Origin of the sequence: Buttiauxella sp. 3AFRM03 (assembly GCF_003675305.1) — a bacterium.
In the GTDB taxonomy this organism is placed as follows: domain Bacteria; phylum Pseudomonadota; class Gammaproteobacteria; order Enterobacterales; family Enterobacteriaceae; genus Buttiauxella; species Buttiauxella ferragutiae.
Window position 1 is genome coordinate 2,588,550 of record NZ_CP033076.1, and the last position, 115,343, is coordinate 2,703,892.

The window sequence follows — 115,343 nt, forward strand, 5'->3', positions numbered from 1 at the left end:
ATAAATAGCAAGACACAGAACGTGAAAATACTAAGGGTGCAATTATTTTGTATGCACAATTATTTCGTCCATGAACAATAATGCCGACGCTAAAAAGACCCCGCATAGACACAATATTTAATAAAAATTCACAATATGATAAATGTGAACACATCCTTTGGTCACATTCAATACAAAATATATATATTTAGGATAATTGCGGTATTCATTTTTTATTTAATCAGAACTTCATCAACCATCGCGCTACCCAAACGCATTGCGGAACATATTCGTGGCATTCCCAATGACACGCCGCGGTGGGTTTGGGTGGTCGCAAAGCTCACGGGTTGCTTTTCGCAGTCCGAATCGTCACCAAGCCATGCCAGCGCTTCTTTGCTTTCCATCATTTCCGGTGTGGACGGAAACATCAGCCATTCATAGTAATAATGACGTGTGCGAACAGACGCATTCACATCGTGCGCTAATTGGCTGATAGCCAGCGCACGCACTTGTTCAATTAGCTCGCTAGCCTGCAATGAATGACCAAAGCGCACCGCATCGCCAAATGCCCCCCAGTACAACTCTTGCAGCGCGACATAACAGCGCCCAGCGGGGGAGAAACTGAGGTAATGTCCGGCCTGCCAACGGGCGAAAACCTGCTCGCAATGCACAATGCCCAAATGTGTCAAATCCGTACCGTGTAATTGCGTTTCCAGTTTACCCACACGCTGCGCAAGCTGCTGCTGCACTTGAGATAATTGCTGGCGGGTGATGGTTGAGTCGTTGGCCAACCGCACTGAAGCTGCCACTAAAGCCGTGACACTTTCATAGACTTTGACCAGCGCGTGGTGCTTTTTCCCCACCCGCTGACAAAGCTGTCCGAGCATCGCCATCGTCACTTCAGGCGTATCCATCAACACCTCGTCCAGCGCCCATTTTTGCAACTGACTCTGGCCGATAAATTCACCAATCAGCCGCTGATAAAATGCTTTGCTTTGCTGGCTGTGCCATGGTTCACGCGTGACACCACTATTCTTTGCAAAATCGACGACAAATTTTTCAGCGACACATTCCAGGGCGCGAGTTGGCGTTCCAGGTAATAAATTGCTCATGGTTGTTCTACCGTAAATAGCGTCTGAATATCATCCCGCAGCAGGCGGGTGTCCTCATGGATATATCGCGTGGTGCGTAAGCACTGCTGGAGCTGTTGGCGCAAGGCCGTGACCGCATCTTCATTTTGCTGGCGTGCTATCAGGCTTTGTTGCAGGTTCAGATGTATGGCGTCCAGTGCTTGAGAAAAATCAGCAAAGAAGGCCGTCATTCCCTCGCTCACGGCATATTCAATTTGCACAGTCATGGTCTGATTGAGCTGCAACAGGAAGCTGGCAATGTGCTCACTCAGCTTGCGCTGCACATCAGGCAGGGAAATCACGTAGCGGCTTTGCATCACGGTGTAACCTTCCCAGCCCCATTCGTCGCTATTCAGCCAGCGCGCAACGGTGCCACGCATCCCTGCCGGGCGGCGTAACTGTGCGACAGGAATATCCTGCTCTTCAATCAGCTGGTTAAATGCCTGATTGGCATTGAAATTTAATAACCCGACGTGAAACACTGGCAGGCTGATATTGGTGCGAAATCCGGCCTGGGTTAGCCCTTGAGCGACGCGAGCTTCAATCGGTTTTAAGGTATTACGCAGCGTATCCGCCAGTTCGACTTCCAAAAAACTGAACAGATGCATCAGCTCCTCAGTCATCTTTTCCTGCGCCGCGGTGAGGATTACCTCGCATGAAGCACGGATTCTGTGTAGCGCAATTTGCGCCGATTGTTCATCATCAAAACTCAGCGTTTCATTGCGGGCATCAAAATCGATTCCGCGACGCGTACCAAACGACAACGCCTGACGGGTGAGTTTTTCCGGCACCGTACCTTGCAGGAAATAGTCCGCAATATTGGCATTAATTTGCAGCTCATAACGGCGGATGAAATCCTCCATCGTTTGCACAGCCTGGTTTACATTGCTTTGTGCAACTGCACTGGCCGACTGCTGGCTGTCGGTCGCCAGACGCATGTCATCTTCAAGTGCTGCGATATTGCGCTGTAATTGTTCACTGGCAATGCGCAACCCCTGGCAGCGGAAATTCAGGTAATCTTCCGCGCCCTGCGTGTAGACCAGTAATTTCTGGCAAGCAGAACGCAGCGCGTACATCGAGGCGTTAGCATGTGCGGCATGCAGCACTTTTTTGATTGGGCTGGCAAACTGCGAGTCCTCCCACAATAATTCGGCTGACTGGCGCAAACTCTCTGAATCAATGAGATCGCTACTACGCCAACGGCGGCCCAGCGCCGCATCGGCAAAATCTTGCACCCAGCGATGTTCATCGGGATCCGGCAACATACCGTGCAATGCCAGTTCATGACGGGCGCGGTTGGCTAAATATCCCCACATTGAAGAGACGGGGAAAACATGGTTTGGCTCAATCACCCCTTTCATCAAGGTGTCTGAAATCAATGTCTTAACCTGTGCTTCGTCGTCGCCATTGCGGTCTTTTTGATCGAACTTGTTCACCAGCACATACAACGGCACCGAAGAACTAGCACCTAATATCGCTTTTCGCACGTCTTCATCAGAAACCGACTTCAGTTGGGTGTAATCCAGCACCGCCAGCACGGCAGAGGCTTGCGCCAGTTGCTCCTGGAGCATTTTTTGCAGATGCGGTTGCCCGGCTTCATTTGGGCCAGGAGTATCTAATAAAGTCAGTTGCCCATAGCTTTCATTAATTCCAGCTAAATGGACAAATTCCACTTCAATGACCGGAACATGCTCAATTGCGGCATAGGCTTTAAATGGAAATGCGACATCCAGTGCTTTGGATAAGCGCACTAAATCATTCAGGCTTTTCAGGCAATGAAAAATAGGCTGAGCACCAAGATAATGCTTAGCAAAAGATTCCCCCATGGTTATTCTGGTTAATAACCCCGCCATATCCCGATCAATTTCCAGATGCCTGCCCAACGTTTCTCTTTCGGTTTGTTGCAAGCGAAGTTGCAAGGCCTGCATTAATTCCTCGATGGGTTGCACGTACGGGAAATGCAGCACCGGTTCACGCTGACCAGGCGTGTGGCGAATCAATGTGGGTAACGCTGTCATCGGGCGATTACGGTTTGGCAGGACTTCTGTGCCAATAATGGCGTTGATGGTAGTCGATTTCCCCGCTTTCACCGTCCCGACGATTGCCAACACCATTTCATGTTGGGTGATTTTGCGTAGCTCATTTTGCAACAACGCCTGCTGCACCTGAATGCCACGCGGACAAAACTTAGGAGGAACAACCGACCCCGTCGGCGATTGCCCAAAATAATTCTCGTCTTGCTGTGTAGTAAAAGAGGTCGTTTTTAAGGTATTGAGATTTTGCAGCGCAAGTTGCAATAACCGCTCAGCCTCCTGACCTAACTCAAATATTGCTTGTGTGTACATAAAAAATCCTTCCTTAAATCAAATTATCCGGATTTTTATAAAGTCATTTATTTTCTTACCGATTAAGTACCGGCATTTATAATTACACGCAGGAATCATTAATTCGATAATGTTATATTAAAGATGTTTTATTTATATAGATAAAATCTGATCAGACAACCAGAGGAAAATACAATAACGCATTTTGATAAACTAATTGTGTATTTTCATCGCGAATTTAGCAATTGATTGCGCAGTGAAAATATCTCTTTTTGTTTTCCTCCTGGCCCATTCGATAAGGCACAGCGGCAATCATCCACACAAAAACCAGGTTTTAATGTATAATTTCGCCACTTTTGCGGGAAACCGCTATTTTTAAAGCTATGACTCCAGAGATGACGAATATGACACTCCCTCATTGCCCAAAATGCAATTCTGAATACACCTACGAAGACAACGGTATGTTTATCTGCCCTGAATGCGCGCATGAATGGAATGATGCAGAACCCGCCCAAGACAGCGACCAACTGATTGTTAAAGATGCCAATGGCAACCTGCTGGCTGATGGCGATAACGTCACCGTAGTAAAAGATTTGAAAGTGAAAGGCAGCTCTTCAATGCTGAAGATTGGCACTAAAGTGAAGGGTATCCGTCTGGTTGAAGGCGACCATAACATCGATTGTAAAATTGATGGTTTTGGTCCGATGAAGCTGAAGTCAGAGTTTGTGAAGAAGAACTAAGTAAATTCCCCTATCGCCAAGGCGGTTTCTTGTACGCATCTTTGAAGGACGGTTCCTGCTGATTCGGAGAAGGTTCCGTTCACCAGGCGATTGAATGTTTATGTCGCCACAGAACCGGTGAACGTCTTAGGGTGGCCACCGTCGCCACCCTAAGAACCCTGACTCCCGGCAAATAAATCGCCGCAAGCGGTAAACCTCCATTTAGCCTCCGTGTCAGGGTCGGTTGCGATTCGTTCCAGACGATCGCGCCCTCCAGCCGTTCCCGACGGCTGGACCCTGCCACCTGGAGTCAAAATGGAGGCGATTTAAGCCGGACCCGAAATTCAAGGTCAAAGTCATAAGCCAGAGCGGTTTTGACCTTGTTCCCGGCTTCAATCGCGCCGTTTTTTACCCTTCAGTCGGGGTCACGTGGCCGGGAGCCACGTGAGAGAGCGATCGTCTGGAACGAATCGCGAACGACCCCGAATGTTGGGTGAAAAACGGTGTTTACCGCTTTAGCGGCGATTGATTTGCCGGGCGCCTGGATTATCAAGGGGTTGGCGTTAACCCCTTGATACGTTCACCGTTATCGGTAATTAAAGAGATAACTGAACGCACGGGTGAACGGAAAATCCGCGAGGCTTACAGATCTCCCCCCACAAGAGGCTGAAAAACCACTCCCCCCCGCCTGGCTTGCCCCACTCCCCGCAACTACACTTCTTCTGCACTCCGTGTATAAGAGGAATAAGTTATGTCTGTTGGACCCTACATCTTTTTTGACGGCACCTGCGAAGAAGCGATCGCGTTCTATCAACAAGCGGTGGGTGCTGAACTGCTGTTTAAAATGACGTTTGGCGAAATGCCAAAAGACCAGAATCAGTCGGCTGAAGGATGCAACAGCGGTTTTAACTGGCCAGACGATAAAATCATGCACGCTAACGTCCGCATTGGCGGCGGCGACGTGATGATGAGCGACGGCAATATGATGGATTCCGATAAAGCGAAGCACGCTGGCTATGCGCTGAGTCTTTCCAGTCAAGATGTTGCTGAAGGAAAACGCTGGTTTGATAACCTTTCCGCCGGTGGCGTAGTCACTATGCCGTGGAGCGAAACATTCTGGGCGAAAGGCTTCGGAATGTTTACCGACAAATTTGGCATTCCGTGGATGGTAAACGTCGAAAAACCGATGTAATCAGTTTTAGGGGCGACCGCCTGCGATAACAGGCGCCAGCCCCTTAATCCTAACGTGCAATCGCCCAGCTGATTGGGATTGCGCCCTGCCCGTGCAAATAGTCCTGTAACGGCTGCGGAACGTAAGGCCCTGCCAGCCATTCCCCGGTCACCGCCGACTGCTGCGGCAATTCTGAACCACCCGTCAACCGTTCAATAACCGAATGGTGAACCATCATTGATGAGGTCACTGGCGGAGGAAGCTGGCGCGGCAAAATGCGCAAATAACGGGTTGGCGGATACCAGTCACAATGCAGCGGCCCGAGCGGGTCAGCCGCGACGTCGCTGGGGGCGAGATTAATCCCCAAATCGTCGAGCGCATCGTGCATCCACAAATACGCGCCATTCGACAAACTACGATCCTCACCAGTATTGTCATACCCCCCGCCGACATCCTGATGAATACCGGGAAACATCACCTGCAAAATACGATCGCGGTTGTCCCACAGCACCGGGGCTAAATCGACGCGCTGTTCATCAATCGCCAACGCCTGTAGGCCATATTTGACCCTTGGATGCAGCTCGGTATTGTTAAAGCGGAAAACGTTGTAACGCTTGTCATTGAAATATTTAGGAATGCCCATCTGTCCGACCGTTTCCCACACCGCCACCGCTTCAATGGAAGACGGACGCGTAATGCAGGTTGGGTCGACGCTGTCGCAAAAAAAACCCGGCAACTCGCGTACCACGCTGCCTAACAGACTGGGGCTCATTTCTGGTGAATGGGCCAGATACTGTGCCCACACCGATGAGGCAAAGCGCCAGGCTTCTTCTTTATTGCGCAGGTTTAAATTCAGCTTTTCACGGCTTAATAGCCCGCGATCGATGATCATCTCCGCCAGTACCCGCGCGGTATAAGCACCGTGGCTAAACCCCACCAAATAGATCCTGTCGCCCGCTTGCCAGTGGCGACTGATAAAGGTGTAGCCGCGCAGGATCGGCACGATCAAATTCGCGCCAAATACGCCACTTAACCGTTTTACCAGGCCATTATGCGGATCGCCCATGCCATAAATATACTTCGCCACTTGCACCACATTGCCGCTGTTATCCGTCAGCACTTTTTCTTGCTCATTGGCTAACAACAAACTCTGCTGGTCAACAACGCCTTTCAAATCAATAAATAACTGATAAACATTACTGGCTACAGTCTCATCATCAATTTTTGGTTCTACACCTGGAGCGGTCCATGTGCCATCGGCACAAAAAATAATATTCTTGCTCATCGCTGCCTTCCCAATGACCGACGGGTACTAGTAAGGAAATACAAAAACGAAGCGACTCACAATACGACAAATAGTTGATTAGCCTGATGACTTCCAGGCTGTGACTCACTCTTCATCATATCGAAATATAACGTTAACAAAATCGTCACACTTCATCGGCACCATGAGGCAACTTTTTAAGGAGCCTTGTGATGCAAAACATTATTCGCGTCAACAAACTGAGCAAAACCTTCAACCAGCATCAGGCGCTAAATGCCGTCGATCTTGAAGTCAACGAAGGTGAGATGGTCGCTCTGCTGGGGCCGTCTGGCTCAGGCAAATCCACCCTCTTACGCCATCTTAGCGGCCTGATTACTTCTGATAAATCAGCCGATTGCCATGTTGAATTGCTCGGCCGCACCGTCCAAAAAGCGGGCCGTCTGGCAAGCGACATCCGTAAAAGCCGCGCGCACACCGGCTACATCTTCCAGCAATTCAACCTGGTAAACCGCCTGACAGTACTGGAAAACGTGCTGATTGGCGCACTGGGTTCCACGCCGTTCTGGCGCACCTGTTTTAACTGGTTCACCCGCGAACAAAACCAACGTGCGTTGCAGGCACTGACCCGCGTCGGCATGACTCAGTTTGCTCATCAACGTGTCTCCACCCTGTCCGGTGGGCAACAACAGCGCGTGGCAATTGCCCGCGCTCTGATGCAGCAAGCAAAAGTGATTCTCGCCGATGAGCCGATTGCCTCACTCGACCCGGAATCCGCACGCATCGTGATGGAAACACTGCACGACATTAACCGTCTGGATGGCATCACCGTGGTGGTGACGCTGCACCAGGTGGATTACGCCTTGCGCTACTGCGAACGCATTGTCGCGTTGCGCCAGGGCCATGTGTTCTACGACGGAAGCAGTTCGGCGTTCGACAACGAACGGCTGGGAAATCTTTACCGCAGTATGGCTCGCGTTGATGCGGTCGCTGCCTAACAAATTTGTCATCTACCTCAAGGAACAGTCATGAGCTACAAAGCCGTAAAAGCACTAGCCTTTACCAGCCTGCTGAGCGTTAGCGCCCTGTTCAACGCAGCCCATGCGGATGAACAAGAAAAATCCCTGAACTTCGGCATTATCTCCACCGAATCGCAACAAAACCTGAAGCCGCAATGGGAACCGTTCCTGAAGGACATGGAGAAAAAACTGGGCATGAAAGTGAACGCTTTCTTCGCACCGGATTACGCAGGGATCATTCAGGGCATGCGCTTTAACAAGGTTGATATTGCCTGGTACGGCAACCTTTCGGCGATGGAAGCGGTAGACCGCGCTAACGGCCAGGTGTTTGCGCAGACCGTGGCGGTAGATGGCTCTCCGGGTTACTGGAGCGTGCTAATTGTTAACAAAGACAGCCCAGTCAACAACCTGCAAGACTTGCTGGCAAAACGTAAAGACCTGACGTTTGGTAACGGTGACCCGAACTCAACCTCTGGCTACCTCGTCCCAGGCTACTACGTTTTCGCCAAGAACAACGTTTCGGTGAACGAATTTAAACGTTCGGTGAATGCCAGCCATGAAACCAACGCCCTGGCGGTTGCGAATAAGCAAATCGACGTGGCAACCAACAACACCGAAAACCTCGAAAAACTGAAATCCTCTGCACCAGACAAACTGAAAGAACTGAAGGTCATCTGGAAATCGCCACTGATTCCGGGCGACCCAATCGTATGGCGTAAAAACCTGTCCGAAAACACCAAAGACAAAATCTACGACTTCTTTATGACTTACGGCAAAACGCTGGAAGAGAAAGAAATGTTGAGCCGCCTGGGTTGGGCACCGTTCCGTCCATCCAGCGACCTGCAACTGGTGCCGATTCGCCAGCTGGCGCTGTTTAAACAGATGCAGGGTGTGAAGGACAACAAAGGCATGGATGAGAAAGACAAAACCCTGAAGGTCAGCGAGTTGCAAAACCAACTTAGCGACCTGGATCGTTTGACTGCCGCACTGTCTGCGATGACCAGCGTGAATAAAGCAGTTCAGTAATCGCCTCAGGCCCTCACCCTCTCCCTCAGGAGAGGGGATAGACCGGTTTTCTCCCTCTCCTGAGGGAGAGGGTGAGGGCAAAGAAGCACAAACCAACGGAGCACTCCATGCAGCAAACCATTCAAATCGCCGCACCAAAACGTAGCTGGTTCTCGCTACTGAGCTGGGCGATTTTGTTAGCGGTCCTCGTAGCCTCCTGGCAAGGCGCGGAAATGGCACCGCTCACTTTGATTAAAGATTCCGGCAACATGGCCACCTTCGCGGCCGACTTCTTCCCACCTGACTTCAGCCAATGGCGTGATTACCTGGGGGAAATGTTTATCACCCTGCAAATCGCCGTTTGGGGCACCGCACTGGCTATCGTTATCTCCATTCCCTGCGGCCTGATGTGTGCCGACAACCTGGTGCCATGGTGGGTTTACCAACCAATGCGCCGCTTAATGGACGCTTGCCGTGCCATCAACGAAATGGTGTTTGCGATGCTATTCGTGGTCGCCGTCGGCCTCGGCCCCTTCGCAGGCGTCCTGGCACTGTTCATCCACACCACGGGCGTGCTCTCCAAACTGCTTTCTGAAGCCGTGGAAGCCATCGAACCCGGCCCGGTGGAAGGCATCCGCGCAACCGGCGCTAACAAACTTGAAGAAATCCTCTACGGCGTGCTGCCGCAAGTGATGCCGCTGCTTATCTCCTACTCGCTATACCGCTTTGAGTCGAATGTCCGTTCGGCAACGGTGGTCGGCATGGTGGGCGCAGGCGGGATTGGCGTGACGTTGTGGGAAGCGATTCGTGGATTCCAGTTCCAGCAAACCTGTGCGCTGATGATCATCATCATCGTCACCGTCAGCCTGCTGGATTTCATGTCGCAACGACTGCGTAAGCACTTTATCTAGGTGATGACGATGGCCACTCTTTTCCGTAGGGCAGATAAGCGCAGCGTCATCCGCCGTAAATGCCACACAGAGGATTGACTGAAAATGCACTTATCCAGACATCCGACCAGTTACCCGACGCGTTACCAGAAAATCGCCGCGCTGCTAGAGCAGGAGCTGCGTAAAAATTACCACTGCGGCGATTACCTGCCAGCCGAAAGCCAACTGGCTGCACACTACGCCGTAAACCGCCACACGCTGCGCCGCGCCATCGATCAGTTAGTGGAAAAAGGCTGGGTGCAGCGCCGTCAGGGCATTGGTGTGTTAGTGCTGATGCGCCCGTTTGACTACCCGCTAAATGCGCAAGCCCGCTTTAGCCAGAACCTGCTCGACCAGGGAAGCCACCCCACCAGTGAGCGCTTACTCGCAGTACTGCGCCCGGCTTCCAGCCATGTCGCAGACGCGCTCGGCGTCACTGAGGGTGAAAACATTATTCACCTGCGCACCTTACGCCGCGTCAACGGTATCGCGGTGTGCCTGATTGACCACTACTTTGCTGACCTTTCTTGGTGGCCGGTGCTGCAACAGTTCAACCACGGTTCGCTGCACGACATCATCGAAACCCAGCTCGGCATCAGCCTTAAACGTACCCAAACACGCATCAGCGCACGCCGCGCTCAGGCTAAAGAAAGCCGCCAGTTGGAAATCCCCAACATGGCTCCGCTGCTTTGCGTGCGCACTCTCAACCACCGTGAAGGCGAAATCAACCCGGCGGAATACTCCGTCAGCTTGACCCGCGCCGACATGATTGAATTCACCATGGAGCACTAAATGGACGCACCGCAAATTGACATCGCACAGCGCCAGCAGTGGATGGCCGTGCTCGCCCACAGCCAGCCACAAGAACTGGCCGCACTTTGGGCAGAACTGAAACTAAATCCTGAATATCAAGTAATTCGCAAGTCCGAAACCGGACTTGTACAAATCCAGGCGCGCATGGGCGGCACCGGGCAACGCTTCTTTGCCGGAGACGCCACCCTGACTCGCGCCGTGGTTCAGCTTGCCAATGGTACTTACGGTTACAGCTACCTTTCAGGGCGCGATAAAGCCCACGCCGAACGCTGTGCCGTCATCGATGCGCTGATGCAAGAAAAAGTGCAGTTCCAGACTTTACAAGAAACCTTAATTGCACCGCTAGCCGCCAACCGCGAGCAACGCCTCGCCGCCCGTCGCACCCAAATTAACAGCAGCCGAGTCGACTTCTTCACTCTGGTTCGCGGAGATAACGCATGACCCTGATGACCGCTTTTAACCTGCCCGTGCAGGACGCCCAACAGAGCTTCCGTCGCCTGCTAAAAGCGATGAGCGAGCCAGGCGTTATCGTGGCGTTGCATTCACTGCAACATGGCTGGAAACCGCTAAACATCGCCTCCACCAGCGTGCTGCTGACGCTTGCCGACAACGACACTCCGGTGTGGATTAGCGAAGCGTTAAGCAATGACGTCACGCTGCAAAACGTCCGCTTCCATACCAACACCCCGATTTCCCAGACGCCGGAACACGCACAGTTTGCCGTTGCCGATAGCGCCATTACCGCTGAGCAACTTAACGCTCTGGCGCAGGGAACAGACGTGGCACCCGACACTAGCGCTACGTTGATTTTGCAGGTGTCGAGCCTGAGCGGCGGCCGCATGTTGCGCTTAACCGGCGCAGGCATTCTCGAAGAACGGATGATCGCCCCACAGCTGCCCGACTGCGTGATTGACGAACTGACCGAGCGCCCGCACCCGTTCCCGCTGGGCATTGATTTAATCCTCACCTGCGGCGAGCGCCTGCTGGCCATCCCGCGCACCACTCACGTGGAGGTGTGCTGATGTACGTAGCCGTCAAAGGGGGCGAAAAGGCGATTACCGCCGCCCACCAATTGCAGGAACACAATCGCCGTGGCGATCAGAATCTGAGTGAGCTGAGCGTCGCGCAAATCGAGCAACAGCTTGGGCTGGCGGTCGACCGCGTGATGACCGAAGGCGGCATTGCGGATCGTGAACTGGCGGCACTCGCCTTTAAACAAGCCAGCGGTGACATGGTTGAAGCCATCTTTCTGCTGCGCGCTTACCGCACCACGCTGCCACGCCTAGCGGTGAGCGAGCCACTGAACAGCGCGGAGATGCGTCTCGAACGCCGAATTTCCGCGGTCTACAAAGACGTACCTGGCGGCCAGTTACTTGGCCCGACGTACGATTACACCCACCGTCTGCTGGATTTCACTTTGCTGGCAAACGGCGAAACACCAGAACTGAAAACGGCTGATGACAACGCCGAACCTGCGCCGCACGTTTTCAGCCTGCTGGCGAAACAGGGGCTGGCAAAAGCGGAAGAAGATAACGGCGAAAAACCCGATGACATCACCCGCCAGCCGCCAGTTTACCCGTGCTCACGTTCATCGCGCCTGCAACAACTGGTGCGTGGCGACGAAGGTTATTTGCTGGCTCTCGCCTATTCGACTCAGCGCGGTTACGGCCGCAACCACCCGTTCGCCGCTGAAATTCGCAGTGGTTATGTTGACATGGAAATTGTGCCGGAAGAGCTGGGATTTGCCGTCAACATCGGCGAACTGCTGGTAACCGAATGCGAAATGGTCAACGGCTTTGTGGCGCCAGTTGATGAAGACCCGCACTTCACCCGTGGCTACGGGCTGGTGTTCGGCATGAGCGAACGCAAAGCGATGGCCATGGCGCTGGTTGACCGCTCGCTGCAAGCACCGGATTACGACGAAACCGTAGCAGGCCCGGCGCAGGACGAAGAGTTCGTGCTGGCTCACGCCGATAACGTCGAAGCCGCCGGGTTTGTCTCGCACCTGAAACTGCCGCACTACGTCGACTTCCAGGCCGAACTGGAACTGCTTAAACGTCTGCAAAAGGAACGTAATCGTGACTAAGGCACTCTCCGGCTACAACTTTGCTTATCTGGATGAACAAACCAAACGCACACTGCGCCGCGCGATCCTCAAAGCCGTGGCAATCCCCGGTTACCAGGTGCCGTTTGGCGGGCGTGAAATGCCGATGCCGTACGGCTGGGGAACCGGCGGTATTCAAATTACCGCCAGCGTGATTGGCGAAAACGACGTGCTGAAGGTGATTGACCAGGGCGCAGACGACACCACCAACGCGGTATCGATTCGCAACTTCTTCAAGCGTGTGACTAACGTGGCAACCACCGAATCCACCGCCGATGCCACGCTGATTCAGACCCGCCACCGCATCCCGGAAACGCCGCTGACTGAAGATCAGATCCTGATTTTCCAGGTGCCAATCCCTGAACCGCTGCGCTTTATTGAACCGCGCGAAACCGAAACCCGCACCATGCACGCGCTGGAAGAGTACGGCGTGATGCAGGTGAAACTGTATGAAGACATCGCCCGTTTCGGCCATATCGCCACCACTTACGCCTATCCGGTGAAAGTGAATGAGCGCTACGTGATGGACCCGTCGCCAATCCCGAAATTCGACAACCCGAAAATGGACATGATGCCCGCGCTGCAACTGTTTGGTGCCGGGCGCGAAAAACGCATCTACGCGGTGCCGCCGTATACCCGCGTCGAGAGCCTCGATTTTGACGACCATCCGTTTACCGTCCAGCAATGGGAAGAGCCTTGCGCGATTTGCGGCTCGCAACACAGTTACCTTGACGAAGTGGTGCTCGACGATGCGGGCAACCGCATGTTCGTCTGCTCCGATACCGATTTCTGCCGCCAGAACAGCGAGGCCGCAAGTTCATGACTCAACCCTTACTTTCGGTCAATAACCTGACCCATCTGTACGCGCCGGGCAAAGGCTTCAGCGATGTTTCATTCGAGCTTTACCCGGGTGAAGTGCTGGGCATTGTTGGCGAATCCGGCTCGGGTAAAACCACGCTGCTGAAGTCGATTTCCGCCCGCCTCGCCCCACAAAACGGCGAAGTGGTGTACCTCGATTCTTCTTTATATGACATGAGCGAAGGCGACCGCCGCCGCTTGCTGCGCACCGAATGGGGTGTGGTGCATCAACACGCGATGGACGGCCTGCGCCGCCACGTTTCGGCAGGTGGCAACATCGGTGAGCGTTTAATGGCGACCGGTGCGCGCCACTACGGTGACATTCGCGCTACCGCCGAGCGCTGGTTAGAAGAGGTGGAAATCCCGGCCTCGCGAATCGACGATTTACCGACCACGTTTTCCGGTGGCATGCAGCAACGTCTGCAAATCGCCCGCAATCTGGTGACGCATCCGAAACTGGTATTTATGGATGAGCCAACCGGCGGGCTGGACGTTTCCGTACAAGCGCGCCTGCTCGATTTGCTGCGCGGCCTGGTACGCGAACTGAATCTGGCGGTAGTGATTGTCACCCACGACCTGGGCGTGGCGCGTTTACTGGCAGACCGCCTGCTGGTGATGAAGCAAGGACAAGTGGTGGAAAGCGGCCTGACCGACCGCGTGCTGGACGACCCGCACCACCCGTATACCCAGTTGCTGGTGTCATCAGTGTTGCAAAATTGACATTTGTCGGATGACGACGCTAACGCGTCTTATCCGACCTACGAAAAATACACACTGCACACCTGTAGGTCGGATAAGGCGAAGCCGTCATCCGACGTCATGGCATACGTTTTAAGGAACCAATATGTACAGATTACGGGTTGAAAACCTCAGCAAAACCTTTGTGTTACACCATCAGCACGGTATCCGTTTGCCAGTGCTGGCGAATGCCTCGCTGGAAGTGGAATCCGGCGAATGTGTGGTGCTGCACGGCCATTCCGGCAGCGGAAAATCCACCCTTTTACGCTCGCTGTACGCCAACTATTTGCCTGACCAGGGGCATATTTGGGTCAAACATAACGACGCGTGGCTGGACATTGTGCAGGCTCCAGCGCGTGACGTGCTGGCAGTGCGCCGCCAGACCATTGGCTGGGTGAGCCAGTTTTTGCGCGTCATCCCGCGTATTTCAGCACTTGAAGTGGTGATGCAACCGCTGCTGGATTTGGGTGTTTCACGTGACGTCTGTGAAGACAAAGCGTCAATGCTGCTGACTCGCCTGAATGTGCCAGAACGCTTATGGAACCTGGCACCATCGACGTTTTCCGGCGGCGAACAACAGCGCGTGAACATCGCCCGTGGCTTTATCGTCGACTACCCAATTTTGCTGCTCGATGAACCGACCGCCTCACTGGATGCGAAAAACAGCGCCGCCGTGGTGGATTTGATTCTGGAAGCCAAAGCGCGCGGTGCGGCAGTGGTCGGGATTTTCCACGACGAAAGCGTGCGCAACCTGGTCGCAGACCGCCTGCACAATATGGCAACCGTTGAGGCTAAAAATGATCATTAACAACGTCAAACTGGTGCTGGAAAATGAAGTGGTTAACGGCTCGCTGGAAGTGGCCGACGGCGTAATTCGTAATTTTGCCGACAGCCCAAGCCAGCTACCGCAAGCGCAAGATGGCGCAGGCGGCTGGTTGCTGCCGGGGTTAATCGAACTGCATACCGACAACCTCGATAAATTCTTCACCCCGCGCCCGAAAGTGGACTGGCCTGCGCACTCAGCGATGAGCAGCCACGATGCCTTAATGGTGGCAAGCGGTATCACCACGGTGCTGGACGCCGTGGCGCTGGGCGATGTACGCGACGGTGGCGATCGTCTGGATAACCTCGAGAAGATGATTAACGCAGTGATGGACAGCCAGGCGCGTGGTATGAACCGCGCCGAGCACCGCCTGCATCTGCGTTGCGAACTGCCGCACCACACCACACTGCCGCTGTTCCAGCAGTTGATTGAACGTAGCGGCGTGTCGCTGGTGTCGTTGATGGACCACTCACCAGGCCAGCGCCAGTTCGCAAACCTGGTGAAATATCGCGAATATTACCAGGGGAAATATCAGCTTAACGATGCCGACATGGACAGCTACGAAGCCGAGCAGTTAGCACTGGCTGAACGCTGGTCGCAGCCCAACCGCCTGGCGATTGCCGCCGAGTGCCGCGCGCGCAATATCGCGCTTGCCAGCCACGATGACGCCACCCGCGATCACGTTGCAGAATCCCACGAGCTGGGCATTGTGATTGCCGAATTCCCCACCACGCTTGAAGCCGCCCAGGCCTCGCATCAGCATGGAATGAGCGTGTTGATGGGTGCCCCGAATATTGTGCGCGGCGGCTCGCATTCCGGTAACGTGGCGGCGCATCAGCTTGCGCAAGCCGGGCTACTGGATATTCTCTCTTCCGACTATTACCCGGCGAGTTTGCTGGATGCTACATTCCGCGTCGCCAGCGACGAATCAAACCGTTTCACCCTGCCACAAGCGGTGGCACTGGTGACGCGCAACCCGGCCAACGCATTGAATCTCGATGACCGTGGCGTGCTGGCAGAAGGCAAACGTGCCGATATGGTACTGGCGCATCTTCACGGTGACCACGTTCACGTCGGCCATGTCTGGCGTCAGGGAATACGGGTGTTCTGATGAGCAAAATTGTCTGGTTGATGGGGCCGTCTGGCTCCGGGAAAGACAGCCTGCTGACGGCACTGCGCCAGCAGGAGAATAATCAACTACTGGTGGCGCACCGTTACATCACCCGCGCTGCCGATGCCGGATGTGAAAACCATATCGCGCTGAGTGAAAAGGAGTTCGCTCAGCGCCAGCAACAGGGTCTGTTTGCCCTGTGCTGGCAGGCCCATCACCAAAGTTACGGCATCGGCATCGAGCTGGATATCTGGCTCGACTCCGGCTTCGACGTGGTGGTGAACGGCTCGCGCGAGCATTTAGCACAGGCGCGAGCGCGTTATGGCGAGGCGTTAGTGCCAATTTGTCTGCATGTTTCAACCAACGTTTTGCGCAAGCGTCTTGAAGCTCGCGGGCGCGAAACTGCACCACAAATCGAGCAACGCCTGCAACGTGCCGCCTTCTACGCACCGGATTTGGACGAATGTCTGATACTTAACAACGATGGCAGTCTGGCAGAGTCTGTCTTATCGTTTATGCGTCTGGTGAATAACCGACGCAACACGAACATCGTCCATTTTCGTCCGAAGGAACCGCGCCATGTCTGATGTCATTGAGGTAAAGCATATCGTCGAATTACGTCCCGCAACCGCTGCTGACAGCGATGCCGTATATAGGCTGATTTGCGAACTCAAACAGGCCCAGTTTGATCGCCAGGCATTTAATAATGGATTTGCGGCAAACCTCGCAGAACGCAATGTGCATTACCATCTGGCGCTGCTCAATGGCGAAGTGGTCGGCATGGTGGGTTTGCAGCTGCAATTTCATCTGCACCATGTGAATTGGGTGGGCGAAATTCAGGAACTGGTGGTTATGCCGCAAGCCCGGGGATACGGCGTAGGCAGCAAGCTGATGGCCTGGGCGGAACAACAGGCGCGCATTGCCGGAGCAGAGCTGACCGAGCTTTCCACCAGCACCAAACGCCTGGACGCCCATCGTTTTTATCTGCGCGAAGGGTATCAGCAGACCCATTTTCGGTTTACCAAGCCAGTGGAGACACTGAATGAGCCTGACACTAACCCTTAGCGGAACGGGCGGTGCACAACTGGTGCCTGCTTTTGGCTGTTTTTGTGCCGCCTGCGAGCGTGCTCGCAATAATCCGCAATATCGCCGTAAACCTTGCAGCGCCGTGGTGAGGTTTAACGAAGCGGTGACGCTGCTGGATGCCGGGATTCCCGATTTAATGGACCACTGGCAACCTGCGGAATTTCAGCAGTTTTTGCTGACCCATTACCACATGGACCACGTGCAGGGTTTATTTCCGCTGCGCTGGGGCGTGGGCGAAAAAATCCCGGTCTACGGCCCTGCCGATGAACAAGGTTGCGACGATCTGTTTAAACACCCTGGCATTCTCGATTTCAGCCACACGCTTGAACCGTTTGTTGGGTTTACCCTGCAAGCGCTGCGTGTCACGCCCCTGCCGCTCAACCATTCCAAACTGACACTCGGTTATCTGTTTGAAACCCCGCACAGCCGGGTCGCGTGGTTATGCGATACCGCAGGCCTTCCGGAAAAAACGCTGAAGTTTCTGGCCAACAACAAGCCGCAGGTGATGGTGATTGATTGCAGCCATGAGCCGCGCACGCAGACCCCGAAAAACCATTGCGATTTGAATACCGTAATTGAGCTAAATAAACACATCGGCTGCCCGCGTGTGGTCCTCACCCATATCAGCCACCAGTTCGATTGCTGGCTGATGGAGAATGCGTTACCCGAAGGGTTCGAAGCCGGGTTTGATGGGATGGTTATTCGGGTAGATTAGTGTCGGATGACGCTGCGCTTATCCGACCTACGATTGGGTTTGGATTTTTGGTTTTGGTTTTGGGTTTGGTTTTGGTTTTGGGTTTGGTTTTGGGTTTGGTTTTGGTTTTGGGTTTGGGTTTGGGTTTGGGTTTGGGTTTGGGTTTGGGTTTGGGTTTGGGTTTGGGTTTGGGTTTGGGTTTGGGTTTGGGTTTGGGTTTGGGTTTGGGTTTGGGTTTGGGTTTGGGTTTGGGTTTGGGTTTGGGTTTGGGTTTGGGTTTGGGTTTGGGTTTTGTAGGGGGGATAAGCCGCAGGCGTCATCCACCGGCCTTTCGTTCACCGGCACTAAAATCTTCCACTTCCCCCGCCCAATCCGCCGGATAAAGCCCTCGTTTTACATCTCGGTGAAAAGACGAATAAGGCCATTCGCAGGCCGTTTTGACGAAACCATGTTTAACCGGATTGATGTAAACGTAATCGACATGCGCCGCGTAATCGCGATCATCCTTGATGCAGTGTTCCCAAAAGCGTTTTTGCCAGACGGTGGGATTTCCGGGAAGGGATTTCGTGAAGGCTTTTTTGATTGCCCGCCAGCGCTGAGAATAGTTGCTGTCGTCGGATGGCAGCGTCCAGATGCAGTGCATATGATCCGGCAGAACAACCCAGGCGTTGATTTCGAAAGGATAGCGTTCTTTGACCTTTCCAAGTGCTTGCCTGAGTTCCTCAATATGTCTGACGAGCAAATCATCTTTGCGGTCATGCAGATTGACGGTGAAAAACCACGTTCCACCGTTGACCCGCATGCGGCGATAGTTGGGCATTTTCGCACCTGTGTTGGAGTCGGATGACGCTGCGCTTATCCGACCTACGATTGGGTTTGAGGTTGGGTTTTGTAGGGGGGATAAGCCGCAGGCGTCATCCACCGAGAATCATCGCAACCTAACACAACAAAATCGAAAAATGCCCGGCAAACACTCATTCCAGAACCCAGCTCGCAGACTACCGGTAATCATCATCCAGGCGGCGTTCGTCTTCTTCGAGCTGGCGGCGCTGGTCGTCTAACTGGCGCTGTTGGTTATCGAGTTGACGGCGACGATCTTCTAACTGCCGATGGAGGTCTTCGTACTGGCGTCGGTCGTCATCATTGCGGCGTTGATTTTCGTCGTCCCAACGCCGATCGTCGTCGTTGTTATTGTTCGGCTTATAAGCATCGTTAATTGCCTGTGAAATAGAGCCGACAATGGAATTATCAAACAGACCATCCAGCGCATCGGCGTGGGCAAATGTGGTCATGGTCAGGCTACCGAGCAGCAGCATGGTGGAGTATCGATTCATAAGCCAGCCTGATGGTATGTTAACTCCGAAAACGATAGGGAAAGTCACCGCATCTCAACAGCGGAGTATTCTCAATTTACCCCTCCCCATTCACGATATTTATTAACGCTAATTCTCCCCTCCTTTTATTAATCATTTCGCTAAATAGCTATTTTTGGACATTTGAAGAGGAAAACATGATCGTTACCATATATTTCACATAAATATTAAAACGATATTTCAAAATATGTAAATCGAGTGTTTAATGTTTCCAATTCAAACAAAACCCACAATAACTCAAATGGCATTATTGCTATCTTGAAGTATCAGGGGCATAACTCATAGGGAACTACAATGTCTTACGATTACATTGTAATAGCGGGTTATTTCTTATTAATGGTCGCCATTAGTCTGCTATTCAAAAAAATGGCCAATAACAGTACCAGTGACTACTTCCGCGGCGGTGGCAAGATGCTGTGGTGGATGGTTGGGGCAACCGCGTTTATGACGCAGTTTTCCGCCTGGACCTTCACTGGTGCGGCAGGCAAGGCATTTACGGATGGTTTTGCGGTGCTGGCGGTGTTTATTGGCAACATGGTGGCCTATTTATTTGCGTGGCTTTATTTCGCGCGTCGTTTTCGTCAAATGCGTGTCGATACCCCAACCGAAGCAGTACGTCGCCGCTTTGGCCCGGTCAACGAACAATTCTTTACCTGGGTCATTATTCCTCTGAGCGTAATTAACGCTGGCGTGTGGCTGAACGGCCTCGGTGTTTTCGCCTCCGCAGTATTTAACGCCGACATTGTTACCACTATCTGGATTACTGGCCTGGCGGTACTGGCAATCTCCATGCTGAGTGGTGCCTGGGGCGTGGTGGCATCCGACTTTATTCAAACTCTGGTTATCGCGGTTATTTCCGTGGCTTGCGCCCTTGTGGCTCTGTGGACTGTAGGCGGTCCGGCTAATATCGTGACTGAGTTCCCGTCTGGCTTCTTCACCGGCCCGGACATGAACTACCCGTTACTGATAGTTGGCACCTTCCTGTTCTTCGTAGTCAAACAGCTACAAAGTATCAACAACATGCAGGAATCCTACCGCTTCCTGAATGCTAAGGACTCCAAAAACGCCAGCAAAGCGGCGCTGATGGCGCTGCTGATGATGCTGATTGGCGCGGTGATTTGGTTTATCCCACCGTGGGCCACCGCGATTATTTACCCTGATGCGGGCGCGCAATACCCTGAGCTGGGCGCGAAAGCCCGTGATGCGGTTTACCTGGTGTTTGCTCGTGAAGCGATGCCGCTGGGAACGGTTGGGCTGCTGATGGCCGGCCTGTTTGCCGCCACCATGTCGTCGATGGACTCTGCGCTGAACCGTAACTCCGGTATCTTCGTGCGTAGCTTCTACGCAACGATTGTGCGCAAAGGCAAAGCGACGGATAAAGAGCAACTGCGTGCCGGACAAATCGCCTGCCTGGTGAACGGTTTGCTGGTTATCTTCATGGCGCAGTTCTTTAACTCGCTCAAGCACCTCAGCCTGTTCGACCTGATGATGCAGGTTGCCACACTGCTGCAATCGCCGATTCTGGTGCCATTGTTCTTCGGAATGCTGATTCGCAGAACGCCTTCCTGGGCTCCGTGGGCTACCGTAATCTTTGGTCTGGGCGTTTCCTGGATGGTGGTTGATGTGTTCACGCCGCAGTACGTGATGTCATGGTTTGGTGTTGAGAAACTGACTGGCCGTGAAGTGAGCGAGCTGAAAACCATCATTCCTATCGTCGCCCATCTGGTGCTGACGGGTGGCTTCTTCTGCCTGACTGCGCTGCTGTATAAGCCGCAAGCCGACAAAAATGTCGCCACGACTGATGCGTTCTTTAAGGATGTGGAAACCGAGTGTGTAGAAGATGACGCACAAGACATCGTAGACCGCATGCAGCGTAACAAGCTGGGCGACCTGACGATTTACATGGCAGCAGGCTTGTCACTGATGGTGTTAATTCCTAACCCAATGTGGGGCCGCTTACTGTTCCTCGGTTGTGCCACCGTGGTGTTCGCTGTGGGGTATGCGCTAAAACGTAGCGCGAAGATTGACAATCAAAGCGTGGTATTAAAAACCTCGACGCAAAGCCAGTCGTAATCCCTGCTTAGTTTTGTCGGATGACGCTGCGTTTATCCAACCTACAAAAAAACCGTAGGGCGGATAAGCGCCAGTGCCGTCCACCGTTTACGCCGTCCGTGATACTTCATTAGCCACACGCAAGTGTTGTCTCTTATTTCGCCAATCTTATGTTTCTTATTCCACCAGCCCACAAAAAATGATCGCTTAATCGATGTTCAACCCTGCGCAATAATCAAGCAATAATAGTAACGGCACGGTTATTTATTATTATCGCAGTCATTAATTTAGCGTTTTATCCTGGCTTAAATATCTTAACTAGCAGTTAAAAACCATATAATAAATATGGCTAATCAATATAAGAATAATCGCAGAAACATTCGTAAATATTATGTAATAAGGACATAGAGCATCTACATATTATGTAACTTGCATGTATCATTGATGTTAATGACGCTGAAGTTGCCAAGAGTAAATGCCATGTCCAGACCTCGAAACGATAATCCCACCCGCCCTCGTCACCACCGTTTCGCTCTTGAGCCACGCCAGTTATTCGACGGTGCGGCAGCCGTTGAAAGCGCTAATCATGCAGATAACCCATTAGATGCCACGCATCATGACAACGCCCCTGACGCCGCAAAAGCGGTGTTTGTGCCACCGGCACCGGTGCCAGCGCCTGCGTCAATAACCGCCCCTGCGCCTACCGATGCCCCTGCCGCACATGAAGTGTATGTGGTCGACAGCCATGTACAGAATTGGCAATCACTGGTAAATCAATTGCCGGAAGGCAGCCGCGTGGTGGTGCTCGACGCACAACATTCCGGGCTGGAACAGATTAATGAAGCGCTTAAGAACGATAAAAATATCACCGCGATTCATATCATCAGCCACGGTGCCAGCGATGAAATCACCCTGGGTAGCGACAAACTTAACGATCAGACCATTACGCAGTACCAGCAGCAATTAGAAAAACTTGGCGAAAAGCTGACGACTGACGGCGATATTTTGCTGTATGGCTGCAACGTCACGGCGCAAGACACCACGCTGATTACGCGTATGGCGGATTACACCCACGCAGATGTTGCCGCATCCAGTGACGAAACCGGCAGCGCGTTAAAAGCCGCCGACTGGACGCTGGAATCCCACACCGGGGTGATTGAAACCCGTTCGCTCGAGCTGGCTTACGACGGCGTTTTGCAGGCACCTGAACTGACCACCCGCGTGCCGGACATGGTGGTTTCCGAACCCAGCGTACTGCACCCAGGTGCGGAAACCGGCAGCTTTAGCGGCTTAACACTGAATGTCAGTGATGAAAAAGTTGCCATCAGTGTCACGCTGACCAACGGTGCCGCAGGCGATCTGGTTAATGGTAGCTCGGCGGGGAAAACGCTGGAGTTCGTCGGTTCGGTGGCGGATGCGCAAGCCTGGCTTAACGCGCTGAAATTTACCGCCAGCGATAGCGAACTCGGCCAGCAATCTGCCACAACCGACGTGCAGTTTTATATCCTGACGCTGTCCGGCAACGACAGCCTGGTAACGCATATCACCGTCACACCTGCCAACGACCCGGTGGTGGTGGATAACAGCACCTTGATCGTGCCAGAAAATAACGGTGCGGGAACCGTGATTACCGAAGCCACGCTCGCAGCGCTGGATCCAGAATTAGCCGCGGGTGCGCAAAGTGCCTCGCAAATTGTCTACAGCCTGACCGAGATGCCGCAATACGGTTATCTGACCTTAAACGGCACGCGGCTGGGGGTCGGCTCGGTGTTTACCCAGCAAGATGTGCGCGATAACAAGCTGGTGTATGTCCACACTGCAACAGGCAGTGCACAAAACACCGCCGACAGTTTCACCGCCAAAGTGAACGACGGCGCAACGCCAATTAATCTTTCCGACACTGTGAAAGTGACGCTGGAAATCGCCCCGGAAAACCAGCCGCCAACCGTTTCAGGCGGTGGGATTGTCTTTGAAGGGCAGCCTGCCAACGCGGCCAACACCGGCAACGTTGGGCAATATATTGTCGCCGATGGCGGTGGCGATACCCAGGACGGCGAACTCACCTTAACGATTACGGCGCTGCCTACTCACGGCACGCTCTATTTTAATGGTGTGGCGGTGATTCAGGGACAGCAGATCAGTTATAACGACCGCAACTTGCTGACCTATGAAAACAACGGCGAAGAAGGCATTACACAAGACACCTTCGGCGTGCGCGTCACCGACCAGGGCGGCGGCACCGCAACACCTGCCAGCAGCGATGCGCTGATTGCGCTGACTATCCAGCCGGTGGATGACGACCCGGCTCTCAATCCGGATTCCACCCTGCTCGCCGATGTGGCGGATGGGCCGGACAGCGTGGTGCTGATGCCAGAAATGCTCGCCAGCATCGATGAGGACTCCCCACCAGACCGCGTCAGCTTTGTGGTTAACGTTGACGGGCTAACACACGGTTACCTGACGCTGAACGGCGCGCGCATGCAGAACGGCGACACCTTCACCATGGAAGATGTGGTGGAAGGACGGGTGGTTTATACCCAGTATTTGAACGCGCCCATTGATGGCATCGACAAATTTAGTTTCCGCGTCATCGACCACTCCACCGCTCTGCGCTGGAATGCCGATGGCAGCACTTTCACGCGCCAGGGCGGGATTTGGGACAGCGAAAGTCCCGATGCCAAATTGACCCATTTCGACTTCACCATTGGCCTGGTGCCGCTGGCCAACAACCCGCCACCGGATCAAGTCCCGCCGCTGGATACTTCAGGCGATACAACAAGTTCTGGCTATATTGGCGATGATCCCAATGGCGCGGCGCATGGAATTATTCTGGAAGGCGGCTCACTGACCCTTTCCGGCACCGGTAATATTAGCGATGCCACGCCGGGCATGAGTTACGTGGTTCCGGGTGTTCAGCCCGAGCAAATTGTCTATACCTTCCTGGGCAGCGGCAGCGGGCAAACCGGCCTGACCATCCTGAAAAGCGATGGCAACGGCGGTTACACGGTGATCAACGCTTTCGGTACCTTTACCCAGGCCGATTTGAACAACGGGTTAATCAGCGTTCGCCATGACGGTGGCGAAAACTTCCACTTCGATGGCAAGTTTTCGGTTTCCGCAGGACAAGTCACGCTCGATAGCACCGGCAACCCAATGGCGGTGACCTGGAACCCGGAACTGAAAGTGTTCGTCACACCGGTGAACGACGCGCCGGTGATTGCCGGTTCTTCCAACACCGTGCTGGCAGAAGGCGAAACGGTGATCATCACCAACTCGCAGCTGCAACTGGGCGACCCAGATGACGCCAACAGCGGCTCACCGTGGGAAGATGGCCCAACGATCAACGGCAACGACAATAACTACGCTTACAATAACGATCTCACAGGCGACAGGGCGCTGAAGTTTGCCTTCCTGACTCTGCCGACCGGCGGCGTGCTGCAATACTTTAACGGCACCAGTTGGGTGACGATCACTGATGCAGATATCGGCACCTTAAAGCTCGATGCCAGTTTGCTGAAAAACGACAGCACCAGCGGCCTGCGCTTTGTCAGCAACGGATCTGAAGTCCGCAGCACCAGCTTTGTGGCTTATGCGGTGGACCGCTGGGGCATGCAGTCGGCGACCAACGCCACGGTGGGCATCACCATCACCAACGTCAACGATGGGCCGAAAATCCCCCAGACGCCGGATAGCCCGGAAATTGTGGTACCGCCAGATTCACCGAACAATATCGGCGGCCAACCGGCCAACAACCCGGCGACAGTGGTTGAAGGCAGCTATGTGCAAATCAATGGCTCGCAGTTGCAGGCTTACGACCCCGACAGCAGCCCTGAGCAGGTGCAATTTACCATCACCAACTCACCGGACCACGGGCATCTGGCCTTTTCCCGCGACGGCGTGAATTTTAGCACCATCGGCAATGGCTCAACCTTCACGCAGGCCGACATTAACAACGGTTATATTTATTACCTGAATGACGGCGATGAAATCAGCGGCGACGGCCTCAATGCCGATGGCTTCGACTTCACGCTGTCTGATGGTGACAAAGAACAAGCCGCTAATCATTTCGCGATTAATATTACCCCGGCAAACGACAAACCCACTGTCACCGCCCCTTCCGGGCCAATTGACATCGGTGGCAATTCCCATGCGGTCAGCGGATTTACCGTTGCCGACCCGGATATCACTGGCACCAGCAGCGCGACCAATATTCTCCAGACCACCGTGCGCCTGCTACACAACGATGGCAGTGCGTTCAGCCAAAGCGAATACAACAACATCAGGCTGGCGGCCAATGGTGCAAGTGGCGCACTGATTACCGGCGGCGACGGCGGTTATCTGGTGATCACCGGGACTGTCGCGCAGATCAACAGTGCGCTGAGCGGTTTGACCGTCACCTTCCCTGATGACCGCAACACCGTTTATCAGGTGCAGGTGATTACCGATGACCGCTTGCGTACCGGCAATGGTCAGCTCAATGGCTCAGCCAACGGCGGGCCGGTCAACCAGCCGACTAACCCGGCAACCGGCTCGCTGCCAGGCGCTGTCGATAACGTCAATTACGACTGGTATCAGGATGGCGTCCCCGCCAATAACGGCAATATTTCGGCAAACCAGGTGGCGATTAACGCCTCGGAAGTCAACGACCCTGGCACGCTGGTCGTCACCGATAGCGACAAAACCACCTTTGAAGATCAAGCTACCTGGATTGGCGGTGATTTCGTCATTACTGACGTGGAATCCAGCGCCTTTGGCAAACCTGTGACCGTGACGCTGACGGTCGGCCAGGGGCAACTGGGGATTGGCGGTACTGCCAATGACAGCAGCCTGGAAATTAACGGCGTGACGATTCAGGGCGATAATTCCGGCACCCTGATTTTGACCGGCACCGCCAGCGCAATTCAGGCCTTGCTCAACGACCCGACCAACGGCCTGACCTACAAAAGTGCGCTGAATGCCAACCACGACCAGAACGGCGCGGCAGCAGGCGATGTGACGCTGAATGTTCATCTCGACACCAGCACTGCCAGCGTCGGCGACACCGGTGGCCTGCCGCCTGCCGATGTGCAAATAGCGCTGACGATTACGCCAGTGAACGACCCGCCAACCATCACCGCGCCTTCGGACACCATTCTGCTCGACAACAACGCGCCGGGCGGCAATAACGTCGACGGCTTTGTGATTGGCGACCCGGATGTTGCGGACGCAGGCGGTATTGCGGCAGGTGAAAACGACATCGTGCAGGTGACGGTACGCATCACCGATGAAAACGGCAACCCGTTGAGCGTGTCGCAGTATCGCGATCAGCAAAACTCGGCGATTACCATTTCGTCGCTCAACACCACCTCTGGCGTGTTTATCCAGAACACCAGCCAGGACGGCGTGACGCCGCCCTCCAACGGGCAAAACGCGCCGCTGGTGATAACCGGTACCGTCGCGCAAATCAACGCTTACCTCGCGCAACTGCAAGTCACTATGCGCGGGGCGATTCTTGACGATGCTGACCAGTATTTCCGCGTTGAAGTGATTGTTGATGACCGCGTGCGTGATGCCAATGGCAACCTGACCAGCTCCGCAAACGGCGGCGATAACATCGGTCCTGGCGGTGTTGGCACCTCGCAAGTCCCCAACACGGTGATAAGCCCTTACGCCGCGATTCCCGGCGGGCTGGGGCAAAACGTGGCTTCCACTTACCGCACCATTTTCCAGAGCAGCGTTAACGACCCGGCACAAATCAAGCTCGGTGAAAATCCAGTACTGAATACCGATGAAAACAGTGCCACCGTGACGCTGCCGCCGATTACCATCAGTGATTCGGATGCGGGCAGCCAGAGCATGACGGTCACCGTGAAACTGCCGAACGGTTTTGTGTTTGTGGCCCCCACCGGTAGCGGCGGAACATTCACGGGAGCAGGCACCGACACGCTGACGTTCAACGGTTCTTACACGCAAATTAACAGTTATCTGGCGGGGCTGAGAGTCACACTGCCTGACGCAGATGGCAGCGCCACGGCGGCTGACTGGAACGGCAATTTCAGCGTCAAGGTAACGGTTAACGACCACGGTAATTCCGGCTCAAGGCCGGGATCGCTGCCAGGAAGTGGCAACGACCCGCATCAAGACCCAGGACAGGTGGAATACGAAGAAGGCGATGACCCATCTGCGCTTATCACCACGCGTGAATTTACCTTCACGGTCAACGCAGTGAACGATGCGCCAGAGGTGGTCGGCACGCCATCCGTCACCATCCCGACGCTTGAAGAAGATACCCTCGGCAGTTCGCTTGCGGGCAGCAACATTCACGACCTGTTCTTCGATTTCTTTAACGATGAACGCGACACCATCAATAACGACGGCACCGTTGGCGTGGGCGGCGGTAGCAGCGCAGACAGCTTCTATGGTGTGGCGATTACCAGCCACACGCCGAATACCGCGCAGGGCGACTGGCAATATTCGCTTGATGGCGGTACCAGCTGGCAGAACGTTGGGGCGCGTAGCGACAGCAACGCCCTGGTGCTTACCGCCAGCGCCTCGCTGCGTTTTGTTCCGGCAGCCAACTATTTCGGCGATCCGGTAACACTCGGTGTGCGTTTAGTGGAAACCAACGCCAATGGCGATGTTTCCAGCACACCTGCGCTGCCTGACAACGGCGAGCAAATTAATATTGATGCCACAGGCGGGCATGGCGGCACCTCGATCTACAGTGAAACCGTCATCACGCTAAGCACAGAGGTCACCAATATTAATGACCGCCCAACTCTTGGCGACACCACCGTCACCATTGCCGAAGACACCCCGACACCACAAACCATCGGGCAAATTTTCCAGTCAGTTTATGGTGATGCCACAGACAACCAGACCGCTATTGCAGGCGGTGGAAACGCCAGCGGCGCACTGGGGTTTATCGCCATTTATGGTGACGACACTGACGCCAGCAAAGGCCACTGGGAATACAGCACCGATGGTAGCAACTGGCTGACGATCCCGTCAGATGTCAGCGCCAGCAACGCGCTGGTTCTCGCCAGCACCACGCAACTGCGCTTTGTGCCATTAGGCGATTACAACGGCCCGGTGAGTGGCGGCCTGCAACTGCGCGCCTCGGATACCACCGATACTTCGTCGTCAGGCGCAGGGGTGACGAATGGGCGGGTGAATTTCTTCGATTTCGCCAAAGACGGCGACCAGACGTCACATTGGTCGAATACCGCCAGGCTTTCCGTGACGGTGACGCCAGTGACCGACGCCGCCAACGACAGCTTCACCACCCACGCCAATGTGCCACTGGTGAATAACACCAGCGATTTACTGCTCAACGACACCTTCAGCAATAGCGATAAAACCGTGACCGCCGTGACGCAGCCGTCGCACGGCACGCTGACGTTAGTCAACAATGTGCTGACTTACACGCCAGATACCGGGTATGTCGGCTCCGACAGTTACACCTATACCGTGGTCAGCGGCGGCATCACCGAAACCGCGACCGTGACGATTAACGTCACCAACCAGGCTCCAACTGGCGTCACCGATAACCTGTCGATTGACGAAGATAGCCCGTTAACCCTCGGCAACGTGCTCACCAATGACAGCGACCCCGATGGCGCAGTCGATACCTTAACCGTGAAGAATTTCACCGTTGAGGGCAACACTTACGCAGCAGGTACCACCGTGAAACTGACGGGCAGCCACGGCACCTTACTCATCAACGCCGATGGCAGTTACCTCTATACGCCCGGCGGTGACTGGCATGGTGACATTGCCGTCAGTTATGTGGTCAGCGATGGCAATATGGGCGGCGACAGCAGTGCGGTGCTCGGTATCCACGTCGCCGCCGTTGACGATGCGAAAAACGATGTCGAAATCGAGCACACTGGCACGGTGATCACCACCGATGTGCTGGGAAATGACACCTTCAGCAATATCGATCAAGCCGTGACCAGTTTCACTCAGCCACAACACGGTACCGTGACGCTCGGGCCAAACAACAAGCTGATTTATACCCCGGATGCGGGTTTTGTCGGCAGCGACCGCTACAACTACACCGTGACCAGCGGCGGAGTGACGGAAACCGCGACGGTGTTTATCTTTATGACTAACACCCCGCCAGACGCTTCCAACCAATTCGCGGTCACCGATGAAGACACGCCAGCCAGCGGCGATGTTTTACACCTGATTATTGACCCGGACGGCGACCCGCTTCATGTGGTCGATTTCCAGATTGACGGTATCAGCGGGACATTTGCCGCCGGGCAAAAAGTGACTATCGCCGGCAAAGGCGATTTCACGCTAAATACCGATGGCAGTTACCTCTTTACGCCCGTTCCAGACTGGAACGGCAAAGTGCCGACCATCACCTTCCACGTTTCCGATAACACCAGCGTGCCGCCAACCGAAAGCTCGCTGGACATCACCGTGCGCCCGATGGTCGACATTACCCACGATACCGCGACCACCCACGCCGGTACGCCAGTGACCATTGATGTGTTAGCTAACGACCATTTCAGCAACTCCGATGCGGCCATCCAGCAGACCGTATTCTCGGCAGCGCATGGCACCGTCACTCTTGTCGGCAACAAACTGGTCTACACGCCGAATGCCGGATATGTCGGTGACGATGTATTTACTTACACGGTGAAAAGCGGCGGCATTGAAGAAACCGCCTCCGTCACCGTCACCATGACCAACACCTTGCCGGAACCGCGCAACTCGGTAGTGCGAACCCCGGAAGATACAACGATTACTAATGGCGATTTGCTGGATGGCGCGCGCGATGCCGATTCAGACACGCTGACGGTCACCAACTTCACGATTGACGGCGTAGTCTATGCGGCGGATGAGTCCGTCGAGATTGAAGGAAAAGGCACGCTGACCATCCACAGCGACGGGCTTTACACCTTCGTTCCGGTGCCGGACTGGAACGGGCAGGTACCGCCTGTCACCTTTACCGTCAGCGATGGCAACAACGGCGGCCAGGTCACCCGCAACCTGGTGATTATTGTCCAGCCGGTGGCCGATATTCTGCCGGACAACGCCACCACGCATGCCGATAACCCGGTCGCCATCGACGTACTGCATAACGACAGCTTCAGCAACGACACCAAAACCGTGACCGCCAGCAGTGACGGCACCACGCTTGGGCGCGTAGAAGTATTGTCTAATAACACCATTCGCTACACCCCTCCGCCAGGATTTGTCGGCACCGATACCTTTAGCTATTCGGTGACCAGCGGCGGAATCACCGAAACCAGCACCGTCACGGTAGTGGTCACCAACACCGCGCCAACCGCCAGAGATATGGAACTGACGATGGATGAAGACGGTACGTCGTTGAGCGGTTTGCTGACTGCCAGCGATGTCGATTCCGACGTAGTGCGGGTGACGTCATTCCATGTCGACGGTATTAGCGATGATTTCCTGATCGGCAATTTTGGCACCACCAGCGCCATTATTCCGGGCGTCGGCACCTTTACGCTGTCGTATGACCGCCACTACACCTTCACGCCGCTGGCGGACTGGAACGGTGACGTGCCAAAAATCACTTACACCGTGACCGATGATAACGGCGGCGCAACCGCCGTCGGGCATGTGGATATTACGGTGAATCCGGTGGTCGACATCGCTGATGACACTGCGACTCTTCACGCCGGAGGCAGTTCGACGATCAACGTGCTCGCCAACGACAATTTTGAGAATGACGATCGCGCTGTCACCCTCGTTGGCGCTGCGCAAAACGGCACCGTCACTATTGGCACGAACGGCAACGTGACATATACGCCGTCGCCGGAATTTGTTGGTACTGACAGCTACACCTACACCGTCACCAGCGGCGGCGTGACAGAAACCGCCACGGTGTTTGTCACCGTCGAGAACACCGCACCCATCGCTAACCCTGATACACAGACGGTGAACGAAGATTCGACAATCACCGGCAACGTGCTGGATAACGACCGCGATCCTGATAACAGCACGTCGGTGCAGGACACGTTGCGCGTCACCAGCTTTACCTTACCAGGTGAAAGCGTGGCGCATCTGGTGGGCGAAGCCGTCACCATTAGCGGCATTGGCGAGCTGACATTAAACGCTGATGGCAGCTATCAATTTGTGCCGGTTGGCGACTGGAACGGCTCGATTCCGCTCATCACCTATCAGATCAGCGACGGCCACACGGGCGGCACCGCCAGCAGCACGCTGACGCTGGAAATCACAGCGGTCGATGATATTGCACCGGATTCCGCCAGCACCCACGCGGGGCAGCCGGTCACTATCGACGTGCTGAGCAACGACAGTTTCGAAAATGGCGACCGTGAGATTACCACCACCAGCAGCGGCGCGCACGGCAGTGCCACCATTGTCGATGGCAAAATCGTCTACACCCCGCTGGCGGGTTTTGTTGGCAGCGACAGCTTCACCTATACCGTCACCAGCGGCGGCAAGCTGGAAACCACCACGGTGACGGTGCAAATCACCAACAGCGCGCCACTGGCCAACCCGGACATTAACACCACGCCGGAAGACACCGTGGCGCGCGGCAACGTGCTGACTAACGACACCGATGCCGACCCTGACGACGCTGCGGCACTTCACGTCACCCGTTTTACTATTGACGGTAACGTGTATGCGCCAGGCAGCGTGGTGACGTTAAGCGGCATGGGCGTACTGACGTTACGCGCCAACGGCAACTGGACTTTCGTTCCGGTCGCTGACTGGAATGGCACCCTGCCGGTGGTGAGTTACGACATGAGTGACGGCAACGACGGCGGGGTTTCCAGTTCCTCGTTAAGCATTACCATCGCGCCAGTTCAGGATGCCTTTAACGACCTGATTTCCGTCAACGGCAACAGCTCGGTGACCAGCGATGTGCTGGCAAACGACACTTTCAGCAACAACGATAACGCTATCGTTAGCATCAGCCAGGGCAACCACGGCACCGTCAGTGTCGAAAACGGAAAAATCACCTACACGCCGAATCTGGGTTATGTCGGCAACGACAGCTACACCTACACCGTGCTAAGCGGCGGCATTCTGGAAACCGCCACTGTGGTGGTGCGCGTCGCCGATCTCGCGCCGATCGTTAACCCAGAAGCGGTGATCACCCAGGAAAATACGCCGATCTCCGGAAATCTGTTAACTAACGACAGCGATCCGAACGGCGACCCGCTGCATATCTCCGTATTCCAGGTGGGTGGTACGCGCTACAACGCGGGCGAAACCGCGCTGCTGGCGGGCATTGGCAGCCTGACGGTGCAAGCCGATGGCAGCTACACCTTTACGCCGGTAAACAACTGGCATGGCTTCGTGCCTGCGGTTACTTACACCGTCAGTGACGGTTACGCCGTTGGGGAAACCAACGGTACGCTGCGCATTCTGGTAGCACCGTCGGTGGAAATTCAGGTGCGCGAAGATGGCCTGACGCCGCTCGACCCTGGCGCTCAGGAAGTCAGCGGCACGCTTGATTTGCTGTCGCTCGATAAACTGAAAACCTTCACTTTCCAGGGCCGGGTAATCACCGCCGAGCAGCTATTGCAGCTCAATCCGCTGTCGCCAATCACCATCGAAACCGTGACCGGCACCATCACGCTGCTGGCTTATTACAGCGCAGCCGATGGCGAAGGGCATCTGGATTATCGCTTTGTGTTGCGCGAGGCGGTGGCGCAGCCAGGCCAAATCAGCACCCACAACGATTACGCCGTGGAAGTGAACGGCGTCAACGTCGGGCAGTTGCGCATTACGGTGGTGAACGACCAGCCGACCGCCACCGATGACAGCGCGGAAATCTTGCAGGATCAAGGCCAGCAAAACGTCAGCGGTAACCTGTTTAACGACGACCGCATCGGTGCTGACCGGGCCGCAGACAACGGCCCCGTCACGGGTGTGATGTCAGAAAATACTGGCGCGGCCGGGACGATTGGCGGCACCAGCAGCGGCCAGTACGGCACGCTGTTTTTAGATAGCCAGGGCAACTGGCGCTATCAGGTCAACAGTGCCGATCCACGTGTGGCAGCATTGGATGCCAACGCCACTCTGAGCGAAGTGTTTGTCTACACCATCACCGACAGCGATGGCGACACCAGCGAAGCACGCCTGACGATCCGCATTTATGGCGTCACCGCGATGCCCAATGACAACAACGACCGTGATGGCGAGCAAATCTTTGGCCGTGACGACGACGAGTTGCTGACCCCTTACCGCCAAAGCTACCAGCCAGGGCTGTTTATTCTGCCATTAGTGTATGACTTACAAAGTGATGCTACTGGTCTGCAAACTCGCCTCAACAGCCAGTTTGCCGCGATCGGTTACGGCATCGAACAAGCCAGTTCACCAGTGATGCAGCAGGCCGTGCTGTTCTCGCGCTGGTACAACGACAGCCGTGAACAACGGGACTTGCCTGGTTTAGCAAGCAACGGGCTGGGGCAAAACTCACTGGGGAATTCGTTTGGCCCGTTTGGCATCGGGCAAGACAGTGAACGAAGCGCAACCCCACCCATCGCCATGGCACAAGAAAGACCCGCTCTGGAACGATCAGCAGGTGAACAACCTTCGGTTATCACCCTGGGAGCACAGCCTTTATCGGCACAGCTCGCAGCCCTTGAAAGAAAAACTTTGGCGTCCGGGAAGCACATTACAGTCCCGACAATCACTCGCCGGTAACTGGCTGAGAGCAATTGTTTAAGATGGAAAAAACAACGATGAACGCATACGTGGTGGCGCAATATAAAAAACGTGGCGTACCGTTAATCAAACCCGTGGCCGGTTTGATTGCGGTGCTGGTTTTGGCAGGCTGTGGCACGGTGAAACCGGAGCCGATGACTCAGGATGAAATCACCGCACGCGTGAATCGCGACCGGGCGGAAATGTACCGCGGGCAGGAAGCCCTGCATGGCCCACTGACGTTATCCGACGCGATGGCGCGAGCGTTAAAATATAACCTCGATTACCGCCTGAAAATGATGGAAACCGCGCTGTCACGCAGCCTGCTGGATGTCTCGCAACAAGACATGCTGCCAAAACTGATGACGGATGCCGGTTATCGCTGGCGTGATAACGATTCGGGCGGCACCAGTGTCGGCATTGACGATGGCGTGATCAGCCTGCGTCCTTCCACCTCGGAAGAGCGCTCACATTACCTTGCCAGCGCGACTTTTTCGTGGGATGTGCTCGACTTCGGGATGAGCTACTTCCGCGCTAAACAGCAGGCGGATGAAGTGAACATCGCCGAAGAACGCCGCCGCAAAGTGCTGCAAAACATCGTCCAGGAAGTGCGTGATGCCTACTGGCGAGCGCTGGGCGCGCAGCGTTTGCTGGATGAAACCCAACCGCTGGCCGAGCAAATTGCCCAGGCGCTGGATAAAACCCGCGGAGCCGAACAGGCGGGGATTTTGCCACCGGTTGAAGGGCTGGAGTACCAACGCGCCCTGCTGGATGGCATGACGTTGCTCAACCAGAAACGCCAGCAAATGGAGCTGGCGAAAAGCGAGCTGACGGCGCTGATCAACCTGCCGCCGGGCACGCCGCTGGTGTTGCAAGACACGCCAACGCCGCTGGCTCCGGCACCGACTAACATCGATAAGCTCGAGCAAATGGCGCTGGAACGCCGACCTGAATTGCGTGAAGAAGATTACAAAACACGCATCGACAGCTACGAAACCAAGCGGCAAATTGCCTCGTTATTCCCGAACCTGAACCTGTTCGCCGGGATTAACTACGACTCCAACGACTATCTCTACAACAGTAACTGGATTGAGAGTGGCGTGGGGGTTTCGATGAACCTGTTCAAACTGTTGAGCATTCCGTCGATTAGCACCGCCAACGACGCGCGCGCGCAAACCGATGATGCCCGCCGTATGGCGCTGAGCATGGCGGTGCTCACACAGGTGCGTGTCGCCACCGAACGCTACAAACTCGCCTCCTATGACTTCCAGATTGCCGAGCAATCGGCGCAAGTTGACCAGCGCCTGGCGAGTATTTCCCGCGCCGGATCGGACAACTCGCTGACCAGTGATTTGGAAACATTAAGAACCCAGGCGCGTTCGATTGTTTCCCGCTTCCAGGAAGCGTCATCGTATGCCGAAGCGCAGGCCGCTTATGGCCGAGTGCTGAACTCAGTAGGTATTGATTTGCTGCCAGATCAGGTGACAAAAACCGACGTTGCCAGCTTATCGCGACAAATTCAGACCAGTTTGCGCCAGCAAGAAAGTGCGGTATTTGCCCATGCCGCCGGTATTACTGTTGAAAAACACCCGGTGTCGATTCAGGTCACACGCCTGCCAGCAGGCGTTTCGCGTGGCAGCATCGAGCAATCCGTCGGGCGGGTAATTGAAGCGAACCACCTGTCGCTGGAACCGTCTCCGAGCAGTATCCATTTGCAAATGAGCTTTAGCGGCGGCACCAACAATGGCATGCGCAAAGGCGTGTGGACGATGCGTGTCAAAGATGCCACCGGTGCCGAAGTGCTGGCGCGTCAGTACGTGAGTTATCTGCCAAACGAAGCCAGCACGCGTTCTATCAGCGCCCTGGCCGAAGCGGCAACGTTATCGATTACCAGCGATTTACAACGAATTGCCGGGGCGACCCCCGTGTTGACCGCGACGCCATGAGGTATTTATGAAGACAAAAATAATGGTGGATGACGCTAACGCTTATCCACCCTACAAAAACAACAGCGTCATCCGACAAAAATGGATGGTCGGGTTGATCTGCGCACTTTCCTGCTTATCCGCGCCCGCGTTTGCCGCGGATGGCTCCGCTGCGGTGCGCTTCCTGGTACTCGCCAATCGTGAAAGCCCGCTTTCCAGCGTGGTTCCTGGGCGGATGGCGAAAATTAACGTCCAGTTGGGCGATACCGTCACGCAAGGCAAACTGCTGGCGAACATGGATTGTAGCGACCTGGTAGCCCGCAAAAATGCCGCTGAAGCGGAGTTTCACGCCGCCCAACTGCGCTATGAAGCCAAAGCTAAACTGCAAGGATTACAATCGGCTGCGGCACTGGAAGTGGGCTTAGCCGCTTCCGAAGTGAACCGCACCAAAGGCCAGATGGGGATATTTGACGCCCAACTGGCGCAGTGCCGCTTCGTGGCTCCATTCAATGGGCGCGTCGCTAAAATCTATGTCAAAGAAGGCCAGGGGATTGGTGCGGGTGCGCCAGTGATTGATCTGGTCGGCAGCGGGACTTTGCGCGCACGGTTAAACGTGCCGTCAAGCTGGGTGCCGTGGCTAAAAATCGGCTCGCAGCTGAATGCCTCGGTCGGTGAAACCGGCAAACAATATCCGCTCACGGTGACGCACATTAGCGGCAAAGTGGATGCCGTTAGCCAGACCATCGAAATCGAAACCCGCTTCCCGGACAAAACCGACGACGTATTACCCGGCATGAGCGGACAAGCGGTAGCGGTTTGCCCGCCGGATGAAAACCGTTGCCTGAAAAGCGGGACTGCCAATTCGTGACCAGCAGTGTAGCTTTTTACCAACTGGCCGCCCGAGTCGAAACCATCAGCAATGCCGCTGAACTCGGGTTTGCTATCTGTAATGAAACGCGCCAACTGGTGGATTACCGCCAGGCCGCACTGCTGTCGCTTGCACCCAATAACCGCGCCAAACTGGTGGCCCATTCAGGGCTGAGCGATACCGACAACAACACGCCGTATGCCTTATGGCTGGCGGATGTGGCGCAGGAAATTGCGCCACATTGCCGAGCCTTACCGCCGGAAGCCCGCGTGCTGGCGCTGGCACCCGCACAATTAAGCGAAACGCTGGCTAAGCTGTGGAACGAGTGGTTGCCGCCGCAGGTTTGGGTACTGCCGCTCACCGGTGCCGACGGCGAAATACACGCGTTGTGGTTTTTAGGGCGCGACGAACCGTGGCCAACCTCGCTGGCTCCAGCATCGCCAGAATTTACCCTGCTGCAACTGAGCGGTTTGTACGGTTACGCCTGGTGGGCGTTAACCGCGCGCCCGTCGCGCTTTAAGCAATTCTGGCAGCGCAACACCGGACGCCGCCTCGCTTATATCCTGCTGGCAGTGCTGCTGGTGCTGTGTATTCCGGTGCGCGAATACACGCTGGTGCCAGCGGAAATTATCTCGCTGCAAAGTGAAGTGATTGCCGCGCCCGATTCCGGGGTGATTAAGCGCATGGTGGTGTTGCCAAACAGCGATGTAGTGAAAGACCAGGTGCTGGCGACTCTCGACGACACCACGCTGCATAACCGGCTGGCGGTGGCACAGGCGGAGCTGGAAACCGCTGAAACCACGCTGCATCAGGCTTCTCAGCAAGCGATTGAAGATCAACAGGCCAAGTCAGAACTGGCGATGGCCGAAGGCAAATGGCGCGAGAAAAAAGTGGAAGTGGAGTCGATAGTCCGTGACATCGATAAACTCACGATTCGCGCCCCAGGCAACGGCGTTTTCGTCTATTCCGACCCGGATGACTGGGCTGGCCGCCCGGTGCAAACGGGTGAGCGTATTGGCCTGCTGGCTGACCCCAATAGCCTCGGCGTGCGCGCCTGGGCACCGGTCAGCGAATCCACCAACCTGAATCGCGGCGCACCGATGACGGTATTTTTGAAAGTCGCCCCGCTCGATTCTTTTAGCGCGAAACTGGATTACGCAGGCTATCAAACCGTTGAAGCGCCCAACGGCGTGGCCAGTTATTTGCTGCGCGGCACGCTTGAAGGTAAACCAGAAGTGGCGCGTATTGGCTTACAAGGAACCGCGCGAGTGACCGGTGACTGGGCAATGCTCGGTTACCTGTTGCTGCGCCGCCCTATCGCCACCTTGCGTGCCGGGAGCGGCTGGTGATAAGCGGTGCCGCCACAGCGCCGCCGTGGCCTGCGCTGCGTGATGAACTGCGCCTCAATAGCGCAGGCAGCAACCGCGATGGTTCGCCGGCCTGGCATTTGGCCGATCCGGTGCGCAACCTGTTTTTCCGCCTCGGCTGGCTGGAAATCGAAATTCTCAAACGCTGGCAACTGGCTGATACCGCAAAAATCGCACAGGCGATTAATCAACACACCACGCTGAATGTGGATGAAGAGGACGTCAAAGCGTTTGTGCTGTTTTTGCAGCAGCAACAATTGCTGCGCACTGCGCGTTATCGCCCGGCGTCATCGGTGTGGAAATGGCTGTTGCACAGTTATTTGTTTATTCGTATTCCGTTGATTCACCCTGAAAAAGCCCTGCGTAAAGCGCTGCCGTGGTTGCAGCCGCTGTTCAGCAAAACTTTCTTGTGGCTGACGCTGTTAGTGGCGATGGCCGGCATTGTGCTGGCGGCGCGCCAGTGGGATACCGTGGTTGCCACGCTGCATAATTCGGTGAGCTGGCAAGGTGCGGCGGCCTTTGCTATCGCGCTGGTGTTTTCCAAATGCTGGCATGAAATGGGGCACGCGTTAACCGCCACGCGCCACGGTGTGCGGGTTGGGCATATGGGTGTTGCGTTGCTGGTGATGCTGCCGATGGCCTACACCGACACCGGCGAAAGCTGGAAGCTGTTTCGTTCGCGCGATCGGCTAAAAATCGCCGCCGCCGGGATTGTCTCCGAGCTGGTGCTGGCGGCATGGGCGACGTTGCTGTGGTCATTCGCACCGGAAGGCAGCATCAAAAACGCGCTGTTTTTCCTGGCGACCACCGCCTGGGTGATGACAGTGGTGGTCAACGCCAGCCCGTTTATGCGCTTTGACGGCTACTACATTCTCAGCGATATGCTCGATTTCCCCGGCCTGCACGAACGCGCCGGAAACTGGGCAAAACGAGCGATGCGCTGGCACCTGTTTGGCATTAACGATCCCGCACCCGATAACGTCACTCCGGCCTTTGCGCGCTTTCTGACGCTGTTCGCTTTTGCCACCTGGATTTACCGCCTGCTGCTGTTTATCGGCATTGCGGTGGTGGTGTATCACGCCTTTTTTAAAGCGCTGGGCGTGATTTTATTTTTGGTAGAAATTGTCACTTTTGTGGTGCAACCGATGATCAAAGAGATCAAACACTGTTGGGCCAGACGCGAGGAAAGCCAGCCGTTTTATCGCCGCAGGTTGCTGCTGATTGCTATTGCCGCGCTGCTGGTTATTTTTGTGCCGTGGTCAAATAAAGTGAGCCTGCCAGGTGTAGTGGAAGCCGGTTTTGTGCAACCGATTTACACGCCCTACAGCGCACGCCTTGAGAAAGTTTTTGTCACCGACGGCCAGCAAGTAAAAGCTGGGCAACCGCTGTTTGAGCTGATTGCACCGTTGCCAGAAACCTCGCAACGTAAGGCCGAAGAAATGCGCCGCGCCTGGGAATACAGCGCCCGTGGTGCGTTAGGGCTGGAGAAAGACGGCCCCGCCAAACAGGTGCTGGCGGATCAAATGGCACGCCAGTATTCACTGCAACAAAGCGCGGGGAATAGCGAATTGCTGCGCCTGCGGTTAGTTGCCGCCTCGAATGGGCGCATTGAAGATCGCGATCTTTCTTTGCAGCCTGGAAGCTGGATCTCAGCATCCACGCATATCGCCACGCTGGTGAATGCCGATCGCTGGCGGGTGAAAGCGCTGGTCGGGGAAGAGGATCTGGCGCGTTTACGGGTAGGTGCAACAGCCAGGATTTATCAACCTGGCGAGTGGCAACCGCTTATCGGGCGCGTGGTGTCCATCGACCATAATGTGGTGACGCGCCTGCCTTCGTTGCTTTTAGCGAAAGAGCATGGCGGGCCGGTGGCATTAAACCCGACGGCGCAGGCCAAAGATTTGCGCCCGCAAGGGGTTTGGTATCGCGTATCGATTGAAGGTGATGGTAAAGCGGCAGTGTTGAACCGGGAAAATCTCGCGGATATTTCAGTGGCAAGCTCGCGCCAGAGTCTTGCGCATCGTTGGTTTAATAGTGTGTCATTGATGTTGATTCAGCAAACGGGAATGGGCAAAGAGGGGTAATTTCAGCAGCGTCCTGGCATGAATGTCGGATGACGCTGCGCTTATCCGACCTACGAAAACAAATAGTTTCAAACAACGCACATTAAAATTTGGGGGTTTTGTAGGGGAATAAGCCGCAGGCGTCATCCACCAAACAGCGACCAAAGTCAGCCCCTCTTTGCAGAGGGGCTTAGTCCTTGCTACAGGATGCTCAATGAGGTGCATATCATTTAATGAGGCGGCTAAGTTACATTCCAAAACCCACCCCTTCCTCCTGGGATACTGGAAGGGGTCGTTCTATTAATGTCCGCTTCTGGACTCAGAGTCAATTGTTTGGAACTGACCTTTTCATTGATTTGCAATTCACCCGTCATACTTCAAGTTGAGTAACACGTCGTAATACTTTTGCCAGTTTTTGCTGATTAAACGGCTTACGCAAAAGCTCGACCGGTGGTAATTGTTGCCCGCTACGCCGCAGGTCCTGCCCGCTGATCAACAGGCAAGTCAGATGTGGATAATGCTCGCGCGCATGCTGCACCACATCAGCTCCGTTCATCGGCCCCGGTAACATCAAATCGCTGATGAGAATCTGAATATCCGGCACCTCTTTGAGAAACTGTAGCGCCTGCTGGCTGTCGCTGGTTTCCAGTGTCAAATAACCCAGTTGATGCAGTTGCTCACACAGCGTCTGGCGCACATCGTGTTCATCTTCCAGCACTAACACCAGTTGGTCCTGAAGCGGATTTTCCACAAGCATTAGCGGCACCGTTTCACTGACGGCCTGCGCAGATGCACGCGGCAGTTGCAAGCGCACTAACGTTCCCTGTCCCGGCGCACTTTCAATTTGCACTCGCCCACCGGACTGGCGCACAAAACCATACACCATCGACAACCCCAGCCCACTGCCGCTGCCAGTCTGTTTGGTGGTGAAGAAGGGTTCAAAAGCTTGCGCTTTGACTTCCGCCGACATGCCATGCCCACGGTCGGTCACTTCCAGCGCCACCATATCTTGTTTGCTACCGCCAGATCGCACCACTCGTTGGTTCCAGGTGCGGATTTTAATCGTGCCGCTTTGCCCTTCCATCGCATCACGCGCATTCATTACCAAATTGATAATCGCATTCTCAAGTTGATTCACATCGATCCACGCCGGCCACGCCGGATGCTGCGCTTCAATTTCCAGCGTCAACGTCGCAGGAAGTGAATGGCGAATCAGCGGGTCGAGGTTTTCCAGCAGGTTTTTCATCGCCACCGCATGAGGATGCAGCGATTGTTTGCGCGAAAAGGCCAGCAGACGCTGAGTGAGTTGCGCGCCGCGTTCGGCGGCTTTTAAGGCACGCTGAATGCGCGTGGCATCTGACGAATCCACCGATGTCAGCTCAAGACTACCGATAATCACCGCCAGCAAATTATTGAAATCATGCGCCAGGCCGCCGGTGAGTTGCCCCACTGCTTTCATTTTTTGGCTGTGAACCAGTGCTTCTTCCAGTGCTTTCCGCTCGGTGCGCTCCAGCACCACGTTCACCATGCCGCGCCCCGGCACCGGGCTAAAACGCAGCTCGATAGTGCGATTATCGGCAAGCCGTAGTTCCTGTGGTTTGGGTAACGGGCGTGAGAGGTTTTCAAGGATATGTTCCTGGAGCGGCGACACCTGTTTTAACAGATTCATGTAATGCTGCCCGCGCTGCAAACGTTCCGCTGCCAGCCCCAGCAGCAACGGATACTGCGGGTTCCACACCACCAAAATGCCGTCGTTATCGAACAACGCAAAACCATCGCGCATGGCATGGAAAGTGGTTTCCAGTTGAGTGCTTTTTTCTTTCAGTAATTTCGAGGTGTGTTCCAGCGAGGCGGTATTGCGCGCAAACACGTTAAAGGCACGCGCCAGCTCGCCCAGTTCATCACGGCGCTGCAACGCAGGCACGCTGACATCGCGCTCCCCCCGCGCCAGCCGTGTCATGGCGTGGGAAATTGCCGTCAGGTTCGAGCCAAGATTGCGATAGATATACCAGCCCGCAAAGCCGGTAATCACCAGCGCCAGCAAGGCAAACAGGCCAATAAAAGCAATCATCGATTGCAGCTCTTGATGGCTCTGTTCGCTGCGGTTGAGCGACTCCTGTGCCACTTTTTGCACGTACTGGTTGATGTCATCATTCAAAAACGCCACCAGCGCTTTGATGTGATACATAAACCACGAGATGCCCAAATCGCTGTTATCCAGCGCCTGAGAAAGTGGCAGTAATTGCTGCAAATGTGCGGTGAACTCCTGCAATATCTCATCGACTAGCGGTGAATCATCATGCGCCGGAAGCTGCGCCATGACTTCGGTGAGTTGCACCACGGTGGCTTTCGGCGAAGGGGTTTGGATGGCAATCAGAATCAGGCGGTCCATTTCCGTTAACAGCCGCGCTTCGGGCGTCGTCCGTCCGTCACGGGCATTGATGTCCTGAATATGATGCAGATAACTTTGGTTTTGATACAGCGCACTGAGCAGCGCGTTACGTTCCAGATGGCGACGATGCCCCAGTTCCAGCATGCGCGTAACACTGCTTTCCAGTTCGTTACTGCGCTCGGTGATGCGCTTGACCAGCTGCGGTTCATGGCTGGCGAGCGGCGCGTTCGCCAGGTGATTGAGCGAGTTTTGCAACGCCTGCTGGGTTTGCTGTAAACGCTGCGCTTCGCTCTGATATTCCAGCGCACCAACCACTTGCGTGAGGCGCACCGCCGCCGTCGCCACATTCGCGGTATCCCGCGCCAACTCCATGCTGCCGGACATGTCACTGAGCGTTTGCCCCTGCACTTGTTCCTGCAAACGGCTGGCATGATTAAAGCCGAGAATTGCCACGCCGCACACCATTAAGGTCACCGCCACCACCAGCAAGTTAAAGGACAGCAAGCGTCCGCGAGCGCTGGTGAGGAACGGTGTGCGGGGTGCAGGCATGGTTTGGCTCCGGTGGCTGGTTTGGTACCTCGCTTTGACCCTCTAACCACAAGGGAGAAAGTTGTCCTTTTCTGACAGGCACACAATATGAAAACTGAATTGCCTTATTCTTCAATCTATGTCTAGTATTCCCAGCGACATAAGTAAAGCCCCTGCCTGTTAAATAAATAAAGTACATGAACATCTTCTTCTTATTGATATTTTATATAAAATTAAGGAATGATTATGGCAAATTTAATCTATTTGACACTTAACGGTAAAAATCAAGGAAAAATATCTGTAGGATGTATGTCCCTTGATTCAATTGGGAATAAATCACAGATTGCACATCTTGATCAAATTATGGTGTATGAACTGAATCACCGACTAACACGTATTAGTAACGTCAACCATCAATGCCTGACCATCAAAAAACCTGTTGATAAATCCTCGCCATTATTGAGCAAATCTATTAATGACAATGAAATATTAACTTGTAAATTCTCTGTGTATAGGACCAATCGCTTTGGTATAAACGAGCTGTATTACATTATAAAACTTACCGGCGCACATATTTGTGACTTACAGCTCCATATCCCCCATGTAGTCGATGACAGTAAAGGACTCGCGGAAGAAACTATCTCATTTGTTTATGAAGCAATAAGTTGGGAACATTGTACTGCTGGCACCAGCTCTTATAGTGTGTGGATGGATCGCGTTTTTTAACAATCCTGAGTAGTTAAAACAGTTAAAGGATTATATAAATGAACCATTCGGATTATTTACGTGCACATATGGAAGCAGAAAGAAAAATAGCATTATCCTTAGAGAAAGGAATAAAGCTTTTTCAGGAGAATAGCAAAGAAGTCATGAGTAGTATCTACTCTGGTGTAGAGAGAGCCACATGGTACTCTGCCTGTTTCTTTGATGAATATCAGGATGTATGCCAGGAGCTAAGAGAAGAAGATAAAAGAATGATTGCCGCTATTAATGAAGTCTTTAAGAGGAATGATGTCATTCTTGATATGATTGAGTTATACGTCAAATATGTATTAGATAATTTCAATGAGAATTCCAGAACAAACATAATCACTCAAATTACAGGTTATTTGTCAAAAAACAGAGTCAGGTTTGTAACAAAATCGACTATCTCATATGTAATTGCCAAGTCTATTTCAGAATCGATAGGTTTTACGGCTAAAATCCGTACCGCAATCGCCAAGTTAAGCAATGTTACTCTTACACTGCTTGGTTTTTATAGTTATGTCCAAAAAGCCGCCCTTTCTGCAAGAAGATTGAAATTACTTAACCCTCCTTTTTATCAAATATTACATAATGAAAATATAGAAATGCTTTATTTTATTATTGAGCCAGTACTGCAAAAGAACATTGGCTATCTGAATACCACTCTTAGTGAAAGAGATGCAATAACCATATTAAGGGATATAGTAAAATGAAAAAATTTCTCAAAAACTTTATTTTCGACTGGATTAAAACAGAAACCATTTATTCATATCTTCCTGTCGCATTGATTGTGCTTTTATCTTGCTTGTCTTACAGTTTTTTTCCAGAACATTGGGGGGAATTGACATTACTATCAATTGTCATGGTTATCCTGGGTGTATGGAAACTTGCAAAGCATCTTGAGAAATAGCCCAATATACCAGCCTGGATGACGCTACGTTTGATGTTCACCAATATGACAAATATGAACGACTTCTGACATTTTGCATTTACTTAGACGTGTTCAACTGGCAGCAATCGAAACCTTACCTGCAGGAGCTGCGACATGAGTCACGTTCCCATTCTGGAGATGCGCAATATTGCCAAGTCATTCGGCAAATTTTTTGCGTTGAAAGGGGTCGATTTAACGGTGTTCCCCGGCGAAATACACGCCTTAATGGGGGAAAACGGCGCCGGTAAAAGCACGCTGATGAAAATCCTTGCCGGGGCGTATACCGCCACCAGCGGCGAGATTTTAATTAACGGCGAACCGTACAGCATCAAGGGGCCAAAAGATGCGTTAAACGCCGGCATCACGCTGATTTACCAGGAAATGCAGCTCGCCCCTAACCTCACCGTGGCAGAAAATATTTTCCTCGGCAGCGAGCTTTCACGCGCCGGTTTAGTGAAGCGCAAAGAGATGCTGATGCAGGCGCAGACGGTTATCGACCGCCTCGGCGCACAGTTTAAGGCCAGCGATTTAGTCTCGCGCCTGACGATTGCCGAGCAGCAGCAGGTGGAAATCGCCCGCGCACTGCACCGTAACAGCCGCATTTTAGTGATGGATGAACCCACCGCCGCACTGTCGTCCCGTGAAACGCACCGCCTGTTCGAGCTGATTATGCGGCTGCGCGATGAAGGGATGGCGATTATCTATATCAGCCACCGCATGGCGGAAGTGTACGAACTGTCTGACCGCGTCAGCGTGCTGCGCGACGGGCAATACGTCGGCAGTCTGACGCGTGAAAACCTCAACGCTAACGAACTGGTGCGCATGATGGTCGGCCGCCCGCTAAGCGATCTGTTCAATAAAGAACGCGATATTCCGCAGGGGAATGTGCGCCTGAACGTTCACCACCTGACGGATGGCGCAAAAGTGCAGCCGGTCAGTCTGCAAGTGAAATCCGGTGAAATCGTCGGGCTGGCGGGGCTGGTGGGTGCCGGACGTTCCGAGCTGGCACAGCTGATTTTTGGCGTGCGCAAATCGACCGGCGGCAACATCGAAATTGATGGCAAGCCGGTGAAGATTCATTCACCGCGTGAAGCTATTCACTACGGGATCGGTTTCCTGACCGAGAACCGCAAAGAGCAGGGTTTGTTCCTCGAACTCGCCGCACAAGACAACATCACCATGGCGACGCTGGAACGCGATGCACACTACGGTTGGCTGGATCGCAAAAAAGCCCAGACCATTTCTGACGATGCTATCAGCCTGCTGAATATCCGAGTGCCGCACGCGCAAGTGCGGGCTGGCGGGTTATCCGGCGGTAATCAGCAAAAACTGCTGATCTCGCGCTGGGTGGCGATCGGCCCGCGTATTTTGATCCTCGATGAACCGACGCGCGGCGTGGATGTCGGGGCGAAAAGCGAGATCTACCGGATCATGAGCCAGATGGCGAAACAAGGCGTGGCGATCCTGATGATCTCCAGCGAGTTGCCGGAAATCGTCGGCATGAGTGACCGGGTTTATGTGATGCGCGAAGGCAGTATCGCGGGCGAATTGCACCCCGCCGAGATCACTCAAGAGAATATTATGACGCTGGCAACGGGCGTTGAAGATGCCCATAAAAAGGGGATTCACCATGGCTAGCCCAACCACACCACAACAAGTCGCCAAATCCGCCTCGCTGAAAAAAGCGCTGTTCGGCGATTTGATGCAAACTGTCGGCATTTTGCCGATATTGATCCTGATCGTCGCCATTTTTGGGTTTATCACGCCGAACTTTTTTACCGAATCTAACCTGCTGAATATCGCCCGCCAGTCGTCGATCAATATCGTTCTCGCGGCGGGGATGACGTTCATTATTTTGACCGGTGGTATCGACCTTTCCGTTGGCTCTATTTTGGGTACCACGGCGGTGACGGCGATGGTGGTTTCACTCATGCCGGGTTGGGAATCACTGTCGATTCCTGCCGCGCTGATGATGGGCACCGGGCTTGGGTTGTTTAACGGCATGCTGGTGGCCTGGGCTGGATTACCGCCGTTTATTGTCACCCTCGGCACCTATACGGCATTACGCGGTGCGGCCTATTTGCTGGCTGACGGCACCACGGTGATTAACTCGAATATCAATTTTGAATGGATTGGCAATGCGTATCTCGGGCCGATTCCGTGGCTGGTGGTGATTGCGCTGGCGGTGATTGTCGTCTGTTGGTTCATTCTGCGGCGCACCACGCTCGGCGTTCATATTTACGCGGTCGGCGGCAACATGCAGGCCGCCCGTCTGACGGGCATTAAAGTCTGGATGGTGTTGCTGTTCGTGTATGGCATGAGCGGGCTGCTTTCCGGGCTGGGCGGGGTGATGAGCGCCTCGCGGTTGTATAGCGCCAACGGCAATCTTGGCACCGGTTATGAGCTGGATGCTATCGCTGCGGTGATCCTCGGCGGCACTAGCTTCGTCGGCGGGATTGGCACCATTACCGGCACGCTGGTCGGCGCGCTGATTATTGCCACGCTCAACAATGGTATGACGCTAATGGGCGTCTCGTATTTCTGGCAACTGGTGATCAAGGGTGCGGTGATCATCATTGCGGTGCTGATCGACAAATACCGTACCCGCCACCATCAAAGTGCATAACGTAAACGGTGGATGACGCTATCGCTTATCCACCCTACCAAACCGATAACCATGCTCTTTCGTAGGTCGGATAAGCGTGAGCGTCATCCGACAAAACCAGACAGGAGATTCACCATGCGTTTGAAGATACTAGCTGCAGCACTCATGATTGCCGCCGTACCGTTTGTTCAGGCAAAAGAGCTGAAATCCATCGGGGTGACGGTGGGTGACCTCGCCAACCCGTTCTTCGTGCAGATAACCAAAGGTGCCGAACTGGAAGCCCGTAAGCTTGCGGGAGATAACGTGAAAGTGACGCTGGTTTCCAGCGGTTACGATCTCGGCCAACAGGTTTCTCAAATTGATAATTTTATCGCCGCCAAAGTCGACATGATCATTTTGAACGCGGCGGATTCCAAAGGGATCGGCCCGGCGGTGAAACGTGCGAAAGACGCGGGGATCGTGGTGGTTGCGGTGGACGTGGCAGCGGAAGGGGCGGATGCGACGATCACCTCGAACAACACTCAGGCGGGTGAAATCGCCTGTAAGTACATTGCGGATCGCCTGAAAAACAAAGGCAACGTGGTGATCATCAACGGGCCGCCGGTTTCCGCCGTGCAGAACCGTGTAGAAGGCTGCGAAACCGAGTTTAAAAAGCATCCTGATATCAAGATCCTTTCTTCTAACCAGAACGCCAAAGGCAGCCGCGAAGGTGGACTTGAAGTGATGACTTCTTTGCTGGCGGCAAATCCGAAGATCGACGGCGTGTTTGCGATCAACGATCCGACAGCGATCGGTGCCGATCTGGCAGCGAAACAAGCCCAACGTAACGAGTTCTTCATCGTTGGTGTGGATGGCAGCCCTGATGCGGAAGAAGCCCTGAAACGCGGCGGAAATACGCTGTTTGTCGCCACACCTGCGCAAGACCCGCAAGTGATGGCTGCCAAAGCGGTTGAGATTGGTTACGACATTCTGCAAGGCAAGCCTGCGCCGAAAGAGCCGGTGCTGATTCCAGTAACCATGATCGATAAAAATAATATCGGGACGTATAAGGGTTGGACGGTGAAATAACTTTTCCCCTCACCCCAACCCTCTCCCAAAGGAGAGGGGAAAACCGACCTGTTCCCTCTCCCTCCGGGAGAGGGCCAGGGTGAGGGTTGTTGAAAGGAGACAAAATGAAACGCTCCGAAATAAACCAGATCCTCGCGCAAACACGCCATTTCTTTATGCAGCACGATGTTCATTTGCCGCCATTCGCCTCGTATAACCTGGCTAAATGGCAGCAGACGGATAAACAAATCTGGCAAGAGGTGTTCAATCTCAAACTGGGATGGGACGTGACCGCTTTTGGCGGCAGCGATTTTTTGGCTCAGGGGCTGACGCTTTTCACCCTGCGTAACGGCTCACCCGATGGCGCACCCTATGCCAAATGCTACGCCGAAAAAATCATCCATGTGCGCGAAAGGCAACTCACGCCGATGCATTTTCACTGGCGCAAACGCGAGGACATTATCAATCGCGGCGGCGGTAATTTGATTGTCGAACTGTGGAATTCCGATCAGTTCGAGCAGACCGAAGACAGCGATGTCACTGTGGTTATCGATGGCTGTCGCCAGACTCACGCCGCAGGCAGCCAGTTGCGCCTGTCACCCGGTGAGAGCATTTGCCTGGTGCCCGGTATTTACCACAGTTTCTGGGGAGAGGCGGGTTACGGCGACGTGCTGGTTGGCGAAGTGTCGATGGTCAATGATGACGACCGCGACAACCGTTTTCTCAAACCGCTTGAGCGCTTTAATTCCATCATTGAAGACGCGCCAATCCAGCAATTGCTGTGCAATGAATATCGCCAATACCTTTAATTTTCAACCATTTTGTCCCAACACCAGGGGAAACTATTATGGCTTTGATATCGCTCGCAGATGGCCTGGCTCATGCCCGCGCAAACGGCTATGCACTCGGCGCTTTTAACGTTCTGGACAGCCATTTTCTGCGCGCCCTTTTTGCCGCTGCAAAACAAGAAAACTCGCCGTTTATCATCAACATTGCCGAAGTACATTTTAAGTATGTGTCGCTGGAATCACTGGTCGAAGCCGTCAAATTCGAAGCAGCTCGCCACGATATTCCGCTGGTGCTCAATCTCGACCATGGCCTGCATTTTGAAGCGGTAGTTCGCGCTTTACGCCTCGGTTTTAGCTCAGTGATGTTCGATGGTTCTACACTTGAATATGAAGAGAACGTCCGCCAGACCAGAGAAGTGGTGAAGATGTGCCACGCGGTGGGGGTCTCGGTCGAAGCCGAACTGGGCGCAGTGGGCGGTGACGAAGGCGGTGCGCTGTATGGCGAGGCCGACAGCAACAAATTTACCGACCCGGCAGTGGCGCGTGATTTTGTCGACAGAACTGGCATCGACACGCTGGCGGTCGCCATTGGCAACGCCCACGGCAAGTATAAAGGCGAGCCAAAACTCGATTTCGACCGTCTGGCGGCGATTCGCCAACAAACCGGCCTGCCGCTGGTATTACATGGCGGTTCAGGCATCAGCGATGAGGATTTTCGCAAAGCGATAACCCTTGGTATTCACAAGATAAATTTCTATACCGGCATGTCGCAAGCGGCCCTCGGTGCCATCGAGCAACGCATGAATCAACGTCACGCCATTTATGACGAGTTCGCCGAGTTATTGCTGGGTATTGAAGAGGCGATTACCGATGTCGTCGCGCAACAAATGCAGATTTTTGGCAGTTCAGGAAAGGCGTAAGGAGAGGTTATGACAGAGCGCAGCGGGATTATCGCCGCCGGAAATATGTTGGTCGACCATGTACATCAAATTGTGCAATGGCCGCAGCGCGGGTGGCTGGCGGAAATCGTTCACAGTGAACGCTCAACTGGCGGCGCGCCGTTAAATGTGTTGCTGACGCTGGCAAAAATGCATGTCGGGCTACCGCTGCAAGCTGTGGGATTGGTCGGTGACGATCATGACGGCGACTATATTATGGCCATGTTGGATCAGTATCATGTCAATCGCCAGCATGTGCACCGCACTACTTTCGCGCCAACGTCGATGTCGCAAGTAATGACCGACCCGAGCGGGCAACGCACGTTTTTCCACTCGCCTGGCGCTAATCGTTTGCTTGATTTACCCGCCTTTGACCGCCTTGAAACATCCTTCAAAATCTTCCACCTCGGCTATTTGTTGCTGCTTGATAGTCTTGATATGGAAGATGCGGAATACGGCACACGCAGCGCCCGATTGTTGGCCATGATGTCCCTGCAAGGCTATGAAACCTCGCTGGATTTAGTCTCGCGTCAGGGCGACCCGCGTTACCGCCCGATGGTGCTCCCTGCCCTGCGCTGGCTGGATTACCTGGTGATTAATGAACTGGAAGCCGGTGAGTTTAGCGGGCTGGACATCCGCCATGCTAACGGTGCACCGCATGTCGAAAATATTGCGCAAGCGGCAACGTTGCTGCTGGAATCGGGTGTGAAGCAAAGAGTAGTGATTCATTGCCCGGAAGGTGCATGGGGCATAGAACGTGGAGGCGAAGGTACATGGGTGCCGTCGTTTATGTTGGCTCAAGAGGAAATTGTCGGCAGCGTTGGTGCGGGTGACGCTTTTTGCGCCGGAATATTATATGGCTGCCATGAAAAATGGCCGCTGGTCGATAGCCTGAAATTAGCCCATGCCTGCGCTCGCGCGAATTTGTTATGTGCAAATGCGATCGATGGCGCAAAAACATTAACGGAATTGCAGAGTTTTATTAGTGAGCGGAGTTGAGATTTATTAAGCCTTCAACTAATAATCACGACATCAATATGATTAAGATTATTTGCGAGGGATATTCCAGAACAATGTAATCATGATAAATGAATTACATTAGCAATTTAATATCTAATAAATAAAAACTCAGTAAACTATGCGGCGGGTGCTTAGGGCTTTCTGTCCTGAGCATAAGTGAGGGATATTCTTAAACTTTAAGAATAAGAAAGCCCCGGGCAACTTTAACGTTAACCTGCACTGCACCCATTTAGTTGGACTATAAAATGGAATAGTCCCTTATATGGCAAAGCAAAAATACTCCTTTGAGAAACGTCTTGAGGTTGTTAAGCACTACTTCACCACTGATGATGGTTACCGGATCATCTCTGCCCGATTTGGGGTTCCCAGAACTCAGGTTAGGATGTGGGCTGCCCTCTATGAAAAGCATGGAGAAGAGGGTTTAATTCCCAAACCTAAAGGTGTTTCCGCTGATCCAGAGTTGCGCGTGCAGGTAGTTAAAGCTGTTACCGAGCAACATATGTCTCTCAATCAGGCTGCAGCTCATTTTATGCTTGCTGGAAGTGGTTCAGTAGCCAAATGGCTGAAAGTGTATGAAGAGCACGGAGAAGAAGGGTTACGCTCTCTCAAGATCGGTACAAAAAGAAATATAGAGATGAAGGATGATCCAGAAAAAGCTGCATTAGCATTGGAACGCTCAAAAGATCGACGCATTGAAGATCTTGAAAGACAAGTCCGGTTCCTTGAAATGCGGCTTACCTATCTAAAAAAGCTGAAAGCCTTAGCTCATCCCGTGAAAAAGTGAAAGTGATCAATGAGCTAAGGCAATGCTATCCTCTCGATGAGCTTCTCAAGGCTGCCCAGATGCCGCGTAGTACGTTTTACTACCATCTCAAAATGCTGAGTAAACCTGATAAGTATGCGGACGTTAAAAAGCGCATTGGTGAGATCTATCACGAGAATAGAGGTCGTTATGGGTATCGTAGGGTAACGCTGTCTCTCAGACGATATGGAGAGAAAATCAACCATAAAGCAGTGCAGCGACTGATGGGTACCCTTTCGTTGAAAGCGGCAATAAAAATCAAACGCTACAGCTCCTACAGAGGAGAAACAGGGCAGACCGCTCCTAACGTTTTACAGAGGGACTTCAGGGCAACCCGGCCAAACGAAAAGTGGGTTACTGATGTGACTGAATTTGCTGTGAAGGGACGTAAGCTGTATCTGTCTCCTGTAATCGATCTCTTCAATAACGAAGTTATCTCTTACAGCATATCTGAAAGGCCAGTAATGAACATGGTCGAGAATATGCTTGATCAGGCGTTTGAAAAACTTAAGCCACACGAACATCCAGTCCTGCACTCTGATCAAGGATGGCAGTATCGTATGAGAAGATATCACAATATACTTAAGGAACATGGAGTTATACAGAGTATGTCCAGGAAGGGAAATTGCCTGGATAATGCAGTTGTTGAGTGTTTTTTCGGAACACTTAAGTCGGAATGTTTTTATCTTGATGAGTTCAGTAATATAAGCGAACTAAAAGATGCTGTGATCGAATATATTGAATACTACAACAGCAGAAGAATTAGTCTGAAATTAAAAGGTCTGAGTCCCATTGAATACCGAACTCAGACCTATGAGCCTTGTGTTTAACTGTCCAACTAAATGGGGTCAGTACAACCCGAGGCTGATCCTCAACTCCCAACAAGTTGAGGTTAGCCTCTTACTCGCCGCAAGGCAAGGAGTAAAAAGGCATGAAGCCTACAAAGACTGTTGTCATATTTTTATTAATTGTTTGCTTAACATTAATAGCAATTACCTTATTAACACGCCGTAATTTATGCGAAGTGAAAATAAGGAATGATAAACAGGAGGTAGCGGCCAGGCTGGCCTGCTCCGAATAGTAAAGCTATCCGGGCGGGGTTCGCCCCACCCAACTTGTGAAGGAATGCAGGGAAAAGTCTTAAGCACCCATTTATTATTTATAATTCAAGCCGCATTATTCTCCGCCTGAATAACATCAGCGGAAAATACATAGCCAATACCGCGAATGGTGCGGATTAAAGCGGGCTGATGCGGGTTTAATTCTATTTTTCGCCGCAGGCGCATAATCAGCACATCAATCGTTCTGTCGAAGACTTCAAGGCTTTCGCTGTGGGTCAACTCCAGCAGTCGTTCACGCGATAATACTTTGCGAGAATTTTGCATTAATGCCAACAGTAAGCCGTATTCGCCCTGGGTGAGGTCGACTTGTTCATGGGCAGCATTCAATAACTGACAACGTTCGGTGTCCAGCCGCCAACCGTTGAAATGCAGGCCGCTGCTTTTTGTCGTCGTCGTTTCCACCGCCAGTGCGCCAGAACGCCGTAGCACCGCTTTAACACGCGCCACCACCACACGCGGGTTGAACGGTTTGGCGATGTAGTCATCGGCGCCCATCTCCAGCCCCACGACTACATCGGATTCGCTGCCAAGGCCAGTTAGCATTACTACCGGTAAATCAGGACGCTGACGCTGAATATGTTGCAGCACCAGTAACCCGTTAATATCCGGCAGGATCATATCCAGCAGCACCAGGGCGATTTCTGGGTGCTGAGCAATCGCAGTCTGCGCGTCATTCCCGGAGTGGCAAACCCTCACCTCAAACACGTGCTCATTGAGCACATCGCGCAGCACCTCGCAGATCGCCAAATCGTCATCCACCAGCAAAATGGCAGGCTTCATTATTGAACTCCGGAGGATGAAAAGAGACATGGGGTAAGTGTGGGTGATTGTGGAAGGAGTGCCGCACAAAAGATAAATACCCATGTTGAATTTTCAACCGGTGTCACAAACCGTGTTCCGCTCGACACGTCACTTTTGACGATGTCCTGTTTTTCGTCAGGGTTTTGCTGCTTTTATCACCGTAAGATGCCTGTAATTCCCACTCTTTCTATGTGGCATAGATAATGCATAGAAAGTTGCAAGGTAAGCAATATTGACTGGAGCAACACTGATGAAAAAAGTCGTCACGGTTTGCCCCTATTGTGCCTCGGGTTGCAAAATCAATCTCGTGGTCGATAACGGCAAAGTCGTCAAGGCGGAAGCAGCTCAAGGTAAAACCAACCAGGGCGATCTTTGCCTGAAGGGTTACTACGGCTGGGATTTTATTAACGATACTAAAATCCTCACTCCGCGCCTCAAATCACCAATGATTCGTCGCCAGAAGGGCGGCAAACTCGAAAACGTTTCCTGGGATGAAGCACTGAACTACGTCAGTACTCGTCTGAGTGAAATCAAAGCGAAACACGGCTCCGATGCCATCATGACCACCGGTTCTTCCCGTGGTACTGGCAACGAAACCAACTATGTTATGCAAAAGTTTGCGCGCGCCGTTATTGGTACCAATAACGTTGACTGCTGCGCACGCGTCTGACACGGCCCATCGGTTGCAGGTCTGCACCAATCGGTCGGTAACGGCGCTATGAGCAACTCAATCGTCGAGATTGAGGATACCGATTTAGTGTTTGTGTTCGGGTATAACCCGGCAGATTCACACCCTATCGTTGCTAACCGTGTCATCCGCGCGAAGCAAAAAGGGGCGCAAATCATTGTGGTCGATCCGCGTAAAATTGAAACCGCGCGCATCGCTGACATGCATTTGCAGTTAAAAAATGGTTCTAACATCGCCCTGCTTAACGCAATCGGGCATGTGATTATCGAAGAAAATCTATATGACCAGTCCTTCGTGGCTTCGCGTACTGAAGGTTTCGACGAGTATCGCAAAATTGTTGCGGGCTACACGCCTGAGTCCGTTGAAGAAATTACCGGCGTGACCGCGGCGGAAATTCGCGGCGCAGCGCGTATGTATGCGAACGCAAAAACGGCCACCATTCTGTGGGGCATGGGTGTCACCCAGTTCTATCAGGGCGTGGAAACTGTGCGCTCGCTGACCAGCCTTGCGCTGATGACCGGTAACCTGGGTAAAGCGAATGTTGGCGTGAACCCGGTTCGCGGCCAGAACAACGTTCAGGGTGCTTGCGATATGGGCGCACTGCCGGATACCTATCCTGGCTACCAGTACGTGAAAGACGAAGTCAGCCGCGAGAAGTTCGCCAAAGCCTGGGGCGTGCCATCGCTACCGGCTCACACGGGCTATCGCATCAGTGAGATACCTCACCGTGTGGCACATGGCGAAGTTCGCGCAGCTTACATTATGGGTGAAGATCCGCTGCAAACGGATGCCGAGCTTTCGGCAGTTCGTCAGGCGTTTGCCGATATGGAACTGGTCATTGTGCAGGACATCTTCATGACCAAAACCGCGGCGGCGGCCGATGTAATTTTGCCGTCTACCTCGTGGGGCGAACATGAAGGCGTTTATACCGCCGCTGACCGTGGTTTCCAGCGCTTCTTTAAAGCTGTGGAGCCGAAGTGGGACCTGAAAACGGACTGGCAGATTATCAGTGAAATTGCCACCCGTATGGGCTACCAGATGCACTACAACAACACCCAGGAAATTTGGGATGAGTTGCGTGGTCTGTGCCCGGATTTCTACGGTGCCACTTACGAGAAAATGGGTGAACTGGGTTATATCCAGTGGCCTTGCCGCGATGTAGCTGAAAGCGACCAGGGAACCTCGTTCCTGTATGACGGTAAGTTTGACCGCGAAAACGGTCTGGGCGAGTTCTTCACTTGCGACTGGGCACCGCCAATCGACAAAGTCACCGAAGAGTACCCAATGGTACTTTCCACGGTGCGTGAAGTGGGCCACTACTCTTGCCGTTCAATGACCGGTAACTGTGCAGCCCTGGCAGCCCTGGCAGATGAACCAGGTTATGCGCAAATCCACATCGACGATGCCGCTCGTTTGGGCATTGAAGATGAAGCGCTGATTTGGGTCAATTCTCGCAAAGGTCGCGTCATCACCCGTGCGAATGTAAGCGAACGCCCTAATAAAGGCGCCGTTTATATGACGTATCAGTGGTGGATTGGTGCCTGTAACGAGCTGGTGACTGAAAACCTCAGCCCGATTACTAAAACGCCGGAGTACAAGTACTGTGCTGTGCGCGTCGAGCCGATTGCCGATCAGAAAGCTGCTGAACAGTATGTGATTGACGAGTACAACAAGCTAAAAGCCAGTTTGCGCGAAAGCGCGGCGGGTTAATAACTGACTGCACATGACACGGAAAGCACTAGCGATTCTTGCTGGTGCTTTTTAATTTTCGTACGTCATGTACCTCCAAAGAAGCGATGAAAGACTCTTCAGCGAATTTTATTTAATCCGAATACGTTATTTTTGTACTCCCAAATTACTGTTTCATTTTTCAGATCGGCAATCTGGCAATATTCATCCAGAAGAGAATGTTGAGCATCTGTCATCGTGCAATATGGCTTGGTATATCTATATATATTTAACTCATCCAGGGAGCAAACTCTACGGGCATTATCGAATAAACCAACCTTATACAAAATTGTCAGCAAACCTTTATCAAGAGAATTAACCAATCGCTCAATTTTGTTAATTTTCATTCTTATCGTATCAATTGCTGAACGAGCGTCACTCACATTGGGCGCTTTATTCCAAACAGGTTCATGATGGAATAATCGATTCCGGTACTCACGGAGTTCAAAGATAAGATCCCCAATCTCTTTTCTTGCGTACTTTGAGTTTGGTGTTATTGATGAATAGTTTCGAAATACCTTGCCAAGTGACTTAGGCCATAGATAATTGGCATTATCTTTTGGGGATAATGAACAAAAATCATTACTTAAAATAAAATGCCATGTACTAAAATCAGTAGCCGCTAAAATTTGATCATGTGTCCACTGATTTTGAATGAACGGGTCCAAAGGGCTTTTTCTACGCGCCTCTTTTTTTCGTCGCTCAATCTCAAGCGTTCTTTTAGCTTTATCAATATTCACCAGGAACTTCGGTAGCGTATCACCCTGAACATTCTTTCCTATTTGATCCCACCAATAGAGACCAAATCGAGCCTTTGCCTCTCTATCTATCGCATTACGCAATGAAATCTCAAGATTTTGTAATAAAGGATAAAGTGAAGCCGCCGCATGCTGTGCCCAGATATAAATTCCATAGAGTTCACTATCGTTGGTAGTTTTAAAAGTATTTTGGTAACCACATAATCTTGGGTTTGAAATCAAAGTGATGATTGATTCGTAATTCGTGGTTTGCGGCATCCTGCTCACTCCGATCTCTATCCAAGTAGTTGCAACATAGAAGTTGACACTCAGATGATGAGTGATTAACATCCTACGCAATTGCTTGTGCTGTCTACTTCCCCTCACGTAGGTTCTAGTTGCGCACAATCAGGCAACGCGATTCTCAGGCCCTACCTTTGGTGGGGTCTTTTAGTTTTGAGCACTTTTAACATCCTGACTCCGCTCTTCCCCAATACATAGCTCCGAGCAATCTAATTGAAACTCATCATATATCTCAAGCTTTTTCATAATTACAGGCAAAACCTGATGAATCATTCTCATTCCAACCAGTAGCTCATTCATATAAATATCGGGATGAATTCTATTTGAATTAAATCCAAGACTTTCTGCTTCCGCCTCAACGCCAAGTGTACTACTCGACTTATAAATCATGTCCATTAACTCAGCTCTTAACGGAACTCCTGCACGGAATGCTCTGTCCTTAACTATTGCTATCCAGCCTTCATATTCTTGGGTTACGCGGTATTTGAATTTTAAAAAATTTGGAGCCATTTTTGAACTTACTTCAATTTTAGATGCAGCTAATGACATAAGACATGGCTCTATATTTACTGCTACGGAGTCAGCAAGATCCATACTTTCATCATCCATAAACTCATCAATAAATGCCGAATAGAATCCATAGACGTCATTAAGAGAATTGAAAATCCGCTTAATCAGAGCCGAGTGAAAATTGTCTTCGACCAAATCCCAAAACTCTTCACTTTCTTTATCTATTTCTAGCTCTGGAGGGAAAGTTTTAGGTAACTTGACTCCCATTTCATGCAAAACCCTGAAAATATCCCAGCTAAGAAGCCCCTCTTCATCCATTAAAGGATCCGTGTTATATCCAGTTTCAGCACCTTCATGGGCTGTTTCTGCAAGATAGTGAATGAGTGCATCCCATTTATCAGCATTTTCAATAGAGCCAGCCCAAAGTACAAATTCGGGTTCTTTTTCTCCAATAGCGGTTAACTGACGGAATTTTTTCTCCATATCCATGGACATATGTTCACCTTTCTTCCATTTACTAATTTGAGTAGGTGATACTCCTAATTGAATTGCCAGTTGCTTCTGACTACAGGAGAGTGTGTTCATTGCGAGTTGTACTAAAGCTTCACTAACCATCTCATATCCTAATCAATTAAAATTTAGTAAATATTTCATAATTTTCAGTACACAGAAATTCTATGCCTAATAGAGTAAATGACTAGTTATATTTACTTTATTAACACTTTAGCGGCGATGAAATAAAAAGGACGAGAAATACCGATATTTCAGCACCAACCTTCGTTTTTGTCCCCCGCCTCACAGGATGTATTGATTAGATTTTCAACAATTTAATTAATGCGTGATCTGTCGCCCAAATAGTAAACAAAGCTCCCCAAGCCCCTACAATTAACGTTTGCTTGACATATTATTAACATCCTACAAGGAGAAAAAAAGCCATGAGCCAAATACATAAACACGCCATTCCCGCCAATATCGCGGACAATTGCCTGATAACACCGGAGCAGTACCAATCCATGTACCAACACTCGGTGCATGACCCCGACGCTTTTTGGGGCGAGCAAGGGAAGATCCTTGATTGGATCAAACCTTATAAAAAGGTGAAAAACACCTCTTTCGCACCTGGAAACGTGTCAATCAAATGGTATGAAGACGGCACGCTGAATCTGGCCGCCAACTGCCTGGATCGTCATCTTAAAGATCGTGGAGATCAGACCGCGATCATCTGGGAAGGCGACGACGCAACCCAGAGCAAAACCATTACCTATCGTGAACTGCATCGTGAAGTGTGCCGTTTTGCCAATACCCTGGTAGAACTCGGCATCAAGAAAGGCGATGTGGTGGCGATTTATATGCCGATGGTGCCGGAAGCCGCCGTTGCGATGCTGGCTTGCGCGCGTATTGGCGCGGTACATTCGGTGATTTTTGGTGGCTTCTCACCAGAAGCGGTCGCCGGGCGCATTATCGATTCCAGCTCTAAGCTGGTGATCACCGCCGACGAAGGCGTTCGTGCAGGACGCTCGATTCCCCTGAAGAAAAACGTTGATGAAGCGCTGAAAAACCCTGGCGTTAAAACTATTGAACACGTGATTGTGCTTAAACGTACTGGCGGGAATATTGAGTGGAAAGAAGGCCGCGACTTGTGGTGGAGCGAATTGGTTGAGAAAGCCAGCACCCACCACCAGCCCGTCGAAGTGAACGCCGAAGATCCGCTGTTTATCCTTTACACCTCCGGTTCAACAGGCAAGCCAAAAGGCGTGCTGCACACCACCGGCGGTTACCTGGTTTATGCCGCAACCACCTTTAAATATGTCTTTGATTACCATCAGGGCGACGTTTACTGGTGTACCGCCGACGTGGGTTGGGTCACCGGCCACAGTTATTTGCTGTACGGCCCACTGGCATGTGGTGCGATCACGCTGATGTTTGAAGGCGTGCCAAACTGGCCTGCACCAAACCGCATGGCACAAGTTGTTGATAAACATAAAGTGAATATTCTTTATACCGCGCCAACTGCGATTCGCGCCTTAATGGCCGAAGGTGACAAAGCGATTGAAAATACCGATCGTTCGTCGCTGCGCATTTTGGGTTCCGTGGGTGAACCTATCAACCCGGAAGCGTGGGAATGGTACTGGAAGAAAATTGGTAACGAGAAATGCCCGGTAGTCGACACCTGGTGGCAGACCGAAACCGGCGGTTTCATGATTACGCCACTGCCTGGTGCCACCGAGCTGAAAGCCGGTTCCGCGACTCGTCCATTCTTTGGCGTGCAACCGGCGCTGGTAGATAACGAAGGCAACCCGCAACAAGGTGCAACCGAAGGTAACCTGGTGATCACCGATTCATGGCCAGGCCAGGCGCGCACGCTGTTTGGCGACCACGAACGTTTCGAGCAGACCTATTTCTCGACCTTCAAAAACATGTATTTCAGCGGTGACGGCGCACGTCGCGACGAAGACGGTTACTACTGGATAACCGGACGTGTGGACGATGTGCTCAACGTTTCCGGTCACCGTCTGGGTACCGCAGAAATCGAGTCCGCGCTGGTGTCGCATCCAAAAGTGGCCGAAGCGGCAGTGGTCGGCATTCCACATAGCATTAAAGGCCAGGCGATTTATGCCTATGTGACGCTAAATCACGGCGAAGAGCCAACGCCTGAGTTGTACACCGAAGTGCGAAACTGGGTGCGTAAAGAGATTGGCCCACTTGCCACACCGGATATTTTGCACTGGACAGATTCACTACCGAAAACCCGCTCTGGCAAGATTATGCGTCGTATTTTGCGCAAAATCGCCGCCGGCGATACCAGCAACTTTGGTGATACTTCAACGCTTGCCGATCCGGGCGTTGTTGAGAAGTTACTGGAAGAAAAACAATCTATTACCATGCCTTAACTGCTCTTCCCCTCTCCTTTTTGGAGAGGGCCGGGGTGAGGGAGTTTCCATGGTGAAATGCCCTCATCCCAACCTTCTCCCCCAGGAGAAGGAGCCAAAACAAAACAATAAAAAACCCAACCCCTACTCTGGAGAGATCTGTGATGAGTGATCAACTTTATCAACGGATAGAAGACAGTGCGCATTTCAGGGAGTTAGTCGCTAAACGGCAACGGTTTGCCACCATTTTGTCCATCATCATGCTGGTGATTTATATCAGCTTTATCCTGCTCATTGCCTTCGCGCCTGGCTGGCTGGGCACACCTTTGCACGCAGGCACCACCGTCACCCGCGGCATTCCGATTGGGGTTGGCGTGATTCTGATTTCATTCTTCCTCACGGGCGTTTATGTCTGGCGGGCGAACGGTGAATTTGACCGTCTGAATAACGCTGTGCTGCGCGAGGTGAAGGTATCATGAAACGTCTTCTCGGCCTTGCTGCCGCACCGCTGTTAAGCCTGCCAGCCTCTGCGTTTGCCGCTGATGCTATTACGGGGGCTGTGCAACGCCAGCCTACCAACTGGCAGGCAATTATCATGTTCGTGATTTTCGTCGCCTTTACGTTGGGTATTACTTATTGGGCGTCAAAACGCACCCGCACGCGTAGCGATTATTACACGGCGGGCGGCAATATTACGGGCTTCCAGAATGGCCTGGCGATTGCGGGTGACTATATGTCTGCCGCTTCGTTCCTCGGTATTTCGGCACTGGTATTTACCTCCGGCTACGACGGCCTGATTTACTCATTGGGCTTTTTGGTCGGCTGGCCAATTATCCTGTTCCTGATTGCTGAACGCCTGCGTAACCTCGGTAAATATACCTTTGCTGACGTGGCTTCCTATCGCCTGAAGCAGGGGCCAATCCGTATTCTGTCGGCCTGCGGTTCTCTGGTGGTCGTCGCGTTATACCTGATTGCCCAAATGGTCGGCGCGGGTAAACTTATCCAGTTGCTGTTTGGCCTGAACTACCATGTTGCGGTGGTGCTGGTTGGCGTGTTGATGGTGATGTACGTGTTGTTCGGCGGCATGCTGGCAACCACCTGGGTGCAAATCATCAAAGCGGTGTTGTTGCTGTTCGGCGCAAGTTTCATGGCCTTTATGGTGATGAAACACGTGGGCTTCAGCTTCAACAATCTGTTTGCCGAAGCCATTGCCGTGCACCCGAAAGGTGTGGCGATTATGAGTCCTGGCGGGCTGGTGAAAGACCCAATATCAGCGCTGTCGCTGGGATTAGGTTTGATGTTTGGTACCGCCGGTTTGCCACACATTTTGATGCGTTTCTTCACCGTGAGCGATGCCCGCGAAGCGCGTAAAAGCGTGCTGTTTGCCACCGGCTTTATGGGTTATTTCTACATCCTGACCTTTATCATCGGCTTTGGCGCCATCATGTTGGTGGGGGCAAACCCTGCCTTTAAAGATGCGGCTGGCGCATTGATTGGTGGTAACAACATGGCTGCGGTTCACCTGGCTAACGCCGTCGGTGGCAGCTTGTTCTTAGGCTTTATCTCGGCGGTTGCCTTCGCCACCATTCTTGCAGTGGTAGCAGGTTTAACGCTGGCAGGCGCGTCTGCGGTTTCGCATGACCTTTACGCTAACGTATTCCGTAAAGGTGCGTCTGAACGTGATGAGCTGAGAGTGTCGAAAATCACCGTTCTGGTGTTGGGCGTGGTGGCAATCTTGTTGGGGATTTTGTTCGAGAAACAAAACATCGCCTTCATGGTCGGACTTGCATTCTCGATTGCCGCGAGCTGTAACTTCCCCATTATTCTGCTGTCGATGTACTGGTCAAAACTGACCACGCGTGGCGCGATGATTGGCGGCTGGCTCGGCCTGATTACGGCGGTGCTGTTGATGATCCTCGGCCCAACCGTTTGGGTGCAGGTTCTGGGTCACGCAACGGCCATCTTCCCGTACGAATACCCGGCACTGTTCTCGATTCTGGTGGCGTTTGTGGGTATCTGGGTGTTCTCAGCCACTGATAACAGCCCGGAAGGCAATCTCGAACGTGAGAAATTCCGTGCTCAGTTCATCCGTTCCCAGACCGGGATTGGTATTGAACAAGGCCGTGCGCACTAATTAGCGTTATCCTTTCCCGGCTCGTTTGAGCCGGGCTATGTTTATGGCATCGACACACTTTCGGAATATGTCGATGAAATCATATTTTTTAAACATATTGCCGTGATATGTTTATCGTATCGACATATCGCCGTGACATGTCGATAAAATAGGATTTTTTAAACATATGAATTGGACAGCGGATAAGCCTTACAATCAACTTCCTCTCTTGCCACCAGATATTGAAAATATCGAAACTCGGAATGTGCTTAAGGCCTGCATCAATGCCAGGGCAGCACTAGCTGAACTGAAAACCGCTGGAGAATTACTTCCTGATCAAGGATTGCTGATCAACCTGCTACCTATGCTGGAAGCAAAAGACTCCTCGCGCATTGAAAACATCGTGACGACCAGCGATCAACTTTTCCAGTTTGTTAACCGCGCTGAACACGCCGACCCGGCGACCAAAGAAGCGTTGCGCTACCGCACTGCGCTTTATGAAGGCGTTAACCACCTGATAACCCATCCGCTATGTGCCAATACAGCAGTAGAAATTTGTACGACGTTACGAGCGATTGATACCGATATACGCAAAACGCCTGGCACTGTGCTGCGTGACCAGCATATGAATATTGTCTATACCCCACCAGAAGGCGAGGCTGCAATACGCGATCTGCTGAGCAACTGGGAAAACTTCATTCACGCGCAGGATGAGCTAGACCCACTGGTTAAAATGGCTATTTTGCATTACCAGTTTGAATGCATTCACCCATTCCCGGACGGAAACGGGCGTACAGGCCGCATAGTGAATATCCTGTATTTAATCCAGAGCGGTTTATTATCATTGCCGATTCTCTACCTTTCTCGTTTCATTCTTGAGCGACGTAACGATTATTACTCCTTGCTGCGTAACGTAACTGCTGAGGGGAATTGGGAGCCATGGATTCTCTTTATTTTGGAGGCAGTCGAAAACACCGCTAACTGGACGACAAAGAAAATTGCCGTCGTTCGAGAGCTAATCGAAACAACAACAGCCTGGATTCGCGAAAAACTTCCAAAAATCTATTCATGGGAACTGGTACAAGTGTTATTTGCACAACCGTACTGCCGAATTGAAAACCTGGTCGATGGCGGAATAGCAAAGCGCCAAACGGCATCTGTCTATCTCAAACAACTAGTAGATATTGGCGTACTGGAAGAAGTCACGGCAGGGCGCGAGCGGTTGTATTTGAATACACGTTTGTTGCGAGAACTGAATGATTGAGTCTGCTCGATATCGGGGAATTAAGAATACTTCCCCATGTAAATAATCTCTTGCCGATCGACTTCGCATTTCCCCCCGCTCAATACAGCATTGCTCACAGTTTCCCGCCGCCTATACGTGATATGTGTCACAGAGAATTTCTCGATTTTGCGAGACAGATCGCGAGTTTTGCCATTGTTAGCTTAAGCTCCGTGTTGCCCACCTGTTCCCGCACGACAACCCTTCCCCGCCTACTTATGATTATCCCAACAAGCTCACAGCGAATCCGCGTAACCGTTCGGCATTGAGCAGTAATGAAACATAGTGCGGGCTGCCTGAGGGCGGCGAATCCGCCCAGCGTTCAAGCGTATCGGCAAAACGCAGTAACGTTTCGCGATGCTGAGCGGCGGTTTTCGCCACCAGAGTACTGCCGCCATAATGCTCACTGATTTGCATATCGCTGACCGCGAAGGCGACATGCGAAAAGAGTTGGCCGTACATATCGGCGTTGAGCCAGGCGGCATCGAGGCGCTCCAGCGTGTCGTTGTGGCAGGTGATGCGCAGTTCACGCAGTTGCTGTACGGCGGAGCTTGCAAGGAACCGGGCGCTCTGTTTTTCCAGTTCAATCAACTGGCGCTGTTCAGCACCGAGCGCCGGGTCATCGGTCGGGAAAAGTGGCTGAAACGCCTGCGCCCAGTTGGCGCTGCGAACATCGGTATGCAGCAGTTGTTGCGCCTGAGCATAACTTTCCGGGATTTGGCTTTGGTAGTGCATACGCCGCCCAAGCAGATTCGGCGTTTTGCATAGCCAGTCGTAGCTTGAGGTGTACAAATCGCTGAAACGCTGGCGATCACGCTTGCTGCGGAAAGCGAGTTTTTGATGCTCAATCCAGCTGTCGATAACCGAAGAAGGTGCGGTGTTATTCGCGGCACTCAGGCCGAAAAGATTGATGCCATTGGCGGAATCCATCGTCAGTCCGTCAGACAGCCACTGCCATGAAACGCGCGCGGTAATGGTTTCGATATTGTGGTCGGCGAGGCTGGTCGCCCAGCTCAGGCGTCCCTGGATTTCATCGGCCAGATAACACGGCAGAACAGTCCAGCCGTAGCCAATGCCCCAGAGATCGTATTCGATCCATTTTTTACGCCCGCTGAGCGCAACAATATTCGGATGGTTAGCAAAACCTGGATGGTAATCCAGTTCCGTGGCTTTAATCGAGGCGCGAACATCATCCGGCAGGCCAGATAACACGCGGGAAAGTTGCTGGCGTGGCCAACTGGTATCAATGAAATCGCGCAGGATGAGCTTTTTGCCCTGAGCGCGTAACAGACTCCAGACGTGATGCAGGCTTTGTTGCCAGCCGTCGGTCTGAAATTGTGGGGTGGTCAGGCTTAATATCACGCCGCTGAGATGCGGTAATAACGGCAATAAGCGGGTCAGGCTCGACGAATAAAACTGTTGCCAGAAATCGGGCGTGCTGCGCTCATCAAATGCAAACTCCGGGAATTTACGTCTGATGATGTCATCGGTCGGCGCGGCTTCGCCTTGCAGCCAGAAGCTGAGATTAAATTCCTGCAAATAAGCACTGACCTTTTTTAAATATTGCAGGGCGTTATTTTGCTGATGAATCAGATTTTCAACGTCGAAGCGGTGACTGAGGGGTGACGGTGTCGCCAGCAGCGAAAGCAGCTCCTGCTGATGAAGAATAATGCCGGTAAAACCATGAACTTTGGCGGCGTTGACACAGGAAACCAACCACGGCCAGTGCCAAATAAACGGGCTGTTTAACTCCATTAATTGATGCGGAACCAGTTTCATAAGCATTACCGGAAATAAAACCAGGCAGGAATTGTAGGGTGGATAAGCGCGAGCGTCATCTACCACTTATTTAAATTGAGGACATTATGAAAAAATATGCGTTGGTAGGAACGGGCGGTCGCGCCGGGTTGTATATCGAAGCGATCGGCGGTAAATGGAAAGACAATGCGCAACTGGTGGCATTTTGCGATACCAATCAGACCCGTATGAATTACGCTAACAAGCTTCTGACCAACACCGGTGCGGCACCCGCGTCGACCTGGAAAGCCGCAGATTTTGAAACCATGATCCGCGAGACACGCCCGGATATCGTCATTGTCACCACCATGGACCGTACGCATGATGATTACATCGTGCGCGCGCTGCACGCCGGTTGTGATGTGATTACCGAAAAACCGATGACCATTGATGAACAGCGTGCCCTGCGTATTCTGGATGCTATTGAGCAAACCGGCCGCGAAGTGCGCGTCGCTTTCAATTATCGTTATGCACCGCACCACAGCAAAATCCGTGAGTTACTGATGGAAGAAACCATTGGCGAGGTGTTTTCAGTACATTTCGAATGGTTGCTCAACACGGAGCATGGCGCAGATTACTTCCGTCGCTGGCACCGTGAAAAACGTAACAGCGGCGGCCTGCTGGTGCATAAATCGACCCATCACTTTGACCTGATGAACTTCTGGCTGGGCAGTTATCCGGAACGGGTGTATGCGGAAGGCGGTTTGCGTTTTTATGGCAAAGAGAATGCCGAAAAGCGTGGTGTTTCGCAGTTTTATCCACGCGCAAATGGTTTTGCTGCCGCGAAAGATGATCCGTTTGCACTGCACATGGAAGAAAATGCGCAGCTCAAAGCGCTGTATCTGGATGCGGAGCACGAAGATAACTACTTCCGCGATCAGAGCGTATTCAGCGAGGGTATTAACATCGAAGATACGCTGTCAGTGATGGTGAAATACCAAAACCAGGTGCAGATGACTTATTCGCTGAATGCGTATTTGCCATGGGAAGGGTTGAATGTGGTGTTCAACGGCAGCCGTGGGCGGCTGGAAATGAAACTGGTGGAGATGTCTTACGTCAACGCCGGTGGCAAGCGTGAAAATGAAGGCAGTCTGGAAAGCTGTGATATCACCGTGTTCCCGATGTTTGCCGCACCTTATAAAGCCGATTTCACTGTTGGTGCGGGTGGCCACGGCGGTGGCGATAACGCGATGCTGGCGGATTTGTTTGGCGAACCGGGCCATGATCCACTGCAACGCGCCGCCGATCACCATGACGGAGCGATGTCGATTTTGACCGGGATTGCCGGGAATATTTCGATGCAGCAGCAACGACCAGTGGCGTTTAAAGAGTTTGAGTTGGTTTCACGGTTGAAACGCTAGTTTTTAACTTTTCTGCGGGGATGAGGGCGATGTATCAGATTGAAACAACCCTCACCCCAGCCCTCTCCCTGTGGGAGAGGGGGTCGCCACGCTATCTTCTTCGCCCGCTAAACACTTTGGGAATAGTATGGATATTCGTATGTCGAAATGGCCCCTTTTTGCACTCCGTTAAACACCACGTAATCCAGTTCAACATGACATTTTTTAAAGCGGTTTATTGCCGTAACCAACTCTTTCACAGTGTTAATTTTATAGCGCAGAACAAGCAGTGACAGGCCAATATGTTGAGCCGCTATAGCCGCATCAGTGATGGACAATATCGGCGGTGTATCGACGATCACGTAGTCATATTCACGCTGCGCCCATTGCATTAACTGCGCAAAGTTATCGTGCATTAAAAGCTCGGAGGACAACACCGCTCCCGCTCCACGGGAGATAAAATCGAGGCCTGATTGAGTCGAAGGCTGGACCGCATCTTTAAACTCAATGTTATTCTGTAAAATCTCGCTCAGACCATATTGTTCTTTAAGTCCAAGCATTTCATGCAGATAGCCAAGCCGCATATCAGCATCAATGAGTAAAATGCGTTTCCCGGTATCCGCCATTACAGCGGCCAGGTTACCGCATATAAATGTTTTTCCAGCACCCGGTGTCGCACCAGAAATCAGGAAGCTATTTTTATCAGCCTGTTTAAGTGCGATAAAAATAGCCGTTCGCAAACTGCGCATTGCCTCAATAGCCAGGTCATCAGGATGTTCCCGGGCCAGCCAAAAATCTTTGCGTATAGGTTTGGTTTTAAATTTTCGGAAGGTTTGGCTTTGTGGCCGTTTACTCCACGGAACTGAGGCCAGAACCTCCACGCCATAATTTTCAATAGATTGAGTGTCTTCCAGAAGACGGCGGAATAGGGATGCAATTAAGCAATATCCGCTGGAAAAAATGAACCCGAGAAAAGCGCCTAATACCGCACTCACTCCTTTTAATTTACCGACCGGCTTCGGGTCGCTAATAGCTTCATCAACTATCCTGATGTTCGCAACAGTACTGGCTTTTGCAATGCCGAACTCATGCTGCTTTGCCAGCAACTGCATATAAATTTCCTGCCCGGCTTCTACATCACGCTTAATGCTCAATATTTCCTGCTGTTTTTTTGGCATTGTCGAAATTGCCTGAGAGAGGGCGACTTTCTCTTCATTAATCAGCGCTTCCTTTTCCAGCAAGGCACGATAAATTGGGTGGCTTTTGGTGTACCGTTTCGAAAGCTCAGCCTTCGCCAGTTGTAATTCATTTTGCTGTGATTGAATGGTAACCGATGATTCCAGAACCGCTTTCGCTTCCAGAGGGAGATCAATAGATCCATTTTCTTGCTTAAAAACATTGAGTTGCTTGTCAGCCCGGTTAAGACTTTCCTGTGCGACGGGGAGTAATTTGTTCACGAAATCAAGGCTTTTGGATGCCTCCTCAGCCCGTTGCGTCATATTGTCTTCTCTGAAATTCAGGCTGATATTGTTGAGGATTTGCGTAATCTTTTGTTTATTGTCTCCAGTAAGTGAGACATGGATCAGCCCGCTCGTTTTATTCAATTCTTCAGCTGTCAGGCGTTTGAGTAAATCCTGTATCACCGTAAATTTTGAGTAGATGGTGAGAGTAAATTTAGTTCCTGCTGGCGCAGTGATGTTTGCCACATTAATGATAAAACCACTTTGATTTAGGGTTTGATTGACCTTTCCTAAAAAAACACCGTTCTCTCCCAGATTAAGCTGGTAGCTGTCGGGGGAAAGCACTGTCAGCTCCCAATCCATATCTTCACTTTCCGGCGGGACGCTGAACGTTGGGACAATAATGGTGGGAGATTTTTTACTGGAAAATGCAGCCAGGAAATCGCCAATATAAGGGAGACGTTTCTCACGAACAACAAGCTGTAAACCCATTTCCTCAATTGTCATACTGAGAACCCGTCGGGATTTGAGGATACCCATTTCTGTTGCCGAGGAAGGTTCGTCATTGCCCAGTGGGCTCATCAATTTACTGATAAGGTTATTTTTAGGGTTTTTATCTAATTGAATTAATACGCTGGCAATATAGGTTGGCTGTTTCGTCGCCGTATATAAAAAAGTCAGCACAGCAAAAAGCACCGTAGTAATAATTATTTTATACTTATGAGAGAAAAGCATTAGTACAATCTGAATGAGATCAATTTCATCCACATTATCTCTATCAGAAGAATGTTCTTTATTCATTTTCATAGTTATTATTCAGTCCATTTTAAAATAGTAATACTTTTTTCCATGCTGTTGTCGCATCCATCATCCTCTGAAAAGTCATTCGATAGAGTTCATGACTTTTCCTGTAAGGGTCAGGAATATCAGCTCTTCCATTCCAGTGAGTTAATAGATGGCATTTACCACTGAGTTGTGGGTATTGGTGATTAATAACTTCCGCTTGCTTCGTTTCCATCACCAAAATGAGATCATACTCAAGACCTTTTTCAGGAGTGAATCTCTTCGAACGATGGTCAGTAAGAACAATACCTTTTTCTTCCGCAAGCTCTATCATTACGCTATCTGCCAGCATTCCTTTACTGGCATTTAACCCCGCCGAATGGACAGTAATGCGCGGAAGTAATTGAGCCAATAGCCGTTCAGCAACCGGTGAACGGCAAAGATTTCCCGTACAAATGACCAGGATGGAGGTAATCATTTATTTACCCCAATTATGAATAAAGTTAGCAGACTCAGTAATTTCTTTGACTCCACTAATGGTTGGGATTAACTGACTAATGACGCGATTCCAACGTGCAATGGGTGCGCTAGTGACATAAACAATGTCGTAGGGTTCTAACTGAAAGCTGGTGCCCATCACAAGAGCGCTGGCATCGGAGGCATCCAGTTGGTAAATATTGGCAATTTTATGGTCAGATTGATTATTGCTTTGGGCGCGAATGACGAAAATACCTGTCGCATCTGAAGTCATTTGATTAATGCCTTCTGCTCGTCCCAGCGCTTCTGTCAGCGTCATGCCGCTACTGTCCATTTTAAGCATGGTTTGTTTATTGACTTCACCCATCACAAAAACTTTCAGCTCGTCATTGCGTGGGACATAAAGAATATCTCCGGCGAGTAATAACCTGTTTTGCGTCAGGTCTCCTGATTTCAACAATGCTTTTAGCGAGATCATTTCTTTTTGACCTGCCCGGCTTAATACCGCGTGATTCCAGTCAGCAAACTCGGTTAACCCACCGGCGTTATTGAGTGCATCGATAATTGTCAGAGGAACATTGGTAATCGCTTGTTGCCCGGAATTTGTAACTTCACCGGTAATATAGGCTTTTTGAGATCGAAAATTGGCGACGCTAACATCAACCTGCGGGGATTCAATCCACGGTGCGAGTTTTTCCGTTAACGTTTGACGCACATCTTCTAATGTTTTTCCATCGACATGAATTTTCCCCGCATAGGGATAAAAAATCGTCCCATTAGCTTGTACCCAGTTCCCTGTGTCACTGGCGCTACGATATTGCCCGGCAGGGGTCGTTAATTCCGGATGATCCCAGACTGTCACCATCAGTATATCGCCCACACCAATCCGGTAATGGTATTGCTGAATGAGCTTCTCAAGTTCGGGGTTGGCCTGGGCAGTGATTTTTGGCGTCAGCAGCGAAGAGGTAAGCTTTGGCGATATCGGGTAAATATTCACCAATGAGTTGATATCTACCGCAGTGCCGTGCTCTTTAACCATGTTTTTACTGGAAACATCCAGATGAGTGCCAGGAATTATCGTGCAGCCACTCATGAGGGAAAGCAGTGAAAAAATCACTGGTTTAATTAATATTATTTTTTTCATTATATCCACAACAAAGGGAATAGGCATATGACTAACTAAACGACAAAACTTAAATGACATCTAATTACCTTAGATGCCATAAAAATATTCAGTCCGCACACTCATGAATAAACATTAAGACCTGCACTGTCAACATGCCATTTATTAATGATATATTAAACTTTATTAATAACCCGTGACAGTAGTGCCCGATTAATACTTCTGCAGAAGAAATTATTTCCCTACGCGTCAGAAAAAAATAAACAAGAGAATTATCTTTGCTGAGTTAATAGCCAAATAAAATAACGATAAGCAACATGATATTGCATTAGATTGAGAAAGAACTGATGGGGATAACGTTCATACCGCCCTCACCCCGACCCTCTCCCTGAGGGAGAGGGAGGAAAGAGGTAATGCCCTCTCCCTTAAGCAAAGTGGGGAAAGTGTTTAAAACATCAGCCAACCGACCAAAGGTGCGATCAACACCATCACTACGCCGGAAAACATCATCACCAGGCTTGCTACCACGCCTTCCTGCGGACCCAATTCATAGGAGCGAGCGGTACCTGCGCCATGTGACGCTGCACCAAAACCAGCCCCCTTTGCCATTCCTTCACGAATAGCAAGGCGTAAAAACAACACGTCTCCCACAGCCATACCAAATACGCCTGTCACCACCACAAATAACGCCACCAGTTCTGGTTGCCCGCCAAGCGGTTTGGCAGCGGCTAATGCAAAAGGCGTGGTAATCGAGCGCACAGCCAGGCTGCGCTGAATTTCGTCGGAAAGGGTAAATAAGCGTGCCAGCCAGACTGAACTAGTGACAGCCACCACCGTTGCGGTGATAACGCCGGCTGTGAGTGACATCCAGTGGCGTTTAATCACCCTGAGATTGTCATAAACCGGCACCGCAAAAGCGATGGTCGCCGGGCCAAGTAGCCACAATAGCCAGTGCGCTTCACCCATGTAATTTTGATAGGAGATGTGGCCAAAAATGAGCATCGCCACCAGCAGTAATGGCGTTAATACCAGCGGCATTAATGGCAACTTTCGGAAACGGCGATAGAGTTTTTTATTCGCAAAATAGAGCCCGAGCGTGATAACCAGACACAGCATGCTTAGCTGGAAATTATTCACCGCGTGCCTGCCTGCGGGCTTCTCGCGCCAGTTCAAAACGATAGACTTTATCCACCACCAGCGCAGTAGTACCGAGTACCAGCGTGGTGCTGATAGCAATCACCAGGAAAATGCGCCAGCCGTCGACCATTAGTAGTTCGGCGTAATTCACCACCGCGACCACGGCGGGGACGAAGAACAACAACATTTCAGCCAGCAACCAGCGAGAACCTGCCCGTACCCATTTCAGGGGCACCACGCGAAAAACGATTAACGCCAGCAGTAACAGCATTCCTACCAGGTTCGCAGGCAGCGGCAAATGCCACCATTCCACCAACTGTTGGGCAAAAATAAATAATCCCGCGTATAGCGCCACTTGTACTGGCACCTGAATACGGCGAAAAAAAACTGGCGTAAATTCACGTAACGCCACGGCCATGAGAGCCACACTCCAAAAAAAGATCAGGTGGCGATTATAGTTAGCCAACTCCATTGAAAGAAATGAATTAAAATCATCAGAGGTATAGTCAACGGGAATAGTTATGGACATCAGGACACTGCGTTATTTTGTTGAGGTGGTTCGCCAGCAAAGTTTTACCCGCGCTGCCCAGAAGATGTTCGTCACTCAGCCGACCATCAGTAAAATGCTGCGCAATCTCGAAGATGAACTGGGCTGCACGCTGCTGATTCGCGATGGCCGCAAGCTGTTACTCACCGACACCGGTGAGGTAGTTTATCAGCACGGTTTGGCAATTTTGGCGGAGTTTCGCCAGTTGGAAGCCGAACTTGGTGATATTAATCATCTCAATAAAGGTGTACTGCGCCTTGGTATTCCCCCGATGGTCGGCATGTTGATGGCAGGGCCAATTAGCCTGTACCGCCAGCGCTACCCTGGCGTCGAGCTGAAGATTTCCGAATTCGGGGGTTTGACGGTGCAACAGGCGGTGCTTAATGGCGAGCTGGATTTAGCCATGACCGCGTTACCCGTTGATGACGAACATACCTTTTCCACGCTGCCGTTGATCCAGAATCCGCTGTGCGTTCTGGTGCCACGATCTGGCCCGTGGACGACGCGCACCAGCATCGACCCTATTGAACTTGCCGCGCATCCGCTGCTTATCTACAACGAAGATTTCGCCCTGAGCCGCCAGCTCATTCAGCTGTTTCAGGAGCATGGATTTACGCCGCGTATCGCGGTGCGTAGCGGGCAATGGGATTTCCTTGCCGCGATGGTACAAGCGGGTGTTGGAATTGCGATTTTGCCAGAAACGATTTGCCAGAAGCTGGATAAAAACACCTTGATGTGGCTGCCGTTAAACAGCGATTTGACGTGGCAACTGGCGATGATTTGGCGTGAAGGGGTTTATATTTCGCAAAGTGCGCAGGCGTGGATTGCGTGTTGTAAGGAGTTTTGGCCGGTTTAGAACAGAGTAAATAGCATCAATTATTTACGGATATAAAATCCAATGTGGATTATATGTCCGTAGTTATATTGTTACAAGAAAGCTCTGATATAGAGATTTTATTGATCCACCTTAAGAAATCGATATTTCAATTACGTAACATCGGCCAAAACACTGAATGACTACAATTCATCGTATAAAAGGAATTAACATGAGAAGTGCTTCCATACAACTGATCTCCCGGACTGGTGGAAAGTATAACCACTATAGTCAAAATGATTATATCGTGAAAAATAAATGGGGACATGCGGACCCCTCTAAAAGACAGGGAGCATGGATTGGTAATAATCATGACAGTAAAGGCTACGTGACTGAATATGGTGTAGAAGGCGGAGTTTGTCTGGGACTGGCGGGAACATACCTGATGGCGGGTAAAAACTGGGAGACATTCAAGCCGTATATCGCAGGCGAAAGGGGGAAAGGCTTAGTCCGTGGCATCGTGAATTACCAGGAGCAATTAAGCAAAATTGGCAACATGGCGGCGATGAAAACGGTACTTCATACTATTCTCAAGAATAATAATGTGAATTTTATTAATGAGAATAGAGTCTCCCCAACAAATACTGCTGAAGAAATCAGCACTGGAATATTAAATAATATAGAACAAGGGTTTGGTTATCATTTGTCTATTAAAAGAGCTGGGGGTGGACACTCATTAGCAATACGCCAGGAACAGGGCAAAATAAAATTGTTTGACCCTAATTATGGAGAAGTAACTTACCCTTATGAACAAGGGCGTTGTGAGGGAATGGCTACATTTCTGACGCATCTCTTTTCTCAATATTATAATAAGTACTTTCTTATCTCGATTGAGCGCTATGCCTTAAATTAACGCTCTTCATCCTCTCCCCCTGCTGAGGGAGAGGAACCGGGAAGATTATTGCTGCTCGACCAATAGCGCTTCGAGCAAATCGAGATCGTGCAGCAGCTTCATTAAAGTGTCGTTGCTGATTTTCTGCGTCGCGCGTAAATGATAAAGCTCGGCGCGTTCAGAACGTAACGCGGCCAGACGGAAGCGGCGCTCAAGGTTCTCTTCAAGCTCGCTACTTTCCATATCATTTCGCCCATCAGCACGGCGGCGCAAGTTCCCTATCACGCGTGAGCTCACCTCTTTGAGCAGCTGATCGTCAATGTTCTCGTTGACGTCAGATTGCAGGCGTTCTTCCATTTTCTCAATGGCGGTGATCGCCACTTCAGCCGTGGCGGCACGGGCAATACGCTCTTCCTGGCGCGCCATCGATTTGTCTGGGACTTCGACATTGCGCAGCAGAATCGGCAGCATGATCACCCCGACTAACAGCGAGAATAAAATCACCCCAGCCGACAAGAAAATAAGCTCATAACGTGCCGGGAATGGCGTGCCATTACCGAGTAACAGCGGGATGGAAAGCACACCAGCAAGCGTAATTGCCCCGCGTACACCGGCGAACGAAGCAATACACAGCTCGCGCGTGGAAAAGGAACCGAACTCCAGCGGGCGTTTTTTCATAAAGCGCAAGCTGAGGCGTTTCATGGTCCACAGCCACAAGAAACGTAAGCCGATGAGGGCAAAATAGATAAGCCCGATGTCAACAAATAGCATCCACAATTCGACGTTCGGATCGGCGTTTGCGGCAGCAATCGACGTTTTCATGATGTCTGGTAATTGCAGGCCCAGCAGCAAGAACACCATGCCGTTGAACACAAACTCGAGCATCGCCCAGACGCTATTGGCACGCAGGCGCATCGCCAGTGGAGCACTGCGCAACACACCAGAACGGGTGATCGTCATACCGGCGGCCACGGCGGCCAGGATGCCGGAAACGCCAATGTGTTCAGCAATCAGGTAAGAAGCAAACGGCAGCAATAACAGCAGCAGGATTTGCGTGGCGGGTTCGTCACCGCTCCAGCGGCTCATCAGGCGCAGTGATTTTCCGTACAGCCAACTGACGGCAATCCCCGCCAGCAGGCCGCCAATCGCCACTTTGAAGAACTCGAAGGTCGCTCCGCCGACGCTAAAGACCATCGACCCAACCGCCACCGCGACGGCCATTTTTAACGATACCAGGCCGGATGCGTCGTTCATCAGCGCTTCGCCCTGCAATATCCCCATAATTTTCTTAGGAATGCGCCCTTCTCCGACGATACCGGAAAGCGCCACGGCATCGGTCGGTGAAAGCACCGCCGCCAGAGCAAATGCCGGAAGTAGCGGAATGCCTGGCACCAGGTAGTAAATCAGGAAGCCAATGCCGACCACAGTGACCAGCACCAGAACCAGCGCCAGGCCAATGATTTCCCTCCCGTGACGAAGAAATTCGTTGGTCGGTGTTTTCCAGCCATCGGCAAACAGCAATGGCGGAATAAACAGCACCAGAAAGAGTTCCGGATTGAAATCAACATGCAAACCGAAGTGAGGCCAGGCAAGCACGGCACCTATCGCAATTTGCATTAACGGAAGCGGGATCTGGAACGGCAGCATACGTGTAGCCACACCAGAGAGCGAAACCACAAGGGTCATGATGAGAATAGTAAAGAAGATTTCCATGCTTTCCTTAGTCGCAGTGTTTTGTAAAACCCTTTTTGCAGGATGTTGTTATACCCAATAGTAAAACAACTTTTTACACAGGAAGGAAACAGGAAAAGATTTGATTGGTTTTGAAAGGAGTATTCAGAGTTTTTGCTCTAAATAATTCGAGTTGCAGGTAGGCGGCAAGAGAGCGAATCCCCAGGAGCTTACTAAAGTAAGTGACTGGGGTTCGCGAGTGCAGCCAACAACCCTGCAGCTTGAAGTATGACGAGTAAAATTAAATTGCCCAACCGCCGGCATAGAATGCGACTAAGGCGATTGCGATAGCCACGGTACCGATGTTCAGCTTGCGCCATTCACCAGAAACAACGCGGCCAATGACCAGCGATGCAAAGCCAATCATGATGCCGGTAACGATGTTACAGGTCAGCACGATGAATACCGCAGTGATCAGGCCAGCCATGGCATCAACGAAATCAGCGAAGTCGATTTTTGCCACGTTGCTCAGCATCAGCAGACCCACATACATCAGCGCCGGAGCGGTGGCGTAAGCAGGAACCAGATAAGAGAGCGGAGAAAGGAACAGAATCAGCAGGAACAGCACGCCGACGGTGATGGCTGTCAGACCGGTTTTACCGCCCGCCGCAGTACCTGCCGCAGACTCGATGTAAACGGCCGCTGGCGCTGCACCCACCAGGCCTGAGAACACGGAGCTCAGGGAATCGGTAGTCAGTGCTTTACCGCCATCAATGATTTGACCGTCTTTATCCAGCAGATTTGCCTGGCCCGCGACAGCACGGATGGTGCCGGTTGCATCGAATACCGCCGTCATCACCAACGCCAGAACGCTCGGTAACACCACTGGATTCAGCGCGCCCATAATATCTAGGCTACCAATCAGTGAATTGCCCGCTTCATCTTTCAGCGATGGCATCGCGAAGATGCCAGAGAAATGCACGGTTGGATCGAAAATCAGGCCAAAAATAGAAATACCGATGATGGTCAGCAGAATGCCGCCAGGGACTTTCAGCTTTTCCAAACCGATGATGACCGCCAGGCCAATCAAAGACATGATGACCGGGAAGCTGGCGAAATGGCCCAGCGCAACGGGCAAGCCATCCAGCGGGTTTTTGATAACCAGGCCGACACCGTTTGCCGCAATCAGCAGCAGGAACAAGCCGATACCAATACCCGTGCCATGCGCAACACCCATCGGTAAGTTACGCAAAATCCAGCTACGAATGCCGGTTGCAGAGATGATAGTAAACAGCACACCCATCAGGAAAACAGCACCCAGAGCAACAGGCACACTGATGTGTTGACCTAATACCAGGCTAAATGCGGTAAAGGCAGTCAGTGAAATAGCGCAACCAATGGCCAGCGGCAGGTTTGCCCACAGGCCCATCACCAAAGAGCCAACACCGGCGACCAGGCAAGTTGCCACAAAGACCGCCGCAGGAGGGAAACCTGCTTTACCGAGCATGCCCGGCACGACGATCACGGAGTACACCATCGCGAGGAAAGTGGTTAAACCCGCCACCACTTCCTGACGAACGGTACTGCCACGTGCAGATATTTTGAACCAGGCATCGAGACCGCCGGTTGCACGCGGAGAATGATTAGACATAGTGAAAAATCCCCTGAGATTTTTATGATTACGTTGGTATGCGTGGTTGGCAGACCGCTGCCAATTAAACGTTCAAATTCTTAAAGAATACGAATTGATCCCTGTGCTGCGTTTGCGACAAAAAAGGGGCGTCACAAAAAAAGCAAACGTTTAACTCCGCGCATACAAACTGAGCGTCAAAATTAAGGCAAACGATTATCCGGCCTTCTTACATGGATTTTCAACCGAACTTTGCCGCTTTTTGCGGAAAAAAGCGTTAGCAGGCGAAATTATCGCCACCTCATGCGCAAACGTTATCGTCAATGCGCAATTTAGCAACAATGATGCAAGATACTGGTTATATATTTTCCTGACTCATAGGATTTTTCGATAGAAGGAATTAAGGGATGTCGAACGGCCCACCTTGCTGAATTGCTCTCTGCCAGGCAGGGCGCATTTGCACTTTACTGTGCCAATTCTGCAGATTCGGTAAATCGTTGATGCCGCCGCGAGAGAGCAGCGCGATAACCGGGAAACTCATCTGTATATCTGCCGCACTAAACGCCTGACCTGCAAACCACGGATTTTTTTGTAGCGAATCTTCGAGATAACGCGCATGGGTCATAATCTGTTTATTCAGATAGGCCTTTTGCACACCTTGCCCCAGTAGATTACCAACCGGACGCAGTAACCACGGAACAGGCTCTTTTCCCAGGCTGCCGAAAACCAGTTTCATCATTAGCAATGGCATTAACGATCCTTCGGCGTAATGCAGCCAAAAGCGATAACGCAGTTTTTCCTGGCTGGAAATCGGTTTGAAGCGGCTTTCTAAATCGTAGGTTTCTTGCAGATATTCAATGATTGCCCCTGACTCGGCGAGAATATTGCCGTTATCTTCCACCACTGGCGACTTCCCTAACGGGTGCACAGATTTTAATGACTCAGGTGCCAGCATGGTCGGTTCGCGCTGATAGCGAACAATCTGGTACGGCACTTGCAGTTCTTCAAGCATCCATAAAATACGCTGCGAGCGGGAGTTATTGAGGTGATGGACGATAAGCATGAGTCAACCTTCTGTTTAACAAGATGAGTTAACTATAGGTAAATGAGCAAAAAGTGAAGTATTAGAACTGTACAAAAAAGATGCAAATCACCTTGAAACCTGGCCGAAGGGATCTACAATTAAGTTGTCAGCGCAATCCGGAACCTCCTGAGAATGTGTGATTGAGGGACGCTGATGTCGGGGGAAACCCTCCTTGCGAAAAGCGGGATAGATCGAAAGACAAAGACCGGGAACAAACTAAAGCGCCGAAGTTGGGCGCTTTAGTTTTGCCTGCCATTCCATCGCTTCACGCCAGTGTTAATCCTCAAGAAGACGCGCGCCCGTCCCCTGCTCACCGAGTTTATCGCCAGGATTGCGCAATGGACAATCGGCACCCGATAAACAGCCGCAACCGATGCAGCCATCCAGTTCATCCCGCAATGCGGTTAATGTATGAATGCGCCGCTCCAGCTCTTCACGCCATTGTGACGACATCTTTTTCCAGTCGTTTTTATTAATTTTATGCCCATCAGGCAGCACACCAAATTCTTCACCAATCGTCGCCAGTGGAATACCAATGCGCTGGGCAATCTTAATAATCGCCACGTTTCGCAGCACATCACGCGTGTAGCGCCGTTGGTTGCCGCTATTTCGTACGCTTTTGATTAATCCTTTGCTCTCATAGAAGTGCAACGCAGACACGGCGACGCCGCTACGCTTCGCCACTTCTCCCGGACTCAGTAATGATTTAAAGCGCGGTGATTTCTTTTCCATTTTGCTCTTTACCTCAAGTTAACTTGAGGAATTATACTCGCTGCCAACAAATCCGGCTATGGGGATGGTTTATGGCACACCAGGATATTATTCAAACATTGACTGAATGGATTGACGATCACATTGATCAGCCGCTGAGCATTGACGCTGTGGCAAAAAAATCTGGTTATTCAAAATGGTATCTACAAAGGATGTTCCGTACCGTGAAACGCCAGACGTTGGGTGAATACATTCGTCAGCGCCGACTACTGATGGCGGCGAAAGAGTTACGCAACACTCAGCGCCCGATTTTCGATATCGCGATGGATTACGGTTACGTGTCTCAGCAGACTTTTTCACGCGTTTTCCGCCGTGAGTTTGACCGCACACCAACCGACTATCGCCATCACGCCTGACGCTGTCCGCTAAATATTTTTACCTGAGTTCATCGAAAAAACGGAACAGAAAATGTGCTGCGCAAGTGGCTATTAAAAGAACGATTGTGATATAGTTCACAAATCCTGTGAAACAGGAATTCTCTTACATTTTCGTTCCGAGGCACAGATTCATGGCGGCAATCACAACCAGCGTTTTGCTAATGCGCTGGCCTTTAGTCAGTGCGGTTTTGATGTTTTTAGCCAGCACGTTGAATATTCAATTTCGCAAATCTGATTACGCGTTTTTAGCCGCGATCAGCAGTGGCCTGGGCATCGCGGCTTCATTGTGGTTTGCGACCGGTTTATTGGGCCTGACATTGGCCGACTTCCCGGTTATCTGGGAATCGTTTAAAGACATTATGATTGAGATCTCAAGCCACACCCCACCTGAATGGCCGATGGTGATGACCTGATCAAATTGAGGGGGCAAAGCCCCCTCTAGTTCATATTGACCACTGCAATCAAACTGTTTTACTGCTTCGACAACCCATCAAACCAGCTTTTCCATTCCGGCACCGCTGTCGCAAACGTACCACGATGATCGGTTTCCCCAGTGGAAATGGCCTTCACCATCGAGTCACCCTTCTGCACTGCATAAGTCATTGCCATACGCGCATCGTCTACCGGAACGGCTTCATCCGCGTCGCCATAATAATTGCGCACCGCAGAACGGTAATCCCATTTGTAGGCTTCGGTCTGACTGAGCAATTTCCCGAAAGCTGACGCTTTTAAAGCCTGAGGATCGTACATTTCAGGGCGAAGCAGGATATGCAGATCCGTCGGGATCGCACCGGTGTACGGCGTGCGGTCGTAAGCTGCTTTTGACATCGTATAGTACTTATCGGCAATCACGGATCGCGCTAAGTCAGGCGAATCGTAATAGTTTTCGAAGGAGAAGGCGGCAAGGATGAAAATGCTATTCAGCCAGACCGCAGGATGCGCTTGCGGTGTGTAGAGCGCACCACTCACCAGCGCATATAAATCCAGCGGCGCGCTAGCTGTCGCAGTGGCATCGACCTTCACACCCATAACATCAAGTTTTTGCAGCAATGACATCGAAACAAAGCCGCCTTGCGACCAGCCTGCAAGAAAGAGTTTATTGGTCGAAATATTCTTCTGCTTCAGTACGTTCCGACTGGCCATTAGCATGTCATAAGTCGCCTGCTGATGGCTGGCTTTCACCATGTACCCTTCAGGCTCTGTCGACGTGCCAAGCCCAAAGTAATCCGCACCAATCAACACATAACCCTGGCCTGCGAACTGAGCAATCATTAGCTGAGTTTCCGGGGATTGGTCAGGGAATGATGGCACTTGTTGACGCCCGTAGACCGTGCCGTGCTGGTAGGAAACCATCGGCAATGTATGTGTTGTTGCCGCGTTATCCGGTATCGCCAGCAAACCTGATGCTACGGTTGGTTTATTTCCCATGTTGGGAATCACTGAAGCGTAAGTGACCCGGTACAGATTGACGGCATTGCGTGCCGGTGTGTAGGTGGTATGAACACCGAACTGCTGAGGCGTATCGGTTTTCAGGATACGATTCAAACGATCGACATCCCAGCGTTCCAGAAATTCGATTTTTGTTTGTACCGCTGGCGGTGAAGTCTGAGCAGTGGTTTTTGATGGAGTTTCACTTCCACCACACGCGGTCAGTAATAGCGTAACAATACTGGCGAACAGCCAGGAAACAACAACTGGCATGCGGACGGGTCGAGACATAACGGATTATTTCCCTGTTTAAATTAAGCGGCCCGCGTGAATAGTTGTCATCACGGGAGGGTTTACCGAATTATTGATTTGGTTTGCTGCCCAGGCTTTTGGGTATTCGTACAGGCGAAAATCGGTGCGCAGATTTTACTCTTTTTGCCGCTTCGTCTGAGTGACGGGAATCCAGGTATTAGGATTTATCTGACATCATTAGAAATGTATTAATGGGTTTTTGAAGTTATTAAATCTAATAACTGTTGATAACGTATTCATCTATAAATAAAAAAACCCCGAAAAGATCGGGGTTTGATAACAGGTTTCTTAACGATGATTTCTAAAATTAATTTTAGAAAGGAATGTCGTCGTCGAAGTCCATTGGTGGTTCATTGTTAGATGGTGCTGGTGCGCTCTGCTGCGGACGAGATTGCGCGCCGCCGCTGAACTGGTTGCCACCCTGCTGCGGTTGCTGAGGCTGACCCCAACCACCTTGCTGCTGACCTGGGTTACCGCCACCTGCTGGAGCACCGCCTGCTGCACGGCCACCCAGCATTTGCATGGTGCCGCCAACGTTAACCACGATTTCGGTGGTGTATTTTTCAACGCCTGCCTGGTCAGTCCATTTACGCGTCTGCAATGCACCTTCGATATAAACCTGGGAGCCTTTACGCAGGTATTCACCCGCGACTTCTGCCAGTTTGCCAAACAGCACTACGCGGTGCCATTCAGTCTTTTCTTTGGTTTCGCCGGTTTGCTTATCGCGCCAGGACTCTGACGTGGCCAGAGTAATGTTGGCAACTGCGCCACCATTTGGCATGTAGCGTACTTCCGGGTCTTGACCCAGATTCCCGACGAGAATCACCTTGTTTACGCCTCTGCTGGCCATGGTCGTGTCTCCTGAAACGTTTAATAAGTAGTGTAAACCCTCGATTCTACCACGCCACCCCTAATCTTTATAGCTGCGGGATGCATTCCAGAATGTCTTCGGGGTATACATTGTTGCATTAAAACACTGGATATTCATTCAGGTTTTATTGTGTCATAATTAGCCGTTTGTGATCGTCGGCGGCCTCCAGTGCGGCCTGGCAAAAAGCGTTTAAACCGGGAAAGGTGAATGGATAAGATCGAAGTTCGGGGCGCCCGCACCCACAATCTCAAAAATATTAACCTCGTTATTCCACGCGACAAGCTGATTGTTGTGACTGGGCTTTCGGGTTCTGGCAAATCCTCACTGGCTTTCGACACCTTATACGCCGAGGGGCAGCGTCGTTACGTTGAGTCCCTTTCCGCCTATGCGCGTCAGTTCCTGTCATTGATGGAAAAGCCGGATGTCGACCACATTGAAGGTTTGTCGCCGGCGATTTCTATCGAGCAGAAATCCACTTCGCACAACCCGCGTTCAACCGTCGGCACCATCACTGAAATTCATGACTACTTGCGCCTGTTGTATGCGCGTGTCGGTGAACCGCGTTGCCCGGACCACAATGTCACGCTGGCAGCACAAACGGTCAGCCAGATGGTCGATAACGTTTTAGCGCAGCCGGAAGGTAAGCGCCTGATGTTGCTTGCGCCGATTATTAAAGACAGAAAAGGCGAGCACACCAAGACGCTGGAAAACCTGGCAAGCCAGGGTTATATCCGCGCGAGGATCGACGGCGAAGTGTGTGATCTCTCCGATCCGCCAAAGCTGGAATTACAGAAAAAACATACCATTGAAGTGGTGGTTGACCGTTTCAAGGTGCGTGAGGATTTAGCACAGCGCCTGGCTGAGTCGTTTGAGACTGCGCTGGATTTGTCCGGTGGGTCTGCGGTTGTCGCCGATATGGACGATGAAAAAGCAGAAGAGTTGCTGTTCTCTGCCAACTTTGCCTGCCCGATTTGCGGCTACAGCATGCGCGAGCTGGAACCGCGTCTGTTCTCGTTCAACAATCCGGCCGGTGCCTGCCCAACCTGTGACGGGCTTGGCGTACAGCAATATTTCGACCCGGAACGCGTGGTGCAAAACGGTGAGCTTTCGCTGGCTGGCGGTGCAATTCGCGGCTGGGATCGCCGTAACTTCTATTACTTCACCATGATGCGTTCACTGGCAGAGCATTATAAGTTTGATGTCGAAACGCCATGGAACGAACTGAGCGCCAGCGTGCAAAACGTGGTGCTCAATGGCTCCGGCAAAGAAAGCATTGAATTCAAATATATAAACGACCGTGGTGATACCTCGGTGCGCCGCCATCCGTTCGAAGGCGTGCTGCATAATATGGAACGTCGCTATAAAGAAACCGAATCTTCCGCGGTGCGTGAAGAACTGGCGAAATTTATCAGCAACCGTTCATGCGCAAGCTGCGAAGGTACGCGTCTGCGCCGTGAAGCACGCCACGTGTTTGTTGAAAACACGCCGCTGCCAACTATCTCTGATATGAGCATTGGTCATGCGATGGAATTCTTCCACAACATGAAGCTCAGTGGGCAACGTGCGCAAATCGCTGAAAAAATCTTGAAAGAGATTGGCGATCGCCTGAAATTCCTGGTGAATGTCGGCCTGAATTATCTGTCACTTTCCCGTTCCGCAGAGACACTTTCGGGCGGTGAAGCGCAGCGTATTCGTCTGGCAAGCCAGATTGGCGCGGGTCTTGTGGGCGTGATGTACGTGCTCGATGAGCCGTCAATCGGCCTGCATCAGCGCGATAACGAACGTTTACTGGAAACGCTGATTCACCTGCGCGATCTCGGTAATACCGTGATTGTGGTCGAACACGACGAAGATGCGATTCGTGCCGCAGACCATATTATCGATATCGGCCCGGGTGCGGGTGTTCACGGCGGCCATGTCGTTGCCGAAGGCACCATGCAGGATATTATCGATGCGCCGGAATCTCTGACCGGGCAGTTCCTCAGCGGTAAGCGTGAAATTGCGCTGCCGAAACACCGCGTTCCCGCTGACCCAGAGAAGGTGTTGAAGCTGGTTGGTGCGAAGGGCAACAACCTGAAAGATGTGACGTTGACGCTGCCCGTCGGCTTGTTTACCTGTGTGACCGGGGTTTCAGGTTCCGGTAAATCGACGCTGATTAACGATACGCTTTTCCCGATTGCTCAAACCCAATTGAACGGTGCAACGCTTGCAGAACCTGCGCCGTACCGCGAAGTTCATGGTCTGGAGCATTTCGACAAAGTTATTGATATCGACCAAAGCCCGATTGGCCGTACACCACGTTCAAACCCGGCGACTTATACTGGCGTGTTTACACCAGTGCGCGAGCTGTTTGCGGGCGTGCCGGAATCCCGTGCGCGAGGTTATACACCAGGGCGTTTTAGCTTTAACGTGCGTGGCGGGCGCTGCGAAGCGTGCCAGGGCGATGGCGTGATCAAAGTCGAGATGCACTTCTTGCCGGATATTTACGTGCCATGCGACCAGTGCAAAGGGAAGCGCTATAACCGCGAAACGCTGGAAGTTAAGTACAAAGGCAAAAGCATCCACGAAGTGCTGGATATGACCATTGAAGATGCTCGTGAATTCTTTGATGCCGTACCGGCGCTGGCGCGTAAGCTGCAAACGCTCATCGACGTAGGCTTGTCTTACATTCGGCTTGGGCAGTCAGCAACGACGTTGTCAGGCGGTGAAGCACAGCGTGTGAAACTGGCGCGTGAGCTTTCTAAGCGTGGCACTGGCCAGACGTTGTATATCCTTGATGAGCCAACCACTGGCCTGCATTTTGCCGATATCCAGCAGTTGTTGGAAGTTCTGCATCAGTTGCGCGATCAGGGCAACACCATTGTGGTTATCGAACATAACCTGGACGTGATTAAAACGGCAGACTGGATTGTCGACCTTGGCCCAGAAGGCGGTAGCGGTGGCGGAGAGATTCTGGTTTCCGGTACGCCAGAAACCGTCGCGGAATGCGAAGCTTCACATACCGCTCGTTTCCTCAAACCTTTGCTGAAGTAGTCAGTCAGAGAGCTGCTGCCTGGTTTCCTGTGGCAGCAGCGATAATGCCTGCTGGTAAGAGGCATCCACCAGATAATAAATTTGCGAGTCGGGCAGCGACCCATCCAGATATAACGTGCTCCAGTGTGCTTTGTTCAAATGCGCACTGGGGAACACGTCTTTGTGGCTCTCACGCAGTAAATCAGTCAGCCCCGGACTGGCTTTTAACGAAACAGCCGGGCGTGCTTCGATGTCATGCACCATGGCATACATCACATCCGCTACTTTGATTTGTGTGGCCTTCCAGTCGCTATGAACAGTTTGTTCCGCTCCGGGTTTGTTCATGCAGTACTGCAATAGCTCCGAATTGGTCATTTTTTTCCCCTTTTACCTGCTCCAGTGGATTCAATGTCGCGCCCAGTTTATGAAACTGGCACCTCTAAGTGTGCGAGCAACTCACCAAAAGGTAAAACCCGACAGGGGATTTTTGATGAAAAAAACGGCGACTTGCTTGCGCGCATCGCCGTCTAATATCAGTCAATATGATCAATATTCAGAGTTAACAATCACTTCCTCGCCAAAAGCCCCGGCTTTTGGCAGCGGTTGGTAGCTGGAATTCGAAGCGCGTAACAAACGGATGCCTCGGGCACCTACATCTTGAGCGGCGGTAATATCACCGTCAGAATCGCCGTAGAACACTTTGATTTTCTTATCTTTCAGCCATTGGGTTTTGGTATTTTGTCCAGGTTGGTCACCGGCAAAAATAACTGGGTTTACATTGGCTTCCGGGATTAAGAAGTCTTTTTGCAGTGTCTGAGTTACGGTTTCGGTTTTAGTTTGGCTGCGGCCAGTCACAAAATAGATGCTGTCACCTCGTTTGAGGTGCATGGCGATAAGACTTTTCGCGACTTCTTTCGGCATGCTGAAGTCATCCCAGCCGTTGTTCATTTTTTCCCAGAAAGATGGGTTTTTCAGGTAATCCTGTTTGCCCGGTGAGAATTCTTTTTGCCCACGGTAAAAACCTGGGCTTGAGAACAGCACCGTGTCGTCAATATCGAAACCCACCGCCATCGGCGCACGCCCCATCAGGCTATTTTCAATTTGAGCGACAGAAACCCAGTGAATGGGGACTTGCTGTGCTAACTGCGCAACGGTGACGCCAGGATTCAGAGGAGCGGGTGCAGATTCCTTAGCAACGGCAGACTGGTTCAATCCTAATAACAAACACGCGGCACTTAATGCCAGGGTAATTTTACGCATCGTTTTCCCTTTATTTTCATCAGTTTTTATCGTTAGAAAGTGGAACAACTGGTCAAAAACCTACCCGACCATACTCGCGAGAGGCTGATAGTAAAAGGAATTTATTAGGATTTGTCATAGAAAAAGGTGATGATCACAGAATTGAATTTGTGAAGAATCACCCTCATCCCAGCCTTCGCCCTGAGGGCGAAGGAGTAAACCAGAATTAATGTGAGTAAGTACTCACATTACAGCAGCAAACGCCTGCGCCACGCGCTGTACGTTATTGCTGTTTAGCCCCGCGACACACATGCGTCCGCTGGCAATCAGATAGACACCAAACTCATCACGCAGACGATCGACTTGCTCCGCACTCAGGCCGGTATAACTGAACATCCCACGTTGTTGCAGCAGGTAGTCGAAGTTACGTTCCGGTATTTCAGCCCGCAGTACTGAAACCAGTGCCTGGCGCATATCGAGAATACGGCGACGCATCGTTTCGACTTCTGCCAGCCAGTTGGTTTTCAGCTGTTCGTCGTTCAGAACCGCAGCGATAACCTGCGCACCGAAGTTTGGCGGGCTGGAATAGTTACGGCGCACGGTAGCTTTTAGTTGGCCCAATACACGGCCTGCTGTTTCGGCATCGTCACAGACGACCGATAACCCGCCCACGCGTTCGCCATACATTGAGAAAATCTTGGAAAATGAGTTGCTGATTAAAGCTGGCAGGCCAGCGCTGGCAACTGCGCGAATCGCGTATGCATCCTCTTCCATACCCGCGCCAAAACCCTGATAGGCAATGTCGAGGAACGGAATTAAGTTACGCGCTTTGAGGATTTCAACCACCGCATCCCACTGCGCATCCGTCAGGTCAGAACCTGTCGGGTTATGGCAGCACGGATGGAGCAACACGATACTTTGCGCAGGCAGCGTGTTCAGGGTTTCCAGCAACGCTTCGAAGCGCACACCATTGGTTTCGCTATCAAACCACGGGTAGGTATTCACCTTAAAACCCGCACCACCAAAGATTGCGATGTGGTTTTCCCAGGTCGGATCGCTGACCCATACCTGTGAATCCGGAAAATAGGTTTTCAGGAAGTCCGCACCCACTTTTAACGCACCAGAACCGCCAACGGTTTGAATGGTCGCGATACGTTCTTCAAGCAGCGCAGGATGGTTTGCGCCAAACAGCAGCGGTGCAATCGCGCTGCGATAGCTGCTCAGGCCTTCCATCGGCAGGTAAAGCGATGCGTCATGTGGTTGAGAATTCAGGTGTTCTTCAGCTTCTTCAACAGCCTGCAACTGCGGGATGACCCCATCTTCGTTGTAATAGAGGCCAATGCTGAGGTTTACCTTGTCACTACGCGAGTCAACTTTGAAACGTTCCATTAAGGAAAGGATTGGGTCGCCAGCATAGGCGTCAACTTTTTGAAACACGGTGAGGTTCTCCTGGTTTACAGTGTTGCGGACAACCACTGTAAACCGGAAGCTGGGGAAAGATCGAGAGGTTTATCGCGGGAATTTGTAGGGTGGATAAGCGTTAGCGTCATCCACCAGATTGCGTCGGATGACGCTAACGCTTATCCGACCTACAAAAGTAAAAATAAAGGGGGAATTAATCCAGGTATTCCATCGCAACCCTTGAAGTCAGGCGCGTGATAAGTTCGTAAGCACTCACTTTTGTGATTTCAGCGATGCGTTCAACCGGCAAATTGTCACCCCACATCACCACGCTATCGCCCACTTTGTCTTCTGATTGTGGGCCGAGGTCGACACAAATCATGTCCATCGCGACACGCCCAACAATCGGCACTTCCCGGCCATTCACCAGCACAGGTGTACCAGATGGTGCCGCGCGCGGGTAACCGTCGCCATAACCCATCGCCACCACACCCAGACGTGTATCGCGCTGCGCAATCCAGGTGCCGCCGTAACCCACTGCTTCACCGGCTTTATGTTGACGCACGGCAATCAGGCTGGAAGTCAGTGACATCACCGGCTGGAAGCCAAAATCGACGCCCCACGGTTTTTGCTCAAGAGGTGAAACACCATAAAGAATGATACCTGGGCGAACCCAATCCATATGCGAGTCCGGCCACAGCAAAATGCCACCAGACGCGCTAATAGAACGCTGTCCTGGTTTGCCTGCGGTAAACGAATTGAAGATATCAAGCTGGCGCGGTGTGGCGTCGGATTCCGGTTCATCAGCGCGGGCAAAATGGCTGACGATATTCACCTGCTGGCTGACGTTTTTACAACGTGAAAGACGCTGATAAAATGCTTCGGCTTCTTCAGGCAAGATGCCCAAACGGTGCATGCCGGTGTCCAGCTTCATCCACACGGTAATCGGCTGGCTTAACTCGGCCTGCTCCAGTGCTTCAAGCTGTTCAATGCAGTGAACCGCGGTCTGGAAATTTTGCTCAGCGATGGTCGGCAGATCGCTTGCGTTAAAGAAGCCTTCGAGCAGCAGAATGGGCTGAGTAATTCCTCCTGCGCGTAAGCGAACACCTTCTTCAAGGCGGGCGACACCAAAGGCGTCGGCATCAGCCAGGGTTTGGGCTGTCTCCAGCAGACCATGCCCGTATGCGTTTGCTTTCACCACCGCCACCATACGGCTGGCAGGAGCCAGTTCGCGCAGGCGTTGCAGGTTGTGTCGCAGAGCGCGGCGGTTAATTTTTACGGTTGCCGCTTGCATGTTTTGTCCTTGCTAAAAATGTATCTAAATTCTGCAAACACGGTGGATGACGCTAGCGCTTATCCACCCTACGTAAAACACCACAAATACAAAAATCAATCTTCGTCGTATTGCGGGCCAGCGTAGTTATCAAAGCGTGAGAACTGCCCGTTGAACGTCAGGCGCACGGTGCCGATTGGGCCGTTACGCTGTTTACCGAGGATGATTTGCGCGATGCCTTTCTCGTCACTGTTATCGTTATAAACTTCGTCACGGTAGATGAACATGATTAAGTCGGCATCCTGCTCGATGGAGCCGGATTCACGTAAGTCGGAGTTGACCGGGCGTTTATCGGCACGTTGTTCCAGGGAGCGGTTAAGCTGCGAGAGCGCGACGACCGGCACCTGTAGCTCTTTTGCCAGCGCCTTTAGCGAGCGCGAAATCTCAGCGATTTCCAGAGTACGGTTGTCGGAAAGCGACGGCACGCGCATCAATTGCAGGTAGTCGATCATGATCAGGCTCAGGCCGCCATGTTCGCGGTAGATACGGCGCGCACGTGAGCGCACTTCCGTTGGCGTCAGGCCGGATGAGTCATCAATGTACATATTGCGTTTTTCAAGCAAGATGCCCATGGTGCTCGAAATACGCGCCCAGTCTTCATCATCCAACTGGCCGGTACGGATTTTGGTTTGGTCGACGCGTGACAGCGACGCCAGCATACGCATCATGATCTGCTCGCCTGGCATCTCGAGGCTGAAAATCAGCACCGGTTTTTCCTGCAACATCGCGGCGTTTTCACACAGGTTCATCGCAAACGTGGTTTTACCCATCGATGGACGCGCGGCCACGATAATGAGGTCGGAACGCTGTAGACCGGCCGTTTTTTTGTTCAGATCATGGTAGCCCGTATCCACGCCCGTCACACCATCGTGTGGGGTCTGGAAGAGCGTTTCGATACGCGAAACGGTCGCTTCGAGGATTTGGTCGATGCTTTTTGGGCCTTCGTCTTTATTCGCGCGGCTCTCAGCAATCTGGAACACGCGTGACTCGGCCAGATCGAGTAAATCTTCGCTGGTACGCCCTTGCGGGTCATAACCGGCATCGGCGATTTCATTCGCCACGGCAATCATTTCACGAACAACGGCGCGTTCACGCACGATGTCGGCATAAGCACTGATGTTCGCAGCACTTGGCGTATTTTTAGATAATTCGGCCAGATAGGCGAAACCACCAACGCTTTCGAGGTTGCCCTGTAATTCCAGAGACTCAGAAAGCGTGATCAGGTCGATGGGCTTGCTCATTTCGAGCAAACGCTGCATTTCGGTGAAGATCATGCGGTGTGGACGGCTGAAAAAATCGTTAGCCACGACGCGCTCGGAAACGTTATCCCAGCGTTCGTTGTCCAGCATTAAACCGCCCAACACCGATTGCTCCGCTTCCAGAGAATGTGGCGGCATTTTCAGCCCTTCCATCTGACGATCGCGGGGTTCTTTCGGTTTGTTGAAGGGTTTATTTCCTGCCATAGTGAGGGAGTTACCAAAATCAGATAAGAGGAACGAGAGTTTACTCTATCTCCCTCCGAGGAAACAGAAGGAGTTCTCATGGCAACGCGCATTGAATTTAGTCAACATGGCGGCCCAGAAGTCTTAAAAGTTGTTGAATTCACCTCAAACGCCCCAGCAGAAAACGAAGTACAAGTTGAGAACAAAGCGATTGGTATCAACTACATTGATACCTATATTCGCAGTGGTTTATACCCGCCACCGATGCTGCCAAGTGGCCTCGGTACTGAAGCTGCGGGTGTCGTCAGTAAAGTTGGCAGTGCGGTCACGCATCTTAAAGTCGGTGATCGAGTTGTCTATGCGCAATCCGGGCTTGGTGCCTACAGCAGCGTGCATAACGTGCCAGCGGATAAAGCCGCAAAACTGCCCGATGCCATCTCTTTCGAACAAGCCGCCGCGTCATTCCTCAAAGGGCTAACTGTCTATTATCTGTTGCGTAAAACCTACGATATTAAAGCCAACGAAGTTTTCCTGTTCCATGCCGCCGCCGGTGGTGTGGGTCTTATCGCCTGCCAATGGGCCAAAGCGCTGGGTGCCAAACTGATTGGTACGGTGGGTTCGGCGCAAAAAGCAGAAAGCGCCAAAAACGCCGGTGCCTGGCAAACCATTAACTATCGCGAAGAGAATCTTGTCGAACGCGTAAAAGAGATGACAGGCGGCAAGAAAGTCGCAGTTGTTTATGATTCGGTGGGGAAAGATACCTGGGAGGCATCGCTGGATTGCTTACAGCGCCAGGGATTGATGGTGAGTTTTGGTAATTCATCTGGCCCGGTTACAGGGGTGAATCTGGGGATTCTTAACCAGAAAGGCTCGCTGTATGTTACTCGCCCGTCACTGAATGGTTACGTGACCACGCGTGAAGAGCTGGAAGAAGCTTGCAATGAGCTGTTCTCATTGATTGCCAGCGGCGTGATAAAAGTCGATGTGGCTGAAAACCAGAAATTCGCCTTAAGCGATGCCGCTTTGGCACATAAAACGCTGGAGAGCCGTAGCACGCAAGGTTCTAGTCTGCTGATTCCATAAAAGAATTTGGGCCTCCCGAGGGAAGCCCATTCTTTTTTTGTTCGCACAGTATGTAGGGTACAGCGCGATGAATTCGTTTTTCGTGACCCAGTAATATTGTCAGATTTGGTAAATAATTGATACGCCACAGCCTGCAAACTTAGCCAGAAAGATGCGAGGTTGTGATCAACTCCGCAATACCTGAGCAACTAGCCAGGTTATTACCGACAAAAGTTAGCGCTTGTCCGCAACCAATGACAACGCATGTTCCACGACATCAATCCCGGCACCGGCTTTGTGGGCGTTTTCACTCAGATAACGACGCCACTGGCGTGCCCCCGGGATCCCCTGGAATAAGCCCAGCATGTGGCGGGTGACATGGCCAAGATAAGTGCCGTTTGCCAGTTCACGCTCTATGTACGGATACATGGCACGAACCGCAGCAACGGTGTCGACTTCCGGCGCATCAATACCAAAAATTTCACGGTCAACCGCGGTCAGCAGGCCTGGGTTCTGATAGGCTTCGCGCCCGACCATGACGCCATCCATATGTTCCAGATGGGCTTTTGCCTCTTCCAGCGTTTTGATACCGCCGTTGATGGCCATCGTCAGGTGTGGGAAATCACGCTTGAGTTGATACACGCGCGGGTAATCCAGCGGCGGAATTTCACGGTTTTCTTTCGGGCTTAGGCCCGAAAGCCACGCTTTACGGGCATGGATAATGAACATCTCACATTCGCCCTTCCCGGCGACTGTACCGATGAAATCACACAGGAATTCGTAGCTGTCCTGGTCATCAATGCCAATACGCGTTTTGACGGTGACGGGAATAGAAACCACGTCGCGCATCGCTTTGATGCAATCGGCAACCCGCTGGGCATCAGCCATCAGACACGCGCCAAACATGCCATTTTGTACACGGTCAGATGGGCAACCTACGTTGAGGTTAATTTCGTCGTAGCCACGTTCTTCAGCCAGTTTAGCGCATTGCGCTAAAGCCGCCGGATCGCTACCCCCAACTGCAACGCGATAGGATGCTCGTCTTCGCTGTACGCCAGATAGTCCCCTTTGCCATGAATGATCGCACCGGTGGTCACCATTTCGGTGTACAGCAGTGTCTGGCTTGAAAGCTGACGCAAAAAATAGCGGCAGTGGCGGTCAGTCCAGTCAAGCATCGGCGCAATAGAGAAACGATGTGGCTGGAAGAGGGTCTGGTTTGTTTGTGAGGACATAGGCACTGGGCGTTTACGGGCTACGGTTAAAAAAGGGTCGCTACTATAGCATAAAGCAGCGTCGGGACACTCGCTCGTCCCGACGGCTATTTTCATCAGAAGGTCATGCTAAGCTGTGCCCCTGCCCCCCAGGTTTCGTCTTCGCCGTACAGCCCCATTAAATCGATGTGAACGCGATTAAATGGCGCAAAGCCAACCCCGCCGGTAAAGACGTTGCTATCGTTTGATTTGACGTCAGCCCGGTAACCGGCGCGCACCGCAAGCCACGGCAGCGGCGTAACTTCAGCGCCCACGCCAACGTACTGTGAATCGTCTTCGCTTTTGAAACCTTTTGTTTCGGTGAGATCGCCGTCGGCGCTAAGGGTGATGAAATCGTTATGCCAGGCTAAGCCCGCCGTCACTAACGGGCGAATCTGATAAGTGTCTTTATAGTTGACGGTTTCGCCCGTCCTGCCATTAGTGATCAAGATATCTTTGGTATCAATGTCATGTGAAATCAGGTTCTGGCCGCTCAGACCGACAGTCCAGTTTTCGCCAAAATCAGCTGCCACACCCGCATCAACGTTAAAGCCAGTGTCGTCGTTACGATAGCGGCTATTTTTCCAGTCGCTGCTGTCGTAGGAATAGATTGATGTGGTGTAGTTGTACAGCCAGGTTTTTTGCAGTTTCGGCGTGATGCCAACAGAGACAGGCACGCCGTTTAGATCAAACTGTTTCGCCAGCGCCACACCATAGTCGGAGACAATTGCGCCGCGCCCAGATGCAGTGGAGTTGAGATTGCTGGTGATAACATCAGAGCCATTAACGGCAGCATCTAGTGCGACTCCCCCGGCAACAACCCTGGAATTCGCGATGCTGTGCAGATAATCAATATCTTGTTGATCAATAGAGGAACTCACATGTGCTCGCGCATAGGCTTTTGCGACAAATGCCATCGACAGCACATCATTTGGAATACTGACTGCGATACTCGCCCCGGCTTTCGCGTTTGCTGTTTTACCTCGCAGATCTTCCAGTTCGCCAGCCAAACTCCCCGCAGCGCCCTGAAGCTGACCAAGTGAACCATTTGGGTTTAAAAGGATATCCTGCAGGGTAAGATCGTCGATAACGTTCTGGTATTGATCGACCGTATCGCTAATGCCATCAATCTGATCCTGCAGGTTATCTTTATCTGTCATTTGCCCGCTCACGGAGGGCAAAATAACTGTCACTGAGTCGTCCTGTTTTGCCTTTGCCAGCAGCGCAGGGTTTGTTAGCACTCCACTTCCATAACTCGCTGAAGCAACGCCCGTCCCCCCCATTGCATCACTACGAGCTACTGACCAGGTACCTGCCGCACTGGCTTGATTTGCCACAAATAAAGAGGCGGCGCTGAACGCCACCAGAGTTTTAATTTTTTTCATTCACCGCTCGCCCGTCTGTTAATCAGATTTCATAACTTGCCCCTGCCAGTTATGACTGAACAGAGGCGGACTATTGCTGTGAATAAAAAGCTAAAAAGGGGGATGTTTATCCCATCGAAATCCCGTTTCTCTCCATCAGGATTATGAGTTCAAAAATTCCCTGTAAACATATTTATAGTTTACCGTTCGGTTTTCGTGAAGGATGGCCGTCATGTGGGCCAAAAAACTGCGGCGGGTGGTCAATCCAGCGATCCTGGCGTTGTGCGGCATAGCTCGCGTTTAGCGGGTAATAAATTCGGTTTTCGGCTTTGTTGGCCTCACCCACAATTAGCAACCGGACTTCATGCTCGGTGTTGTTGATGAAGGTATGGCAGACGCCCGTCCCGGCCGGGAAACCAACACTATCACCCGGTTCAAGTGAGTAAAGGTGGCCGTTAATCCACACCTGTGGATGCCCTTCCAGAACATAAGCAAACTCTTCCTCGCTACTTTCCGCATGCGGATAGGACGTCCGGCGACCAGGGAGCAGGCGCTCGTGGTGAATCCCCAGGCGTGTTAGCCCAAGTTTGCGAGCCAATGGCGCGCCAATGGAAAACAATTCAGTACTGTCTGGATAAGTTGAGTCATCTTCACCTTCCAGTTCTTTCCAGTGACGAATGCAATCAGGTTTATTCATAGCAAACTCCGGGATAGTCATCTCAAAAGGCTGTGGCCAGCATGGCGCACCACTCGGCGTTTATTGCGCGTTGTGATAGAGTGTAGGGCTAATCTACAGGGGAATGCTGATGGACATCACGACTTCACAAAACGTGTTAGCGCAGGCTGAAAAACTATGCGAACAGCGTAATGTGCGCCTGACACCACAACGCCTGGAAGTGTTGCGTTTATTGACGCAGCAAGCGGGTGCAATCAGCGCTTATGATTTGCTGGATTTACTTCGCGCCAGTGAACCGCAAGCTAAACCCCCGACGGTGTATCGTGCGCTCGATTTTCTTCTCGAACAAGGCTTTGTCCATCGCGTCGAGTCGACCAACAGCTATGTTTTGTGCCATCTGATTGATCAGCCGACTCACTCATCAGCGATGTTGATTTGCGACAGGTGTGGCGCGGTGAAGGAGCATAGCGCGGAAGGTGTGGAAGATATTATGAATCAGCTGGCTGCCCAGTCAGGATTTGCTCTACACCACAATGTCATTGAGGCGCATGGTTTATGCAGCGCGTGTGCGGAAGTTGAAGCCTGTAGCCACCCGGAAGAATGCGGGCATGACCACACCATTCAGAGTAAGAAGAAGTCACGCTAGCCTGAACCCGAAATAATTCGAGTTGCATTGAAGCGGTAAGTGAATGCAGCCAAAAGATGTAGCTTGAAGTATGGAGGGGATCGGTACATCCATGTACCAGGGCAGGTTAGCCTATGAGAGTTAACACATCTGAGGGATGAGATTACCAGCGGTAATCGTTACGTTTTTCCCAATCAACGACTTCGTTCTCTGCCTGATCTTTCGCATATCCATAGCGTTCCTGAATTTTACCGACAAGCTGATCGCGTTTCCCTTCGATGACGGTCATGTCATCGTCTGTCAGTTTGCCCCATTTCTCTTTTACTGTGCCTTTGAACTGTTTCCAGTTACCGCCGATTTCGTCTTTATTCATAATAATATCCTCATCGTTCGGTTAAGAACTGCTAATAGTTAACAACGCCCAGGTGCTGCCGTTTGGCTGACACTCACTATCTGCTGGACGTGGAAATAATTGTAGTCAAGGATATGGCAGTGAGGGGAAAACTAAGAACATTGAACCACAGAAGTAACAGAAATGATGCTGACTTGCCCCAAAATCAGGTGGCAAATCAGCATACTGGAGTGCGATTAAAAGCGCGTCAGAAGTTGTAACTAACTATGAGTTGTAACTAACTATGAGCTGTAACTAACCAGGAGTTCCAGCCGGAAACCAGCTGTTATCCCGCCAATGGCGACGCCAAATCCATCCCAAAGACAGTCCGCGCAAAGCCAGGAACACAGCCACGGATAACCACAGACCATGATTTCCCAGATAAGGCACGGTGAGCAACGTCAGCCCAAATCCCAATGCCGCAACCGCCATGCTGTTGCGCATTTCCGTACCTCGCGTTGCGCCAATAAACATGCCGTCCAGCAAATAACACCAGACACCAACAACGGGCAAAACAATCTGCCAGTGCAAGTAGCGGTCTGCCTGTAGCTGCAATTCAGGGATAGAGGTAAGAAGCGAAACAATGTGCTCACCAAACAGCGCATACACAGCGGCGAACATAAGAGCGACTAAGCCCGCCTGGCGACATGCAGCGCCCCATACTTCGAGCAATTGACCACGGTTTTTAGCGCCAAACGCCTGCCCGGAATGGGCTTCAACGGCATAGGCGAACCCATCGAGCGCATAGGCGGTGAAGGTTAATAGCGTCATCAACACGGCGTTAACCGCGACGATTTCGCTACCTAACCGCGCGCCAAAGATAGTGACTGAGGCGAAACAGACCTGTAGCAACAGCGAGCGCAGCATGATGTCGCGATTGAGTGCCAGCAGACGCCGCACATTCCCGCGCCAGGACTCTTTGAGCATCTCAAAGCTGATTCCGCGCAAACCCATGACCTTTTTCACCATCAGCAAACCAATGATAAACGTCGCATATTCTGCGGTGACGGTGGCGAGTGCCGCGCCCTGAACATCCATGTGTAGCCCCATAACCAGCCACACATCCAGCACGATATTCAGTACGTTTCCGACAACCAGCAAGATAACTGGCGCACGCGCATACTGAACACCTAACAACCAGCCCAACAAGACCAGGTTGGCAAGCGAGGCTGGCGCACTAAGCCAACGTATTTCAAGGAATCGCCGGGCCTGCAACAAAACATCTTCATTGCCGCCGACGATATGCAAGGCCAGGGATATCAGCGGTTCACGCAGTAAGACGATCGCCACCCCTGCTCCTAACGCCAATAGCAAGGGCTGAACCAGTGCACGCGCTAAAGCAGAGGGATTATTGGCACCAAATGCCTGGGCAGTTAAACCGGTGGTGCTCATGCGCAAAAACAACAACAGCATAAATAAGAAGCTGGTTGCCGTCGCACCAATAGCGACACCGCCAAGATAAACAGGGCTATCCAAATGACCAATTACCGCGGTATCAACAAGGCCCAGTAAAGGCACGGTGATGTTGGAAAAAATCATGGGTAAGGCGAGGCGCCAGAGAGCTCTGTCAGCCGTCGAGAAAAATCGCATGGCCAATCCAGGAAGAGATAAGAGAATTAAGACGATGATGCGCATTAAAGCGCATCATCTGGAGAAGTTTACAGCCAGTCGCCGTTGCGAATTACCCCAACCGCCAACCCTTCAATAGAGAAGCTATGTTCGCGCAGGTCAACCACAATAGGTTCAAATTCGCTATTTTCAGGCAGAAGATGAACGGTATTACCCTGCTGCTTTAAGCGCTTAACAGTCACTTCGTCGTCAATACGCGCCACCACAACCTGGCCGTTACGCACATCCTGAGTTTTATGAACTGCAAGCAGGTCGCCGTCCATAATACCGATGTCTTTCATAGACATCCCGCTAACGCGCAACAGGAAATCGGCATTTGGTTTAAACAGTGATGGGTCAACCTGGTAATGGCCTTCGATGTGCTGTTGTGCAAGGAGTGGTTCCCCCGCAGCAACACGCCCAACCAGCGGAATACCGGTAACTTCTTCCACCAGCAAGCGGATACCGCGCGACGCACCAGAGATAATCTCAATGACGCCTTTACGGGCAAGTGCTTTCAGGTGCTCTTCAGCGGCGTTCGGAGAACGGAACCCCAGACGTTGAGCAATCTCGGCACGAGTCGGTGGCATGCCGGTCTGGCTGATATGATCCCGAATAAGATCAAACACCTCTTGCTGCCTGGTAGTTAACGCTTTCATTCCGCCCCCTGGGTGTTTATACAGTTATGCTGTGAGTATATACAGTCAAAGGCGATTTTGGAACCACAAATTGAGCAAAAAACCAGGGACTTAACTATTCTGGAAAGATCATCGCAAATGCGGCCAAAGCAGTGTGATCCAGGTAATAACTGCGAGGATAATGGCGATTAATACGGCAGCAGACCCCATGTCCTTGGCCCGTCCTGAAAGCTCGTGGTAATCGGTACCAACACGGTCAACAAGCGCCTCGATAGCGCTATTGAGAATTTCGACAATCATGACCAGCACAACAGAACCAATCAGTAAAATACGGGTGATAGGGTCAACATCTAACCAGCAGGCGATGGCGATGGCGATGAGCGCGCTAACCCCTTCCTGGCGGAAAGCCGCTTCGTTAATCCAGGCTGCTTTGAGCCCTTTCCATGAGTAGCCTGCGGCTTTGATGATACGGGTAAGTCCAGTGGTACTGCTCGCCATTTTGGGAAACCTTTTCAAATTATTTGGGTCAATGCTTATCTATATTGCAACGCCACAGAAATCTGAGCCAGATTCTGATATTCTTGCGGCGAATTTGCATCATTAACCTGAGGCTTTACATCGTTTATGTCAGGCTGGCCAAGAATCTACTACAAATTACTTAATTTACCATTAGGCGTTCTGGTAAAGAGCAAGTCCATTCCGGCAGATCCACAAGCCGAACTGGGCTTAGATCCCACACGCCCGATTATGTATGTCCTGCCGTATAACTCCAAGGCGGACTTATTAACGCTGCGCGCACAATGTCTCGCGCATAACTTGCCCGACCCTCTCGAGCCGTTAGAAATCGACGGTGCGGTATTGCCGCGCTATGTCTTTATCCATGGCGGCCCGCGTGTTTTCACTTATTACACGCCAAAAGAAGAGTCGATCAAACTGTTCCACGATTACCTCGACTTACACCGCAGCAATCCAAATCTGGATGTGCAGATGGTGCCAGTATCGGTGATGTTTGGCCGCTCCCCTGGGCGCGAAAAAGGCGAAGTGAATCCGCCATTAAAGATGCTGAACGGCGTCCAGAAATTTTTCGCTGTTTCCTGGCTTGGGCGCGACAGCTTTGTGCGTTTCTCCGCTCCGGTTTCGCTGCGCCAGATGGCAACCGACCACGGTACAGACAAAAAAATCGCCCAAAAACTGGCTCGCGTAGCGCGTATGCACTTTGCTCGCCAGCGTTTAGCGACTGTCGGCCCGCGTCTGCCGGTACGCCAGGATCTGTTCAATAAGCTACTGGCCTCAAAAGCTATTGCTCGTGCAGTAGAAGATGAAGCGCGCAGCAAGAAAATCTCCCATGAAAAAGCCCAGCAGAATGCTGTTGCTTTGATGGAAGAGATTGCCGCTAACTTCTCGTATGAAGCCGTGCGTTTGACTGACCGCGTGTTAGGTCTGACGTGGAACCGTTTGTACCAGGGCATCAACGTTCATAACGCTGAACGCGTGCGCCAACTGGCTCATGACGGCCACGAGATTGTCTATGTGCCCTGCCATCGCAGCCACATGGACTACATGCTGTTGTCCTACGTGCTTTATCACCAGGGACTGGTTCCTCCGCACATCGCAGCGGGTATCAACCTGAACTTCTGGCCAGCCGGCCCGATTTTCCGCCGCCTCGGTGCGTTCTTTATCCGCCGTACCTTTAAAGGCAGCAAACTCTACTCCACCGTGTTCCGTGAATATCTGGGCGAGCTGTTTAGCCGTGGCTATTCCGTTGAATACTTTGTGGAAGGTGGCCGTTCTCGTACCGGGCGTTTGCTCGACCCGAAAACCGGTACGCTGTCGATGACCATCCAGGCCATGCTGCGCGGCGGTACTCGCCCTATTACCCTGGTGCCAATTTACATTGGCTACGAGCATGTAATGGAAGTGGGGACTTACGCGAAAGAGCTGCGTGGCGCGACCAAAGAGAAAGAGAGTTTCATGCAGATGGTGCGCGGGCTGAGTAAGCTGCGTAACCTCGGCCAGGGCTATGTTAACTTTGGCGAACCGATGCCGCTGATGACGTTCCTGAACCAGCGTGTTCCAGAGTGGCGCGATTCAATCGACCCGATTGAGGCCATCCGCCCGGCATGGTTGACGCCAACGGTCAATGAAATTGCCGCTGAACTGATGGTGCGTATTAACAATGCCGGTGCGGCAAATGCCATGAACCTGTGCTGTACCGCGCTGTTGGCCTCGCGTCAGCGTTCACTTACCCGTGAGCAACTGACCGAGCAGCTCAACTGCTACCTGAGCCTGTTGCGTAATGTGCCGTATTCACCGGACGCGACCGCACCAGACCAGCCAGCAGAAGCGCTGATTGAGCACGCGTTGCAGATGAACAAGTTTGAAGTCGAGAAAGACACCATCGGTGACATCATCATTCTGCCGCGCGAGCAGGCGGTTCTGATGACATATTACCGTAACAACATCCTGCATATGCTGGTGTTGCCTTCTCTGCTGGCAGCAATTATTACTCAACATCGCCGTATTGACCGTAACGAACTGCTGCGTCAGGTCGAGCTACTTTACCCGATGCTGAAGGCTGAACTGTTCTTGCGCTGGAGCACGACCGAACTTGCTGGTGAAATTGACATCATGCTCAATGAACTGGTTCGTCAGGAACTGGTGACACTGACAGGCGATGAAGTGCAGATTAATCCTGCTCGTTCACGCACCATGCAGCTGCTGGCAGCAGGTGTTCGCGAAACGCTACAGCGTTATGCGATTACCTTCTGGCTGCTGAGCGCAAATCCGTCGATTAACCGTGGGACACTGGAGCGTGAAAGCCGCACCGTTGCCCAGCGTTTGTCTGTTTTGCATGGCATTAATGCACCGGAGTTCTTTGATAAAGCCGTCTTCACCTCGCTGGTTTTAACCTTGCGTGATGAAGGCTATATCAGCGATACCGGGGATGCAGAGCCTACTGAAACCATGAAGGTCTACCAGATGCTGGCAGAACTGATCATGCCGGATGTGCGTTTGACGATTGAAAGTGCGACGTCGCAGGCTGCGACTGAGTAAAAAATCTGGCGGATGACGCGATTGCTTATCCGCCCTACGGTTCGACTTGTAGGGCGGATAAACGAAGTGTCATCCGCCATTTAATTTCTGATATTAGAAGTGCACGTAACTCAACACCAGGCCAATAAACAACACCAGGCCAACGTAGTTATTATTCAGGAATGCGCGGAAACAAGCATCGCGATCGCGGTTCGCCGTCAAACGCTGCTGATGTATAAACAGTGCCCCCGCCAGCGCAATAGACCAGTAGAATGCCCCGCCTAATCCGTTTAACCAGCCAATCACCGCCAGCAAAACCATCACCGCAATCTGCAAAATCCCGATAATCACATTGTCATAGCGCCCGAACAGTATCGCCGTGGATTTGATGCCAATTTTCAGGTCATCATCGCGATCAACCATCGCATATTGCGTGTCGTAAGCGACCGCCCAGCAAATATTGGTCAAAAACATCAGCCAACAACTTAGCGGTACAGATTCGCTAACCGCAGCAAATGCCATCGGGATGGACCAACCGAACGCCGCACCCAACACCACTTGTGGCAAATGGGTGTAACGTTTCATAAAGGGATAAACCCAGGCTAATGCTAACCCCGCCACCGACAATAAAATTGTCATCGTGTTAAGCGTCAGCACCAGTAAAAACGACAGCAACACCAGTACCACAAACAGGATCCGCGCTTCTTTTTCGCTGACTGCTCCGCTCGGTAGCGGACGGTGGGCTGTGCGTTTTACGTGGCCATCAAACTTGCGATCGGCGTAGTCGTTTACCACACAACCCGCGGCGCGCATCATCCAGACTCCGGCGATAAACACACATAAAATGGTCAGTGGTGGGACACCCGGTGTCGCGAGCCATAACGCCCATAAAGTGGGCCATAACAGTAAAAGCGAGCCAATCGGCTTATCCAGCCTCATCAGGCGTTGCCAGGCCTGCCATTTGCCCTGTTTAAGACTCCACTCCATTATTTTTCCTCTGCATACAACGGCGAAGCGGGAAGGAATAGTTCGGTCAGCACCAATGGCTTTCCGGCTAATCTCAGGCGGGAACGACGCCCCCACAGCTCCGCACTACGACCAATCTCAATAAAATCCCGTGTCAGGGATGATGCACTAAATAGATAACGCCCGAGTGGCGTGGTGCCGAGCTGTTGCAAAGCCAGCTCCGGCCCTTCAAGAGTGGATTCTGGTACAACGGTGCGCCCCAGCAACCAGGGTTCATCGTCACCGCAGAGCACAACTTCACGCAGCCAGTAGCGTTTGGCTTCAGGCATCATATCAGCTTCTGGAAAATCGACAGGTGAATCGAAAAAACCTTCACGCACAATACGAACAGTGACTCGCGAACAATACTGTTCAAAGCGTTTAGTCATTGAGTCTTCAAGCAACAACCAGTCAAGAAGCGATGCGCTCAGCTCCTCTGGAATCGTAGCCTCAAAACGTAAGGCGCGCAGTGGCGAAAGCGCGTCAGACATGTAAATTTCTCCGAAACAAAACCGGCAGTCATTGTAACGCAGAATGGGTATAGCGGGGGATTCAAAACACCTTCTAAATCATTCGAGTTGAATCAAGGCGGCAAACGAACGAATCCCTATGAGCTTACTAGAGTAAGTGATTAGGGTGAGTGAGAGCAGCCAACGCCGAGGCAGCTCGAAATATGACGGGCAAAAAAAGGTGCGCTCAGTGAGCGCACCAAACCTCAAACATCAGCACTGCGGGGAAACGCTTACCCCTTGCCTTTTACACTGCTGATAAAAGTTTTACGGGCAGTAGTCGAGCCCAGGCGTTCAGCTTCATCCAGTAGTTTCAGGGCTTTATCAACATCACCTGCGGCTACTGCTTGTTTGATTGCCTGGTTGAAATAGGTTTCCGTATCACTCAGCACGGGCTCTTTTTTCGCAGCTGGAGCCACTACTGGCGCAGGTGCCGGAGCTGGAGCCACTACGGCGGTTGTTGCCACTGCCGCAGGTGCAGTGTAAGTGGTGGCTGGTGCGGCGGTATTACCGACCGTTACCGGGCCTGGGCCTGATGAACCAAACAGCGGCCCAACTAAAATACTGGAACTTGAAGAAGTTTTGACCTTAAGTGAAATTTCACCTTCAGTACCATGGCGTGCAATCGGATCAGGAATATCTGGTACCGCATTACCGTTGCCCCTAGCATAGGCTTTTGCAGGGTCAACCATCGTGGTGGTTTGTTGCAGGTCTTTATTGGTGGTGAACACCAACAAATAAAGTTTTTGTTGCCCCAATGCTGGGGTTAATTTCATGACGCCTTCCAGGCGATTTAAAGACAACACTCCCGGTTCCTGATAGGCAAAGAAAGCCGATGGGAAATAAGCAGCAGGCGTCATGTTTTGGTCAAATACCAACACGTTTGGTGCAAATACCGTATCTTTATTCACGATACTTGAGAGCGTAATCGTCAGCTCCCCGATACTTGCCGGTACGCTGTAGGCCGCAACTGGCCCGGTGATATCACCGGCATTCAAGCTCTGGCCGGTGGTTGCGAGATTAGTCTTTTGGGTTTGGGTTTGATCAACCGGGATCCATTGCAGCTGTTGCAATGCGGAAGACGGGATAGCAGGTGCAGCAGAAAGATCCTGCGGCACGATATTAACATTGGCCAGGCTTAAGCCAGGCATGCTTGCGAACAACCCTGCGGATAAGCAGAGTGCCAGGAGACTTTTTTTCATTTTCATTGTTATCAACCTCAATGGGAAATCGGTGGAAAGTTAGCCAGGCAATAGCGCTTTCCATCGAAACAGGCATTGGCATACAAGGGTAATAACGAGGGGCTCAGTGGCGAACCCCTCATCGTTTCATAACATTAGGTTAAAGCCGTATTACCACCAGATTTCCATCTGGGCACCGAAGGAGAACTCGTCGTTATCGCCGCGGCTGGTAGAGAAGTTACCGTTACCAGTGTTGTCTGCGATGGCAAAGCGAGTGGCGTCGCCGTTAGCGTCTTTCGCGTAACCCCACTGCTCATCCCAACGGGCATAAGTTGCAAACAGACGCAGTGCCGGACGTGACCAGATGCTGTCACCTGCTTGCCATTGTTGTGCCAGGGTAATTTTGTACTGACCGTTGCGATCGCCAGTTTCCTGGGATTTCACGTTGTCGTAGCCAAGTTCCAGCAAGGTACTCATGATTGGCGTCCATTTGTACATTGGACGAATACCGATGGTGTACCATTCAGTCCCCTGGTTATCATCCATATCCAGGTTCTGGTACATACCGACGTACATCAGGTCCCATTTGTCTGCCAGCGTGATTGCGCCGTGGTCGAGGACACGGATCATGCTGCCGTCGTTGTTAACGCTACCGCCCTGCGCCTGGCCTTTGCCCTGCGAAGTCATAGAGTCAGTTGCATACTGCACAACGAATTTGTTAAAGCCTTTCAACATACTTTGCGTATGTTCTGCAGTCAGCATCCAACCATCTTTCGACGCACCTGGTTCCAGGTAGTAATCGTCAGGAATGTTGGTGTGACCGTAATCAACGCCCAGCTCCAGTGTGCCGCCGTCGTTAATTTCTAAACCAGCCCAACGCACGTCAAACACGTCGTTTGGTACTTTATTGTTATATGTACGCTCGCCAGTAGCCGGGTCGAATTCCGCATTCGCAGAAGAACCGCCAGACTCTGTAGAACGAGTGGCCGCGAAGGAAAGTTTGCCTGCGCCGACGTCAATGTTTTCCAGACCCGCACCAGGACCAGAAATATCCCAGTAGTAGAAGTCAATCATGTGAACGTCATGACGTTGGTAGAAACGCTTACCTGCCCACATGTTTGCGCCTGGCAGAGAATCGATAAGGTTTTTACCCTGCACGTTGAATTCACGAATGGCTGGAGTGTTATCGTTTTCCCAGTCGTTCAACTGTGATGAGTTGTAGGCAATGTTGGAGTCGAAGTAGAAGCTCTTATCGCCTTCTTTCCACACTTCCTGGCCTAATTTAATTTCTGCGTAAGTATCACATTCGTTACCCAGACGATATTTAGATTGAGCACCAGTTGCCTGGAAGCATTCTTGTGGTCCGCCGCTACCGGTCCAGCCGATACCAGAACGGGCGTAACCGTGGAAGTCCACAGCCAGAGCCTGAACAGACATAACGCCTGCTGCTACGGCAACTGCCAGTGGGAGTTTGCGCAGAGTAATCATCGTTCTATCTCCTGAATCATTGCTTTTCTTTTTTATGGGAATGCTTAAACACCTGGCTCTTGATGCAGCCGACGACATGCAGTGCCATCCTCACGGAACAGATGGCAACGCTCTGGCGGCAAGCCAATAGCGAATGTGGCACCCTCTTTTACCAACACCACGTCATTCTGGCGGTACACCAGGTTCTGACGGATGGCGGGGATTTGGATGTGAATCTGAGTTTCATGACCGAGTTGCTCAACCACCTGAACTTCGCCTTCAAGCGTGACGTCAGCGATATCGCTTGGCAGCAGATGTTCCGGGCGAATGCCCAGAGACATATTGGCGCCGACCTGGACTTCTTTGCTCTCTACCGGCAGCCAAACTTGCTGACGGTTTGGTAATTCAACCTGTACCTGATCAATCGCAGTGGCGGTCACTTTCACTGGCAGGAAGTTCATTTTTGGCGAGCCAATAAAGCCCGCAACAAAACGGTCCGCCGGGTAGTGATACAGCTCGAGCGGTTTACCGACTTGCGCCACGCGGCCTGCGTCCAGCACCACAATTTTGTCGGCCAGCGTCATCGCTTCGACCTGATCGTGGGTGACATAAACCATGGTGCGTCCAAGACGCTTGTGCAGTCGGGAGATCTCAATACGCATCTGCACACGCAGTGCCGCATCAAGGTTAGAAAGTGGTTCATCGAGCAGGAAGACACGCGGTTCTGCCACCAGCGTACGGCCAATGGCAACACGCTGACGTTGTCCGCCAGACAGTGCTTTTGGGCGGCGATCTAATAAATGGGCCAGCTGCAACGTTTCTGAAACTTGTGTGACTCGCTGATTAATTTCGCTTTTCTTGGCACCGGCCAACTTCAGCCCAAAGGACATGTTTTCTGCAACAGAAAGATGGGGATACAGGGCATAAGACTGGAACACCATGCCAACACCGCGCTCTGCGGGAGGAATGTCGTTCATGCGAGTTTCACCAATGAACAAATCACCACTGGTGATGGTTTCCAACCCAGCGATCATGCGCAACAGTGTGGATTTACCGCAGCCTGACGGACCAACAAAAACTACAAACTCACCTTCCTGGATGTCCAGATTGATATCTTTCGATACCACCACATCCCCCCAGGCTTTTGTTACGTTCCGTAGCTGTACGCTTGCCATGTACTTCTCCCTTCATTCATTCCGTCACGATGCTAATGGGCAGGTGATTCAAGATGTGTCGGACTATGACGGATCTATACATTTGGTAACTCCTCCACCCTGATGTTTTTTATGGGGGAGGAGGCGGGAGGATGAGAAGTGAGTTTCTGCAACCGGTTACAGTCGGCACAAGAGATTTTCGTGATCGTGGTTTCAAAAAACCGGGTGGTTTTGTGTGCTCCAGGACACATAACTGCCAGTTATGTAATGGGGATCACAGATAATCGGGGTGGGGCGTAGGGCTAAGGAGGATGAGAAGCACTTGCCATCTGCGCAAACTGGCAACCGTAACGCCACTAGCTTGACCTGATGTATCCACGCGCAAACCACCATTCAAAGGATGGGAACATATGAAAATTAAAACTGGCGCCCGCATCCTCGCTCTGTCTGCCCTGACAACGATGATGTTTTCCGCCTCTGCACTGGCAAAAATAGAAGAAGGCAAACTGGTCATCTGGATTAACGGTGACAAAGGTTATAACGGCCTGGCCGAAGTGGGTAAAAAGTTTGAGAAAGACACGGGCATTAAAGTGACCATCGAGCACCCGGACAAACTGGAAGAGAAATTCCCACAAGTCGCGGCGACCGGCGATGGCCCGGACATTATCTTCTGGGCGCACGACCGTTTCGGTGGTTACGCACAATCTGGCCTGCTGGCCGAAATCACTCCAGACAAAGCTTTCCAGGACAAACTGTATCCGTTTACCTGGGACGCAGTTCGTTACAACGGCAAAATCATTGCTTACCCAGTCGCGGTTGAAGCACTCTCTCTGATTTATAACAAAGACTTAGTCCCTAACCCGCCAAAAACCTGGGAAGAAATCCCGGCGCTGGATAAGCAGCTGAAAGCAAAAGGTAAGAGCGCGTTGATGTTCAACCTGCAAGAACCGTACTTCACCTGGCCGCTGATTGCTGCTGACGGTGGTTACGCGTTCAAACTCGAAAACGGCAAATATGACGTGAAAGATGTCGGCGTGGACAGCCCAGGCGCGAAAGCGGGCCTGACCTTCCTGGTCGACATGATTAAAAACAAACAAATGAATGCGGATACCGATTACTCCATCGCAGAAGCGGCCTTTAACAAAGGCGAAACCGCGATGACGATTAACGGCCCGTGGGCATGGTCCAACATCGATAAGAGCAAAATCAATTACGGCGTAGCGCTGCTGCCAACCTTCAAAGGCAAAGCATCTAAACCGTTCGTTGGTGTGCTGAGTGCCGGTATCAATGCGGCTAGCCCGAACAAAGAACTGGCGAAAGAGTTCCTGGAAAACTACCTGATGACCGACCAGGGCCTGGCTGAAGTCAACAAAGACAAGCCATTGGGCGCAGTTGCTCTGAAATCTTACCAGGATCAACTGGCGAAAGATCCACGTATCGCTGCCACCATGGATAACGCCCAAAAAGGCGAAATCATGCCTAACATCCCGCAAATGGCCGCCTTCTGGTATGCCACACGCACCGCCGTCATCAACGCAGTTAGCGGTCGTCAGACTGTTGATGAAGCGCTGAAAGATGCTCAGGGACGTATTACTAAGTAAGTCATTCCCCCTCACCCCGGCCCTCTCCCCGTTGGGGCGAGGGAGATAACCGAGCAATCCCCTCCAGCTCAGGGGACGGTGAGAACCGCGCAATCCCCTCTCCCTCAGGGAGAGGGTTAGGGTGAGGGTGGTTTCAGATGATAAGTTGTAGAGGTAGAGGAAGACCCCATGGATGTTGTTAAAAAGAGCCACTGGTGGCAAAGCGATGTACTGAAGTGGTCAGTCATCGGCCTGATGGGACTGCTGGTTGGTTATCTTATTGTCATAATGTACGCCCAGGGGGAGTACCTGTTTGCCATCATGACGCTGATTTTAAGCTCAGCTGGCCTCTATATTTTTGCCAACCGTAAGGCTTATGCCTGGCGTTATGTTTACCCTGGAATGGCTGGTATGGGGCTGTTTGTCCTGTTCCCATTGGTTTGTACCATCGCCATCGCCTTCACCAACTACAGCAGCACCAACCAGTTGACCCAGGAACGGGCACAGGAAGTGCTGATGGACCGCCAATATCAGGCGGGCAAAACCTTTAACTTCGGCCTTTATCCGGCGGGCGATGAGTGGCAACTGGCCCTCACCGACGGAGAAACTGGCAAAAATTACCTCTCCGACGCCTTTAAATTTGGCGGCGAGCAGCACCTGAAATTGAAAGAAGCGGATGCGCTGCCAACGGGCGAAAAAGCCAATCTGCGCGTGATCACGCAAAACCGCGCGGCATTGACGCAAATCACCGCGCAAATGCCAGATCAAAGCACGCTGACCATGAGTTCCCTGCGCCAGTTTTCCGGCACCCGTCCACTGTATACGGCGGCGGATAACGGTGAGCTGACCAACAACCAAAGCGGCGTTAAATACCGCCCGAATAACGATATTGGTTTCTATCAGTCTGTTAACGCCGAAGGCAACTGGGGCAACGAGCAATTAAGCCCGGGCTACACAGTGACCATCGGCTGGAAAAACTTCTTACGTGTGTTCCACGATGAAGGCATCCAAAAACCATTTATGGCGATTTTCGTCTGGACGGTGATCTTCTCAATCCTGACGGTGATTCTCACCGTGGCTGTCGGCATGATTCTGGCGTGTGTTGTGCAGTGGGAATCCCTGAAAGGCAAAGCGATTTATCGCGTGATGTTGATCCTGCCATACGCGGTACCGTCGTTTATTTCTATTTTGATTTTCAAAGGGTTGTTCAACCAAAGTTTCGGTGAAATCAACATGATGTTGAGCTCACTGTTTGGTATCAAACCCGCCTGGTTTAGCGACCCAACCACCGCACGTTCCATGATAATTATCGTCAATACCTGGCTCGGTTATCCATACATGATGATTTTGTGCATGGGCTTGTTGAAAGCGATTCCGGACGACTTATACGAAGCTTCGGCAATGGATGGTGCAGGCCCATTCCAGAATTTCTTTAAAATCACGCTGCCGCTGCTGATTAAGCCGCTGACACCACTGATGATTGCCAGCTTTGCCTTTAACTTTAACAACTTCGTGCTGATTCAGCTGTTAACCAATGGCGGGCCAGACAGGCTCGGCACCACAACGCCTGCGGGCTACACGGACTTGCTGGTGAGCTACACCTACCGCATTGCCTTTGAAGGCGGCGGCGGTCAGGACTTTGGTTTAGCGGCGGCTATCGCAACGCTTATCTTCCTGCTGGTTGGGGCATTAGCGATTGTTAACCTGAAAGCCACCCGCATGAAGTTTGATTAAGGAGCGATTCACATGGCAATGGTTCAACCCAAATCTCAAAAGCTGCGTCTGTTTACCACGCATCTGCTACTACTGATATTTATCGCGGCAATTATGTTCCCGCTGCTGATGGTGATTGCGATTTCACTGCGCCCGGGTAACTTCGCCACTGGCAGCCTGATCCCGGATCAAATCTCCTGGGAGCACTGGAAATTAGCACTGGGCTTTAGCGTGCAACATGCCGATGGCAGCGTCACGCCACCGCCGTTCCCGGTGCTGTTGTGGCTGTGGAACTCCATCAAGATTGCGGCGATTACCGCGCTGGGGATTGTCACGCTTTCAACCACTTGTGCTTATGCGTTTGCCCGTATGCGTTTCCCTGGCAAAGCCACGTTGCTCAAAGGGATGCTGATTTTCCAGATGTTCCCGGCGGTATTGTCACTGGTGGCGTTGTATGCCTTGTTTGACCGCCTCGGCCAGTACATTCCGTTTATTGGTTTGAATACGCACGGTGGGGTGATCTTCGCCTATCTTGGCGGTATTGCGCTGCATGTGTGGACGATTAAGGGCTACTTCGAAACTATCGATAACTCGCTGGAAGAAGCGGCAGCGCTGGATGGTGCAACTCCATGGCAAGCCTTCCGCCTGGTGTTGCTGCCGCTGTCTGTGCCAATTCTGGCAGTGGTATTTATTCTGTCGTTTATCGCCGCGATTACCGAAGTGCCAGTCGCGTCATTGTTACTGCGTGACGTCAACAGCTACACCCTGGCGGTAGGTATGCAGCAATATCTCAACCCACAAAACTATTTGTGGGGCGACTTTGCTGCTGCCGCTGTGCTCTCAGCCATCCCGATTACCGTCGTGTTCTTACTGGCGCAACGCTGGCTAGTGAGCGGCCTGACGGCGGGAGGGGTGAAAGGATAAGATTTCCTGTCAGTTATTGCTTCATCTTATGTCATGCCACTGCAAACCCTCAATTTGACTTAGCCTCATTTCCGGCGGCCTTCGGGCCGCCTTTTTTTATTCTCGTTTTAAGCGACTGCTATTACACAACCACAGCGTGATCACCAGTAACAAAATCGCCCCCGAGTAGATCAATACATCGCGCGGATCTTTATGGTCGATGATGATAAGCCGCACAATGGCGGTGATGCCGATATAGATAAAGTAACGCAGTGGGAAGTGATAACCGGATTGAAAGTACTTCACGATCAACGCGATAAATTCGAAGTAAAGAAAGTAAACCACCAGCCCTTCAATCAGCTGATACTTGCTGGCTTGATCGCTGGGCGCAAACAGCGAGGTGGCTAAGTGCAGCGTTTCTTTACCCAGGAAGATGATGAGGATTACGCCGAGCGCAAGCAACGCCAGATTGAGGACCGTTTGCATAATTTTAGCGATGAGTTCAACGCGGGGGGTGGTTGTCATAAGAACGCCTCATGTTTGGGTATCGAGGTGTTGTTATACGTTAAAACTGTGATCTGAATCTAATTTTTCTGCTTATGTTGCCCCCTCACCCCGGCCCCTCTCCCTGTGGGAGAGGGGCCGGGGTGAGGGCATGATCACCTGAAATTAATATCCCGATCGCTCGTCATCCCATACAACTCAAACTTACGACCCAGCATCTGCCCACCGTCACGCGTCAGCGGTGTCCAGCTCACTTGCGCGCGGCTGCGGGTTGGTGATGATGAGAAAAGATCCAACGGCACATTGACGTAGAAACCTTTGGTGAAATCCCCTTCCCCGTACTCTTCTTTCGACACATTAGTAATGGTCGCGTACGTCCCCACCACCACGCCGCTGTCGAAGCGTTTCGAGATCTCCAGCGTGCCGCCTTTATCTTTTGCCAGATATTGGCCAATGCTGAGTTTAACCAGCACATCTTCGGCAAACGGTGGTGTCCAGTAACCGGTGATATGGCCAGTTGGCGCGCTGTAGTCGGTGAACTTCATCATGTCCAGCGAGCTGGTCCAGTCACGCTGTTTGACGTAGTTGGCATTGGCACCAATTGCCCAGTTACTGTCGACCGGACGATACAACACTTCCGCCCCAACCCCGCCATACATGGTTTCGAGATAACCGCCGTACACCTGTCCATACCAGCTGTTGCCCAAATACTGGAAGTAGTTAGCTTGCAGGTTGTTGACGTAAATATCGTTCTCGACGTAATCACGGACGTGAGTACGTACACGCGGCAACGTCGAATCATTCGGAGGATTGGTGTAGTTAAATTTGTCGTAGTTATTGGCGATGTTGGCAAACAGACTGCCGGTGGTCAGCAAGTGATCCGTCACCCACCAGTCGGCAGTGCCCATCACGCCAACCTGATACATATAGAAGCTTTCTGGCCCGCCGACAGACTGGTTGAGCACCGGGTTAATCGCGAAATTCAGCTTCGATTTATCGATGAAATAACCCTGCTCGGTTTTCTCAGGAATGATCGGCTCAACGCGCTTTTGTACCAGTTGCGTTTCATGCCCCAGCGGCTCACCTTCAAGGTGATGACGCAGACTCGCAACGTCTGTTTCTGTCGTTACCTGCGGCAGATTCAGACGCGTTTCGGTAATTCGAACCGTGCGGATATTCTCCGGCAGGTCGTTCATGATGATACGGTTGGCACGCTCAATCCCTTCGTGGGAGTCGCGGTATTTCACCTGCTCGCCAGTCACATACAAGGTATCGCCTTTTACCTGAATATTCGGGTTCGCCAGACCGGCGTTGTATTTGAGCTGCGTGAGCTGATTCGCCACCACCGTCGGTTGCAAAATTTCATCTTGCGGTTGCGGCTGATATTGCGGGCGGCGATTATCGTTATAACCTGGGCGCAAATCGTTGAAGTTAGTGCGTAACGTGACGCCAAACATCAGGGTATTGCCACGCTCATAGCTGACGTTAACGTCGGCCCAATCGGCGACGCGGTAGATAGCACCGACGTTAAAGTTGCTACGCTGTTCGAGTTTCCCGGCAAAATCTTGCGTGTAATTATTACCTTCGTATTCCAGTTTCAGGCGCAGCGGTTGCCACGGAGTCTGGTATTCGATGCCGCCAAACAATGATGCAGGGCCATGGAACATGCCGCTAAAGTTGAACGAACCGGCCTGGTTGTAGCTGTTATCGCGATAGCAAAAACCATTGCTCACTTCGCAGAATGGATTTTTCACGTTACCGCTGGTGCCCATGTAACCCCAGCCCATTCCGAGGGTAAAATCGAACGGCCCCCAGGCTTTGCTCGCCACGATATATTCGCTGTCAAACAGCCCGGTACCGCCTAAGTCACGGAACCCTACCGCCACTTGCGGCAAGTAATACCCTTCCTCCCAAAGACGGACTTTCATGTCGAAGGCTTTATCTTTGTAGGTCTGGTCGCCCGAGAAAGCGTCGACACTACTGTACTGTTTGGTGCGCACATCGGTGTAGCGCAGCGTCGTTTCCAGCCATGGGAACAATTGCACTGAAGCCGAGTAAAAGCGGTACTGATCGTTATCGCGATAGTTGAGGCTAAATTCCCCTTCGCGCGCCATGCGGGCCGTGGGAGTTTGCAGCAAACCGACGCCGCCGAAATCCGATTGCGATGGGCCAACAGGAGCCGGGAAAGTTTCAGCCTGGCAAGCCGATGAAACTGCCAGCGCCAGCAAACTGTAGAGCGTTTTCTTCTTCATCAATCCGGTCTCCGATGCGTCAGAGAGTGAAGGATTTGCTGATTCATTTGTTCAAAATCAGAATTAAGCAGGCGCTCTTTAAAGCCGACAAACAGGATGCTTCCCGGCGTGAGTTCGACGTGGCGGTTATTCCAGTAGGCGACTGGCGCTTTTTGCGTTTTGCCATCTGGATAGATAACCCATGCAAAACTGCGATCGGCACCACTGAGTTTGTCGATGCCATCGAGATATTCATCCGCGCTGCGCCCTGCCACAAAAGGCTTCGCCCCTGGTGAACTCACCAACCCCACCAGCGTGATGGTGGCCGGCTGCACTCCTGCCCACAGGCTGTAATCGCCTTGCAGCGGGACATTGGCCCGCGGATGCACGCGTACCCAGTCGGGGTCGAGATCAACAAACTGGCGTCCGGTAACGTGAACGGCCTGCATTTGCTGGCGCACACCGTTAATTGCCGCCGCATCATCACCGTCTTCCCCGGCGGCTAATGCGCTCAACGAAGCCAGTAATTTCTGGTGTTGTTGTTCTTCAGCCGCCGAAGCCTGGCGTTCGCTTATCACCGCACCGGGCCACCAGGCGTTCGCCAATGAAGGTTGAGTCACTAAGTCGGCCAGCCGTTCTACGTTTTTAATGGTTTGATTTTGTGGATAAATCGTCACGTTTCCAGCGGCGTAAGCGCTAAATTGAAGGGTGGATAAGCAAAATGCCGCTAAAACCCGTCGGATGACGCTGCGCTTATCCGACCTACAAAACCGTAGGGTGGATAAACGTAGTGTCATCCACCATGTGGTTGAAGAACGCGTCATAGCTTTTATTTTCATTCTTTCGCCGCCTTCAACAGAATCGTGGTGACAGGCCAATAATCAGGGCCAAGATATTGTTTTGACTGGCGTACCTGGCCTGCGCTGTCTATCCAGAAGCGGTTATGCCAGGTTTTATCCAGCGCGGTGATTTCTTCATCAAGAATGCGCACCGGCGTGGTGCTTTCAGCCACGTTCAGCGTGTCGGTGCCGTCCCAGGTAAACGTTGAACGCGCCGAAGCCATGCGTACTTGCTGGTGTTCGGTCCAGGCCATTTGCCGCGTCCAGCTTATGCCATCGACAATTTGATTCGCTTTTGCCAGCGGGTCGCTCGCCATATTGGTCACTTGCTGGAGGTTGTCACCAAGACCGGTGGTTTTTACGATGCGGCCATTTTCAGTGACGACCATCGCCCAGTCTTGCGTGACCCACTTTTGCTGGCCATTTTCGTCATACGCCAGCACGACGAATATTTGCGGGCCGTTATTGAGGCGCATGTACTGGCTGGCGTAGCGCATATTCTGGATTTCGTCATGGGTTAGCTGCACGCCATCCTCACCCACAATGCTGTGCCAAAGCGAGGTACCAAGACCTTGAGTGGTGTCGGAGCAGGCCTGAAGTAACAGGCAGACAAGAAAAGTTGCGAGTCGCTGCACGAGGTTTTCCCGGATTCGAAATAACCACA

91 protein-coding genes and 1 pseudogene (1 of these 92 only partly in view) are annotated in these 115,343 nt (G+C 51.9%); 49 read left to right on the plus strand and 43 right to left on the minus strand.

The features are described 5' to 3' along the window. The 3 genes from D8682_RS13630 to D8682_RS13640 all read right to left on the minus strand — a co-directional run. On the minus strand, positions 1-11 hold the start of the coding sequence (locus tag D8682_RS13630; protein WP_162303018.1) for a hypothetical protein. 271 nt of this gene lie to the left of the window's left edge; only the first 11 of its 282 coding nucleotides appear in the window; it begins with the start codon at positions 9-11; its stop codon lies beyond the left edge, outside the window. A gap of 201 nt (positions 12-212) precedes the next feature. Then, positions 213-1,091, minus strand: a complete 879-nt coding sequence (locus tag D8682_RS13635; RefSeq protein ID WP_121814495.1) for a diguanylate cyclase regulator RdcB family protein — start codon at positions 1,089-1,091, stop codon at positions 213-215. Beyond that, on the minus strand, positions 1,088-3,454 hold the full coding sequence (locus D8682_RS13640; protein WP_121814496.1) for a dynamin family protein: 2,367 nt from the start codon (positions 3,452-3,454) through the stop codon (positions 1,088-1,090). Before D8682_RS13640 ends, D8682_RS13635 begins: the two co-directional genes overlap by 4 nt. A gap of 383 nt (positions 3,455-3,837) precedes the next feature. Between D8682_RS13640 and D8682_RS13645 the strand changes: the two genes are divergently transcribed. Together D8682_RS13645 and yjdN are read left to right on the plus strand one after the other, a co-directional pair. Next, positions 3,838-4,173 carry a zinc ribbon domain-containing protein YjdM gene (locus D8682_RS13645; RefSeq protein ID WP_034492586.1) on the plus strand — a complete coding sequence of 112 codons (336 nt, stop codon included), beginning with the start codon at positions 3,838-3,840 and terminating at the stop codon, positions 4,171-4,173. A gap of 730 nt (positions 4,174-4,903) precedes the next feature. Further along, positions 4,904-5,344: a VOC family metalloprotein YjdN gene (gene yjdN, locus D8682_RS13650; RefSeq protein ID WP_064541045.1), complete on the plus strand. Its 441-nt coding sequence runs from the start codon at positions 4,904-4,906 to the stop codon at positions 5,342-5,344. Between the two features lie 49 nt (positions 5,345-5,393). On the opposite strand, the gene D8682_RS13655 is transcribed toward yjdN, so the two are convergent. Beyond that, complete coding sequence (locus D8682_RS13655; protein ID WP_121814497.1) at positions 5,394-6,608, minus strand: DUF2235 domain-containing protein; 1,215 nt, start codon at positions 6,606-6,608, stop codon at positions 5,394-5,396. Between the two features lie 191 nt (positions 6,609-6,799). On the opposite strand from D8682_RS13655, the gene phnC reads away from it, so the two are divergent. The 14 genes from phnC (at position 6,800) to phnP (ending at position 17,785) form a co-directional block, all read left to right on the plus strand. Continuing rightward, on the plus strand, positions 6,800-7,582 hold the full coding sequence (gene phnC / locus D8682_RS13660) for a phosphonate ABC transporter ATP-binding protein (RefSeq protein ID WP_064541053.1): 783 nt from the start codon (positions 6,800-6,802) through the stop codon (positions 7,580-7,582). A 30-nt stretch (positions 7,583-7,612) separates the two neighbouring features. Next, positions 7,613-8,629, plus strand: coding sequence for a phosphonate ABC transporter substrate-binding protein (gene phnD / locus D8682_RS13665; RefSeq protein WP_121814498.1), 1,017 nt, complete (start codon positions 7,613-7,615; stop codon positions 8,627-8,629). 107 nt (positions 8,630-8,736) lie between these two features. Then, positions 8,737-9,519 (plus strand): phosphonate ABC transporter, permease protein PhnE, encoded by a 783-nt coding sequence (phnE, locus tag D8682_RS13670; RefSeq protein WP_064541059.1) that lies wholly within the window; start codon positions 8,737-8,739, stop codon positions 9,517-9,519. Positions 9,520-9,603: 84 nt separating this feature from the next. After that, positions 9,604-10,329, plus strand: coding sequence for a phosphonate metabolism transcriptional regulator PhnF (phnF, locus tag D8682_RS13675; RefSeq protein WP_121814499.1), 726 nt, complete (start codon positions 9,604-9,606; stop codon positions 10,327-10,329). Continuing rightward, complete coding sequence (phnG, locus tag D8682_RS13680) at positions 10,330-10,791, plus strand: phosphonate C-P lyase system protein PhnG (RefSeq protein ID WP_064541064.1); 462 nt, start codon at positions 10,330-10,332, stop codon at positions 10,789-10,791. Further along, positions 10,788-11,372, plus strand: coding sequence for a phosphonate C-P lyase system protein PhnH (phnH, locus tag D8682_RS13685; RefSeq protein WP_064541067.1), 585 nt, complete (start codon positions 10,788-10,790; stop codon positions 11,370-11,372). The genes phnG and phnH overlap by 4 nt, the downstream gene beginning before the upstream one ends. After that, complete coding sequence (locus D8682_RS13690) at positions 11,372-12,436, plus strand: carbon-phosphorus lyase complex subunit PhnI (protein WP_064541070.1); 1,065 nt, start codon at positions 11,372-11,374, stop codon at positions 12,434-12,436. The genes phnH and D8682_RS13690 overlap by 1 nt, the downstream gene beginning before the upstream one ends. Then, entirely contained in the window at positions 12,429-13,277 is an 849-nt protein-coding gene (gene phnJ / locus D8682_RS13695; RefSeq protein WP_064541073.1) for an alpha-D-ribose 1-methylphosphonate 5-phosphate C-P-lyase PhnJ, read from the plus strand. The genes D8682_RS13690 and phnJ overlap by 8 nt, the downstream gene beginning before the upstream one ends. After that, on the plus strand, positions 13,274-14,032 hold the full coding sequence (phnK, locus tag D8682_RS13700) for a phosphonate C-P lyase system protein PhnK (RefSeq protein ID WP_064541076.1): 759 nt from the start codon (positions 13,274-13,276) through the stop codon (positions 14,030-14,032). The genes phnJ and phnK overlap by 4 nt, the downstream gene beginning before the upstream one ends. Positions 14,033-14,156: 124 nt before the next feature. Next, positions 14,157-14,858 (plus strand): phosphonate C-P lyase system protein PhnL, encoded by a 702-nt coding sequence (gene phnL / locus D8682_RS13705; protein WP_064541079.1) that lies wholly within the window; start codon positions 14,157-14,159, stop codon positions 14,856-14,858. Beyond that, positions 14,848-15,984 carry an alpha-D-ribose 1-methylphosphonate 5-triphosphate diphosphatase gene (gene phnM / locus D8682_RS13710; protein WP_121814500.1) on the plus strand — a complete coding sequence of 379 codons (1,137 nt, stop codon included), beginning with the start codon at positions 14,848-14,850 and terminating at the stop codon, positions 15,982-15,984. The genes phnL and phnM overlap by 11 nt, the downstream gene beginning before the upstream one ends. Continuing rightward, a complete protein-coding gene (gene phnN, locus D8682_RS13715) occupies positions 15,984-16,571 on the plus strand; it encodes a ribose 1,5-bisphosphokinase (protein ID WP_121814501.1) in 588 nt (195 codons plus the stop codon). Before phnM ends, phnN begins: the two co-directional genes overlap by 1 nt. After that, positions 16,564-17,049, plus strand: a complete 486-nt coding sequence (gene phnO, locus D8682_RS13720; protein ID WP_121814502.1) for an aminoalkylphosphonate N-acetyltransferase — start codon at positions 16,564-16,566, stop codon at positions 17,047-17,049. The genes phnN and phnO overlap by 8 nt, the downstream gene beginning before the upstream one ends. Next, positions 17,027-17,785: a phosphonate metabolism protein PhnP gene (gene phnP / locus D8682_RS13725; protein ID WP_121814503.1), complete on the plus strand. Its 759-nt coding sequence runs from the start codon at positions 17,027-17,029 to the stop codon at positions 17,783-17,785. Before phnO ends, phnP begins: the two co-directional genes overlap by 23 nt. 295 nt (positions 17,786-18,080) lie before the next feature. On the opposite strand, the gene D8682_RS13735 is transcribed toward phnP, so the two are convergent. Both D8682_RS13735 and yjdP read right to left on the minus strand, forming a co-directional pair. Continuing rightward, positions 18,081-18,584 (minus strand): transposase, encoded by a 504-nt coding sequence (locus D8682_RS13735; RefSeq protein ID WP_121814504.1) that lies wholly within the window; start codon positions 18,582-18,584, stop codon positions 18,081-18,083. 178 nt (positions 18,585-18,762) lie between these two features. Further along, positions 18,763-19,098 carry a DDRRRQL repeat protein YjdP gene (yjdP, locus tag D8682_RS13740; protein WP_121814505.1) on the minus strand — a complete coding sequence of 112 codons (336 nt, stop codon included), beginning with the start codon at positions 19,096-19,098 and terminating at the stop codon, positions 18,763-18,765. Between the two features lie 333 nt (positions 19,099-19,431). Between yjdP and D8682_RS13745 the strand changes: the two genes are divergently transcribed. From D8682_RS13745 to D8682_RS13770, 6 genes are all read left to right on the plus strand, one after another. After that, complete coding sequence (locus tag D8682_RS13745; protein WP_121814506.1) at positions 19,432-21,210, plus strand: sodium:solute symporter family protein; 1,779 nt, start codon at positions 19,432-19,434, stop codon at positions 21,208-21,210. Between the two features lie 459 nt (positions 21,211-21,669). Next, positions 21,670-33,834: an Ig-like domain-containing protein gene (locus D8682_RS13750; RefSeq protein ID WP_121814507.1), complete on the plus strand. Its 12,165-nt coding sequence runs from the start codon at positions 21,670-21,672 to the stop codon at positions 33,832-33,834. A 38-nt stretch (positions 33,835-33,872) separates the two neighbouring features. Beyond that, on the plus strand, positions 33,873-35,780 hold the full coding sequence (locus D8682_RS13755) for a TolC family protein (RefSeq protein ID WP_121814508.1): 1,908 nt from the start codon (positions 33,873-33,875) through the stop codon (positions 35,778-35,780). 7 nt (positions 35,781-35,787) lie between these two features. After that, positions 35,788-36,627, plus strand: a complete 840-nt coding sequence (locus D8682_RS13760) for an efflux RND transporter periplasmic adaptor subunit (RefSeq protein ID WP_083963222.1) — start codon at positions 35,788-35,790, stop codon at positions 36,625-36,627. Further along, positions 36,624-37,976 (plus strand): efflux RND transporter periplasmic adaptor subunit, encoded by a 1,353-nt coding sequence (locus D8682_RS13765; RefSeq protein WP_121814509.1) that lies wholly within the window; start codon positions 36,624-36,626, stop codon positions 37,974-37,976. Before D8682_RS13760 ends, D8682_RS13765 begins: the two co-directional genes overlap by 4 nt. After that, positions 37,973-40,078, plus strand: coding sequence for an HlyD family efflux transporter periplasmic adaptor subunit (locus D8682_RS13770; protein WP_238392847.1), 2,106 nt, complete (start codon positions 37,973-37,975; stop codon positions 40,076-40,078). Before D8682_RS13765 ends, D8682_RS13770 begins: the two co-directional genes overlap by 4 nt. Positions 40,079-40,427: 349 nt before the next feature. On the opposite strand, the gene D8682_RS13775 is transcribed toward D8682_RS13770, so the two are convergent. Beyond that, positions 40,428-42,998, minus strand: a complete 2,571-nt coding sequence (locus tag D8682_RS13775) for an ATP-binding protein (RefSeq protein WP_121814511.1) — start codon at positions 42,996-42,998, stop codon at positions 40,428-40,430. Positions 42,999-43,223: 225 nt separating this feature from the next. On the opposite strand from D8682_RS13775, the gene D8682_RS13780 reads away from it, so the two are divergent. The 10 genes from D8682_RS13780 to D8682_RS13830 all read left to right on the plus strand — a co-directional run bounded on the left by D8682_RS13780 (position 43,224) and on the right by D8682_RS13830 (position 52,933). Further along, positions 43,224-43,703, plus strand: a complete 480-nt coding sequence (locus tag D8682_RS13780; RefSeq protein ID WP_064541114.1) for an Hcp family type VI secretion system effector — start codon at positions 43,224-43,226, stop codon at positions 43,701-43,703. Between the two features lie 38 nt (positions 43,704-43,741). Beyond that, positions 43,742-44,434 (plus strand): hypothetical protein, encoded by a 693-nt coding sequence (locus D8682_RS13785; RefSeq protein WP_121814512.1) that lies wholly within the window; start codon positions 43,742-43,744, stop codon positions 44,432-44,434. 332 nt (positions 44,435-44,766) lie between these two features. Further along, the gene (locus D8682_RS13795; protein WP_121814514.1) at positions 44,767-46,290 is read left to right on the plus strand and encodes a sugar ABC transporter ATP-binding protein; all 1,524 of its coding nucleotides are present in this window, start codon (positions 44,767-44,769) and stop codon (positions 46,288-46,290) included. After that, positions 46,283-47,278 (plus strand): COG4158 family protein, encoded by a 996-nt coding sequence (locus tag D8682_RS13800; protein ID WP_064541127.1) that lies wholly within the window; start codon positions 46,283-46,285, stop codon positions 47,276-47,278. Before D8682_RS13795 ends, D8682_RS13800 begins: the two co-directional genes overlap by 8 nt. 114 nt (positions 47,279-47,392) lie before the next feature. Continuing rightward, positions 47,393-48,325, plus strand: a complete 933-nt coding sequence (locus tag D8682_RS13805; protein WP_064541130.1) for an ABC transporter substrate-binding protein — start codon at positions 47,393-47,395, stop codon at positions 48,323-48,325. 104 nt (positions 48,326-48,429) lie between these two features. Continuing rightward, the gene (locus tag D8682_RS13810; RefSeq protein ID WP_064541133.1) at positions 48,430-49,113 is read left to right on the plus strand and encodes a D-lyxose/D-mannose family sugar isomerase; all 684 of its coding nucleotides are present in this window, start codon (positions 48,430-48,432) and stop codon (positions 49,111-49,113) included. 38 nt (positions 49,114-49,151) lie between these two features. Beyond that, positions 49,152-50,012 (plus strand): ketose 1,6-bisphosphate aldolase, encoded by an 861-nt coding sequence (locus D8682_RS13815; protein WP_064541136.1) that lies wholly within the window; start codon positions 49,152-49,154, stop codon positions 50,010-50,012. 9 nt (positions 50,013-50,021) lie between these two features. Continuing rightward, positions 50,022-51,029 (plus strand): carbohydrate kinase family protein, encoded by a 1,008-nt coding sequence (locus tag D8682_RS13820; protein WP_121814515.1) that lies wholly within the window; start codon positions 50,022-50,024, stop codon positions 51,027-51,029. Between the two features lie 283 nt (positions 51,030-51,312). Further along, positions 51,313-52,682 (plus strand): IS3 family transposase gene (locus D8682_RS13825; RefSeq protein WP_121814516.1). Its coding sequence is split into 2 segments (ribosomal slippage): positions 51,313-51,793 and positions 51,793-52,682, totalling 1,371 coding nucleotides; the frame shifts between segments, so codons are not numbered across the junction. 101 nt (positions 52,683-52,783) lie between these two features. Continuing rightward, positions 52,784-52,933, plus strand: a complete 150-nt coding sequence (locus tag D8682_RS13830; RefSeq protein WP_121814517.1) for a Hok/Gef family protein — start codon at positions 52,784-52,786, stop codon at positions 52,931-52,933. An 85-nt stretch (positions 52,934-53,018) separates the two neighbouring features. Here the strand turns inward: D8682_RS13830 and D8682_RS13835 are convergent, their stop codons facing one another. Next, positions 53,019-53,753 carry a response regulator transcription factor gene (locus D8682_RS13835; RefSeq protein ID WP_121814518.1) on the minus strand — a complete coding sequence of 245 codons (735 nt, stop codon included), beginning with the start codon at positions 53,751-53,753 and terminating at the stop codon, positions 53,019-53,021. Positions 53,754-54,024: 271 nt separating this feature from the next. On the opposite strand from D8682_RS13835, the gene fdhF reads away from it, so the two are divergent. Continuing rightward, a complete protein-coding gene (gene fdhF, locus D8682_RS13840; protein WP_083963226.1) occupies positions 54,025-56,172 on the plus strand; it encodes a formate dehydrogenase subunit alpha in 2,148 nt (715 codons plus the stop codon). Positions 56,173-56,270: 98 nt separating this feature from the next. Here the strand turns inward: fdhF and D8682_RS13845 are convergent, their stop codons facing one another. Both D8682_RS13845 and D8682_RS13850 read right to left on the minus strand, forming a co-directional pair. Continuing rightward, positions 56,271-57,206, minus strand: coding sequence for an Abi family protein (locus tag D8682_RS13845; RefSeq protein ID WP_162303019.1), 936 nt, complete (start codon positions 57,204-57,206; stop codon positions 56,271-56,273). A gap of 171 nt (positions 57,207-57,377) precedes the next feature. After that, positions 57,378-58,355 (minus strand): helix-turn-helix transcriptional regulator, encoded by a 978-nt coding sequence (locus D8682_RS13850; RefSeq protein ID WP_121814520.1) that lies wholly within the window; start codon positions 58,353-58,355, stop codon positions 57,378-57,380. A 320-nt stretch (positions 58,356-58,675) separates the two neighbouring features. Here D8682_RS13850 and acs point away from each other — a divergent pair, with 320 nt between their 5' ends. From acs to fic, 4 genes are all read left to right on the plus strand, one after another. Continuing rightward, positions 58,676-60,631 carry an acetate--CoA ligase gene (gene acs / locus D8682_RS13855; RefSeq protein ID WP_121814521.1) on the plus strand — a complete coding sequence of 652 codons (1,956 nt, stop codon included), beginning with the start codon at positions 58,676-58,678 and terminating at the stop codon, positions 60,629-60,631. 143 nt (positions 60,632-60,774) lie between these two features. After that, positions 60,775-61,089 (plus strand): DUF485 domain-containing protein, encoded by a 315-nt coding sequence (locus tag D8682_RS13860; RefSeq protein ID WP_064515424.1) that lies wholly within the window; start codon positions 60,775-60,777, stop codon positions 61,087-61,089. Continuing rightward, entirely contained in the window at positions 61,086-62,744 is a 1,659-nt protein-coding gene (gene actP, locus D8682_RS13865; protein ID WP_064541152.1) for a cation/acetate symporter ActP, read from the plus strand. Before D8682_RS13860 ends, actP begins: the two co-directional genes overlap by 4 nt. 166 nt (positions 62,745-62,910) lie before the next feature. After that, complete coding sequence (gene fic / locus D8682_RS13870) at positions 62,911-63,987, plus strand: protein adenylyltransferase Fic (protein WP_121814522.1); 1,077 nt, start codon at positions 62,911-62,913, stop codon at positions 63,985-63,987. 240 nt (positions 63,988-64,227) lie between these two features. Here the strand turns inward: fic and D8682_RS13875 are convergent, their stop codons facing one another. Continuing rightward, a complete protein-coding gene (locus tag D8682_RS13875) occupies positions 64,228-65,784 on the minus strand; it encodes a hypothetical protein (protein WP_121814523.1) in 1,557 nt (518 codons plus the stop codon). Positions 65,785-65,870: 86 nt separating this feature from the next. Here D8682_RS13875 and D8682_RS13880 point away from each other — a divergent pair, with 86 nt between their 5' ends. After that, positions 65,871-67,163 (plus strand): Gfo/Idh/MocA family protein, encoded by a 1,293-nt coding sequence (locus D8682_RS13880; RefSeq protein ID WP_121814524.1) that lies wholly within the window; start codon positions 65,871-65,873, stop codon positions 67,161-67,163. 107 nt (positions 67,164-67,270) lie between these two features. On the opposite strand, the gene D8682_RS13885 is transcribed toward D8682_RS13880, so the two are convergent. The 5 genes from D8682_RS13885 to D8682_RS13905 form a co-directional block, all read right to left on the minus strand. Further along, positions 67,271-69,409, minus strand: coding sequence for a polysaccharide biosynthesis tyrosine autokinase (locus D8682_RS13885; protein ID WP_121814525.1), 2,139 nt, complete (start codon positions 69,407-69,409; stop codon positions 67,271-67,273). Positions 69,410-69,428: 19 nt separating this feature from the next. Next, positions 69,429-69,863 carry a low molecular weight protein-tyrosine-phosphatase gene (locus D8682_RS13890; protein WP_121814526.1) on the minus strand — a complete coding sequence of 145 codons (435 nt, stop codon included), beginning with the start codon at positions 69,861-69,863 and terminating at the stop codon, positions 69,429-69,431. After that, on the minus strand, positions 69,864-71,006 hold the full coding sequence (locus tag D8682_RS13895) for a polysaccharide export protein (RefSeq protein WP_064541169.1): 1,143 nt from the start codon (positions 71,004-71,006) through the stop codon (positions 69,864-69,866). It abuts the gene before it with no gap. Positions 71,007-71,432: 426 nt separating this feature from the next. Next, complete coding sequence (locus D8682_RS13900; RefSeq protein ID WP_064541172.1) at positions 71,433-72,122, minus strand: LrgB family protein; 690 nt, start codon at positions 72,120-72,122, stop codon at positions 71,433-71,435. Further along, a complete protein-coding gene (locus tag D8682_RS13905) occupies positions 72,115-72,540 on the minus strand; it encodes a CidA/LrgA family protein (protein WP_064541309.1) in 426 nt (141 codons plus the stop codon). The genes D8682_RS13900 and D8682_RS13905 overlap by 8 nt, the downstream gene beginning before the upstream one ends. A 103-nt stretch (positions 72,541-72,643) precedes the next feature. On the opposite strand from D8682_RS13905, the gene D8682_RS13910 reads away from it, so the two are divergent. Both D8682_RS13910 and D8682_RS13915 read left to right on the plus strand, forming a co-directional pair. Then, complete coding sequence (locus D8682_RS13910; RefSeq protein ID WP_064541175.1) at positions 72,644-73,525, plus strand: LysR family transcriptional regulator; 882 nt, start codon at positions 72,644-72,646, stop codon at positions 73,523-73,525. 190 nt (positions 73,526-73,715) lie between these two features. Beyond that, positions 73,716-74,396, plus strand: a complete 681-nt coding sequence (locus tag D8682_RS13915) for a YopT-type cysteine protease domain-containing protein (RefSeq protein WP_121814527.1) — start codon at positions 73,716-73,718, stop codon at positions 74,394-74,396. A gap of 45 nt (positions 74,397-74,441) precedes the next feature. Here D8682_RS13915 and D8682_RS13920 read toward each other — a convergent pair whose 3' ends face one another. From D8682_RS13920 to soxR, 4 genes are all read right to left on the minus strand, one after another. Continuing rightward, positions 74,442-76,088, minus strand: a complete 1,647-nt coding sequence (locus tag D8682_RS13920) for a Na+/H+ antiporter (RefSeq protein WP_064541181.1) — start codon at positions 76,086-76,088, stop codon at positions 74,442-74,444. Between the two features lie 259 nt (positions 76,089-76,347). Next, positions 76,348-77,697 carry an NCS2 family permease gene (locus D8682_RS13925; protein ID WP_064541185.1) on the minus strand — a complete coding sequence of 450 codons (1,350 nt, stop codon included), beginning with the start codon at positions 77,695-77,697 and terminating at the stop codon, positions 76,348-76,350. A 379-nt stretch (positions 77,698-78,076) separates the two neighbouring features. Further along, positions 78,077-78,739, minus strand: coding sequence for a glutathione S-transferase family protein (locus D8682_RS13930; RefSeq protein WP_121814528.1), 663 nt, complete (start codon positions 78,737-78,739; stop codon positions 78,077-78,079). 297 nt (positions 78,740-79,036) lie between these two features. After that, the gene (gene soxR, locus D8682_RS13935; protein ID WP_064541190.1) at positions 79,037-79,492 is read right to left on the minus strand and encodes a redox-sensitive transcriptional activator SoxR; all 456 of its coding nucleotides are present in this window, start codon (positions 79,490-79,492) and stop codon (positions 79,037-79,039) included. 71 nt (positions 79,493-79,563) lie between these two features. Here soxR and soxS point away from each other — a divergent pair, with 71 nt between their 5' ends. Continuing rightward, entirely contained in the window at positions 79,564-79,887 is a 324-nt protein-coding gene (gene soxS, locus D8682_RS13940) for a superoxide response transcriptional regulator SoxS (protein ID WP_064541192.1), read from the plus strand. A 152-nt stretch (positions 79,888-80,039) separates the two neighbouring features. Further along, entirely contained in the window at positions 80,040-80,321 is a 282-nt protein-coding gene (locus tag D8682_RS13945) for a YjcB family protein (RefSeq protein WP_064541194.1), read from the plus strand. A 58-nt stretch (positions 80,322-80,379) separates the two neighbouring features. Here D8682_RS13945 and D8682_RS13950 read toward each other — a convergent pair whose 3' ends face one another. Both D8682_RS13950 and ssb1 read right to left on the minus strand, forming a co-directional pair. Further along, positions 80,380-81,627, minus strand: a complete 1,248-nt coding sequence (locus tag D8682_RS13950) for a S9 family peptidase (RefSeq protein WP_064541195.1) — start codon at positions 81,625-81,627, stop codon at positions 80,380-80,382. A gap of 334 nt (positions 81,628-81,961) precedes the next feature. Further along, positions 81,962-82,498 carry a single-stranded DNA-binding protein SSB1 gene (gene ssb1, locus D8682_RS13955; RefSeq protein ID WP_064541197.1) on the minus strand — a complete coding sequence of 179 codons (537 nt, stop codon included), beginning with the start codon at positions 82,496-82,498 and terminating at the stop codon, positions 81,962-81,964. A gap of 228 nt (positions 82,499-82,726) precedes the next feature. On the opposite strand from ssb1, the gene uvrA reads away from it, so the two are divergent. Further along, a complete protein-coding gene (gene uvrA, locus D8682_RS13960; RefSeq protein ID WP_121814529.1) occupies positions 82,727-85,552 on the plus strand; it encodes an excinuclease ABC subunit UvrA in 2,826 nt (941 codons plus the stop codon). Here the strand turns inward: uvrA and D8682_RS13965 are convergent, their stop codons facing one another. From D8682_RS13965 to dnaB, 5 genes are all read right to left on the minus strand, one after another. Then, the gene (locus D8682_RS13965) at positions 85,553-85,906 is read right to left on the minus strand and encodes an MmcQ/YjbR family DNA-binding protein (protein WP_064541203.1); all 354 of its coding nucleotides are present in this window, start codon (positions 85,904-85,906) and stop codon (positions 85,553-85,555) included. Between the two features lie 171 nt (positions 85,907-86,077). Further along, the gene (aphA, locus tag D8682_RS13970; RefSeq protein ID WP_064541206.1) at positions 86,078-86,791 is read right to left on the minus strand and encodes an acid phosphatase AphA; all 714 of its coding nucleotides are present in this window, start codon (positions 86,789-86,791) and stop codon (positions 86,078-86,080) included. Positions 86,792-87,013: 222 nt separating this feature from the next. After that, complete coding sequence (tyrB, locus tag D8682_RS13975; protein WP_121814530.1) at positions 87,014-88,207, minus strand: aromatic amino acid transaminase; 1,194 nt, start codon at positions 88,205-88,207, stop codon at positions 87,014-87,016. A gap of 178 nt (positions 88,208-88,385) precedes the next feature. Then, the gene (gene alr, locus D8682_RS13980; RefSeq protein ID WP_121814531.1) at positions 88,386-89,465 is read right to left on the minus strand and encodes an alanine racemase; all 1,080 of its coding nucleotides are present in this window, start codon (positions 89,463-89,465) and stop codon (positions 88,386-88,388) included. Between the two features lie 95 nt (positions 89,466-89,560). Further along, entirely contained in the window at positions 89,561-90,967 is a 1,407-nt protein-coding gene (dnaB, locus tag D8682_RS13985; RefSeq protein ID WP_064541215.1) for a replicative DNA helicase, read from the minus strand. Between the two features lie 78 nt (positions 90,968-91,045). Between dnaB and D8682_RS13990 the strand changes: the two genes are divergently transcribed. Beyond that, positions 91,046-92,029 (plus strand): quinone oxidoreductase, encoded by a 984-nt coding sequence (locus tag D8682_RS13990; RefSeq protein WP_121814532.1) that lies wholly within the window; start codon positions 91,046-91,048, stop codon positions 92,027-92,029. A gap of 213 nt (positions 92,030-92,242) precedes the next feature. Here the strand turns inward: D8682_RS13990 and dusA are convergent. The 3 genes and pseudogenes from dusA to D8682_RS14005 form a co-directional block, all read right to left on the minus strand. Next, a pseudogene (gene dusA / locus D8682_RS13995) lies at positions 92,243-93,240 on the minus strand (tRNA dihydrouridine(20/20a) synthase DusA). Positions 93,241-93,335: 95 nt separating this feature from the next. Beyond that, positions 93,336-94,643 carry a conjugal transfer protein TraF gene (locus tag D8682_RS14000; protein WP_121814533.1) on the minus strand — a complete coding sequence of 436 codons (1,308 nt, stop codon included), beginning with the start codon at positions 94,641-94,643 and terminating at the stop codon, positions 93,336-93,338. Positions 94,644-94,815: 172 nt separating this feature from the next. After that, complete coding sequence (locus D8682_RS14005) at positions 94,816-95,319, minus strand: cupin domain-containing protein (protein ID WP_064541224.1); 504 nt, start codon at positions 95,317-95,319, stop codon at positions 94,816-94,818. Between the two features lie 109 nt (positions 95,320-95,428). Between D8682_RS14005 and zur the strand changes: the two genes are divergently transcribed. Next, complete coding sequence (zur, locus tag D8682_RS14010; protein WP_064541227.1) at positions 95,429-95,944, plus strand: zinc uptake transcriptional repressor Zur; 516 nt, start codon at positions 95,429-95,431, stop codon at positions 95,942-95,944. A 142-nt stretch (positions 95,945-96,086) separates the two neighbouring features. Here zur and D8682_RS14015 read toward each other — a convergent pair whose 3' ends face one another. The 4 genes from D8682_RS14015 to D8682_RS14030 all read right to left on the minus strand — a co-directional run bounded on the left by D8682_RS14015 (position 96,087) and on the right by D8682_RS14030 (position 99,058). Next, a complete protein-coding gene (locus tag D8682_RS14015; RefSeq protein ID WP_064541231.1) occupies positions 96,087-96,296 on the minus strand; it encodes a CsbD family protein in 210 nt (69 codons plus the stop codon). Between the two features lie 273 nt (positions 96,297-96,569). Next, on the minus strand, positions 96,570-97,904 hold the full coding sequence (gene dinF / locus D8682_RS14020) for an MATE family efflux transporter DinF (protein WP_121814534.1): 1,335 nt from the start codon (positions 97,902-97,904) through the stop codon (positions 96,570-96,572). 68 nt (positions 97,905-97,972) lie between these two features. Continuing rightward, a complete protein-coding gene (gene lexA, locus D8682_RS14025) occupies positions 97,973-98,581 on the minus strand; it encodes a transcriptional repressor LexA (protein WP_121814535.1) in 609 nt (202 codons plus the stop codon). Positions 98,582-98,689: 108 nt separating this feature from the next. Further along, the gene (locus D8682_RS14030; protein WP_064541241.1) at positions 98,690-99,058 is read right to left on the minus strand and encodes a diacylglycerol kinase; all 369 of its coding nucleotides are present in this window, start codon (positions 99,056-99,058) and stop codon (positions 98,690-98,692) included. 126 nt (positions 99,059-99,184) lie between these two features. Here D8682_RS14030 and plsB point away from each other — a divergent pair, with 126 nt between their 5' ends. Further along, positions 99,185-101,614: a glycerol-3-phosphate 1-O-acyltransferase PlsB gene (plsB, locus tag D8682_RS14035; protein ID WP_121814536.1), complete on the plus strand. Its 2,430-nt coding sequence runs from the start codon at positions 99,185-99,187 to the stop codon at positions 101,612-101,614. Between the two features lie 93 nt (positions 101,615-101,707). On the opposite strand, the gene ubiA is transcribed toward plsB, so the two are convergent. From ubiA to malK, 5 genes are all read right to left on the minus strand, one after another. Then, positions 101,708-102,580 carry a 4-hydroxybenzoate octaprenyltransferase gene (gene ubiA, locus D8682_RS14040; protein WP_064541248.1) on the minus strand — a complete coding sequence of 291 codons (873 nt, stop codon included), beginning with the start codon at positions 102,578-102,580 and terminating at the stop codon, positions 101,708-101,710. Next, positions 102,580-103,089: a chorismate lyase gene (gene ubiC, locus D8682_RS14045; RefSeq protein WP_064541251.1), complete on the minus strand. Its 510-nt coding sequence runs from the start codon at positions 103,087-103,089 to the stop codon at positions 102,580-102,582. The genes ubiA and ubiC overlap by 1 nt, the downstream gene beginning before the upstream one ends. 251 nt (positions 103,090-103,340) lie before the next feature. Beyond that, positions 103,341-104,315: a maltose operon protein MalM gene (malM, locus tag D8682_RS14050; protein WP_064541254.1), complete on the minus strand. Its 975-nt coding sequence runs from the start codon at positions 104,313-104,315 to the stop codon at positions 103,341-103,343. A 144-nt stretch (positions 104,316-104,459) separates the two neighbouring features. Continuing rightward, positions 104,460-105,776, minus strand: a complete 1,317-nt coding sequence (locus tag D8682_RS14055) for a maltoporin (protein WP_064541256.1) — start codon at positions 105,774-105,776, stop codon at positions 104,460-104,462. A gap of 44 nt (positions 105,777-105,820) precedes the next feature. Continuing rightward, entirely contained in the window at positions 105,821-106,930 is a 1,110-nt protein-coding gene (gene malK / locus D8682_RS14060) for a maltose/maltodextrin ABC transporter ATP-binding protein MalK (RefSeq protein ID WP_064541259.1), read from the minus strand. Positions 106,931-107,319: 389 nt separating this feature from the next. Between malK and malE the strand changes: the two genes are divergently transcribed. From malE to malG, 3 genes are all read left to right on the plus strand, one after another. Then, positions 107,320-108,510, plus strand: a complete 1,191-nt coding sequence (gene malE / locus D8682_RS14065) for a maltose/maltodextrin ABC transporter substrate-binding protein MalE (protein ID WP_064541261.1) — start codon at positions 107,320-107,322, stop codon at positions 108,508-108,510. 168 nt (positions 108,511-108,678) lie between these two features. Beyond that, positions 108,679-110,223: a maltose ABC transporter permease MalF gene (gene malF / locus D8682_RS14070; RefSeq protein WP_121814537.1), complete on the plus strand. Its 1,545-nt coding sequence runs from the start codon at positions 108,679-108,681 to the stop codon at positions 110,221-110,223. A 12-nt stretch (positions 110,224-110,235) separates the two neighbouring features. Then, a complete protein-coding gene (gene malG / locus D8682_RS14075) occupies positions 110,236-111,126 on the plus strand; it encodes a maltose ABC transporter permease MalG (RefSeq protein ID WP_034492378.1) in 891 nt (296 codons plus the stop codon). Between the two features lie 96 nt (positions 111,127-111,222). Here the strand turns inward: malG and psiE are convergent, their stop codons facing one another. The 4 genes from psiE to D8682_RS14095 form a co-directional block, all read right to left on the minus strand. Continuing rightward, positions 111,223-111,630: a phosphate-starvation-inducible protein PsiE gene (gene psiE, locus D8682_RS14080; RefSeq protein WP_121814538.1), complete on the minus strand. Its 408-nt coding sequence runs from the start codon at positions 111,628-111,630 to the stop codon at positions 111,223-111,225. 134 nt (positions 111,631-111,764) lie between these two features. Further along, entirely contained in the window at positions 111,765-113,861 is a 2,097-nt protein-coding gene (locus tag D8682_RS14085; protein WP_121814539.1) for a YjbH domain-containing protein, read from the minus strand. Continuing rightward, a complete protein-coding gene (locus tag D8682_RS14090) occupies positions 113,861-114,637 on the minus strand; it encodes a capsule biosynthesis GfcC D2 domain-containing protein (RefSeq protein ID WP_121815707.1) in 777 nt (258 codons plus the stop codon). The genes D8682_RS14085 and D8682_RS14090 overlap by 1 nt, the downstream gene beginning before the upstream one ends. Before the next feature lie 38 nt (positions 114,638-114,675). Continuing rightward, positions 114,676-115,314, minus strand: a complete 639-nt coding sequence (locus D8682_RS14095) for a YjbF family lipoprotein (RefSeq protein WP_121814540.1) — start codon at positions 115,312-115,314, stop codon at positions 114,676-114,678. Positions 115,315-115,343 lie beyond the last annotated feature (29 nt).

Coding starts and splice junctions, on each gene's coding strand:
- D8682_RS13990 (WP_121814532.1), top strand. CDS start 91,046: ATGGCAACGCGCATTGAATTTAGTCAACATGGCGGCCCAGAAGTCTTA.
- malK (WP_064541259.1), bottom strand. CDS start 106,930: ATGGCAAGCGTACAGCTACGGAACGTAACAAAAGCCTGGGGGGATGTG.
- D8682_RS13750 (WP_121814507.1), top strand. CDS start 21,670: ATGTCCAGACCTCGAAACGATAATCCCACCCGCCCTCGTCACCACCGT.
- D8682_RS13640 (WP_121814496.1), bottom strand. CDS start 3,454: ATGTACACACAAGCAATATTTGAGTTAGGTCAGGAGGCTGAGCGGTTA.
- D8682_RS13965 (WP_064541203.1), bottom strand. CDS start 85,906: ATGACCAATTCGGAGCTATTGCAGTACTGCATGAACAAACCCGGAGCG.
- D8682_RS14055 (WP_064541256.1), bottom strand. CDS start 105,776: ATGATTACTCTGCGCAAACTCCCACTGGCAGTTGCCGTAGCAGCAGGC.
- D8682_RS13655 (WP_121814497.1), bottom strand. CDS start 6,608: ATGAGCAAGAATATTATTTTTTGTGCCGATGGCACATGGACCGCTCCA.
- D8682_RS13780 (WP_064541114.1), top strand. CDS start 43,224: ATGGCAAATTTAATCTATTTGACACTTAACGGTAAAAATCAAGGAAAA.
- D8682_RS13835 (WP_121814518.1), bottom strand. CDS start 53,753: ATGAAGCCTGCCATTTTGCTGGTGGATGACGATTTGGCGATCTGCGAG.
- D8682_RS13645 (WP_034492586.1), top strand. CDS start 3,838: ATGACACTCCCTCATTGCCCAAAATGCAATTCTGAATACACCTACGAA.
- phnN (WP_121814501.1), top strand. CDS start 15,984: ATGAGCAAAATTGTCTGGTTGATGGGGCCGTCTGGCTCCGGGAAAGAC.
- D8682_RS14000 (WP_121814533.1), bottom strand. CDS start 94,643: ATGAAAAAAATTAAAACTCTGGTGGCGTTCAGCGCCGCCTCTTTATTT.
- D8682_RS13635 (WP_121814495.1), bottom strand. CDS start 1,091: ATGAGCAATTTATTACCTGGAACGCCAACTCGCGCCCTGGAATGTGTC.
- phnE (WP_064541059.1), top strand. CDS start 8,737: ATGCAGCAAACCATTCAAATCGCCGCACCAAAACGTAGCTGGTTCTCG.
- dnaB (WP_064541215.1), bottom strand. CDS start 90,967: ATGGCAGGAAATAAACCCTTCAACAAACCGAAAGAACCCCGCGATCGT.
- phnM (WP_121814500.1), top strand. CDS start 14,848: ATGATCATTAACAACGTCAAACTGGTGCTGGAAAATGAAGTGGTTAAC.
- zur (WP_064541227.1), top strand. CDS start 95,429: ATGGACATCACGACTTCACAAAACGTGTTAGCGCAGGCTGAAAAACTA.
- D8682_RS13810 (WP_064541133.1), top strand. CDS start 48,430: ATGAAACGCTCCGAAATAAACCAGATCCTCGCGCAAACACGCCATTTC.
- D8682_RS13860 (WP_064515424.1), top strand. CDS start 60,775: ATGAGTGATCAACTTTATCAACGGATAGAAGACAGTGCGCATTTCAGG.
- phnL (WP_064541079.1), top strand. CDS start 14,157: ATGTACAGATTACGGGTTGAAAACCTCAGCAAAACCTTTGTGTTACAC.
- D8682_RS13795 (WP_121814514.1), top strand. CDS start 44,767: ATGAGTCACGTTCCCATTCTGGAGATGCGCAATATTGCCAAGTCATTC.
- D8682_RS13875 (WP_121814523.1), bottom strand. CDS start 65,784: ATGAAACTGGTTCCGCATCAATTAATGGAGTTAAACAGCCCGTTTATT.
- D8682_RS13930 (WP_121814528.1), bottom strand. CDS start 78,739: ATGCTTATCGTCCATCACCTCAATAACTCCCGCTCGCAGCGTATTTTA.
- D8682_RS13880 (WP_121814524.1), top strand. CDS start 65,871: ATGAAAAAATATGCGTTGGTAGGAACGGGCGGTCGCGCCGGGTTGTAT.
- soxS (WP_064541192.1), top strand. CDS start 79,564: ATGGCACACCAGGATATTATTCAAACATTGACTGAATGGATTGACGAT.
- phnK (WP_064541076.1), top strand. CDS start 13,274: ATGACTCAACCCTTACTTTCGGTCAATAACCTGACCCATCTGTACGCG.
- malM (WP_064541254.1), bottom strand. CDS start 104,315: ATGAAAATGAAAAAAAGTCTCCTGGCACTCTGCTTATCCGCAGGGTTG.
- yjdP (WP_121814505.1), bottom strand. CDS start 19,098: ATGAATCGATACTCCACCATGCTGCTGCTCGGTAGCCTGACCATGACC.
- D8682_RS13775 (WP_121814511.1), bottom strand. CDS start 42,998: ATGCCTGCACCCCGCACACCGTTCCTCACCAGCGCTCGCGGACGCTTG.
- D8682_RS13915 (WP_121814527.1), top strand. CDS start 73,716: ATGAGAAGTGCTTCCATACAACTGATCTCCCGGACTGGTGGAAAGTAT.
- phnG (WP_064541064.1), top strand. CDS start 10,330: ATGGACGCACCGCAAATTGACATCGCACAGCGCCAGCAGTGGATGGCC.
- D8682_RS13755 (WP_121814508.1), top strand. CDS start 33,873: ATGAACGCATACGTGGTGGCGCAATATAAAAAACGTGGCGTACCGTTA.
- yjdN (WP_064541045.1), top strand. CDS start 4,904: ATGTCTGTTGGACCCTACATCTTTTTTGACGGCACCTGCGAAGAAGCG.
- lexA (WP_121814535.1), bottom strand. CDS start 98,581: ATGAAAGCGTTAACTACCAGGCAGCAAGAGGTGTTTGATCTTATTCGG.
- malE (WP_064541261.1), top strand. CDS start 107,320: ATGAAAATTAAAACTGGCGCCCGCATCCTCGCTCTGTCTGCCCTGACA.
- ubiC (WP_064541251.1), bottom strand. CDS start 103,089: ATGTCTGACGCGCTTTCGCCACTGCGCGCCTTACGTTTTGAGGCTACG.
- D8682_RS13815 (WP_064541136.1), top strand. CDS start 49,152: ATGGCTTTGATATCGCTCGCAGATGGCCTGGCTCATGCCCGCGCAAAC.
- D8682_RS13830 (WP_121814517.1), top strand. CDS start 52,784: ATGAAGCCTACAAAGACTGTTGTCATATTTTTATTAATTGTTTGCTTA.
- uvrA (WP_121814529.1), top strand. CDS start 82,727: ATGGATAAGATCGAAGTTCGGGGCGCCCGCACCCACAATCTCAAAAAT.
- phnC (WP_064541053.1), top strand. CDS start 6,800: ATGCAAAACATTATTCGCGTCAACAAACTGAGCAAAACCTTCAACCAG.
- D8682_RS13910 (WP_064541175.1), top strand. CDS start 72,644: ATGGACATCAGGACACTGCGTTATTTTGTTGAGGTGGTTCGCCAGCAA.
- D8682_RS13920 (WP_064541181.1), bottom strand. CDS start 76,088: ATGGAAATCTTCTTTACTATTCTCATCATGACCCTTGTGGTTTCGCTC.
- D8682_RS13735 (WP_121814504.1), bottom strand. CDS start 18,584: ATGCCCAACTATCGCCGCATGCGGGTCAACGGTGGAACGTGGTTTTTC.
- D8682_RS13800 (WP_064541127.1), top strand. CDS start 46,283: ATGGCTAGCCCAACCACACCACAACAAGTCGCCAAATCCGCCTCGCTG.
- malG (WP_034492378.1), top strand. CDS start 110,236: ATGGCAATGGTTCAACCCAAATCTCAAAAGCTGCGTCTGTTTACCACG.
- alr (WP_121814531.1), bottom strand. CDS start 89,465: ATGCAAGCGGCAACCGTAAAAATTAACCGCCGCGCTCTGCGACACAAC.
- D8682_RS13760 (WP_083963222.1), top strand. CDS start 35,788: ATGAAGACAAAAATAATGGTGGATGACGCTAACGCTTATCCACCCTAC.
- D8682_RS13890 (WP_121814526.1), bottom strand. CDS start 69,863: ATGATTACCTCCATCCTGGTCATTTGTACGGGAAATCTTTGCCGTTCA.
- D8682_RS14015 (WP_064541231.1), bottom strand. CDS start 96,296: ATGAATAAAGACGAAATCGGCGGTAACTGGAAACAGTTCAAAGGCACA.
- psiE (WP_121814538.1), bottom strand. CDS start 111,630: ATGACAACCACCCCCCGCGTTGAACTCATCGCTAAAATTATGCAAACG.
- acs (WP_121814521.1), top strand. CDS start 58,676: ATGAGCCAAATACATAAACACGCCATTCCCGCCAATATCGCGGACAAT.
- ssb1 (WP_064541197.1), bottom strand. CDS start 82,498: ATGGCCAGCAGAGGCGTAAACAAGGTGATTCTCGTCGGGAATCTGGGT.
- ubiA (WP_064541248.1), bottom strand. CDS start 102,580: ATGGAGTGGAGTCTTAAACAGGGCAAATGGCAGGCCTGGCAACGCCTG.
- D8682_RS14005 (WP_064541224.1), bottom strand. CDS start 95,319: ATGAATAAACCTGATTGCATTCGTCACTGGAAAGAACTGGAAGGTGAA.
- malF (WP_121814537.1), top strand. CDS start 108,679: ATGGATGTTGTTAAAAAGAGCCACTGGTGGCAAAGCGATGTACTGAAG.
- phnF (WP_121814499.1), top strand. CDS start 9,604: ATGCACTTATCCAGACATCCGACCAGTTACCCGACGCGTTACCAGAAA.
- D8682_RS13945 (WP_064541194.1), top strand. CDS start 80,040: ATGGCGGCAATCACAACCAGCGTTTTGCTAATGCGCTGGCCTTTAGTC.
- D8682_RS13745 (WP_121814506.1), top strand. CDS start 19,432: ATGTCTTACGATTACATTGTAATAGCGGGTTATTTCTTATTAATGGTC.
- D8682_RS13690 (WP_064541070.1), top strand. CDS start 11,372: ATGTACGTAGCCGTCAAAGGGGGCGAAAAGGCGATTACCGCCGCCCAC.
- plsB (WP_121814536.1), top strand. CDS start 99,185: ATGTCAGGCTGGCCAAGAATCTACTACAAATTACTTAATTTACCATTA.
- D8682_RS13785 (WP_121814512.1), top strand. CDS start 43,742: ATGAACCATTCGGATTATTTACGTGCACATATGGAAGCAGAAAGAAAA.
- D8682_RS13905 (WP_064541309.1), bottom strand. CDS start 72,540: ATGGCCGTGGCGTTACGTGAATTTACGCCAGTTTTTTTTCGCCGTATT.
- phnO (WP_121814502.1), top strand. CDS start 16,564: ATGTCTGATGTCATTGAGGTAAAGCATATCGTCGAATTACGTCCCGCA.
- phnD (WP_121814498.1), top strand. CDS start 7,613: ATGAGCTACAAAGCCGTAAAAGCACTAGCCTTTACCAGCCTGCTGAGC.
- dinF (WP_121814534.1), bottom strand. CDS start 97,904: ATGCGATTTTTCTCGACGGCTGACAGAGCTCTCTGGCGCCTCGCCTTA.
- D8682_RS14030 (WP_064541241.1), bottom strand. CDS start 99,058: ATGGCGAGCAGTACCACTGGACTTACCCGTATCATCAAAGCCGCAGGC.
- phnP (WP_121814503.1), top strand. CDS start 17,027: ATGAGCCTGACACTAACCCTTAGCGGAACGGGCGGTGCACAACTGGTG.
- phnH (WP_064541067.1), top strand. CDS start 10,788: ATGACCCTGATGACCGCTTTTAACCTGCCCGTGCAGGACGCCCAACAG.
- D8682_RS13820 (WP_121814515.1), top strand. CDS start 50,022: ATGACAGAGCGCAGCGGGATTATCGCCGCCGGAAATATGTTGGTCGAC.
- actP (WP_064541152.1), top strand. CDS start 61,086: ATGAAACGTCTTCTCGGCCTTGCTGCCGCACCGCTGTTAAGCCTGCCA.
- D8682_RS14090 (WP_121815707.1), bottom strand. CDS start 114,637: ATGACACTACGTTTATCCACCCTACGGTTTTGTAGGTCGGATAAGCGC.
- soxR (WP_064541190.1), bottom strand. CDS start 79,492: ATGGAAAAGAAATCACCGCGCTTTAAATCATTACTGAGTCCGGGAGAA.
- aphA (WP_064541206.1), bottom strand. CDS start 86,791: ATGCGTAAAATTACCCTGGCATTAAGTGCCGCGTGTTTGTTATTAGGA.
- D8682_RS13805 (WP_064541130.1), top strand. CDS start 47,393: ATGCGTTTGAAGATACTAGCTGCAGCACTCATGATTGCCGCCGTACCG.
- D8682_RS14085 (WP_121814539.1), bottom strand. CDS start 113,861: ATGAAGAAGAAAACGCTCTACAGTTTGCTGGCGCTGGCAGTTTCATCG.
- D8682_RS13925 (WP_064541185.1), bottom strand. CDS start 77,697: ATGTCTAATCATTCTCCGCGTGCAACCGGCGGTCTCGATGCCTGGTTC.
- D8682_RS13885 (WP_121814525.1), bottom strand. CDS start 69,409: ATGAAAATGAATAAAGAACATTCTTCTGATAGAGATAATGTGGATGAA.
- D8682_RS13895 (WP_064541169.1), bottom strand. CDS start 71,006: ATGAAAAAAATAATATTAATTAAACCAGTGATTTTTTCACTGCTTTCC.
- fic (WP_121814522.1), top strand. CDS start 62,911: ATGAATTGGACAGCGGATAAGCCTTACAATCAACTTCCTCTCTTGCCA.
- D8682_RS13950 (WP_064541195.1), bottom strand. CDS start 81,627: ATGTCTCGACCCGTCCGCATGCCAGTTGTTGTTTCCTGGCTGTTCGCC.
- D8682_RS13850 (WP_121814520.1), bottom strand. CDS start 58,355: ATGGTTAGTGAAGCTTTAGTACAACTCGCAATGAACACACTCTCCTGT.
- D8682_RS13845 (WP_162303019.1), bottom strand. CDS start 57,206: ATGCCGCAAACCACGAATTACGAATCAATCATCACTTTGATTTCAAAC.